This window comes from Sphingobium sp. AP49 (assembly GCF_000281715.2).
Taxonomy (GTDB): domain Bacteria; phylum Pseudomonadota; class Alphaproteobacteria; order Sphingomonadales; family Sphingomonadaceae; genus Sphingobium.
Window position 1 is genome coordinate 119,606 of the sequence record NZ_CP124576.1, and the last position, 113,728, is coordinate 233,333.

Sequence of the window (113,728 nt, forward strand, 5' to 3'; positions counted from 1 at the left end):
GGCGGACGGATGCTCTGCGAAACAGATGAAGAACATTGACGCTCAAGTACTTCCCGAGTCGAGGACTCATCTTGCGACGAATGTCAATACTTAACGCGTGACACGACTCGAGATGGTGTGTTACTCGAACATCGAAGCAGGAGTAATTTATCATGGCACAGGCGCAGAACGAGACAGATCGTAATTACGATGCGTTCCTGGCCCAGCTCCCGCAGATAATCGATAAACATGCAGGATTTTACGCACTGATGCATGAGTGCGAGATCGTCGGCTATTACGGCGGCTCGCTGGAGGCAACGATTGCTGGTGCGAAGAAGTTTGGGGTGGGGGCGTTCTCTGTCCAAGAAGTGACAGAAGAGCCGGAGCATTTGGGGTTCTATTCCTATGTTGGTGGCTCGGGGCAGTGTTGAAAATCGGCAAGTAATCGTAAAAATTGGATTTCAGCCATTTGTCCCTGAGGCAATGGATGTGCGTCCATCTCCAACGATGCTGGAAATACCGGTTCACGAGTATCGAGCCCTTGTCGATACGGGGGCCCAGCGCACATGCTTGTGTCGCAATGTGATTGCCCAACAGGGGCTAAGGCATCACGGGAAGCGACCGATACAGAACGTCCATGGGGTTGAACGCCACTATCTTTATTGGGTTCAGATGGGCTTTTTCTGCGAAAGCTTGTCTTCACTGAATGATGGGCCAGGGCAAGCTACATATTTTGGTACGGAGCAGCCAACAGAGGTCATCGATATCGCTGATAACTATTGGTTTGATGCGATCATCGGTATGGATTTCCTCAGCCAGACCGACTTCCGGATGGATCGAGAGGGGACATTCTCAATTCGGGTAGATTGAATCTGATGACCCCACCTTCCAAACAGGTGGGTCAGTCTTGTGCGTGTTGCACAGCCTCTTGGATTTGAGCGGTAAGGACGAAAAGGAAATCACCCAGAGATTGGGCAAATCGAACCGATCGGGCAGCTTCTTCTGCAGAAACATGTGGGTTCTCTTCATCCGCGTGTCGAGGCCGATTTGATCCGAGGCGGACGCTATGAGCCCAGTCCGCCATGCCTTTTGTGAGCAGGCTATCGGCTTGAGCCTTATCAATCCGTTGGTAAAGCGATCCTTCCTTATAGCCTAGATGCTTCAGCATGGCATCGACAGCGCTCCCTGCCATGACAGCGGCGGCGTCAGGAGCGTGTAGGGTTTCAAATGCTTGCTCTAAAAAGCGCTTAGCGATCGACGGAATCGAATCCGAGATGGTGGGCGGAGCTGGATAGATCGCGTGCAACTCTGGCTCTTGACTGGTCCCGATGGTGTCCCCAGGCGTTCCGCAGGCGGTGACGATGGAGCCGCAGCTGTTGCAGCGGTAAGCGGCCCATTTTTGCGGGCGGGCTCCGTCCCCCCGGGGTGACCCGCTAACATCAGTTTGCCAGACGCGCGCTAACGTCGGGTCTGCTTTAGCGCAGTAGGGGCAGCGGCTCACACCCTGCAGAATCATCGTGAGTCTTTGGCGCTGTCTAAATTGTTCCAGCGCTTCTTTTAAGGGATCTGCCACGCATGCCTCTCAAGCTTTAAGCAATGTCATTCCGAGCCGCATGAGCTTGCGCACCGCCTCCGGCCGAGTCGGTTCATCGTCCTGAGCGGCAATCCATGAATCGAGCGCGGTCAAATCCGCCTCATTAAGGCGGACGGTGATAGGTTTGCCCACTCCAGTTGCAGGGCGCCCGATCTTTTTGGTGTCAGAAATGTTTGACATGCACATTTATTGATGTCAGAAAGTGCAAGCTGACGCAAGGCTCCTACACCTCGCGCCAGCTCTGACCGCAACCCCTGTTCGAGAGGGATTGAAGCTATGAACGACCTAGCATTGTCTAGGCGCGCCGTCACGCGCGCGCTTTTCCTACTCCCTACCGCTGCTGTTCCTGCTGCTGCCGTCGCGGCGCCGGCATTTGTCTGCAGCCCAGCATCAACCAGTCCTGAGATGGCGGCCGCAATTACTGCCTTCCGCGCCGCCCAGGCGGCAAGCGACCGCCATGGCAAGGTGATTGAGGATCCGGCATGGGAAGCTTTGCGCCAATGCCGCGACGCAATCCCTCATCGCACCACCGCGAGCGGCTTCGAATATCGCGGGGCGGTCAGGCATATGTCGACGGATCGCGCCGCTGACGTGGGCGCCGCCAAGGCGGCATGGCGGGCTGCGACGGCCGATCTTATGTCCGAAGACTATGCGCGCACCTGCGCTGAGCTTCGTGGCCTGATCGAATGGCGCGAAGCGGAAGAGATCCGCGCGCGACACCGGCTCAACATCAATTCGATAGTCGCAGAGAGCAATCGCCTCAGTGATGCCAGCGCCGATGCCCTCTATGATGTCGAGAACTTCGCTGTGGCGACGATCGCTGATCTGATCGCCAAGGTTGAGCTGATCGAAGAGACGGATGGACAGGTCGACATCGAAGTTTTGCTGCGTGACCTGCGCCGCATTGCTGGGGAGGTCGTGGCATGATCGACTTCAATCCCACAGACTGGATTCGCAGCTTCATCGCTGTCGGAGGCACGATCTATCTTAGCGCGGACGGCGTTCGCATCGGGTACTCGCCGGAGAACGAGGTAGCTACCGAAGCCGTCCGGGCAATCGGGCGCGAGCCGGAAAGCTGGAGGGCAGTGAAGGCTCAGCTCTCGGTATTCACCAGGGAGGCTCGCGCATGATCGTCTATCGCCAGAACTATGCCGCGCTAACCTTCGTGCCGAAGCCGCGGAAGCGTAAGCCGATCCTGAGCATCCGCCCGCGCCGCGTTCGTGGTCGGCGGAAGCCCGATGCGCCAGCCGGTGCGACGCGGCCGGCCTTCGACCTGCTTAGCCGGATAGACGAAATCCGCGATCGGCATAGGCTCAGTGACAGCGCGATCGGCCGCCAAGCGGTCAATGATCCGAATCTGGTCTACGCCTTGCGCGACGGCCGGCGGATCAGGGAGCAGACGCGAGCGAGGATCGTGGCTTGCCTCGACCTGATCGAGGGAGGGCGCTGATATGGCGAGTAGAGCCCCAAAGCCCCTGCCCTATCGCCCGCGCCACCGACGGACCTGGCTGCGACGTCACGACCGCCGGCGCGCGCAACCGGTTCCGACCGTTGCAGCCATGCTGACGGCCTTTCCGGTCCTTCGCCGCACCGAACTGGAGCGGATCGCGCATCGGGCGATCGACCGGATGGATGAGATCGACGGCGATCCCGATCTGGAATGGAGCGGCGACGAGTTCGATACCGGCAATAGCGAGGACGAGCAGTTGACCGACAACGCGCTCCTGCCAGCCGGTCCCGGTTGCCCGATCAGCGACCCCGGCGGGGGCAATGTCGAGGATGAGGGGCAGATCAACGAGATCGAGCCCTACACCGGCCCGATAGCAGGGCCAGGATCGCGCGACATCGCAACGGAGAGGGCGTCGCCATGCTGATCCGGCGCCACAACGCCGAGGATCAGCGGCTGCTTCCGCTTGTCGAGCCTGATGCAATCCCCCTTTCTGGGGATAGCCCAAAGGGCGGCCGGCAGGCGCAGGACGCAAGCTACCTTTCTCCGATCCTTCTGGAGATCGAAAGGAGGCTCAGAGCGACGGGAATGTCCGCCAGCCGATTCGGGCGTCTATCGGTCAACGATCCGCGCTTGGTGCATGATCTGAGGCGTGGCCGTGACCCGTCTTCGCGTATCGTTGCCCGAGTGCGGGCATTCATGGCCAAGGAGGCCAGCGAAAACGCTAGTGGGCGGGATGGTGGGGAAGAAATCCCGGTGGCGGAAAAAATGCCACCTTTTCAACATTATAGAAGGAAAGGTGGCGGAGACGGAGGGATTCGAACCCTCGGTAGCCCCTTAAGGCTACGACGGTTTAGCAAACCGCTGGTTTCAGCCACTCACCCACGTCTCCGCACGAATTTGCCTACCGGAAACCGGGAGGCAGTGGCTAGGCGACGGGCTATAGCGACGGCTTTGATCCATGGCAACGGTCCTTCGATACGAAATTTCACGGTTTTTTGCGCCAACGGATTCGATCTGGCCCGGAATCGACTCGGGTCGCCGTTCGTTCATTGTCGTTTCAGCTTCGGGGCCGATAATCTGGAGGATGGTTCAAGAGCGGGTTTCGGGGAGTAGCGGGCAATGATCGGCAGTTTGGGACGCAAGGGCGTCCGCTTCGCATGGGTTGGTACCCTGATGGCGGTGCTGGGCGGGCTCATGCTATCGCCCGTTGCGGGCGCACAGATTCGCACAGTCGATCCGAATACGGCGATCGATTCTGATCTGGCGCCTCCGCCGGTTCAAAACGGCGCGCCCACCGATCCCGGTATCGATTCCAGTGCTTCCACGCCTCCCCCTGCGTCTGCCGCGTCCGGTGCCTATGGCGCCGTGCCCGATAACAGCAGCGTGGCGGGCGGGGCCACTGCGACCGGCGCGCCGGTTACCGTCAATTCGCCGCCGGCTGCCCTGACCCCGGGCGAATCCTATCAGGAAGACGATCTGATCGGCGCGGCAGAGGGTGTGTTCGGCAAGGGCGCGGAAGGTCTGGCGGGCATCATAGAGAAGATTTTGAAGGATCAGGGCCGGCCCAACGCCTATATTTCCGGTCGCGAGGCATCGGGCGCCTTCGTCGTTGGCCTGCGCTATGGGTCTGGAACGTTGAATCACAAGATCGAGGGCAAGCGCGAAGTCTATTGGACCGGTCCCTCGATCGGCTTCGATGTGGGCGGCAACGCGGCCAATACCTTTGTCCTCGTCTATAATCTTTATGATAGCCAGGATCTCTACCACCGTTTCCCGGCCGCCGAAGGCACGGCCTATCTGGTGGGTGGGTTCACTGCCAGCTACCTGCGCTGGGGCAGCGTGGTGCTCATCCCGATCCGTCTGGGCGTCGGTTATCGGCTAGGCATCAATGCGGGCTATATGAAGTTCACGGAGAAGCGGAACTGGCTGCCTTTTTGAGACGGTCACAGCAGGGGAAGCTGGGCGCCATGGCCGGCGCCTTCCCCGTCCTCCTCGCCTTCCAGATTATGGACGCCCAAGCCCAGCAGGCGGGCGCCTATGCGAAGCGGTAATTGTGCCCGCAACAGGCCGCGTCCGGTTTCCATCAATTGTTCGAGCGAGCGCACGGGCGCAGTGAAGCTGCGCGACCGCGTGATGATACGGAAATCCGCGAACTTCACTTTCAGCACCACGGTTCGTCCATAGGCCTGCGCCTTGTCGATCCGGTTCCAGAGATTATCCGCGATCCGATTGATCTCTTGCACCAGCGCCTCTTCGGTCACCAGGTCTTCGAGGAAGGTGTCCTCGACGCTCACCGACTTGCGTTCCTGTCGTTCGTGAACCGGCCGGTCATCCTCGCCCCGCGCAGCGCGATAATAGAAGAGGGCGCTGCTGCCGAACTGTGCTTGGAGGAAGGACAGGTCTCGATCGCGCAGGTCGGCGCCGGTCTGGATGCCGAGCTTGTGCATCCGTTCGGCGGTGACAGGGCCGATACCATGTATCCGCCGTACCGGCATGCCTGCCATGAACGCCGCCCCCTCGGCCGGCCGTACCACGCATAGTCCGTCGGGCTTGTTCTGGTCGGACGCCAGCTTGGCGATCAGCTTATTGTAGGACACGCCGGCTGAGGCGGTCAGCCCGGTCTCCTCGCGGATCAGCCGCCTTATCTCCTGTGCCACCAGGGTTGCCGATGCGATGCCGGGCTTGTTCTGGGTCACATCGAGATAGGCCTCATCGAGCGAAAGAGGCTGCACCATGTCGGTGAAGCGCCCGAAGATCGCGCGGATCTGGGCGGAAACGGCACGATAGACCTCAAAGCGGGGTTTCACGAACAACAGGTCGGGACATAGGCGCCGGGCGCGTGCGCCCGGCATGGCGGACCGGACCCCGAATTTACGCGCCTCATAACTGCAGGTGGCGACCACGCCGCGCGGGCCACCGCCACCAACCGCTATGGCCTTGCCGCGCAGGCTTGGATCGTCGCGCTGCTCGACCGACGCGTAAAAGGCATCCATGTCGACATGGATGATCTTGCGCGTCGCGAGCGGTGAGAAGTCCATGGCTGGCCTTATGCCACCATGGGAACGAAAGGGAAACAGGTCGTGGGCGTCAGTTCTTTTTGCCCTTGTCGGCCCGCGCCATTCCCAGCAACGCAGCAAAGGGGCTGGCCTGTTCCTCGGTCATCACTCCGGCCTCGCGTAGATAGGCGTCGGCCTCCGCTGCACGGGGATAAGGGTCCATTGCCAGCGCCACTGTTTCGGCCACCGCCTCGCCCATGTCGATGACATTGCCGTCATAACCGATCGTATCGCAATCCTCGGCATCCAGTTCCAGTTCTTCGCCTTCGGGCGGTTCTCCACTTTCCAGCACGAAGCGCAGCACGAAATCGGTATCGATTCTCTCGGGCACCGCCAGGCCGGTTGCGACGCAAGGCTGAGCCAGTTCCGCCCGGACATGGCCGCGCGCCATGATCGTGCCACTCTCCGCGTTCAACCGATAGTCCGCTTCCAGCAGATCGAGTGCCAACAGGGAGAAACGACGCATCAGTGCGGCACGTTCTTCGGCATTGGCGCTGATAGTCACCAGGCTGTCGCCCAGTTTGCCTAGCTGGTCGGTGCGCACAGGCCGCGAAAATTCTATAGGGTTGGTCATCCAAGGTCTCCAGCCAGCAAGGCGTCACGGGTCAGGCAGCCCAGCCGCACCCAACGTTCCCGCAATGCACCTTCAACATGGCAGAGGGCATCAGCGGAAGGGGTGTCACCGCGATACAGGTTGCGGCGCAGCGCATCCTCCAGATCGCCCTCATCCGTCAAGGCCGCGCGATAGGCGCTCAACCGCCCGCCCAGCGCGCTCATCATGCGGCCGATATGCTTGCCCACCACGACGTCGCCGATCCCCTCCTGGCGCAGTTGTCCGTCCATGTCGTCAACGAACAATTCGGTCAGCCACACGCTTTCCGGCGTTGCGCCCAGTGCTTCCAGACGGATCAATATTTGCGCGAGGACCGCGATGATCATGTCGAACCGGCCATCCAACGTGTCTGGCACGCCGCCCTGCAGATACCAGTGCGGTTGTCGCCCTTCGGCTATGATCGCATGATAGAGCGGCATCAGTCCGGCCTTCGGATCGTCGCGACCCAGCAGGCGCTTGAGGAAGGAAGGACGGGATTGGGACATGGGTTGCCGTCTTTTCGTGATGGAATGTTGGCCAGCAGACTATGCCGGCGCGTGCGCCCCTTGCCGGGGCCTGCGCATTTCCATATTGATCGGCGAGCCGCCCGATGCAATGGCGGCTTTATGTTTCTTGAGTTCGCGGGCCTGTCCCCGCAGGAGAAGACCATGCGCAAGTTTAGCCGCCAGTCCCGCTGCGGGCGAATCCTGCTCGCCGCCGGCCTCGGTGCGGTATTGATGGGCGCATCGGGCTGCACCCGCATCCGTACGCACCAGGGTTATCAGGTCGACAAGCTGCTGGTGGACTCGGTCCAACCCGGCATCGACAATCGCGCCTCTGTCGAAGGCACGCTGGGACGGCCGAGCTTCGCCGCGCAGTGGGGTGATGCCGACTGGTATTATGTCTCGCGCGATATGCGGTCGCTCGCCTTCTCCAATCCCAAGCCGGCGTCGCAAACGATCCTGCATGTTCGCTTCGATGCGGCGGGTAATGTCGTGGCCGTTGACCGCATGGGCCTGGAACAGGTCGCGCATATTTCGCCGAGTGGTGACAAGACGCCGACCCTGGGTCGCCATCGCAGCCTGTTCGACGAGATTTTCGGCAATATCGGCGCAGTCGGCGCTGGTGGGATGGGCGGCCAGGGTGGCGCTGGTCCAGGCGGCGGCCCCAACGGCAGCTGATCTGCATAGCGGGTACGGATGTGATGCCGGCATTGGGCCGGCTCACTGTCCGGCGACCCGCGTGCCGTTCTTGATCTGCTCGGCACGCAACTGGCGCGCAATTTCCTCCAGCCGTGCCTTGCTTATGCCCACGTCGAGCCGTTCGACCCCGATGCTATAATCTTCTCCCGCCTTGATCGCGGCATCAAGGGCGACGTCATTGGGCGCGGTCGCGGCGACCTTGGTCGTGGCCCGGCTGACCTTTACCTCCACCTCCTTGCCGTCGATCAGAATCTTCGTGGTCTTCTGGCCCGCATTGGGCATCATCCGCTCGAAATCGCGCGCGATCTGCCCCATGTCATCGGACCATAGTTCGCGCATTATCGCCTCGATCTGGTCCGGCGCAGCCTTGCGCAGCGCATCGGCAGACAGGTCTGAAGCGGCCGTCAGCCCCTCGATCTCCCCGCGCTTGATGCTGCCGCGTAGACTGTCCACGGCGGTGCGTTCGAGTTCGGTCCAATCGTCGAGCGCTTCCCCTTTCGATGCCGCTTTCAGGAAACGCTCGCGCAGATCGTTGAAGCTGGCATGATCCTTCGACAGGCCACGGGCAGCCCCCTCACCCGCCTTGCTTTCGCCGATCACCAGAACCTCGGCCTGGGTCTTTTCCGCATTGGTCCAGCGGACCACGACGCCGTCGGTCAATTGCCGATTGGCGGCATCCTTGACTCTGCTGCCGGCGATGAACTCGGCTTCGGCTCCGGCTTTTTCCGCATATCTGGCCAGCCCCGGCCCCGCCATCGCCTCCAACAGTTCGCCGCGCATATGATTGAGATCGGGGGATTTGGCCATGACCCGCATCAGCGCCTCGTCGGACAGGCCGGACACTTCGGGAACCGCCTTTTTTAGAGCGGTGAGCCATTCTCCATGGGTGGTGGCCTTCGCGCCGACCGTTGCCATCTTGACCAGGTCGGCTTCCGATTCCAGCGCGACTTTCAGGGCCGCCGGATCGGGCGCGCGAAAAATACCGAGGATCGGATCGAAAATGCGCTCCGGCAGCTTGGCGGAGTCGCGCACATATTGCAGTTCGCCCTCTGGGCTGAGCCGGAATCGATAGCCGGTCTCCGCCTTCGCGCCGAATTTGAACAGAGCTTCGTCGGCGCCATGCCAGTCGGCCGCGCGATTGGTGAGATCGAAGGACGCAGAACCGCGCCGTTTGACCATGGCCGCCATTTCCGCATCGCTCAACGTTGATGCCAATGGCGATCGCCACCCCCCCTTGGGAACCTGCATGAGCTGCTCTTCGAGGGCTGCGGCGCGGCTGGCGATCTCGGACAGCTTTGCGCTGTCCTTCTCGGCAGCTCTGGCTTCCGCTTCGAGTCCCGCAATGCGTTCCCCGAAGCTCTTCTCGCCGGCCTTGGGCTGATGGGCTACGATCTGCTCGGCATAGCGCTCGCGCAGCATCACGCAGGGCGAGGCGCATTTGAAGATGCCCGATCGGGTCACGGCAACCTCGCCGCCAGCGCTGCTGGCGACTTTGGCCGCGCCCTCGGTCTGTTCGGTGGCAGCCTTGGCGACGGTCTTTTCAACGCTCTTCGCGCCGGCGGCACCGACCGCTTCCTCTATCGACTTGGCCTGCATCCGTTCGGCGCTGGCGACGACGCGGTCCGCCAGCGATTTTCCGCCCGCCTTCTCGGCAGCTTCCCGCAATTCCTCGGCAAGTTGGGCTGCTCTCTGGCTGGCGCGTTCGGCCTGGGCGAGCGCACGGGCGGCCGGGGTCAGGCTTTTGAAGACACTCACGGCAACGGACAGGTCGATGGCCACCCCGATGATATCGAGGGCCAGCCAGAACATCGATGGTTCTTCGGCCGACACGGCGCGGGCCTTGTCGAAGTCGGTGCCGTTGGCTGCGGCCTTGAACTGATATTCGCGCAGGTGCGCCAGCGCCATCCATCCACCGGTTGCGACGGCGCCCACTGCCCCGATCGCGGCACCCGCGGCGACAAGGCTACCCCCGCCGGTCGGCAACGCGGCGAGCAGGCCCAGCGCCAGCGCAAGAGCGCCCAGGGCAAGGTCGACGATCATATTGTCGGTTTCGACCTTGTCGACCTGGGCGCGGACGAAGCCGTCCCCCAGCGAACCGGATTCCAGGTTCATTTCGGACTTGGTCGGTTCGAGGACGGGAGGCAGTTTCCAGACAATATCGGGATCCTCCGCGACCTTTTCGCGGACCTTGGCGATATTGGCCAGATGCTCGTCGCTGGCCTTGCCAAGAGCTGTTGCCGGACTGTTGCCCTGTCCTTCCGCGACCTGGCGCAGACCGCTTTCGTCATTGGCGAAGGCCGCCAGGATCGGATAGCGCGCCTCGAGCGCCATGCGCAGGATTTCCCGTTCATCCTGCGATTGCTTCAGCGCAGCGCATGCCTGGTTCCAGGCTGCGGCATTGCTTTGCCGTACGATCGGTTCGCCCAGATCATCGACGCCGCTTTCCTGGTCACGCTTGGCGTCCTCGCGTTGATGAATCTCGCCCCATTTATCGAGGAGCAGTTGGGCGGACTGCTTCAATCCGACAGTCGCTGGTCCGCTGCCCATGCTATAGGCGGTGCCCGAATAGGCGCCGCCGGGATCGACGCTGATCACTACTTCGCTGGAGAGGCCATAGCGGACCATTTCCGCCTTGATCCGGGCTTCGCTATCGGCAAGCAGAGCCCCGGTCATGGCCACGGCATGGGCGCGAAAGATGATGAGGAAGCTCTGGACCTGGGGCAGTCCGGTCAATTCGGCACCGCGTTCGACGCTGGCATTCCATTGTTCGACATGGAGGGCCGCGAAGGCCAGCAGATCGCCCGCGCTGCTCCACAATTGTTCCAGTGCCCATTCGTCGCGCGGTCCCACCCAGCCTTGGTCGAGCAATATCCCGATCAGCCGGGTGCGTTCGTCATCGCTGCATTCGCCGAAATTCTGGATATCCTTGACGTCGCCAACGCTCTTGCTCTGGATCGCCTTGTCGATCCGTTCCCTGTTGCTTGGGCCATCGGCAGGCGCGCGCCGTGCAACGGTACCGCCTTGATCCTGCAGTGTGTGCACCAGTTCATGGGCGATCAGTTCCCGCCCATCGGCCGTTTCCGGTTGATAGGCGGCTGGCGCGAACGCAATATGCTGTCCCAGGGTCATCGCACGCGCGCCCGCAGACCTTGTCTGCATCCCGGCGTTCCTATCCCGATGGATGCGCACGCGGCTCAGGTCGGTGCCCAGGCGCCGTTCAAAATAGGCTTTTTCGCGTGTCGGCAGGGGATGGGCGCCCGTATCGGATGTCCAGCCTGTTTCCGCCATGGTTGGCCCGTTTCCCACCGCACTGCGGCGTATCAGGCCGGACGATGCCTGGCATGTGGGGCAGGGGGTGGATGCCGTCGCGCATAGTGGACAATTGGGCAGGGCGGCGACCGGTGCCGCCTCGCGGCTGACCTCGCGCGCGATATGCGCTGCTTCCTGTTCGGCCGGATCCTGTTCAGGGCCGACAGGGACCCGGGCGGCCATGGTCATTTCAAAGGCTCCGCGCCTAACGCCCGTCGGAAGGAAAGGGGGAGAAGTGGCAATTTGAGCAGGTCAACCGTCGCGAATATTGCTGTTTCTCGGACGGGGTTTGCCGGTCCCTGCGGAAAGCCGGTGGATGGTGTCAGCATGCCATCGGACCCGGGCACCAGCGCAGGCAAAACCGTTGAGACACCGAATCCTGCCTGTACATCCAGGCCGGGCATCAGCCCGATATGGGCCAGCGCGAAGGGCATGGAGAAGCCGCCATCGGGGGCGATCGTCATCGTCATATCGAACGACAGCGTCATCGCGGGCATGGCCGGCAGCTTGTCATGCGCCAGTTTGATCAGATCGTCGCCGCTGAAGCCGAAGCGCAGGGTTAGAGGGCTGCCGGGGCCAGTCGGCGGCACGAAGCTGAAACTCTGTAGCGTCGCATAAGGGATCGCGGCTAACGGCAAAGCCAGATTTACGCCCGACAGGCGTTGGCGGCCGCCAGGATCAGACGCCAGCGTCCCGACGCCCAGCCCATATATGGCGACACCTGTTCCGATGACGGCGGCCTTGTCGGCGGATTCCATCTGGCCCCAGATTGGCAGCGCATAGCGTTCGGCGAGGCCACGGCCAAAGCTCTTGAGTCGCTCATTGTCGGCCGCCTGCTCGGCGATCGTCTTGATACCGCCTTCCAGCGCACCCGTCGCCTGCTCGGCCTTGGCCTCCTGCAGCGGACCACCATTGTCCAACTGCACGGCCGGTTGGCCTGCGCCCTGTTGCAGGCTGTGCCCCAGTTCATGGCCGAGCAGCTTGCGGAACGGGGCACTGCCCGGCTGCCAATGGCCGGGCGCAAAGGCGATGTCCCGGCCGGACGCCAGCGCATGGGCGCCAAGGTCGCTGACGACGCCTGCATCGCGGTGAACCCGCACAGCGGATAGGTCATGACCAAGGCGCCGCTCGAAAAAGCCTCGATCCCGAGCCGGGATGGGCTGCCCCGCACCAAGGTTGAGCCGGGGGTCGGCACGGGTCGAAGAAATATGCCCGTTCGCTGGCCTTTCGCCCGTCGCCACACGATCGGCCGCCACCTCCGCGCTGGCGTCCGCCAGGATGCGCACGCGTGTCCGGGACGCACGGCTGGGCATCAGAACGCCCCGGCCGCCTCCTCTGCGGCCTTCACCGCGCGTGTCGCCAATCGCGCCGTTTGTTCCGCCACCGCCCTTGCCCAGTCGAGTCGCTTCTCGATGACCGCCTCTTCGGCGGCGGCCACGGCGGCAGCGGCCGATAGCCAGGCGTCGCGCGCCGTTGCCCAGTCGTCGCCAAGGCCGTTGTTGGCCAGACCGGCCGCCAGACCATCGCGCAGGCGGCTATAATCGACATAGGACACTATGGCAGCATGATGGGCGGCATCGCCATCGGTCGTGGCCAAGGTGGTGGCGCGGGTCAGCGCATCTTTGGCTGCGCTCAGTTGTGTGGCCAATATGCCGGCACTGCCTTCGATCATCGCAAGAAGATCGAGTGCCGCCGCCTTTTTCGTGACCAGATCAGCTTTCTTTGTCGCTAGCGTGTCAAGCGCGGCCGTCAGGACGCTGGCTTCGTCGTCCGCCGTCGTCGCAATGTCCGTATCCAGGGTCTTCACCTTGTCGATGGCATCGTCGAGCTTGGCCTGGTCTCCCCCATTGGCATCCAGTACCGCAGCCTTAAGTGCGTTGGCGACGCTGTCCGACAGGGGTTGTCCCGCCCCCGTCTTGGCGGTCTGTACGGTTTGCAGGACGGTGGTGCGGGCATTGATTGCGGCGGTGATGCGTGAGGTGGCTGCATCCGCCGCAATCTGTTCGGCCTTGGCCCGGGCAATGGCCGAATCGATCTCTATCTGCGCTGCCCGGGTCTGGGCGGCGACCTGGCCGAATTGTGCGCCCTGCGCCATGGCCGTGGCGAGGGATGCGGTAAAGGTCGAACGGTCCTGTTCAAGGGACGCCACGGCGTCGGTGATGCTGGTCATCAGGCGGCTCCTTCCGTTGCAATGGGCAGGAGCGGTGCAGGCCGCCCCTTTTTGGCAAATTCGGTCATGATGGCTTCCTGCAGATCGCGCGTGGTGATCCGGCGATCCTCATCGGCTGCGGCATAGGCAGCGGCGAGCGCGGCATTGCGGATTTCGCCCCCGGTCATTTCGCAATGACGAGCCAGAAGGTCGAGCGGCAGGCGGGGGGTCAGCCGGGTTTCTGCCGGGAGATGCAATTGCCACAGGCGCAGGCGCTGTGCCGCCGCAGGCCGGGGCATGGGAACGACGCTGTCGAGACGGCGCATGAAGGCCTCGTCGATCCCTTGGGCAAGGTTGGAGGCCAGAATGGCAATGCCATCAAAGGCCTCAAGGCGCTGCAGCAGGAAATTGACTTCGATATTCGCATAGCGATCATGGGCGTCTTCGACCGAGGTGCGTTTGCCGAACAGGGAATCGGCCTCGTCGAAAAACAGCAGCGCGCAAAAACCTTCGGCGGCGGCAAACAGCTCGGACAGATTCTTTTCCGTCTCGCCAATATATTTGGAAACGACCAGCGACAGGTCGACCTGCATCACCGGCAATCCCAGCCGGGTGGCGATGGCATCCGTGGCCAGGGTTTTGCCTACGCCAGAATCGCCCGAGATAAGCGCGCAGAGACCACGTCGTTCGCGGTCCAGTTCCCAGTTGTTGCGAATGGGTATGCGCAGGCGATACCGCCGGATGAAATCCTCCAATCGGCTTTCTGTCGTCGCGTCGATGACCAACTGGTTCCAGGCGACTCTGGGCACGCGCAGGCTTGCCATCCGGACGGCCCGGGGCGGTACCGTCTCCATGCGCGCGGCGGCAAGGCGTTTGGGGTCGCCGCGCGCGCGCGATGCCAGCATCGCAATGTCGGTGGCGCGCATCCAGCTCTGGTTGGCGAGCATATTCACCTCCGCCTCATCGAGATTGGGCATGGCACGGCGCCAATGTGCGATCCGTATCGCTGCATCGGGTGGCGGCAGGATGATCCGCGCAGGCGGGCGCTGGTGGGCGGTGGTGCGCAGGAATATGTCGGCTGGCGCCAGCAAGATGATCGGCGCGATCAGGTCGTCGGGCGGCATCCCCAACTCGCCACTTCCTGTCCAGGCGAGCGCGATCGGGCGCTGTTCGGCGACCGACAACATGGCCAACATGCGCCACGGGGGAACGCCGCTGCTCTGCACGACCAAGGCGGTGGGCGCGGCCATTTGCAGCAGGGCCTCGCCGCGCCAGCCTTCGCCCGCCAGATGCAGCAAGCAGCTGTCCGGTGTCGCCAGCCATGCGGACAAAGCCAACGCTGTGTCATCATCGGAGCCAGCCTCATCGCCTATCGTCAATTCCGCGATCTCGATATCGGTTGGACGGGTGGCGTCGAGCACCGCCAACAGGGAAGTCTGCGGATCCAGGAGCCAATCGGTGGCGGGGGCGCCCGTTTCCGGCCAACGCAGCAAGCCGTGGCGCCACAGCGGACTGGCCCAAACCGCGCGGCGTGCCTCGATGGGAGCCAGCTTGTCGCCCAGCAGCAGCCGCAAGGCTACGCCTGCCGGCAGCCGGCGGGTACCGGAAAGGCCGGATATCAAGGCCGCGGCGCGATCATCCAGGGCAGGCAACAGGGCCAGACCGAGTAGATCGAGGTCGAAGGCGGACAGGGCGCAGGCGCGTGCAATGCGGCCGAGTGGTACGTCGGCAGTGGCCAGTTCCTCATACAGTATATCTGCGGCATCGGGGATGATGATCGCGATGGCGGCCGGGTCCAGCTCATCGGTGGGCAGGATGGCGCGGGCGAGGTCCAAGAGAGGCGCGCGCGCTTCCGGGAGCCGCAGCAGCAGTCGCGCGGCGCCAATGCCGATCAGGCGCGCCAGCAGCGCGTCCGCGTCGATCGCGTCGCTCATGCCGCGTCTCCGTAACGAAAGGCGATCGTTCGACCGATGAAAGGCAGCCAACCCGGATCGATATCCCAGCCGGCCCGCCGCAGATCGATATCGGTATTTTCCATCGGCCAGACGATGGTGGCGCTCCAGGGCGTGGCGTGAAGCAAGCCGGGACGCATCACCAGTCGGGCAAGGCGCGCATGGTCAGGTTTTTCAGCGAACGGCTCCATATCGCCATAGATTCGGCGGATGGTCGACGGTGCCCAGGCGGCTTCGGGCATATCCTCGATCAGCCGGTCAAGCCATATGTCGGCGCGGCTATCCAATGCGATGCCGTCAAGTGGTTGATCGGGCAAAGGCGTGCCGGCAAAGACCGCCAGCAACGGGCGATCCCGCTCCAGCGCCAGGCGGGCAGCCGTGGCCGGCAGGGGCAGCAGGCAGCGGCGCAATGCAGCCAGCCCGATTGCGCCAAGCATATCCGCGTTGATTTCAGCCGGCGGCAGCAACTGCAGCAAGGGGCGCAGCATCAATATCAGCCCCCCCCGAATATTTCGGTCAGAGGTGCAGGATCGGAGGATGTCACCGGCCCCGGGGCATTGACGCTGTTCGCCGCGGCGAGGGACTGGACTGCTCGTACCGGCTGGGCAGAGATGATGTCCGGCGCCTGAATGGGCATGTCGGATGGCGTGGAGGCGAGCGCCATCGCACGCCCTGGCTGAGTAGCCATGACGACCGCCAGCGTAAGCAGCGCGCGCAGGCCCTCGGGCAACAAGCGAAGCCGATCGGCAAGATCGCCGTCCAGAACGGAAGCGATTTTGTCTACGAATATGGGCAGTGAACCGATGGGATCGGACGGCGGGTTCAGGGTGGTGGTGGGAGGCATGGTGCCAAGCTCGGCCAGCCGGCTGTTCAGTTGCCGGCGAAGCAGCATGGCCAGTCGCAGCGCATGTGCCTCTGGCAGGAGGTGCAGCAATGCCGGCTCCGTCATCAACAGGCGTAACAACAGGATTGTCGCGCGTGCCGGCTCGCGCTGCAGCCATCGCTCGATTATCCCGGCCGGATCAATCTCTTCGGCCCACCATGGCATGGCGGCCTGCGTTGCGCGTGCGCGCAATATGGCGCATTCGGCGTCCCATATATCGTCATAAACCGCATCCTCACTGGAGGCGGCCGCCGCCTGCGGCCGTGCCCGCACGGCGGGCAGTTCGGCAAGAATGGCCGAGACGATCGCCTGTGCCCATGCTGCGGCGATCGCGTCGGCCTTGGCATCGGCTGCGATCTGCAGGTTGACCTGCAGCGTTCCGATCGCGATCGCAAGATCACCATGCGATAGTGTCAGCGCGCCGGGGAGCAGAGCCTCAACTTGGGCAGGTAGGCGTACCGCAGCTTGCGCCAGCTGTGCGTCGAGCGTGGCTGCGCTTGCCACATCGTCACAAACGGCATGGATATGGGCGTGTCGAATGATCGTATCGACGCTCATGTCGACCGCCGTACCAGATTGCCGGCAATGATCTGCCGGGCGATGCCGGTTCGGGTAGCCCCCAGGATATTGGTGACGGTTTCAGCACGATCGAGGAAGCGGGTGGCCTGCGCACTGGTACCACCGGCTGTGCGGGCTGCCTTGACGGCTGCAGCAGGGTCCTCATGCGCCGTTAAGGCGTCGGCCAGCGCCTTGGAAACCAGGCCGGTCGGCGCAGGCTTGCTGAAGGCCTCGGCCGCATCGGCCGATTCGGTGATCCGGGCCTTGACCATTGCCTTGATCTTGGCGAGGGCCTCTGTCCCGCCGACCAATGCCGCCGCGTCATCGGGTGATCGGGCGAGCAGTTCGCCCACTGTCAGATCGGCAGGGACCGTGTCTGGCATGTCCTTGCCCAGATTCTGGAGTGGCAGCGCATTGGTCGCATCGCGCATTTCAGCATAGATTGTGGCGCCGGCTGCGCTCGAAAATATTGGAGGCGGCGCAATTTTGTCCGAAAATGCGCCGGCGTTGGTGGCTGCAAGCGGAGACAGCACTGCCGGTTCGGTCGCGATGGATTTGACCAGCGCTTCGGTCGCCGCGGGCGGCTGGATAGCGCCGAACATCTGCAATATCTCGAAATCGGGATATGTGGCCGCGAAGCTGTCGGTCACTTGGTATAACGCCGCTTGGCGCCGCTCGGTCGCGTTGGGAATGGTCGATAGCAGCTTGCGATCCTGGGCCTCGACGGCTTCGCCGAAGGCCTTGGCGCGTTCGGGCGATGCGAGATCGGGGGCCACCACCGGCAGCGCCTGACGCAAGGTCGCGGTAAAGGCAGGATATTGTGCGACGGCGGCGGCGAGCTGCCGCTTCTCGGCGGGCTGGCCGGCGATGGCATCGGCTCGTTCCTTGACGGTCACCAACCGCCGTGTTTCGGTCGTCTTCGTTGGCGCAAAGACCTGGGAAACGAGCTGGATCATTTCCCAGAGGGTCAGCAACAGGTCCAACAGGACCATGCGCTGCTTGACATAGACGGTGAAATGGCGCGGCAGCATGTGAAGGTCGGCCCGTTGCGCGAGCGCCGCCATCGACCGTGCGTTAAGCTGCAGCGCTGCAGCGGCGGCATCGATCTGCCAGTCCGCCAGTTGCGACATGGCATCCTCTTCGACCACGCCCAGGATCGGATGCGTGCGTTCCAGGCCTTGGAGCGGCACGACCAGCTTCACCACCTCGATCGTGCGATTGGCCAGCTTATCCGCGCCGAACAACAAGATTAGCCGCAGCAGACGTCCGGTGCGGGTCAAGGGATTGCTGCCGATTGCGTCGATGCGCTCGGACACTGGCGCTGGCAGCCGATCGATATTGATGGGATCCTTGTCGAAGACGTTGGTCAGATCTTCCAGGATATCGTCGTCGTGCAACGCGACGGTGGCATAGGCCAGAACGTTGGTGCGCTTGAAATAGGAAAGGCCTTGTTCCACCGCCGATCCGACCAGGCCCGATACGAGCAGGTTTTGCAGGCCAGCCGCCGCCAGATATTTGTCGAGTGTCTCGATGCCAGTGATGGCCTCGCCCCGTGGCAGGGCAGGATCGATGGGGAGAAAGCCGATCGGCGGAATATGACGGAACCCGCGATCGAACAGGTTGACGTTCATCAGGCGCTCATCCCGGATCAGCGGTGCGACCTCGAGGCTTTCGGAAAGCATGCACTGAAATTGGTGAATACGCGCCCAGCCCGCCGATCGCGGTGGTGCGCCGAAACGGGTGCGATGCGTTTCTTCCCCTGGTGTCGCGACGATCGTTCGCCGCGGGATCCATGGATCGACGAAGCGGGCGCTATGCTCATCAGCAAGATAGACCATGGCAAGTGCGATCGCACCGGGATCGTGCCGCCATGGATTGGTCGGGCCGCAGAACCGGTGATCGGTTGCGAAGGGCGGGTCCCAGCGCTTGATCAGCGAATGTTCAAACACGTCGAAATAATAAGCGGACAGGACACCGCGCAGGTCCCAGGGTGTGCGAACCAGATCGCTGGCCGGTACATCAACCGGAAAGCGGACCAGCGATAATCCGAAACCGCTGGTCCAACTGTCGCTTTCACAGGTGACGGGCTGAGCGCCTCCACATATGTCGCCATAGATTTTGGCGCTTCCGCTCGCCTTTTCGGCCGCCTCTATGATCAGCAGATAGGGGCCGGGCCGGATCGCCGGTCCGCCACCCTGGGGGCCGTCCGGTTCCGGAGCGAGACAGATGCAGGGGGCGAATTCGGTCTTGCCGGGGACGACCCGGCGCGGCCTGCGCCGGTGCAGGGTCACCAGGTCGGCGAGCGTGAAACGGAATGACTGGGGTACAAGGATCGGGCGCCCGATCATGTCGAACGCCAGACCCGGTGTCAGGATGATCTCGCGCTCTGCGGAAAAGGCCCATTGCATCCTTTGGTCATAGGGCGATGCGTTGAGCCCATCGGCTTCCAAGCCTAATCCATAGGCAATGCCGGGCGCCAGCATCTGGGCGTCGAGACGAGCGCGCTGATCGAAATAGCTATCCTGTCGGCGCAATGCCTCGGCGGTGAGGAACCGGCCGTTGAACCAGTTGGTGCGGTTCAGGCTGTTCCAGCCCTCCACGTCGCCCCCTGGTGCGACGGGTAGGCCGGCAGGGCCGATGCCGATACCGGCCAGCTTTCCGATCTCCCCTTCCTCGGCGATGGTCAGGGCTGCATGGCCATAGAGCTTCTTGGCCAGCGCGCTGAGAAGCGTAGCATTCGCCGTTTCGGATATCTCAGTGCCACTCATCTCATGCCTCCTCAGGCTGGCGAGAATGTCGCGATCCGTACGGCATCATGGCCGCGTCCGGGGGGTGGGGTGGGGTCGTCGGCGAAGCCGGCGAGCGGATGACCGTCGAGATCCAGTATGGGTTGGGCGCCTCCGCCGGAGAGCGCGATTTGCCACAGGGTGTCGCCGGTCCAGTCTTCGCCCAATGTCAGCGTGAGAACCGCGCCTGTGATATTGCTGCTCGCCGGCGTCAGTTCGGTCCATCCGGCTGTCGGATCGAAGCGCAGAATACGGACGCTGTCGGGCGTGATCGACAGGGGTTGCAAGGGCGCAGAGAAAGTGACTGCGACACTGATCGCCGTGCCGTCCGAAGCGGCAATGGCCGATAGCGCGCGAAAATGTGCCGCTGCTGCGGGGGCTGCTGGCCCGACAAGGCGTGTCCCCAAGGCTATCTCTGCGATCGACTGCACGGGCGGCAGCAGCGCGCGGACGCTGCTGTCCAGTGCCACGACTGTCGTGCGGTCATCGATCGTTTCGAGGTCGACCGTTGCCAGCAACAGCTTTGTATCTTCTGCATGGGCATATAATCGAGCCAGAGCCGGGGGCACATTCGTCAGCAGTGCCTGCATACGGGTACGCAGCGCGGGCGGCTCATCTATCCGTGTCCAGTCGCGGACGGTTTCAAAGGGATCTTCGGGTGCCGCCGGCTCCAGGCAGAGGCGATAACTGTCCAAGACCCGGCTCCAGGCCAAAGCGTTGTCGGCATCGGAACAAGGGGCGGCGATGGCGGGTGTCTGGGCGGTCAGGCAGGCGCGATAGCTGAGCACGACATAACAGCGGCGGCGATCGACCGGGCTGGATGACGGCGCTGCATCCGCGTCCGCGTCCACCTCCGCCGGAGATGGCGCCTCTCCTTCCTCCGACGGCGGCGGGTTGACCGCGGCCGGACTGGGTGAAAGGCTAGCCCAGAAGGATGCGTTGGCGGCGAGGCCCGTTATGTCGAGGCAGACGGCCTCTGGAACATAGATTTCCCGGCCCAGCGCATCGATCGCCAGCCCCGCCGTGCAGCGCAGTTCGGTAGCAGGCGGATCGATTGTCTGCCGCGCCACGATATCCAGGCCCGCCACCACACCGGTGCCGTGGAGCAAGGCATTTCGCAGCCGTGCGCGCAGCAGGTGATATTTCTGCTCCGCCGTGAAATCCTCTGCACCCAGTAACTGGCCATAGGAGTAGCGCACCCGGGTGAAGGGATCGCCGGGCAAGGCGGGATCGGTCCCTTCGATCGGGGCAAATGTGGCGGCGTCGACAACTTCGGTCATGCAAGATCCCCAATCGTCTCGCGTTGAGCCTGGCCAATGCGTGTGCCTGGGCGAATTCCGAATTCAGTCTGGTGGCGGCCAAGCGTCTCTGTCCGCCCAAGCACGGCAGTGCCGAGCACACCCGGCTCGAAACAGGATACTGCGCCGAGCCGGGTAAGGCCGACCATGCTGGCTCGATCAAGTCTGTACCCGGCATCGATCCAGCAGAGGCGGTGGATCGTATGTGCGGGCTTGCTGGCGGCTATGGCATCCTCGATCACGGCCGCCAGGACATCGTTTCGGTGGCGCGAGAGGATGACGGTGAATCGGTGCGCAAAACGGCGAACGAAGCGAGCCAGCGGGTCGCTTTCGATCGGGAAGGGAATGTCGCCAGCCGGACAGGCCGCGTTGCCGGCGGCGGTACGACGAAGTTGAAGGGCCAGATGGCTGGCGAGCAGGGCCTGATCGGCGGCATCGTCCGGTGTGGCCATTGCGCCGTCTTCATCGCCGATCTGGAACGCCGCGCCGATGGCGTTTCCGTCGGCGCCGATAAAGGGCAGGGACCGCCGCCGCAGGCGAAATCCCTCGATAATCTGTACAGGTCCGCCGGTTAGTATTTCGAGTAGGCGTGTGAGCCCCGGCATCGTCCCTCGCCGTCGGTAGAGCCATGTGGTTTCCGCTAGCAATTGCCGCCGCACGGCTTCGTCGATCCGTTGGTCGAAGGCGAGCGCGACATGGCTGGCGAGCCAGTCTAGCGCTTCGGGCGGGACCAGCCGGGGGTCGGCGCAATGCCGCAGCGCCGTGATACGGGCATCAAGCTCGGTATAGTTGCCCTCGAACAGAGCGAGCGCGCGATCGGTCGCATCAGCGGCCAAAGGATCGGCACGCCAATAGGCGGGTAGCAGATCGAGCAGCGAGGGCCGTTGATGGGTAGCGCGGACAGCGAAGATCGCGGGACTGCGTCGTTCTGTACCGAATAGCCTTAGCCTCAGCCACAGATAGCGACCGGGCGGTGCCTTGATCAGCCCCTCCAGCGTCGCTTGGGGCCATCGTGTTGGGGCATCGGAACGCGCGGCGGCCAGTTCATCCCCGGACGGCCGCACGATATGCGCCGGCGGGTCGGGAATATCCGCCATCGCGCTACGCAGATCGAGCGTGCCGATCGGGTGCCATATGCCCGGATCATTGTCGGTGCTCCCCAGGGGAGGCCAGGGATCATCGCTCGGGATGGGCACAGCGGTGCCCCCCGCTATGTCTGCCGGCGGGTGGGGTGCGCGCCAGAGGATGCGGGGTGGCAGGTCGTCGGATGTGCGGGCTTCAACCTCTATCCGCGTAGCCGCAGGCAAGCAGACATCGAGAAAGACACGATGCCAGGCACAGGCGAAGATGTTGCTGTCGAGCGCGAAGGTTTCGACCATGCCTTCGGTGGCACCGGGCGCCTGGTCGGGATAGAGGCGTCGCGCGCCGGTCGCGGTGCTGGCGTACAGCGCATGACCATCGCGCCACAGCGCGCGTCCGTCGAATCCCCGGACGGCGAGTGCGCCCTCTTCGACCAGCCCATCGGCCGGGTCTATCCGGCAGAGGATGAAGCGTGTCTCGACAGGACTGCCCGGTACGCCGCGCGGTTCCCCGATCAGCACATGGCCGTCGCCGGTCACGAGCAGGAATGCTGGCCGGAGCAGTTCGGGAATGGCGAGGACGACAAGGGTGTCGCGCCGCAATATTGCGAGCCGCGCACCAGGCAACAGGGCGATGATGAGGTCCGTCTCCGGATCGGCTGCCAAGGCCTGGACATCGCCGGGCAACGCGATCTGCTGCCACAGGCCGCCAAAGGGCTGGACCAGAAGGCGCCGTCCCTCCGCGACTGCCACCCCCCAACTGCAGGCGACGATGGATGATCCCTGTACATTCCCGGCAGGCAGGAAATTGTCGAGCAGTTGCAGGCCGGGCGACAAGATGAGCAGCCGACCGGTCCGGTCGAGCAGCCAGATGCGTCCGACAGGATCGCGTGCCAAATCGCGTATGGCGAGCGGTGAGCTGTCGGTGATCGGCGCCGCAAAATCAAACGGCCCCTCGGACAGGGGCGCAGGCATTCGCGCCAGCGTCGGCAGCGATACCCAGCCCGTGCTGGCTAGGGTGAAGAGCCTGCCTGATGGATCGACAAGCATCACCGTGCCGTCGGCGCACAGGTCAGGTGGACAATCGATGCGTATGGCGGCGCCACGTACCAACGACCAGGGAGCCGGATCAGCGCCTTCGCCTTGCGGCTTGGAATTTGGTCCCAACAATATGCGCGCAGGCGATTCGGAAATGCGCGTGGCATGATGATCGCATCGACGCCACATGTCATAACCCGTCAGATGGGCAAAGCTGGGCTGGCGCATGCTCAGCACTCCTCCTGTTCGACCGGCACGGGCATGCCCTTTGGCGGTGTAGGGGGCGGTGGTGTCAGCGGAGGGGCCACGGCATTGGCGCCTATGGCGATCTCGACGGTCCTGATAACGGGCAATTGCCAGGCCCGCATGGGCACGGCGGCACTGGCCGGCGTCGCAAGGCCGGCCGCATCTATCGCCTCGCCCTGCACCACGGTTTCATTGACCAGGCGGACGCCTTGCACTCGCAATGCCGCCGCCTCCGCATCGCGGTCGCGTACGATCCGGCCAAATGGCCAGCCGCTGCCGTCGGGACCATAGGGGGGCAGTGGCGCGAAATGCTGTCGCAGGGCGAGTTCGACCCAGTGGCGCAGCGTTTCTTCGCCGGTACCCGGCTCAGGCTCGACCGCGACCGCGATGTCGACCGGCACATAGGTGGGGGGCGTCACATATAGCTCGGTTGTGATCAGCCGGCGCGGCTCGAGCCACGCACAGACCCGGCGCAGCATATCCTTGTCCGGGGTCGGCGTATCCGGCGTGATCGGGTCATAGGCTGGCAATATGATCAGCGTCACTACGCCGGCGATGCCATCGACACGCTCATGCGGCTTGTGGCGTGGCAGCACATGGGCGCGCCCTACTGCGGTACCAGGCGTTTCCAGTGCGAGGTCGACGAAATCTTCGGCGCAGACGGCACGATCGCCATGGCGCAATATCTTGGGAATGCGGGCCTGCGCCTCGGCTGGGGTCTCCGCATCCTGGCCCCCCTCGGCCGGCAATGGGTTGATGGCGCGCAATGAAGCACCGCGTACCCGCGTAATGGCGCCGGCGCCGACATTGCCGCGCACGCCGCCGCCATAGCGATAGCCTAATGTACGTATGGCCTCGCCGGGCAGCGGCATGCGTCCATGAACGCCATCGCCAAATGTGACGGTTCCGTCGGAATCCAGCGCGTAAACCGGATCGTCGGGGCCTGCCAGGGCCAGACTCTCTGCCCGTGTCCAGGTCGTCCATCCCGCACTGCTGCGGAGCTGCAGAATGGCGGTCTCGACGATTACAGGCGATCGGGACAGTCTGACATTCTGACCCGCCCGCCCGCTTCCTGCGCCCAATATTTCCGCAGCTGCGGTCACGGCCTGTTCGGCGATCACCATGTTGACGTCGATCAGCCGCACGCGCAGCGGCGGATCGGCAGGATCTACGCGGCTGATGCGTATCCAGGCGACGATTCGCTCGGCCAGCCTGGGATCATCGATCCGTGGCGGCAGATCGCCGACGCCCAGCAGATCCGGATCGGGCGTCTCGAAACTGTCGGCCGTCCAGTCGCCCAGGCGTGGGGCGCCGTTGCCGTCCATATCGGGCAAGCGCAGTCGCAGCGTGCCGGAATGGGCAAAGCCGTCCGTCTCGTCGGACGCGGCTGAAAGCCTTAGAAAGGATAGCGTATCCACGCGCTTTTGGGGCGATGTGAAACGGCCGGTGCCGATATCATATCGTACCGGAAAGCGGGTTTCGGCGGTGGTGCCGGAATCCGGACAGCGCTTGTGGTCGGTCGGGCCGCACAGTGCATCGTCGGTGCGGATGCCGATACTGATCTGCTTGCCCGAAATGCGTTGGCGTACCAGGTCCACGGCTACATCTTTGGGGGCCAGCAGGCACAACCATAGCATGCCGTCCACGCTGCCGCCGGTGGATGTGGCGGGGGGCAGTGCCCCGCCGATCGGCGCGGGAAGCGGGGTTGCCATATAGCGCGTGAGCGCGGGGACGCTGGCCATGTGCAGATGATCCTGCAGCAAGCTGGTCACGCTGTCTTCGCCAGGAAGGGGATCGCCGGTGAAGGGAGCCTTGATCCACGCCATGGCCTCTACCGGCAGCACGCTGATTTCGCCGGTCGGCTGGAAGAATATGTCGCCAGCGCCCAGTTGAATGCGTGGGGCCACCGGCGAAAAGTCGGGCGTGACGGGATCGGCGATGCCTTTGGGCAGATCGAGCCGGACCAGGGCGCGTGCCACCTGCGCGGCGCGCGGGGGTACGTCCAGCAATGCCAGGAAGGCCAGACGCTGGGCTTCGGGAACGCGATTGAGACGATAAAGAAGATTGTCGCCGAGGAAGGCAAATAGTTCGATCAGAGCGATGCCGGGGTCGCCGGCATTATGATCGGTCCATTCGGGGGCATGGACGGGGATGCGGCGGATCAGCTCCGCGCGAAGATCGTCATAGCTGCGATCATCCAGGCGAGGCGGGCGCAGGGTCATGCCACGCTCTGGAGATAGAAGGGAAAGACCATGTTGCGCGGGCCGGGATCGGCGCGCAGCGAATAGGTGATGGCGATCCGTAACAGCGTGGGGGTACGTGGATCGGGCGCGGTGACGGATATGCTGGCGAGTTGAACACGTGGTTCGTGACGCTGGATCGCCTCCTCTATGGCGCGCCTTATCTCCGCCCGCGTTTCGACCGAATTGGGCTGAAACAGGAAGCGGCGCAGTCCAGCGCCATAGGTCGGCCGGCCGATGCGTTCACCTGGCTCGGTCAACAGCAGCGCGCGCAGCGCCTGATCGACGGCGTCGGCACCCATGATCCAGTCCCAGCCGGTGGCCGTGACGAGCGGAAATCTGACCCCCCTGCCCAGTTGTGCAAATGATATGGCCATGGTCAGCCTCCCTTCTTGGGTGCCGGTACGGGCAGGCAGAATTTGAGGAACAGCATCCAGGCAAAGCCGGGGATGGCGATCAGGATCGAAAAGATGATCGAGAACAGAACGAAGGCGCAGATCGTGACGACCGGAATGCCGAAGCTGCAGATCCAGCCTATGCCCCAGGCACGCCGGGTGTCCTGTGGCGTCGCACCGACGCTGACGGCCGAATTGCGCGGTGTGATGAAGAAGGAATAGGGGCGCGCCCTTGCCTTGGCGATACGGGGAATGTCCCGGATCAGGCGGGGAATATCCGGCATCTGGATCGTCACCGGCCGGGCACCCAATATGTCCGTCGGTTCGGCGATGGTGAAGGGTTCGGTGCGATTGGTCCAGATGATCTGATCCGGCTCGCAATCGCTACGGCCACTGATCCGGGCGAAGGCCCAGGCGGCATAAATGCTGTCATGGTCGAACCGCAGGCGTTTGACCCGGCTGCGTGCGCGGGCCTCGCGCCGCATGGCCGGCAGGCCCGCCGCCGCAATATAGCTGTCTGCCACGGCATCCTTCATCGCGTCGAATTGAGCCGTCGCCGGCATCGGGCCGGGAAACAGCAACAGTCCGCTGGCAGGCTGCTCAAACAGATCCAGCCCCGCCGCGCGCAGTCGCGGCACTGCCGTTCCGGCGACGCCGAAATAGGCGGCCAGTTGCGGACCGGCGATTGCACCTGCGCGGCGTTCGATCATCGCGGGAAAGGCGCTGCCGGCCGCGCTGCCGGCTTCCTCGATCGGGCCGTACATGGTTTCGAGTGCCAGGCCTGCCTTATGGACATCATATGCCAATGTGCTGCCGTTGATGCTGGTATCGAGTGTCGGGAAGTCGGGCGCTATATCCGCCGGGTTGCGGACTTCGTTGAGTCCGAGCAGTATCTCGATCTCCGCACCCGCGCTGCTCGCGGTCGCCCGGGGCAGCATGTAGCTTTGGCCATCGATGATCTGAGGGGCGCTGCCCAGCAGTGCGACATGCTTGATCTGCGCCTGATCCAGCAATGTGGTCAGCAACGCGATCCGACACCGGCGCAGGCGCAGCAGGGCGAGCGCCAGCAGCGCGCGTGCCTCTGCATCCTCCCCCGATGCGCCATGGGGGGCGGTCGGTCGATCAGCCAGCGCATGCAGACGGGCGATGACAAGGACGTTCCAAGGCCCTGCCAGCAGGTTGGCGAGATTGGGCGGCAGGATGTCGAAGGCGGCGCGTGGCGCCGCCTGGTTACCGCCGCTGGCCCAGAAGATGTCGGCGGCCGCTGGGGGCGCGCCATCGACGTCGCTCGGGGCAAGCAGCGACCAGGTTCGCCGCAACGCAGCCTGGAGCATGGCCGACAGGCCGGAATCGGGATCGAAGCCTTCGCTGCCGATCGTGCTGCGCGCCATGGCGATTGCGGCTGTGCTGGGCCGTGGCGGCAGCAGGGTCAGGTTGAGCAGATTGCGTAATGCGGGGCGCAGGCGCTGGCGGATATCGTCCGGATCTGCCCAGGCGGTGGCCAGCGTGACGCGGGCATTGTCGGCCAATGCCTGCGCCATGTCCGCGCTGCTCATGCCCGGCTCTTCATCGACCGCCTGCTCGGCAGCGGAAAAAACCGGAATGAGGCCGGCCAGCGTCAGCGCCGGCCCAGTGTCGGGCAAGGCGGCCAGTGGAGCACGGTCAAGCATCGGCATCGGTGCCGTGGCGGGCAGGCCTAGGCGGGCGCGTATCTCTGCATCATGGCCATCCCATGCGGCTGTTGCGATCGCGTCCGGGTCGGCAGGCAGGCCGCCCTTCAGCGCGAACCACAGTCCGCGCTTGCCGTCCGTCGTGACCCAGTCTTCCCAGTGTTCGCCTTCGCTGTCCCTGACAAGCCGTCGCACGACGATGCCGGCGCTCTTCAGCCGGCTCCGCGTCACGCGAGGCAGGCCGGGGCGATGGCAGACGAGGTCGCAGGCCAGATAGGTGAAGCGCAGATGCAGCGGCAGATAAAGCTTGCGCAGCCAGGCCGGGCCGGACGGGGCGGTTGGCACGCCGTCCGGGTCGATGTCGGCCCCCGCATCCGGCTCGATCGCAAGCGGCAGACCCCGCCGGATTGCAACCGGATCATAGCGGGGGTTACCGTTCGCCGCGATCATGCCCGATGGCGGTTCAGCCCAGTCGCGCCAAGCCAGCAGCGACGGCAGGGGCGCCGCGCCGGCCACCAGCGCGGTCAGGTCCTCGACGAAATGATCGCCCTCGAAAGACAGGAGAGGCGGTACGTCGTCGGGATGGGGCGAAGTGCCCGGCATGCGCAGAAAGGATGGCATGCCGGCGAACAGCATTTCGCGCGTATAGCGCGGTGCCGCCGGCACGATCAGCCGCCGGCGCGGCGCCAGGACGCCACTCACCATATGTTCCCCGCTCCCGGCGTGTAGCTTGCCGAAATTACGCTGTTGGTGATGACCGTGTCGGCCTGCACTACGCCGGAAAAGCGAGACAGCGGGGCATCGACCTGCACCATCCCGGCGGTCACCTTCAACATGGCCGGTGCGCTTATCTCGACCTGTGCATTGGCGGTCATCTTGATGTTGCCGGCCGCATCGAATTCGATCCTGGCACCATTGGAATGGGACAGGGTGATCGTCCCGCCGGCGGCGTCGTCCAGCGTCAGATGGTGGCCGCCCTGCGTCTCAAGCTGGACCTTTTCGCTGCCGCTGGTGTCGTCGAATGTCAGCACATGTCCGCTGCGGGAGGTGATGCTGCGGATATTATTATCCGCATCCATGGTTTCGGGCGGCGTATCATGGCCGTTCCACAGGGCACCGATCACGACCGGGCGGCGCGGGTCGCCTCCGACGAACACGACCAGCACTTCATCGCCGGGCTCGGGAATGAACCATGTACCCCGGTCGCCGCCCGCCATCATCGTCGCCAGCCTGGCCCAGGGCTGGGCGTCAGGCCCGTCGTCGCCATTGACCATCGGCAATTCGATTCGGATGCGGCCCTGTCCATCCGGGTCCTGAACGTCGCGGACCTGGGCCGGATAGACCCCATAGAGTCGGGGGTGCGGGTCGGCCATGGGAACCATGGTGCCAGGATCGCCGGGCATCATGCCGGTATGCCCAGCATGGCACGCGATGCCTCGAAATGGGTGCGATAGCCCTGCACCATGTCGAAGACATGGCGGACGGCAGTGAGCTGATATGTGCCGGAAAAGAGCGGCCCCAGCTCGACCAGTTCGACCCTACGCCCGACGCGGAGTTCCGGGTTGCCATTGGCGACGCCGCGACCGCGCACAAATTGCCGCGCGCGCGCCTTCATCCGGGATTCGGCCAGACTGCGTGCCTCTTCGGGCGTAGCGGGCATCGCATCATGGACATCTTCTGCCGCATCGGGCCATAATTGGCCCAGCAGCTCCGGTCCGGTGCGGCCCTGGGTTCCGTCGCCGACCTGCTGGGCAATATCCGCGCCAGCGCTTTCGTGGATCGCCTCCTTCTGCGCGACGTCCCAGCCATGAACATGGACAGCCGTACGTTGGTGCGCCAGATCCGCCATGACGGTGAAGCGGATCAATTCATTGTAGCTGCTCATGGCAATAGGGGGAGCCACGAAACTGTCGCGGGCCGCCACGATCAGGTCGCGATCGTCGAGCCGGAGGATCGCATCAGCCGCTGCCGCCCGTTCGCGCATAAGCGCCAGATCGCTCTGATTGACCTGCCAGTGCTGGATATGGGCCGGGCCGGCGATGCCATTGTCTGGGATCCAGGATGTCTCGGTGGCAACCTCGCCGATGATATCGGCATCGTTGCTTCGCTCGAACAGGCGGGTGCGACGCCGGATTCGGGCGCGAGCCAGGCCGTCTTCGGCATGGATGATCAATTCGGGTTCGCGCGCCTCGGGAAAGGCGCCGCCGATGGCCATAACAAAACCCTTGAAGATACTGATCGGGTTCTCGCTCATGGTGAAGCTGATTTCGATGCTGCGTCCAAGGTCGATGCTGCGTCCATCGAAATGCAGGAAATCGACCGCTTCGCCGGGGTGCGGATGATCCAGGTTGAGGAATACCGCTTCCAGCGTCGCCAGGCCCTGATCGGTTTCCGCGACCTCCAGTCGGAAACAGGTCCGCTCCAAAAGGTCCGATGCCGTTCCATCGATGGTGAAGCGGGGGCGGCCCGTGACAAGAAAATCTGCCTCGGCCATCAATATTCTACCGCGGTCCGACGATAGCGCTCCATTTCCTCCGCGATCAGTTCGCGGACGATGGCGCGCAATTCCTCGATCTGGACCTCCTCGGCCGGAGCCGATGCGGGGCCGGCCTGGTCTCCCCCCCTGCTGCCGGGGGCCGGATCGACACTGATCTCGGTCGACATCTGATTGATGGTCACGGGCATTAACGGCCTCCCCCACAACAATGACGGCAACCGCAGTCCCCGGCGGAACGGTCGTGGCGCGGTTGAGCCATGGCGACCGCTGCACCCGAAGAAAGGGCGCCTTCCCAACGTGGGCGCCGCTCCTGGGCAGTCGCGTTGCTGATCGGAACCGATCGACGGCCGAACATCGCCGGCTGCTCGATCTGCGCGCGCGCAATGATGGGCGGGGGGGAACCCTGGATGGCGGCTGGGCGCATATCCGCATCGGGCGAGCCAAAGGCATTGCGGGCGGCGAGCACTCTGCCGGCCAGTTTCGCCGCCGTGCTGCCGGCGGCTGGGCCGTCTGGTGCCCAGGCCGATGGCGGCGGTGTGATGCCGGCGTTGCTTTGGGCAGGCCCGCTGCTGCCTGGCATTTTCAGGCCGGACAGGCCAGCGTCGCCCTGGCCGATGCCACTGCTCGCAATCACCGCGCCAGGGCCGAATACAGACAGGGCCGCCTCCGCATCAAGGCGAATGCCTGCCTGGAGCGACAGGCCAAGATCGCCGTCGAGGCCCAGCGATCCCGCGAATGATGCAGACAGGCTGACGGACGCGGCAGCCGACAGCGACAGGTCGAAGTCGCCGCCGATGCCCGATCCCGGCGCGCCCGGCCCGCCGAACAGGCTGTCCTGGCCAGCGGCAGCGGCGGCGGTTCGCGCTGATGCGGAAGGCGGTGCCGCTGCCTGCCGGGCCAATTCGCCGGCATCGACCGAATAGGCGAAATCCTGTTCGCTGATCGTGATCTGCACCTTGCTGCGCAGGGGCGTGCCGTTAGGCGAAAAGAAATCGAAACTTTCCTGATAGGATGTAATGATCCCATCGAAGACGATCATGCCCCATTGGAAGCGGACCCGTCGGGGCGATTTTTCCTTGGCCGCCTTGTCTCCACCCGGCACGGCATTGGCCAGCAGGTCGGCGATGGGCTTGGTCCGTTTGCGGACGTCGAGCGCATCATCGTCGTTGCGGTCCTCCGCACGGACATCGTCGGCGGTTCGTGGACGGGAAGTGTCGAATATAGCTTCAAAACTCAAGGTGGCCGCCGATGCGCCAACACTCTGTACCTGACCCCGACCTTTGCGTGCCTTGTCCTGCTGCTGCCCGCTGCTGACCTTGAGCGTCAAGGTTTCCGGGTTGAAGTCGAACCGGGTCATCTTGTCGGTCTGTGGCGTCGTGCCCTTCTCGTCGAAGGGGGTCAGCCGGGCGCGGGTGAGCTGTTCCGTCATGCGTCCTGCCTCCACCAGCCCTCATGGACGATGTGCAGTTCCTCGATCGGCACGTCCCGTGCGTCTCCGGCATTGAGGTCGGCGGTCTTCACCTTGGATGCAAAGCCATTGACGAAGCGGAACTCGGCGGCGTCCTCTTCCGCCGGGTTGGGACCACGCACGAAGACGGAACCGGAAATATAGGGAAGCGGATAGCCGCCTTGCGTGCAGCGGCGGATCCAGTGCCAGAAGCCGGGATCGAGTGACAAGCCGCGCTTCAGCACCAGCGGCACGGTCGTCGTCTTGCCGGGAAGCTGGCGCGGGCCGGCATGATAGCCGCCCTCGCGGAACGTCACCGGCTCGATGGCGATCTCCAATCCCGCCACTTCGCTGAACGCACCCTTGGGATTTTCCGTCGTGCCCTGCACCAGTGCTTCGTCGCCACCCAGGCCCGACAGCACCAGCTCGACGCGGAAATTATGGCGCGTCAGCAGCGTCATGCCGTCACCTCCATGCGCGGATCGTCGGCACCATGGCGCACCAGGTTGAACAGCAGGAATTCGGACGGCACCGCCGGCGCGACCCCGACCAGCATGATCGCGCGTCCAAAATCCAGGTCGCTCTGGGCCATCGTGCTGCGGTCGCACCGTATGAAGAAACTGTCGCTGGCCCGTCCGCCCGCCAATGCGCCAGCATCGAGCAGTGCCAGCAGGCGCCTTTCGGCGGTGCGGATCATCGCCCGCCACAAGGCGCCGTCATTGGGTTCAAACGGCGCCCAGGCCAGGTCGATGGCAAGCTGCAGAGCTAGCCAGTCTAGCAGCCGCCGCACGCTGATATGGGTCCATTCCGCGTCAAACGCGGTGGTGCGGCTGCCCATCAGTTGCAGCCCTTTTTCCGTGGCCCGGATCTGGTCGATCCGTTCCTCGTGCAGGAAGCCGGGGCCGGGGAGGCCCGCGTCGCCGGCCAGCGCAAAAATGCCATGCAGAGTGGTCGCGCCCGGTGATGCGAACACCCCGACATCCCGTTCTGCGCGGGCGATCAGGCCCGCGACCGCCGCAGCGGGGGGAACCGCTACGCCATCGGCGTTGTCGATGCGCAGCCAGGGGGTAAACAGCGCTGCGCGGGGCGATGCCAGCGCGCGGCGCCAGGCGATGATCTCGCCGCTGGACAGGCCGGTGGGCAGGTCGAGCAGCGCCATGCGGCGGCCATGCGCCTCGCAATGTCGGACGAAGCGCAACTGTGCCGCGCCCAGTTCCGCGCGCGAATCGGCGCCCAGCTTCGGGTAAAGCAGGGGGGATGCGGCCAGGGGAGCGGGCTGATGCAGGCAGGGTCCGAAACAGGTTTCTGCCGGGGGCGCAGCCAGCGCAATATCCGCCTCTCTCTGCGGGGGATGGACCAGGTCGGGCAGAGCGACGAGCGCGACCGGCGCGGTTTCGCTGCGCTCGTCCCATAGTGTCAGCGCATCCAGCGCATCGATGAAATGATCGCGCGTGGTTGTCCCGGCCGCGTCGAAGCCGCGATCGTCGTCCTCCAGCGTGCGGGCATCGAAGAAAAGCCCGTCGGGCGCCAGCATCAGGGCCAATGACGGCATCAGAACATGATCGATCAGGCTCGGGTCGGGCCGCAGAAATTGCGAGCCGTACGGGGCATCGACATCGCCCGGCGCCAGCTTTTCGACCAGGGCCGCGCGGTCCAGAAGATATGGCAAATGGTCCGGGTGGAAGGGATGCAGCGCTGCGTCGGACCAGCTTTCAACCAGACTGTCATTCAATGCGATGTCGAGTTGGAGGGTCAGCGCCTCCGTCGCCGACAGGCGGATTTCCTCCACTGTGGGCGCGACAGGCGGATCGATCAGGATGGCCGTCAGTCCGCCCGTCGGCCGACCCACGTCGACGATATGGCGCACCATGTCGGGCGGGTCACCGGCCAGCGTGATGGTTGTGCCGGCCACCGCGCGGTCCATCGGGGCCAACAGCGTGCCGTCGGTCCATGGCGGCATCCCGATCGCGCGGCGCAGTGGCAGGATACGCCGATTGACCCGCAACCGCAGCGACAGCCGGTTCGCCCAACTGCCGGCCGACCGGGCAGAGACCGCCGCCAGCGGGCCAAGGCCTGGCAGCAGCAAGCGGGCGGCCCGCGCCTGGTCTGGATCGACGACCCGTATGAACAGGCATTGGCGGCCGCCATTCTCGAAGAAAAGCCGGACGGCCAGCGGCCCCTGCAGTCCCTCGATGGGCGCGCCAAATGCCGCCTGGAAGGCCGGCCAGGATTGCAGCGGAACCGGAATGCCGACAGGGCCACGCTCGGCCAGACCGACAAAGGCAGCCATGTCCAACCGCACCTGCTTTCGCTGTTCCGCGCCTGCCTGCACTTCATAGACGCCGGGGGGCAGGCCGGCGCGCCAGCGCGCTCCGGTATAGGCGTTGCCAGTCAGGGGAAGGGGCGTGGCCATGCTTCCCTCCCTCACTCGTAAGCGATGTCTTCGCAGACCAGGACCAACTCCTCCATGGCCACGTCGGAGGCGCCCTTGGCGGCGAGTGTCGGGCCGGTCCATTTCTGTGGCCGGGCATTGGTGAGCTTCCATGTCGCGACGGTTGCCGTGCGATCCTCGCTCATCAGTTCGATCACCACGCTCGCCTTGGCGGCCAGAACGCCCTCTTTCGCGGCCTTGACCCATTGAAACAGGTCGAGTGCGGCGACCAGGCCCCGTTTCAAGGTGATGTCGCCGGTCTTGTTCATCAGCGGGATCTTGCGCACATGATTGGCGGGGTCCGTGCCGGTGCGATAATCGGCATGGGTGATTTCCGCGCTCATGCCCGACACATCGGAAAAGGCAGCCTTGATCTCCGCACCGGTGCCCGGTGTGATCGTGACGCGGAAGTTGAACGGCCCATATGGGTCTTCACGGGTGATGGCCATGTCCTTGTCCTCCCCCTCAGATGATGCTGGCTTCGGCCGTCCACTGGCCGATGCGGAAGATCACGAATTCGGCAGGCTTGGTCGGTGCCACGCCGATCAGGCAGACCAGTCGGCCATTATCCAGATCATTCTGACTCATGGTCGTTCGGTCGCACCGCACGAAATAGGCCTGTTCGGGCTTGGTCCCCATCAGTGCGCCGCTGCGCCAGCTATCGTATAGGAACGCTTCGATCGTCAGCCTGATCTTGAGCCAGAGCTGTTCGTTGTTCGGCTCGAACACCGCCCATTGGGTTCCGCGGTCGATCGAATGTTCCAGATAGATGAACAGGCGACGGACATTCACATAGATCCATTCCGGATCGCTGCTGATCGTCCGGGCACCCCAGACCAGGTTGCCCCGCCCCTCGAAGCTGCGCAGGCAATTGATGCCTTCGGGATTAAGCACATCCTGCACGCCCTTGGTGATGGCCGTGGAAAAGCGCAGCGCGCCGCGCACGACTTCGTTTGCGGGTGCCTTGTGGACCCCCCGGCTGATGTCGGACCGGGCATAGATGCCGCATATCGCGCCCTCCGGCGACAGGGTGACCACGTCACGAGGGGCGCTGGGCGAGGCATTGGGCACGACCAGCCAGGGATGGTAGAGCGCTGCATATTTGGAGTCATGATCGGCGCGGGCTTCGCGGATCACGGCTGGATCGGCGGTCCGTTCGGCAGCCAGCACGGCGAAGCGATATTTGAGCAACTCGCAATGGGTGATCAATGCGTCGCGGACCGACTGACGTTCATCCTCGGTCTCAAGTGCTGCCGAACCCGGCGCGGCGACGATGGCGATGTCGTCAATCTCCGCCAGGGCTTCCAGGCCAGTTGCGCTGTCGCCGGTGCCCCCGCCGCGATATTCGATGAGGCCCGGGGTGGCCCCATCGTTGCCGCCGGCCAGGGTGAAGGCCGCGCCATCGATCAGCGCGCGCAACAAGGTTCCGGCGAAATCGGCACGCGCGGCTGGTATGTCGGGCAGCGGTGCCGGCAAGCTCAAGAAGATACGGTTGGAATTGTCCGCCGGTGGCGTGATTCCGTTCAGCGGATCGGCGGTGCGCAACACCCGCCCCACGAACAGTTCGCTGTCGGGATGGGGCGACAGGCCAGCAATCTGGTCGACCCGGCTGCCGGTTGATCCATCGCCATTGGGTTCGACCGTCAGGGTCAGCGCGATCTTCTGCACGATCGTCGTTGCCGACAGCGTAACGCTGCCACCCGCAGAGGTCAGCGTCGGCCGCCCGGTCTGGTCGAAGGAGACCGCCGCCAGGTCGGTCGGCACCGATGACAGCGCCTCGCCTGGACCACTCGCCCCCGCCGGCGCGACCAGCCGCTGCTTCACACTGGCCGACACCTCCACCACATCCCCTGGGCGCACGCCGGTCAGGGTAAACTGGCCGCCTTGGCTGACACATAGATTGCCGCTGCGTACCGCCTGGATCCGGATCCGGACATTGCCCGCGAGCCCCGGGAAGCGGGCGGAGATCGACACCGGACCAGCGCTGGTCAGGATGGCCGGTGAAGTTGCGATGAAATCGGCAGGTGGATTGCCGCCCAGCCCAAAGATTCGGGCGATGTAGACGCGCGCGCCACCATTTTCGAAGAAGAGTTGCACCGCGCGCGCCATATGGTTGATGGTTGGTACGCCGCCGATCAGCAGGTCCGCGTCGTCGCCGAAATAGCGCTGATACTCCTCGAAGCTGGTGACCAGGACCGGCGTGCCTTCGACCGGTCCGAAGCGGCATGCCCCCACAAAACCGGTGGTCGAGGTGGAAACGCCCTCGATCGATTTTGCCCGATAGCTGGTTTCCTCGACATAAACACCCGGAGCAAGATATTCTGGCATGGGTCTGGCCTCCTATTCGGGATCAGGGCAGCAAGTGGATATCCCAGCGGCTTCGCGCCGCCGCCTGCACCGGCAGCGGCGCGGATCGGGGCGCCCCGCCGGCCGGGACGAGCGCGAAGGCGCGCGGGATGAAGGGGGAGCCGATTGCGTCGGGATCGAGCGTATCGAGATCGGCGGGCAGGGCGGAAACGAACCGCGGCATCGTCCGCAACGCGGACGTCAGTGCGGTGCCGGGCACATGGACGCGTATCGCCCGGTCGAAAACGGATGTCAGCGTGAACGGGTCGGTCCGCTCGGCCGGCAGCGCCAATATATAGGTGCCGCTGCGGTCTGCATGGGTGACGATGCGGGTCGATGCCACGCTGTCGATCATGATGCGGGTAAGTGGCACGGGCGTCCCGTCCATCTCGCGTACCACCCCCCAAAGGATGGTCAGACCCGGCGTTGCCGGTGCACTGATAGTGGGGCGCAGGGCAATATCGGCGATCCATGCGGGGCGACCGTCCGGTCCTGGCGGGTCGACCGGGGGCGTACCGCCGGCCGTTGCTGCGGCAAGGATCGCGGATCGATCGGGCACGATGATGTCCCGTGCCGCCGGGAACCAGCGGCCCGCCGGATCGGTTACCTCGATCCGCGCGGACCCCGGCCGTAGTTTCAGAAAGCCATAGATGCCGGTTTCGACATGGAACCGGGCATGCTCGGCGCTATTCTGGACGTGCACATGCAGCCCAGCGATCGTCGGCCCGGCCAGTGGCTGATACTCCGCCACATAGCGCAACGGTCGCACCGCCAACCGGCCGACCGCAACGATGCGATCGGGCGCCCGGCCATTGGCCCAGTCGATGGCGCGCTCGGCTATCATTCCGGCCGACCTTCGGCAAAGACGAGACTGCGCATATTGGTCATTGGCGCATCCTGTTCGATGCGCGGTGCCAGCCTCACGGCACGCACGACATAGCCGACCGACAGCTGATAGTCGGCGTTCATCGCATCCCAGACGCGCATCAGTTCGTCGGTTGCCAGGGGTTCCAGCGTGATCTTGAGCGCGTCGTCGCTTTCCCACCCATAGGCGTCCGACAGCAACGGCCCTGCCAGGACCGCGTTGCGGTCCAGAATATCCATGCACTGGCCCAGCATGACATGCTCGCCGAGTGCCGACTGCTTGCCCCAGACAACCAGTAAATAGCGCAGTTCTAGCACCATGGCTGTTCGCCGCGGTGCCATCGGATTGGCCTGGGGCAATGGGGCGTGTCGCCTGTTCGGATCGCTCTCAACCCGATATAAGATCAGCGCTATTTGATTTTCGAGGGTGGAGCTGACATCTCGAGGCGACAGAACAAAGATGGAATAATCACCAAGATTATTCCCCTCCCTGAGGCGAGACTCAAGTAGATCCTTGATAGATTGGCTGCACCCAGCAATTGACACAAAGCGGCCTTTCCGGAAGTTGTGCTTCCCGATTGCGTGCTTTTAATTGTCATTATTTGGTCAACCCGACTGCAATGATAGCCATTGCTGCAAATGATTCATAGCGCAACCCGACGCAATTTGCGAACGCTTCGTCCTGACAGGAAGAGTAGGGGTAAGCAGCAAATGCCCGGAGGCACCCTGATATCGCCGCTCTCGGCAGAGCGCCGGATCGGAGCAAGCCTATTCGCCAACAGGGCCGCAAATACCTTGTCCGGTCAGGAAAACCGGGCAAGAAAAAACCGCCGTTTCCGGCGGTTTTTGGCTTCCATTCCAGAAGGAAGGAAATGGTGCCCAGAAGAGGACTCGAACCTCCACGACCTTGCGATCGCCAGCACCTGAAGCTGGTGCGTCTACCAATTCCGCCATCTGGGCACGGGGTAGGAGGGCGCCTCTAACGGGTGCCTCCAAACCTGTCAACGCATGGTCGCGATTATTTTTCTGGCTTCGTATGAAGCGGCTATCTAGGGCGCGGGAACAGCCCCGTCGATGCGAAGGAAGCCATCTTTGGAAATGATCGCTATGCCGCCTGTCCTGTTTGCGCGTACCGACGGGCCGCGCCTGGCCTATCGCTACCGGTCCGGCCGGGGACCGACGATCGTCTTCCTGCCCGGCTATATGTCCGACATGGAAGGCAGCAAGGCGATCGCGCTCGACCAGTGGGCTGCGGCACAGGGGCAGGCGATGCTGCGGTTCGACTATGCCGGTTGCGGCGCCAGCGAGGGGCGGTTCGCGGATGGCACGCTGGCCAGCTGGCGTGATGATGCGCTGGCGCTGATCGACATGCTGGTCCAGGGGCCGCTGCTGTTGGTCGGGTCGTCCATGGGCGGCTGGCTGGCATTGCTGATCGCGCTGGCGCGGCCGGACCGGGTCGCCGGGCTGGTCGGTATCGCCGCCGCGCCCGATTTCACCGATTGGGGCTTTACCGATGCGGACAAGGCGCTGCTGGCGACGGAGGGGCGGATCGAGGAACCAACCCCCTATGGCGACGCCCCCTATGTGACCACCCTGGCCTTCTGGGAATCGGGCCAGGCGCATCGGTTGCTCGATGGCGAGATTGCGATCGATTGCCCGGTCCGGTTGCTGCAGGGGCAGTGCGATGCCGATGTTCCCTGGGGCATCGCGGTGCGCGTGGCCGAACGGCTGCGTTCATCCGATGTGCAGACGCTGCTGGTTAAGGACGGCGATCATCGCCTTTCGCGCGACGGCGACATCGCCTTGCTGATTGCTACCGTCACCGCCCTTCTGGATAGCCTCTGATGCCCGTCATCCTGCCCCTCCTGATGTTCATGCAGGCCTATGATCCCGAGGTCGAGGCCGTGATGCGCAACAGTCGCAGGAAGAAGGAGGATGCGGCCGCTGCATCGGCGTCTGCCGCATCCGCGGCGCGTGCGGCGGCGGTACAGGCCAAACCGGCCGCTGCGGACGGCCGCATCCCGGTGCCCGCCAAATATGCCGGCCCTTTTCAGGCCTGCCTCGACCTGGCGGTGGAATCGCCGGACAAGGCGATCGCCTTTGCCGAGAAATGGCGAATCGATGGCGGCAGCTTCTATGCCAGGCACTGCATGGGCTTTGCTCTCACCCGGGCGGAACGCTGGGGCGCGGCGATCGTCGCTTTTGAACAGGCGGCGGATGAGGCCGAGCGTTCCGGCGAAATCGTTCAGAGTGCGCGACTCTGGGCGCAGGCGGGCAATGCCGCATTGGTGAGCGGCGATGCCGCGAAGGCGCGGAGCGACTTCGATGCTGCGCTTGCCCGGGGCCTGCCCGACGGTCTGGAAAAGGGCGAACTGCATCTGGATCGCGCCCGCGCACTGGTGGCGCAGGGGGATAGCGAAGCTGCGCGCGATTCGCTGGACATCGCCTTGGCCCAGGCGCCACAGGATCCGCTTGCCTGGTTGCTTTCAGCCACTTTGGCACGACGCACCGGCGAGATGGCCCTGGCCCAGGCGCACATCGCCCGCGCCGTGCAATTGTCGCCCGACGATGCCTCGGTGGCGCTGGAGGAAGGCAATATTGCCATCCTGACCGATCATGCCGACATCGCCCGTGCCGCGTGGCAGCGGGCTGCAAAGGTCGCCCCCGATTCGTCCGCCGGAAAGGCGGCGACCGACAATCTGGACCGGCTCGACCCTGCACCGCCGGCGTCCAGGCCGGCGGGCTGACCCTATTTCAGGTAGAAGTCGACGGTCGTGACGACGCGCACCTTCTTGTAGGGCGTGTCGCTCGATCCGTCGCCACCTTCGCCATCGCGCGGGTCGATCGAGAAATAGCCCTGGGTCGCGCTCTTGATGCCGCCCACGCCGGCACCCGAATCCTTGGCGAACTGCTCGGCTGCTGCGCGCGCGTCCTTGGTCGCCGCCGCCACCATCGGCGGCTTGAGGCTATTCAGCCTGGTGAAGCTGTAGCGCATCCCCGATCCTTCCTGCAGCGTCACGCCGCGCCGGACCAGGTCGAACTGCTGGGCGACGGCGCGCTGGGCGCGGGCAATGTCGGTGGTGCGCAACAGCATGCGCTGGGTGATGGTGATATTGTTGATGCCGTTGTTGAGATATTGGTTCACCCCCGCACCCACGGGCGTCAGCGCATCGGGCCTGAACCCCAGGCTGGCGAAATAGGCTTTCAATTGCTGGGTATTGGCGTCGATTTCCGCCCGTACCGTCGGCAGGTCGGTGCCGGTCGCCGAATAGCTGATCGACCAGGTGGCAAGGTCGGCGGTCACATCCTTCTCGGCCAGGCCCCGCACCGTGACCGATCGATCCGCCGCCTTGGCGCGCTTGAGGCCATCGCCCAGCAAATACCCACCCGCGACCACGCCGATCGCCAGCAATGCCGCCGAACCCAGAAGCACCTTGTCCCGCATTTCCAGAGCCATGATCGCTTTCCTCTTCCGCCGGGCCGGTCCCGGCCCTATTTAAGGAGCTATCTGCCCATCTACCGATGAACCGTTGCTTTATGGCGACGAACGGAGACAGCCTTGCTCAAATATCTGCACACGATGATCCGCGTCACGGATGTCGACAAGACCATCGCCTTTTTTGACCTGCTCGGGCTCAAGGAAGTCAAGCGCTTCGACAGCGAGGCGGGCCGCTTCACCCTGGTCTATCTCGCTGCACCGGGTGATGAGGACGCGCAGGTGGAACTGACCTATAACTGGCCGCCAGCAGATGGCAGTCCGGCCGAAACCTATGATGGCGGCCGCAATTTCGGCCATCTCGCCTATCAGGTGGACAATATCTACGAGACCTGCCAGCGGCTGATGGACGCGGGTATCACGATCAACCGTCCGCCGCGCGACGGCCATATGGCCTTCATCCGTACCCCCGACAATATCTCGGTCGAACTGTTGCAGGACGGCCGGCTGGACCCGGCCGAACCCTGGGTATCGATGCCCAATATCGGGGCCTGGTAAGCCGATGCCGCAGGTCGTGCGCGTTCCCGTCCTGTCGGACAATTATGTCTGGCTGCTGCATGACGATGCCAGTGGCCAGACCGTCGCGGTCGACCCGTCGGTGGCTGATCCGGTGCTGGCGGCCGCGGCCGAGCGCGGCTGGACCATCGACCAGATCTGGAATACCCACTGGCACCCCGATCATGTCGGCGGCAATGCTGGCATCAAGGTCGCGACCGGCTGCATCATCACCGGCCCCATCGCCGAAGCCGCGAAGATCGATACGCTCGACCGGCAGGTGGGGGAGGGGGACAGCGTCCGCATTGGCGATCATGTCGCCATGGTGATGGCCGTTCCGGCCCACACCGCTGGCCATATCGCCTATCATCTGGCCGATGACGCCATGATTTTCGTTGGCGACACGCTGTTCGCCATGGGCTGTGGTCGCCTGTTCGAGGGTACGGCGGCGCAGATGTTCGCCAATATGCAGCGGTTCAAGGCGCTGCCGGGCGACACGATCGTTTATTGCGCGCACGAATATACCCAGTCGAACGGGCGCTTCGCGCTCACGGTGGAGCCCGACAACAATGCGCTGCGCGATCGCATGGCGGCAGTGGACATGGCCCGTACCCGTGGAGAGGCAACGATTCCCACCACGATCGCGCTGGAACGGGATACCAATATCTTCATGCGTGCCCGCGATGTTGCCGAACTTGCGGAACGGCGCGCCGGCAAGGACGCATTTTAACCCGCCCCTTCCACGGATTTGGCGCTATCATGGCGTCTTGTTTGTAATTGTTTGCAAAGGCATGGCTAGGAGAATCACGATGCGTGCATGGATGTGCCTTGCTCCACTGGCGCTGGCCGCCTGCGCCGGCAACTACCAGCCCCAGCCGCTGACCGAAAAGCAGACGGCGGAAATGGACAAGGCGCTTGCCGGCCTGGTTCCCGGTGAGAAGGTCAACTGCATCAACCGCGAACCGCAGACCAATTTTACCGTCATCAGCGGCAATACCTTGCTGTACCGGGTCAACCGCAAGCTCGTCTACAAGAACGACCTGATCGGCAGCTGCGCCGGGCTGGCGCGGGGCGATACGATGATCGTGCGCACCTGGGGCTCGCAATATTGCCGCGGTGACATCACGACCAGCGCCGATCTGATGACCGGCATCAACACCGGCAGCTGTGCCCTGGGCGATTTCACCCCATATCGCGCCCCGGCGAAATGAACGTCGGCGCGCCCTACGCCTTGTAGAGCGCGTCCAGCCGATCCTGATACCGCTTGCGGATGACATGGCGCCGGATTTTCATCGACGGCGTCAGTTCCTCATTCTCGATCGTGAAGGGCTCGTCGGCCAGAATGAAACGGCGCACCCGCTCGATCACGGACAGGTCGTCATTCACCCGGTCGACGGCCGCGCGCAGCGCCGCGTGATAGGCGGTATCCTGCATGATGCCCTGGATCGACCGGCCATTCATCGCCGCCCATTCCAGGGTCCATTCCGCGTCGGGCACGACCAGCCCGACCAGATAGGGACGTCGGTCGCCATAGACCATGGCCTGGCCGATCTCGGGCTGCAGCGTCAGCATGCCCTCGACCTTCTGCGGGGCGACATTGTCGCCCTTGTCGTTGACGATCAGATCCTTCTTGCGATCGGTGATGCGGATGCGGCCACGATCGTCGATTTCGCCGATATCGCCGGTATGCAGCCAGCCATCCTTCAGCGCCTTCTCGGTCTCTGCCGGATTGCGCCAATAACCGTGCATCACCAGCTCGCCACGCACCAATATCTCGCCATCCTCGGCGATCTTGACCTCGACCCCGTCCAGCGGCGGGCCGACCGTATCCATGGCGATGCCGGCGGCAGGCCGGTTGCAGCTGATCACCGGACCGGCTTCGGTCTGGCCATAGCCCTGGAGCAGGGTTAGCCCCATCGCATCGAAGAACAGGCCGACATCCGGGTTCAGCGGTGCACCGCCCGATACCAGCGCCTTCATCCGCCCACCGAAGCGCGCGCGAATCTTGGGGATCAGGGTGCGCGCCAGCAGCGCCTTGATCGGCAGATCGACGAAGGACGACTTGCCCTGCTGCTCCTTGGCGGCGATGCGTAGCGCCTGGTGCAGCAGATAGGTCGGGAACTTGCCCTGTTTCTCGATCGACTTGATGATCCGGGTGCGCAGCACCTCGAACAGGCGGGGCACGACGACCATGATCGTGGGGCGCGTTTCTTCGATATTGCTGGCCAGCTTTTCCAGTCCCTCGGCATAATAGATCTGCCCGCCCAGCAGCATCGGCAGGAACTGGCCGCCGCTATGTTCATAGGCATGGCTGAGCGGCAGGAAAGACAGGAACACTTCCTCGTCCCAGCCGAAATCCTCCAGCACCACCTGCCCTGCGCCTTCGACATTGGCCAGGATCGCGCCATGATGCTGCATCACGCCGCGCGGTGCGCCGCCGGTGCCGCTGGTATAGATGATGCACGCCTGGTCGTTGCGAACGGCGGTCTGGGCCAGGGCGCAGGCATCGACGTCGGCGGGGTGGGCGGCGATCAGGTCGGCCCATAAATGGCATTCATAATTGCCCTGAGGCCCGCGGATCGGCTCCATCGCGATGACCTGGCTCGCCTGCGACCGCAGCACCGCCGGCATCAGCGTGGCGGCCAGCTTGGCGGTCGATACGATCACCGCGCGGGCGCCGCTGTCGGTCAGGATATGCTGATGGTCGCGCGTCGTGTTGGTGGTGTAGGTTGGCACCGTGATGCAGCCCGCCGCCATGATGGCCAGGTCGGCGATGCAGAATTCGGGGCGATTTTCGCTCACCAGCATGACCGGATCACCGGGCTTCAGCCCTTCCGCCTTCAACCCGGCCGCTAGCGCCGCCACCTGGCGCGCGACTTCGGTCCAGCTCAGTGACTGCCACGTCCCCTGTGTCTTGCGCCACAGGAAGGGCGCGTCGCCCTTTTCCTTGGCGCGGGCAAAGAACATGGTGACCAGATTGGGGAAACGTTCGATCGCCCTCACAGGCTCAACTCCTCTTACATCGGCGCGTCTGCCGCGCGCCTGTAGCGCCAGCTGGCTATAGCCCGGCCTTGCCGTAACGGCCATGCACAATAACCGGTTTCAGCGCATATCGCTGCGCCGAATCGGGAAAGCGCGTGCGATTAGGGACGGCTGGACCGGCGTGCAAGCGCAAAAGGGGTCAGTCGAACAGCCCGTCCTGGGCGCCTGCAGGGGGATTGAGGCCCAGATGCTTCCAGCCCGGCCCGTTGAGGCAGCGGCCGCGGGCGGTCCGCGCGATCAGCCCCAGCTGGATCAGATAGGGTTCGACCACTTCCTCGATCGTGTCGCGCGCTTCGGACAGGCCCGCTGCCAGCGTCTCGACCCCCACCGGCCCGCCGCGATAGATGTCGGCGATCATGTGGAGATAGCGCCGGTCCATCAGGTCGAGACCCAGATGATCGACCTCCAGCCGTTTCAGCGCTGCGTCGGCGACCTTGGCATCGACGGTCGGCGCGCCCGCGACATTGGCAAAGTCGCGCACCCGGCGCAGCAGTCGCCCGGCGATGCGCGGGGTGCCACGCGACCGGCGCGCGATCTCGACCGCGCCGTCAGGCGTGATGGGCAGGTCCAGCAGCCGCGCCGCGCGCCGCACCACCAGCTCCAGCTCCTCGACGGTGTAGAATTGCAGCCGCACCGGAATGCCGAACCGGTCGCGCAGCGGCGTCGTCAGCAGGCCCTGGCGCGTGGTCGCGCCGACCAGGGTGAAGCGCGGCAGGTCGATCCGCACCGACCGGGCCGACGGCCCCTCGCCAATCATCAGGTCGAGCGCCCGGTCCTCCATCGCCGGATAGAGCACTTCCTCGACTGCCGGATTGAGCCTGTGAATCTCGTCGACGAACAGGACGTCGCCCTCGTCCAGATTGGTGAGCAGCGCGGCCAGGTCGCCCGACTTGGCGATCACCGGGCCGGATGTCGCGCGGAAACCCACGCCCATTTCCTTGGCGACGATCTGCGCCAACGTCGTCTTGCCGAGGCCCGGCGGGCCAAAGAACAGCACATGGTCCAGCGCCTCGCCACGGGTGCGCGCGGCCTGGATGAAGATGCGCAGATTCTCGCGCGCCGCCTGCTGCCCGACAAATTCGTCGAGCGACTTGGGCCGCAATGCCGCGTCGACATCCTCGGCACGGCGGGCCGGCGTGATCAGGCGATCGTCTTCGCTCACTTCGCCGCCTTCCGCAGCGCCAGGCGGACCAGCGCGTCAAGGCTGGCGCCATCGCCCAGTTCCTCTTCGGCGGCGGCCACCGCACTGCTCGCCTCGGCCGGCTTGAAGCCCAGATTCTGCAGCGCCGACAGCGCATCGGCGGCAAAGCCACCGGCCGGTATCGCGATGATGCCCGGGATGCCCGGCGTACCGGTCGGGGCGGCGCCGATCTTGTCCTTCAGCTCGTTGACGATGCGCTGCGCCAGCTTGGGGCCGACGCCATTGGCCCGCGCGATCATCGCCTTGTCGCCCATCGCCACCGCGCGATGCAGTTCCAGGGGTTCGAGCGCCGACAATATCGCCAGCGCCACCCGTGACCCAACGCCCTGCACATGGGTCAGCAGCCTGTACCAGTCGCGCTCCTCGGCACGGGCAAAGCCGACCAGCCGGATCGAATCCTCGGCCACCAGCATTTCGGTATGGATCGTCACCGCCTCGCCCACCGGACCAAGCGCCGCCAGCGTCCGCGACGATGCGCCGACCAGATAGCCGACCCCGCCGACATCGATGATGGCATGGTCGATGCCCGTGCTGTCCAGCCGTCCTTTGAGTTTCGCGATCATCGCCATTGCCCCATGGTCATGATCTGTTCTTTACAGCCTCTTGCGCCCTGCGCCAGCCAAAAGCGCATGCCCGGTCGGGCACCAAATGGCGGCCCATGCGTAATGCCCGTCGACTGCCCTCTGCCAAAGGATTGAATAGGGATGTTGATGACCGCGCCGATGCTGGGTCCCAAGGATTTTGAATTTCCCGCGATCATGCTGTCGGGCGTGGTCGACCATGGCATGTATCTGCATTTCAAGAATTGCCTGTCCACCGCGCCGCAGCAGGGGCTGGTGGTGGTGGAAATTTCCACCCTCGGCGGCGATCCGGAAATCGCGCGGATGATGGGCGAGGATATCCGCTTCCATTCCGATCTTTACCCCGAACGGCGGCTGGTCTTTCTCGGCAAGACCGCCGTCTATTCCGCCGGCGCCACCTTCATGGGCTTCTTCGCCACCGAAAATCGCTATCTGACGCGCGGCACGCGGCTGATGATCCATGAGCGGCTGATCACCAAGAATATCCATCTCGAAGGGCCGCTTTCCACCTGTATCGCGACATTGAAGGCCTCGCTGCACGAGATCGAGGCGTCGATCGCGATCCAGAATGAGGGCTTTGCCAATCTCATCCTGGGGTCGCAGGTAACGATGGAGGAACTGCTACAGCGCGCGCCGGAAAACTGGTATCTGGAGGCCAATGAGGCGGCCGCGCTTGGCCTGGTCGCGGCCGTGCTCTAATCCGCTTGCGCGGCGGCCCGTTCGGGCCTTTGATGCGCCATGGCCAAGACGCAGAAGCGATCCACCCTCTTCCCCTGGCGCTATGGCATGTTCCTCATGCTGTTGCTGTCGATCGCGCCGCTGGCTCTGTGGCTGCCCTGGCATGAGGCGGTGATGGGCGGGTTTGACCTTGCCGCCATCGCCTTCTGCCTGGCCGCCGTGCCGCTGATCGATTCCGATCCGGCGCAGATGCGGCGCAAGGCCGTGCTCAACGACGTCAATCGCCAGTTGATGCTGCTCCTGACCGGGGTGGTCTGCATCGTCATTCTGGTCGCGGTCGGCGTCGCTGCCAGCGCGCCGGGGCATCCCGACGCCGAGAATATCGCGCTGCTGCTGGCGACCCTCATCATCGCCTGGCTCTTTTCCAACCTTGTCTATGCGATGCACTATGCCCACGCCTTCTACCTCGCCGATGACGCGGGGAAGGATGCCGGCGGGCTCGATTTTCCGGACACGGACGAGCCGGTCTATTGGGATTTCCTCTATTTCGGCTTCACCCTGGGCATGACCTTCCAGACCTCCGACGTGTCGATCACCTCGACCGCGATGCGCCGTACCGTGACGCTCCATTGCTTCGCCGCCTTCGTCTTCAACCTCGGCATCCTGGCCTTCACCATCAATGTCTTGGGCGGCTGAGGCGATGGCTTCATGGCTTGCTTACCAATATCGGCTATAAGCCCGGTCCCATGAGCAAGAGCGCCGATCCCTGTCCTCCATCCGCCGTCAGCCATGGCGTCGGCATCGCCGGCCTGGTCGGCCTCGGCATCTGGACGCTGGTCGCCCGCCATTATGGCATGAACGGGCCGAACGCTGGCCTTGCCGCAGTATTCGCCTGTGGCATGCCGATGGTGCTCTGGTCGCTGCTGGTGGACAAGGTGCATCGCAATCCGTCGACCGGCATGGCCTGGGACACGCCCGCGCGCACCGTCCGCAGCATCATCGACGTCAGCATCGTCAAGATCGCCGGCCTCTGGGCGACCTGGCTTGCCATCGCCGTCTTCTATTGCATCGGCCGCTGGTACTGGACGGGCAATTATCGTCTCTCGATGGATCTGTTCATGGTGGCCGCGCCCTGGCTGCTGCTCTTTTCCATCCCCTATGTCATCTGGGTCGATCGCCGGCTGGTTGAACCGCGCGATGCCAGCTATGCGTTCGGCCAATGGGTGATCGGCGGGGCGGCGGGCCGGGCCGATCGGACCCAGGTCGCCAATCATGCGCGCGCCTGGACGGTGAAGGGCTTCTTCCTCGCCTTCATGATATCGATCGTGCCGGGCAATTTTTCCAGCGTCGTCGAATGGCGGGTGGACGGCATCCTGTCCAATCCGGTGGCGATGGTCGGCTTTCTGGTCGCGATCATGTTCATGATCGACGTCTGCATGGCGACGGTCGGTTATCTGCTGACCTGCAAGCCGCTCGATTCGCATATCCGCACGGCCAATCCCCATCTCGCCGGATGGGTCGCCGCGCTGATCTGCTATCCGCCCTTCGTGATGATGGGGGGCGGGGCGCCGCTCGACTATCATTCGGGCGGCGCGCAATGGGATATGTGGACCCAGGGCCATGGCTGGCTGCAATGGCTGCTGGGGGCCTGGCTGGTCCTGCTCACGGCCATCTACGCCTGGGCCACGGTCGCCTTCGGCATCCGTTTTTCCAACCTCACGCATCGCGGCATATTGACCCACGGTCCCTATCGCTGGACCCGGCATCCGGCCTATCTGTCGAAGAATCTCTTCTGGTGGTTCTCGGCGCTGCCGTTCCTCACCGTGACCGGCAGCTTCACGGACATGGTACGCAATTGCGTACTGCTGGGCGTCACCAATGCGATCTATTATTGGCGGGCGAAGACGGAGGAGCAGCATCTCTCCGCCGATCCCGATTATCGCGCCTATAGCGACTGGATGGCCCGCAATGCCCCGGTGCCGCGCTTCTTTGCCTGGCTGACCGGGCGTAAGCCACTTGCCGAGGCGGAAAAGCTGCAGCCCGCCGAATGACCGGCGGGCTGCGCTAAAATCAGAAGCTTTCCTCGGCATAGACGCGGCTGACATCGCCGCCCCATTCGCCATGATAGCGGTCGAGCAGGCGCTCGGCCGGGGTCTTGCCGGTGGCGATCACCTCATCGAGCGCCGACAGATAGCCGGTCTCATTGTCGCCCGCCGCGTTGAACCGCTGGCGTGCGGCCAGGCCTGAGCGCGCGATGTCCAGCACCTGCGGCGCGATGTCGCGCAACGTGCGCCCACCGGATACCGGTGCGTCCAGGCCCAGCTTCGGCACGGAATCGCGCAGCACCTGCCGCTCCTCCATGCTCCAGTCCTTGACCAGATCCCAGGCGGCGTCGAGCGCGCCCTGGTCATAGAGCAGGCCGACCCACAGGGCCGGCAGCGCACAGATGCGATTCCACGGCCCACCGTCGGATCCGCGCATTTCCAGGAAGCTCTTGAGCCGCACTTCGGGGAAGGCGGTGGAGAGATGATCCTCCCAATCCTTCTCGGTCGGCTTTTCGCCGGGCAGCACCGACAGCTTGCCGTCCAGGAAGTCGCGGAACGAAAGGCCCGCCGCATCGATATATTTGCCGTCGCGATAGACGAAATACATCGGCACATCGAGCGCATAGTCGGCATAGCGCTCGTATCCGAAGCCATCCTCGAACACGAAGGGCAGCATGCCGGTGCGCTGCGGGTCGGTGTCCGACCAGATATGGCTGCGATAGGACAGGAAGCCGTTGGGCTTGCCCTCGGTGAAGGGCGAATTGGCGAACAGCGCGGTGCCGAGCGGCTGCAGCGCCAGCGAGACACGGAACTTCTGCACCATGTCCGCCTCGCTGCCATAGTCGAGGTTGGTCTGGATGGTGCAGGTGCGCAGCATCATGTCCAGGCCCATCGATCCCACTCGCGGCATGTGCCGCAGCATGATGTCATACCGGCCCTTGGGCATGATCGGCAGCTCGGCGCGGGTCTTGTCGGGCCACATGCCCAGGCCCAGGAAGCCCAGCCCCAGCATGTCGCCGACATATTTCACCTGTTCCAGATGGCGGCCGGTCTCGGCGCAGGTCTGGTGGAGGTTGTCGAGCGGCGCGCCGCTGAGTTCCAGCTGACCCGCCGGTTCCAGGCTGATCGTGCCGTCGGCGCCGGACAGGGCGATGATATTCTCGCCCTCGAACACCGGGCTCCAGCCATAGCGGGTCAGGCCGATCAGCAGCGTGTGGATGCCGCCCTTTTCCTCATAGGCCGGGGCATGATGGTCCTTCGTCGAATAGACGAATTTCTCGTGCTCCGTGCCGATCCGCCAGCGATCCTTGGGCTTGGCGCCCTTGGCAAAGGTCGCAATCAGCTGGTCGCGGCTTTCGATGACGGGATCATGTCCGCCTGAGTCGGTTCTGGTGCTCATGCCCCGCCCTTAATCTTTCCCCTTCGCGCGTCAAATCGAGGCGCGAATGCGACAGATAAGGCAGGCCTATCTTCGCTTCAATTGGTTGCGGAAGAAAACCATTAGTCCCAGTCGCCATTCACCGTCATCCAGGCCGCCGTGGCGGCGATCGCGGCGGTCTCTGCACGCAGGATTCGTGGGCCTAGCGATACCGGAACGGCACCGGGCGTCGCCCGGATCGCGTCGCGCTCGACCGGATCGAATCCGCCCTCGGGTCCGACCAGAAACGCCGCCGGGCCGGGATAGGTGCGCAAGGTTTCGTCCAGCGATGCCCCGCCGGTCTCGTCGGCGAAGAACAGATGCCGCTCCGCCGACCAGCCCTTCAGTAGCGCGTCGAGCTTCACCATTTCGGTCAGCTCCGGCAGCGCGGTGCGGCCGCACTGCTCGGCGGCCTCCACCAGATGGGCGTGCAATCGGTCGAGATTGAGCTTGTCGACCACCGCCCGCCGGGTCAGCACCGGCTGCAATCGCGCGACGCCCAGTTCGCACGCCTTTTCCGCGATCAGGTCGATCCGTCCCTTCTTGATCGGCGCGCAGCACAGCCAGAAATCGGGCACCACCTCCGGCGGCTTGGTCTGCTGCACGCATTCCAGCACCAGGTCGCGCTTGCGGATATCGCGCGCGCGCGCAGCCCATTCGCCCGACTTGCCGTCGAACAGCAGCACGATATCGTCCGGCTTCACCCGCATCACGCTGATGAGGTAATGGGCGCCATTGCCGTCGACCGGCACGGCGACCCCTTCGCCCAGCAGCGTTTCGACATGCAGGCGCGGGGCGCTCTGCGGCGGCCAGGCGGGGGTAGCGGTCATTTTGTCTCGTCCATTCCGGCCGCGCTTGTCGTCGGCCCGTTCTTCCCTAAAGAGGAAAGCGCGTTCCCGACAAGCGCGGGACGAACGGAGTTGCAGTGAATCAGTCGATCGTCCCCGACAGCGAAGCGCGCGGCCTGCTCGCGCGCCTGCCGGAAACCCCGCGAATCCTGGCCTCGCTGGCCCGACTCGACCGGCCGATCGGTTGGTGGCTGCTGTTCTGGCCGGGCGCCTGGGCCGTGGCGCTGGCGGGTGGCGCCTTTGTCCGCTGGCCGCTGATCCTCTGGCTGCTGCTCGGCAGCATCGCGATGCGCGGCGCGGGCTGCGTCTTCAACGATATCGTCGACCGTGACCTCGACGCGCGGGTCGCCCGCACCGCCGCCCGGCCGCTCGCCAGCGGGGCGATGTCGGTGAAGGTCGCCTGGGTCTGGCTGCTCGCGCTCTGCCTGATCGGCCTCGTCGTCCTGTTCCAGCTCAGCGGCTATGCGCAGGTCGTGGCCTTGGGCTCGCTGGCGCTGGTCGCGGCCTATCCCTTCATGAAGCGGATCACCGGCTGGCCGCAAGTCTGGCTCGGCATCGTCTTCTCCTGGGCGGCGCTGGTCGGCTGGAGCGAGATTGCCGGCGCGCTGACCCTGCCGGGCCTGTGCCTCTATGCCGGCTGCATCTTCTGGGTGCTGGGCTATGACACCATCTATGCGCTGCAGGACCGGGAGGATGACGCGCTGATCGGCATCGGCTCCAGCGCCTTGTCGATGGGCCGCCATGTCCGGGGCGGGGTGACGCTCTGCTATCTCGTCGCGCTTGCGCTGTGGGCCAGCGCCATCTGGCAGGTCCGGCCGCAGCTGCTGGCGCTGGTCGCGCTGGCGCCGATGGCCGCCCATCTGCTCTGGCAGGTCGGCACGCTGAAGGAAGACGGCACCGATCCGCTCGTCAAATTCCGGTCCAATCGTTTTGCGGGATTGCTGATGTTCCTTGCCTGTCTGGTCGTCGGGAGTGCCGGCGCATGAGCATCACCGGCCTGCCCACCCCCGGTGAGGATTGCTGGCGCATCGAACAGGCGGTGCGCGCCAGCGTGATCGTCGATGCCGACGCCTATTTTCGTCATGCCCGTGCCGCGATGCTGAAGGCGAAGAAGCGGATCATGCTGATCGGCTGGGATTTCGACGCCGCGATCAGCCTGATCCGCGAAGACCAGGCCGATGATGGCGCGCCGGTGGTGATCGGCGACTTCATCAGCTGGCTGGTGGAACGCACGCCGGACCTGGAAATCTATCTGCTGCGCTGGGACATGGGCGCGATGAAGTCGATGGTCCGGCCGACCAACCTCTTCACCACGCTCAAATGGATGGCGCATCCGCGTGTCACGGTGAAGCTGGACGGCCATCATCCGCCCGCCGCCTCGCACCATCAGAAGATCGTCGTGATCGACGATTGCTTCGCCTTTTGCGGCGGCATCGACATGACCGGTGACCGCTGGGACACGCGCCATCATCGTGATGAGGATCCCGGTCGCCGCCATCCCGACGGCTCGCCCTATGGCCCCTGGCACGATGCGACGACCGCCTTGCAGGGGCCGGTGGCGATGGCGCTGGGCGACCATGCCCGCGCCCGCTGGGTCGGTGCGGGCGGCGATGAACTGGCCCCGGTCGAGGGCGAATATGATTGCTGGCCCGATGCGCTGCCGGTCCATTTCGAGCATGTCGACGTCGCCATCGCCCGCTCCGCGCCAAAGATGGACGATCAGGAGGAACTGATCGAGATCGAGCAGCTCTATCTCCACCAGATCGGGGCCGCCCGGCACTGCATCTATGCCGAAAGCCAATATTTCGCCTCGCGCCGCATTGCCGAGGCGATCGCCAGGCGGCTGGGTGATCCGGACGGGCCGGACATCGTCATCATCAACCCGCTCCAGGCCGATGGCTGGCTGGAACAGCAGGCGATGGACACTGCCCGAGCCCGCCTGTTCGAAGCGCTCAAGGCGCGCGACCCGCATGGCAAGCTGCGCATCTATCACCCCTTCACCACGCGCGGCGCGCCCATCTATGTCCATGCCAAGGTCTTGATCGTCGACGATCGACTGATCCGCGTCGGATCGTCCAACATGAACAACCGTTCGATGCGGCTCGACACCGAATGCGACGTGGTGATCGACACCGCGCTGCCCGGCAATGATGGCCGGCAGGAAACCATTCTCGCCATTCGCGACGACCTGATCGCCGAGCATCTCGATTTGCCGCGCGAGCGCGTGTCGGCGGTGATCGCCCAGCGCGGCCTGATCGCCGCGATCGAGGAATTGCGCACCAAGCCCGGCCGCACCCTGCGCCCCTATGAGGTGCCGGACCTTGCCGATGTCCAGGCCTGGCTCGCCGACAATGAGGTGCTCGATCCCGAAGGGCCGGATGAGATGTTCGAGCCGGTCAGCGAACGCGGCCTGTTCCGCCGGATGAAGGGCTGGTTCGGCCGGAGCTAGAGCATTCTGAAGTCGGCTGGAACAGCCGACGACTCGCAGAATGCGGCAATCAAAAGAAAATTAGAGCATCCTCCAATTCAACCTAATCAGAGGATGCTCTAAAGGGCGGCGAGGGCGGTGGCGATCCGCTCCGCCGCAATCGCAAACCCTTCGGCCTGCTGCGCGAAGCCCAGCCGCATATGCGCCGGCTGCCCGAAACAGTCGCCCGGCGCCAGCAGCACGCCCTGCGCCGCCAGCGCTTCGCACAGCGGCCGGCTGTCGCGCCCGTCGCCCAGCCAGGGGAAGGCGGTGGTGCCACCCTGCGGCCGCACCCATTGCAGCTTGCCATTGGCTTCCGCGATCAGCCGGTCGAGGACAGCGATGTTGACAGTCGCAACGGCCTTCAACCGATCGGTAATGGCTGCGCTGTGCTGTAGCGAATGGGTCGCCAGCCACTCCAGCAGGGGCGAACTGCTGATCGTGAAATAGCTGCGCGCGTCGATGATCCGGGCACGCTGGGCATCGTCGGGTGCGATGATCCAGCCCATCCGCAGCCCCGGCAGCGACAGCGCCTTGGACATGTCGCTGGTGACATAGGCGTTGGGGATGCCGGCGGCCGATTGCTGCGGCGCGCCGAAATAGAGCGGATGATAGACCTCATCGACCAGCAGCGGCACGCCACGCTCGGCCAGCGCCGCCGCCAGCCGTGCGATCTCCGCGCGCGGCATCACCGATCCGCTGGGATTATGCGGCGTGTTGACCACGACGCCGGCGGTGTCGCCATCGACCAGCGCCAGGATCGCATCCACATCCTGCGCAAAGCCGGTCTCGCGGGTCAGCGCATAGTGCCGCGTTCCCAGCCCCCAGGCCTGCGCCATCGCCGCATAGGCCGGATAGCCCGGATCGGGCATCAGCATATGCGCGCCCGGTCGCGCGGCGAGGCAGAAGAAGATCGACAGGGCCTCCGACGATCCGGTGGTCACCACCACCCTGTCAGCTTCGCTGTCATGAAAGGCGGCGATCGCCGCGCGCAACGCCGCGCTCCCCTCCGGCGGGGCATAGCTTAGCACGGTGTCGTCGATCGCCAGCGGCGCGTCGCCCAGCGCGCAAATCTCCGCCACGCTCCAGCGCGGCCCGGTACTCGACGCCAGATTATAGGCGATCGGCGGCGTCGCGAAATCATAGGCCGACAGCCAATGGTCGAGGGCAAAGGGCGGCAGGTCCATGGCACAACTCCGTGATCAGGCCACCAGCTTCGCCAGCCGCCGCGCGGGAGCAAGGACCGGTTGCGCGGCGCTGGCCTTAGCCGCGCTTCTTGCGCTTGCTTCTCGCTGGTACGGCATGTGCTTCGAGCTGTGCCAACAGGTCGGCCGCCGCGACTGGCTGCAGATAGCGTTTGGGGATCACCCAATAGAGCTGCCGGGACAGATAGAGCTGCAAGACATCATCCGCGTCGTGATAGGCATGGAATTGCGTCCAAAGCATTGTCGCCTGGCTTATCTGCGATTCGAGGCGGATATGCTGTTCGTCCCAGCTATAGTGCATGGCTCCTTGCAGCCCTGCTTGTTCCTCGAATTGCCGTCGCGCAGCACGGGGGATGAAGATCGCGTAATTGCCCCATAGGATGGCGATCCCCGCAGTAAGGCCGCCGATCGGCACGATGTTGTCCGACCAGCTTCCCAAGACCTGCGGCCCGGCCAAAATTGCGATGGCGATGATGGCGACAATCAAGACGCTCAAGACCGGTATGAACCATTGCAAGAAGCGTAGGCTACCAAGATAATGATGACGCGCAGCGGCAGCGACATCATCGGCGGTCAACTGGACTGTTGTTTCATGTTGCATCATTGCGCCGCCAGCAGCGCCTCGGCGCCGTGCAGGTTGACCGACACCAGCCGGCTGACGCCGCGCTCCACCATGGTGACGCCGAACAGCCGGTGCATGCGCGCCATCGACACCGCATTATGGGTGACGATCAGGTATCGGGTCCGGGTCTGCGCGACCATCGCGTCGAGCAGGTCGCAGAAACGCTCGACATTGGCATCGTCCAGCGGCGCGTCGACTTCGTCCAGCACGCAGATCGGCGCCGGATTGGTGAGGAACAGGCCGAAGATCAGCGCCACCGCAGTCAGCGCCTGCTCGCCGCCCGACAACAGGGTCAGCGCCGCCAGCTTCTTGCCCGGCGGCTGGGCCATGATCTCCAGCCCCGCCTCCAGCGGATCGTCGCTGTCGATCAGTTCCAGATGCGCCTGGCCGCCATTGAACAAAGTGGTGAAGAGCCGACGGAAATGGCCGTCCACGGCCTCGAACGCGGCGAGCAGCCGCTGCCGCCCCTCGCGGTTGAGGCTGCCGATCGACCCGCGCAACTGGTTGATCGCCTGGGTCAGTTCCGCGCTTTCGGCCCGGCTGGTCGCCTGGATCGTCTCCAGCTCCTCCAGCTCCTGCGCCGCGACCAGATTGACCGGGCCGATCCGCTCCCGCTCGGCCGAGAGGCGATCATGCTCGGCCTGCTCGCTCTGGGCGATGCGGATGTCGGCGCTGGGAAAGCCCAATTTCTCCGGCAACACCGGCGGCGGGCATTCGAACCGCTCGCCCGACAGGCGATTGGTCTCGATCCGCCGCTCGTCCGCCGCCTCTGCCCGCGCCACCGCCGTCGCCCGCGCCTCGCGCGCGCCGGCCAGTGCCTCGCCGGCGTCGGCCGCGTGCTTCTCGGTCGCCTTCAGCGTCGCTTCGGCCTCGATCTCCGCGCGGCGGGTCTGTTCGGCGCGCTCGACCTGCGCCTCGCGTTCCTCGGTCAGCGTGGCGATGCTGGTGCCCAGTGCCTCGGGCTGGCCCTCGATCGCGGCGCGCTCCTGCGCCACCGTCTCGCCGCGCGACGCCATGGCGGCGATGCGCTTTGCCGCCTCGCCGGCGCGGGTGTTCCAGCCCTTGGCCTCGGCATCGGCCGCCGCCATGCGCTCGCGGTCGCTCGACAGCGCCCGGTCGGCCAGCGCCTGGTCGGCCTGCAACTGGCTGACGGCCATGCGGGCCTTCTCGCTCGCCTGCGACAGCGCCGCCACCTGCGCGCGCGTCTCGGCGCCATCGGGCAGGGCGGCCCGCGCGGCCGACGCCTTGTCATGCTCGACCTGGGCCATTTCCTGATCGCGCCGGGCCTCGGCCAGCCGTTCCTCGATCGCCTCGCGCCTGCCGCTCAACCGCTCCAGCGCGCCCGCCGCCTCGTCCGCCGCGCGCAGGGCGGCGCGCAACCGCTGGTCCGCATCGCTCAGTTTGGTGCGGCCGGCCGCCAGCGCATCCGCCGCCGCCTTCTCGCGCCCGCCAGCCTCGGCCTGTTCCGCCTGTGCCGTCTCGACCGCCTGCGCCGCTGCCGGACGCGCAGCATCGATCGCCTCCAGCCGGTTGATCCGAATCAGCCGTTCCGCTGCCGCCGCGCCGCCCTCAACCGCGGCATAGCCGTCCCAGCGTCGCAATTGCCCATCCAGCGTCACCAGCCGCTGGCCGACCTGCAGCGCCTGACCACTGTCGTTCTCCACCACCGCCACCTGCGCCAGCCGCCGCGCCAGTGCCTCGGGCGCGGTCACATGGGCCGCCAGTGGGCTGGCGCCGTCGGGCAAGCTGGGATCATCCTTCAGTGCCGCAGCCCCCGCCCAGCGACGCGGCCCCTCGGCCCCGATAGGCGCCTCCAGATCATCGCCCAGCGCCGCCGCCAGCGCCCGCTCATAGCCCGGCGCCGCCTTCAACTGGTCGAGTGCCCGCGCCCGGCCGCTGCCACCGACATCGATCGCCTTGCGCAGCGCCGTCGCCTCGCTGTCCAGCGCCGCCAGCGCGGCCCGCGCCGATGCCAGCGCGGCTTCCGCTGATGCTCGCGCCTCGCTCGCCGCCTGCCGCTCCGTCTCGGCTGTCGCGATCGCCGCCTCTGCCGCCTCGCGATCGGCATTGGCGCGGACCTGCGCCACCGCCGCCTCGTCGCGCTTTGCTTCCAGCGGCGCGGCATCGGGCAAGGCCGCCGCCTCCCCCTCCAGCCGCCGCATCGCCTGCTCCGCCCGGCTCAGCCGATCGCGCGCCGCCGCCAGCGCCGCTTCGGCCACGCGCAATTCGGCCTGCTCGCCCGCCTGCTTGGCCATCGCCTTGGCCAGCTCCAACTCGGCATCGCGGGCCGAATCCTCAGCCCGGGCGATCCGCGCGGCGAAATCGGGGCGCATCGCCTCGGTCTGCGCAATCCGGGCTTTCAGGTGCGCGACCTCGGCGGTCAGCCGCGCGATCGCTTCGGCCGCGTCATTGGCCAGCGTGCCCTCGCGCTCGCGATCCTCGTCCAGTCGCGCTGCCTGCTGCGCCAGGTCATGCAGCCGCCGCACAACCCCGTCGCGCTCGGCCTTCAGCGTGTTGAGCTGGTGGCCGGATTCGCTGGCGGCATCGCGCGTCGCCAGGGCTTCGGCCCGCCGCTCGGCCAAGGCTGTCACCGCGGCACTGCTATGAACATTGGCCGCCGTCAGGGCTTCCTGCGCCGCGCCCACGGTTGCCTCGGCCAGCTTTGCCTCGGCCCGCGCCGCTTCCGCACTGGCATTGGCTTCGCGCCAGCGGGCGAAGATCACCCGGCCCTCGGCTATGCGGATCTGTTCGGACAGGCGGATATAGCGTTCCGCCGCGCGCGCCTGTCGCCGCAAATTGCCGGCACGACTGTCCATGTCGGCCAATATCTCGTCCAGCCGGGCCAGATTGCCCTCGGCCGCGCGCAATTTCTGCTCAGCATCCTTGCGCCGGACATGCAGGCCGGCAATGCCCGCCGCCTCTTCCAGCATGGCGCGCCGTTCCTGCGGCCGCGCGGCGATGACGGCGGCGATCCGTCCCTGGCTGACCAGCGCCGGGCTGTGCGCGCCGGTGGCGGCATCGGCGAAGATCAGCGCCACATCCTTGGCGCGCACATCCCGGCCATTGGCGCGATAGGCGCTGCCCGCGCCGCGCTCGATCCGGCGCGTGACCTCCAGTTCGCCATCGGCGCCGACATCGACCGCGTTGAACAGCTCGCCCTGTTCCTGGATGGTCAGCAGCGACACTTCGGCAAAGTCGCGCTGCGGCCGGCTGGTGGTGCCGGCGAAGATCACATCCTCCATGCCGCCGCCGCGCATCGACTTGGCGCTGGATTCGCCCATCACCCAGCGGATCGCTTCCAAGAGGTTGGACTTGCCGCAGCCATTGGGGCCGACAATGCCGGTCAGGCCCGGCTCGATGCGCAATTCGGTCGCATCGACGAAGCTCTTGAAGCCCGAAAGCTTGAGCCGCTTTATCTGCATGGGGAAACGCCGGGGCAGGGTGCCGCCCCGGTCTGCTTGGGCCTCAGGCCTTCAGATGTCGCCCCCCCTTGCGCCAATCAGATACCCGCTTCCTTGAGCTTGTTCTTCAGCACCGGCCAGGACGAGGCATTCTCGACCACCACCCCGTTCATCAGGAAGGTCGGCGTGCCGGAGATATTATATTGGGCATTGGCCGCCTCGACGCCCTTGGCCAGCTTCTCGGCAGTCGCCGTGTCGGCCAGGCACTGCTTGGCCTGGTCCTCGGCAATGCCGCGCTGCTTGGCATAGTCGACCAGGCCCAGCGCATTGGCCAGCTGGCCGAAACGCTGCGCCGGCGGGGCCGATACCATCGCCTGATAGGGGGCGTCGCCCAGGCTCTGCGCCTTTTCGAACATCGCGCTCTGGTTGGCGAAGAACTGTTCCGACAGCGGATAGTAGATGTCCTTGCCGCCGCAACGGGCCAGCAGTGCCGTCGTGATGTCGATCGGGTCGCGGACATAGACGCGGAATTCGTAGCTGATCTTGCCGCTATCGACCATCGCTTTGAGTTCCTGCGACGATTCATGGGCGAAGTCGCGGCAATGGCTGCAGGTGAAGGAGCCATATTCGACCAGCTTCAGCTTGGCGGCGGGATTGCCCATCACGAAATTGCCTTCGGGCGTTTCGGCGACGGTTTCCGACCAGCTGGTGCCGGTGGGGGGGGCCACGGCGGCGATCGGCGCGGCGGCGGACGCATTGCCCTCATCCTTCTTGCCGCAACCGGCAAGCGTCAGGGACAGGGCGATAAGGGCAAGGCCGGGCAGAGCGGTGGAGGACAGGGCTTTCACGACGGGCGACGCTCCGAATTATGGATAGTTGGGGGTGGTTTAGATCAGCGGGCGGCTGCGGGCAATGCGGCCTTGAGGATCTCCCAGGTCGATCCCTGGACCAGCGTGCCGTTGACGACGAAGCCGGGGGTGCCGGTGATCTTGACCTTGTTCCACGCCTCGTCGGTCATCGCCAGGACCGCCTTTTCCGACGCCGGGTCGGCGATGCAGGCGTCGAGCTGCGCATTGGTGAAGCCGCGCTTGTTCATCAGCGTATAAAGGCCGGTCTTCTGGCCGATGTCGCGCAGCGCCGCCTTCTGCTCGGTCGGCTTGGCCGCACCTTTGTCATAGGCCATGATCTGCTCCATCCAGGCATCCTGGTTGGCGAACAGCGCCTCATGATTGCCCATGAAGCGCTTGGCGCCGCCGCAACGGGCCAGCAGCGCGGCGGTCAGGTCATATTTGTCGCGCACTGCGTTGCGCACCTCGGCGCTGACCTTGCCGCCCTTCACATAATCGGCCTTCAGCGACGGTGTCGCCTCATTCACGAAATGGGCGCAATGGCTGCAGGTATAGCTCACATATTCGACCAGCTTGGTCGGCGCGGCGGGATTGCCCATGACATGGCCGCCGATCGGCGAACGCACCACCTGCGCGACCCAGTTGGGCGCGGCGGCGACGGCGATGGCGGGAACGGCGATCAGGGCAAGCAGGGAAAGGCGGAACTTGGTCATGGGATAGTCCTAAGGCATCGCCCCGGACGGGGCGGGTTGCGTCAACCGATCTTGGGCAGGCCATTGGAATTCGCAAGCCCCTGTGCCAGCGATTCGAGGACCTTGCGCAATTCCGGATCACCGATGTCGCGCAGGGAATCCCCCAGCTCGACCGGAATGGGTTTGAGGTTTCGGGGCGGCGGGCGCCGCTCGACCGGCGCGGGGCCGACCATGCCCTGCTTCATCGCCACCTTGACGACGGCGGCATAGCCGAAGAAGCGGTTCACCCGCTCGATGATGTCGGGCAGCGCATGCTGGATCATCGGTGCATGGCCGCTCATCACCGTCAGTTGCAGCGTGCCGCCCGATTTCTGGCCGACCGGGAAGCGGATCGATTCGGGCGCGGTGATCGCGGCATAGTCGACGCCGACGATATCGTTCCAGCGGGTGACGATGCTCGACTGGACGAAACCGAACTTGCGAAAGGCGGTGCGGCCGATTTCCGGCATCAGGTCGGCGATCGCGCGCGGCGCGCCGACGCGGGGGCGCTCGGCCGGCGGCGCGGCGCGGCTCGTCTTTTTCGCGGTCGGGGGGCGTTCCGTCATGGCCCGCTACATGGCATAGGGTCGCCATGCGCGTCGAGATGTCGGGTTCAAAAATCGCACGGGATCTGCTGGCCCATTATGACGTCAACGCCCGGCGCCTGCCCTGGCGCGCGCCGCCGGGCGCCAATGCGGCCGATCCCTATCATGTCTGGCTGTCCGAAGTGATGCTGCAACAGACGACGGTCGCGGCGGTCGGCCCCTATTTCGAGAAGTTCACGCTGCGCTGGCCCACGGTTCAGGATCTGGCCGCCAGCGCCGACGCCGACCTGATGGCCGCCTGGGCGGGGCTGGGCTATTATGCCCGCGCCCGCAACCTGCTCGCCTGCGCCCGCGCCGTGGTGGCCGACCATGGCGGCCGCTTCCCCGACACCGAAGACGCGCTGCGTGCCCTGCCGGGGCTGGGCGCCTACACCGCCGCCGCCGTCGCCGCGATCGCCTTTGGCCGCCGCGCCGTGGTGGTCGACGCCAATGTCGAGCGGGTGGTCGCCCGGTTGTTCGCCATAGCGACGCCCTTGCCCGCCGCCCGGCCGGAAATCCGGGCTGCCGCCGACAGCATCACGCCGGACCTGCGTGCTGGCGACTTTGCCCAGGCGATGATGGATCTGGGCGCCACCATCTGCACCGCGCGCAACCCCGCCTGCGGCATCTGTCCGCTGCGCGAGGATTGCGCGGCGGTGCGCACTGCCGATCCGGCCGCCTTCCCGGTCAAGGCGCCGAAAAAGGCCAAGCCCCATCGCCTCGGCCATGCCTGGTGGATCGAACGCAGTGATGGTCATGTCTGGCTGGTGCGTCGTCCGGACAAGGGGCTGCTCGGCGGCATGCGCGCGCTGCCCAGTTCCGACTGGGGCGCCGCGCCCGACGCGACGCCGCCCTTCGCCGCGCAGTGGCGGACGATTGATCCGCCGGTCGCCCATGTCTTCACCCATTTCTCGCTGGCGCTCAGCGTCCACACGACCCATGTGGGGCCGGATCATGTGCCGTCGGGCGCAGGCGAATGGTGGCCGCGCGACCGGATCGGGGAGGCGGGGCTGCCAACCTTGTTTGCGCGGGCGGCCGATGCGGCGATGAAGGAGATGACGGACGATGCACGGAACTGACCCAATGGCGCACGGCCTGCCCGGTTTCGTCGGCGGCACGCTTGACCGGGTCGACCATATCCGCAGCAATCCCGCGCTCCATGCACAGGCCTTTGCCGCGCCCAACGCCCGGCTGCTGATCCTCGAAGGGCTGGAGCCGGTGACGGACGATCATGGCCTGGCCCTGGCGCCGCTCGCCCCCGATGCCCGGATCGAGGAGCATGTGCTGCTCGGCGTCGATCTGCAGGACCGGCCGATCTTTGCCCATCTGGTCGAAACGCTGGCCCAAGGCCCCAATGCGACGCCGCGCTCGCGCGGCCTCGCCGATCTCGTCTCCGCGTCCGACGTCGCGCTCTACGGCACCGCGCGCAGCCTGGTCCATTGGCATGCCCGCCACCGTTTCTGCTCGGTCTGCGGCGCGCCGACCCATGCGCACAAGGCGGGCTGGGCACGCCGCTGCCAATCCTGCGCCTCCGAACATTTCCCGCGCGTCGATCCGGTCTCGATCATGCTGGCCGAACATCAGGGCCGCGTCCTGCTCGGTCGCCAGCATAGCTGGCCGCCCGGCCGCTATTCCGCGCTCGCCGGCTTCATCGAGCCGGGCGAGACGGTCGAGGAAGCGGTCGCGCGCGAGTTGAAGGAGGAAGCCGGCATCACGGTCCATTCCGTCCGCTATGTGATGAGCCAGCCCTGGCCCTTCCCGTCGTCGCTGATGATCGCCTGCATCGCCCAGTGCGACGATCCCGCGCTCACCCTGGACGAGACCGAGATCGAACATGCCTTCTGGTGCGATGCCGATGGCGTCGCCGCGGCATTGGCCGGCGATCCCGACGCGCCTTTCCTCGCGCCGCCGCGCATGGCGGTCGCCTGGCACCTGCTTGACCATTGGCTGCGCGGCGCGGTTGCCCCGTCCGACGCAAGGGCGTAAGGCCCGGGCTTCGTCTTCATTACAGGATCGATTTCCCTCTATGCTCAGCCTCGAAGAAGCCCAGTCGCGCGCGCAGGATCTGGTGACGGCGGCGCGCAAGGCAGGGGCGGACGCGGCCGACGCCATCTATGCCTGCAACGCCTCGACCACGGTGGCGGTGCGGCTCGGTGCGCTGGAGGATGTCGAACGGTCCGAGGGCGAGGAGATCGGCCTGCGCGTCTTCATCGGCCAGCGCTCGGCCAGCATTTCCGCGTCGGACATGAACCCGGCGACGCTCGCAACCCTGATCGACCGCAGCATCGCCATGGCGCGCGAGGCGCCGGAAGATCCCTATGCCGGCCTGGCGCCGGAAGACCGGCTGCTCCGGAAGCGTCCGCCAGCGCTCGACCTCGTCGATGAGGAAGAGCCCGAACCCGCCGCCCTGCGCGAACGCGCGCTGGTCGCGGAGGAAGCCGCACGCAGCATCCCCGGCATCACCAACAGCGAAGGCGGTGGCGCGGCCAGCGGCCGCAGCCAGGTCGCACTCGCCACCAGCCATGGCTTTGCCGGCGCCTATGCCGCGACCAATCATTCGACCTGGGCCAGCGTGCTCGCGGGCAGCGGCGCCGACATGCAGCGCGACCATGCCAGCCATGCCAGCCGCCATCTTCAGGATCTCGACAATGCCGAAGCGGTCGGCATGCGCGCGGGCCAGCGCGCGGTCGCGCGGCTCAATCCGGGCAAGGTGGACAGCGGCGTCATGCCGGTCATCTTCGATCCGCGCATCGGCTCCAGCCTGGTCGGCCATCTGATCGGCGGCATGGTCGGGCCGGCGATCGCCCGTCGTTCCAGCTTCCTGCTGGATTCGCTGGGCGAGACGCTGTTCGACAGCAAGATCACGATCATCGACGATCCGTTGCTGCTGCGGGGCCTGCGCTCGCGCCCCTTCGATGGCGAAGGCCTGCCGGTGGCGCGTCGCGCGCTGATTGAAGAGGGTGTGCTGACCGGCTGGCTGATGGAAAGCGCCTCGGCTCGCCAGCTCGGCCTGGAACCGACCGGCCATGCCAGCCGGGGCGGCGCCGGTGCGCCGGGCGCGGGCATCACCAATGTCCATATGGAAGCGGGCAGCCTGTCGGTCGGCGACCTGATGGCCGATGTGAAGCGCGGCATCTATGTCACCGAACTGATCGGCATGGGCGTGAATGGCGTTACCGGCGACTATAGCCGCGGCGCCGCCGGCTTCCTGATCGAGAATGGCGCGGTCGGCCCGGCCGTGTCGGAAATCACCATCGCCGGCAATCTGAAGGACATGTTTCGCACCCTGGTGCCGGCCAATGACCTGATGTTCCGCTATGCCATGAACGTGCCGACCCTGCGCATCGACGGGATGACCGTTGCCGGCGGCTGAGCCCCTTCTGCCGGCCGTCGTCGCGGCGGTGAGCGATGCGGCCGACCGCGCGCTGGCGCTGTGGGCCGATGGCGAGACCCGCGTGCGTCAGTGGGAAAAGGTACCCGGCCATCCGGTCTGCGAGGCGGACCTGGAGATCGACGTCATGCTGCGCGAACGGCTGGCGGCGATCGATCCGCAGGCCGGCTGGCTGTCGGAGGAGACGGCCGATACCGTGCATCGCTTGGGTGTATCGCGCGTGTGGGTGGTCGATCCGATCGACGGCACCCGCGACTATCTGCGCGGTCGGCCCGGCTGGGCCGTCTCGGTCGCCCTGGTAGAGGATGGCGCGGTCCGGCTCGGCATCTTGGCGGCGCCCGCACGCAAGGAGCTGTGGATTGCGCAGGCCGGGCAGGGGGCGACCCGCAACGGCGTGCCGCTCCATGCCGGCAATCGCACCATGCTGCCCGGCGCCCGCGTTCCCGCCGATCAGCTACCCCGTGCCGATCGCGATCTTGTCACCGTGCACAAGCCCAACAGTATCGCGCTGCGCATGGCGATGGTCGCCGCCGACGAGGCCGATCTGGTCGCCACCGTGCGCTGGGGCAATGAATGGGACGTCGCCGCATCCGCGCTGATCGCGCAGGAGGCGGGTGCCATCGTTACCGATGCGCTGGGCGATCGCCTGGCCTTCAATCGACCCCAGCCGGTCGCCTTCGGCCTGCTCTGCGCGGCGCCCGGAATCCATGCCGCCGCTGCCGCCCGCCTGGCGCCGCGCGCGAAGGAGATATTGGGCAAGGCCTGATACCAGCCTTAGCCGGTGCAGCGTTTGACCGTTTTTGCCGGCAGGGACCGGGTCAGTTCATCGCGCACGACATCGGCCCAGATGCGATAGCCCGCCTCGTTCATATGGACCCGGTCGGCCTGGTAATTGTCGCCTAGCTTGCCGTCCTTCAGCAACGGCGTGGTGATGTCGATATAATGGGTGTCGGGCATGTGCGGCAGCAGACGTATTGCGGCGGCATTCAGCAGCTTCTGGTCGGGAAACAGGTGCCAGCGTCCAGGGCTTGGCTTGGCCGACAGGACCAGGACCGGCACGTCGCCCAGTAATTCGCTGCGCATTTCCAGAAATTGCGCCAGTTGATGCACGATCTGGCGCACCGGATGGCCGCGCGCAAGGTCGTTTTCACCGGCATAGAGGATGATGGCGTCAGGCCGGGGTGTCGTCGGATCGACATTGGCGAAGCGCGGCAATATCTCGTCGAAGGTCGCGTCGTTGATGCCGCGATTATGCGCGATCCAGGGCGCCATGTCGCGCTCCAGACTATCCCACCGGCGAATGGAGGAACTGCCGACGAACCACAGGGCGCAGGCCCCTTCCCGGCCCTGTCCGGCCGGCAACAAGGCACGGGACTCGCGATACTGGGTAAAGGCGAACCAGCCGCCCAGGATCAGGCAAAAGATCGACAGGGCCATCAACCGCTTGCCCCAGGCGGATTCCAGACGCTGCAAGATTATGGCGACCCTTCCTGCTAACGGACCAAGCCTAAACGATATTTCGTTCTAGGAAAGAGGGGTAAAGATAAAAGGGTGAAGAATGGGAAAGGCTGTGTCCGTTTACGGCTTGGCAATATTGTAACGCTATCGTTCCGACAGCTATTGAGCGAGCACCCCTTGGCCAAGAATCCGTCGATCGACCTTCTGAAAGGACTGTTGATCCTGCTTGTTATGGGCGGGCATGCGATGGAATTGACGCATCAGCAACATCTGTTGCTATGGATTGGCGCTGGTTTTCGTATGCCGCTGATGATCGGTATTTCGGGTTATCTGCTCAATGTGACCCGCACCCGAACGGCGCCCTTCGATGATCTCATGACCCGTTATGGCCGGCGTATGCTGCTGCCATGGGGGGTGGCGATGCTGATCTATGTGCTGGCCAGCGGCGTGCAGTTCAGCTGGGAATTGCCGCTCGACATGCTGCTGCGGCCGCCCTTCCATCTCTGGTATGTGCCGGCACTGTTCTTGCTGATCCTGCTCACCCGGCTGGTCCCGCTGTCTCCGCTGTTGCTGCTGGCAATCGGCACGCCCGTCAGCCTCGTCACCATGTACGCCTTCGGTCTCGATCATGGGCCGGTTGGGGGCGGGCTGCTCGCGCCTGACAGCCGCTTCCTGCGCTATCCGGTCTATTTCTTCTTCGGCATGCTGGTGGCGGAACGCAGCATGCCGAAGCGTTATCTGGGGATCATCCTGCTGGTGGGGGCACTGGGGCTGTTCTGGTGGTCCGATCTATATGGCACCGGTGACGCGCTGGGCTTCGTGCCGGCGCGCCTGCTCATGTGTCTGGCGCTCATCGCGCTGCTCCCCAGCCTGGCGGCGACGCGCTTTCATTTTGCACCGATCAACCGCATCGGCCGCGACAGCCTGTTCTTCTATCTCTGGCATCCGCTGGTCATGGGCCTGCTGGCGATCGTCGACCCCCATGGCGGCGTGATCCTGTGCGGCGCGCTTGTGTTGCTCTATCTGGCGAGCATGGCTGCAAGCCGCAGCGCGCTCAGCCAGATATTGCTGGGCATCGCACCGCGGCGACCGCCGGTCGCGGTGCCACCGCCCGACATCCTGTCCGCTACGGCCTAATTGTCAGAGCTTGCCATATTTCGCTTCAAAACCGGCGATATCGCCAGCGGCGAGATATCGGGCCTGGTCGATCCACTGGTCGCGGACGGGACGGCCCTTGAAATTGCCCAGCTTCGCGTCGATCGCGGCGATGTCGTCCTCTGACCAGCCGGCGATCTGGGCATAGCGGGTCACGCCCAGTTCGGTCAGCAGCGCACCCAGCTTCGGGCCTACGCCCTTGAGCTTCAGCAGATCATCGCCGCCATCGACGGATGCGGCAACGGCGGGCGGCGTCGGGGCCGGCACCGTAACCGGCTCAACTGCGGGAGTGTCGGCAGTGGCGGGTGCCGGGGGCGAGACGGGTGCCGGCTCCACCTCGGCCGGTTCGGCCGGCCTGGCAACCGGTATCGGATCGGGCGTCGCCACAACCGGCGCGACGGCAGGTTCGATCATGGGCTCGGCGGGAACCGGCGTCGTTACCGGAGGCGGTGTCTCGACCGCGCCGGCTTCCGACGCGGTCGATTTGCGCTTGCCCGACAGCAGGAACACGATGCCGATCACGACCAGCAGCGCGATCAGCAGCCACAGGCCATAGTCCATGAAGAATTCCTGCATCGCCCTTTGCCTCCCGGAAATGATGTATCGGCCTATTTAAGGATACCGCGTAGCGCGGGACAAGGGGGACATGTCCCGATCCTGCGCCGTTTCGACCCTTAAAGCGCCTCGCGGGCGACCTCGCGCCAGCCAATGTCGCGGCGGCAGAAGCCGGTGGGAAAGTCGATCGCGTCGACCGCGGCATAGGCGGCGGCCTGCGCCGCGCCCACGGTATCGCCGGTCGCGGTGACGTTCAGCACGCGGCCGCCATTGGCGACGATCGCGCCGTCCTTATCCGCCGTACCGGCATGGAAGACGCGGGCGCCCTGTGCTTCGGCTGCATCGATGCCGCTGATCGCACCGCCCTTTTCCGGCGTGCCGGGATAGCCATTGGCCGCCATCACGATGGTGAGGGCCGTGCGATCCGCCAGCGCGACCGGCCCCTGCTCGGCCAGCTTGCCTTCGGCCACCGCCAGCAGCAGCTCGACCAGGTCGCCGTCGAAGCGCATCATCAGCACCTGGCATTCGGGGTCGCCGAACCTGGCATTATATTCGATCAGCTTGGGGCCTTCCTCCGTCAGCATCAGCCCGGCATAGAGCACGCCGGAATAGGGCATGCCCTCGGCCGCCAGCGTCTCGACCGTCGGCTTGATGATCCGCTCGATCACCTGCGCTTCCAGTTCGGGCGTCAGCACGCGGGCCGGGCTGTATGCGCCCATGCCGCCGGTATTGGGGCCGGTGTCGCCGTCGCCGACGCGCTTGTGATCCTGCGCCGATCCGAAGGGCAGGATCGCGCTGCCATCGGTCAGGGCAAAGAAACTGGCTTCCTCGCCCGTCATGAATTCTTCCAGCACCACTTCCTCGCCGGCCTTGCCGAACGCGCCGGAGAACATGGTGTCGAGCGCGTCCAGCGCCTCCTCCCGCGTTTCGGCGATGATCACGCCCTTGCCCGCCGCCAGGCCATCGGCCTTGATCACCACCGGCAAAGTGAAATCGTCGAGCGCGGCGATCGCGCCATCCTTGCTGGTGACGCGCTGATAGCCGGCGGTCGGGATATTGGCGCGCTGGCACAGATCCTTGGTGAAGCCCTTGGAGCCTTCCAGTTGCGCCGGCTTCTTGTTGGGGCCGAACACGGCGACGCCCATGGTACGCAGATTGTCCGCCAGGCCATCGACCAGCGGCGCTTCCGGCCCGATCACCACCAGCGCGATCGAGTTGCGGGTGCAGAAATCCAGCACCGCGCGATGATCGGTCGCGTCTAGGTCGACCAAAGTGGCATGCTGGGCTATGCCGGGGTTGCCAGGCGCCGCATAGAGCGTCGAGAGGCGTGGCGATTGTGCCAGCTTCCACGCCAGCGCATGTTCGCGGCCGCCGCCGCCAAGCAGAAGGATGTTCATCTCGGCCATGTCCCCGGAATTTGATGCCTATGACAGTTCGGGCCGCCTGTTAGCCGAGGAAAGGGCGGGGGACAACGCGCCGCCGCTCAGCGTCAGCGAATTGTCGGGCCTGCTCAAGCGCACGGTGGAGGACCAGTTCGGCCATGTCCGCCTGCGCGGCGAGATTTCCGGCTTCAAGCGCGCGGCCTCGGGCCATCTCTATCTGGCGCTGAAGGACGACAATGCCGTGCTCGACGGGGTGATGTGGAAGGGCGGGGCGCAGCGGCTCGCTTTCCAGCCGCAGGACGGGGTCGAGGTGATCGCCACCGGCAAGCTCACCACCTATCCGGGTCGCTCCAAATATCAGATCGTGATCGATCGGATGGAGCTGGCGGGTGAGGGCGCGCTGATGGCGCTACTCGAAAAGCTCAAGGCCAGGCTGGCGGGCGAAGGGCTGTTCGACCGCGATCGCAAGCGCCGCCTGCCCTTCCTGCCGCGCACGATCGGCGTCGTCACCTCGCCCACCGGCGCGGTGATCCGCGATATTCTCCATCGCCTGGCGGATCGCTGCCCGACCCAGGTGCTGCTCTGGCCGGTGCTGGTCCAGGGCCAGGGTGCGGCCGAACAGATTGCCCGCGCCGTGCGTGGCTTTTCCGCCATGGACGGCAGTGGCCCGCTGCCCCGGCCCGATCTCGTCATCGTCGCGCGCGGCGGCGGTTCGATCGAGGATCTGTGGAGCTTCAACGAGGAAATCGTCGTCCGCGCGGTCGCCGAATGCTCGATCCCGACCATATCGGCAGTCGGGCATGAAACCGACACGACCTTGTGCGACTATGCCGCCGACATGCGCGCGCCCACGCCCACGGCCGCCGCCGAAATGGCGGTGCCGGTCCGCGCCGAACTGCTGGCGATGCTGGGGGAAATGGGCCTGCGCTCGGGCCGGGCGGTGCGGCGCGGCGCGATGCAGGCGCGCGAGCGGCTCGACATGCAGGCGCGGCTGATGCCGACGCCCGATACCCTGCTCGCGCCGCAGCGGCAGCGGCTCGATCTCCTGTCCGACGGGCTCAATAGCGGCCTGCGCCACCGGCTGGCCGACGCCCGCGCCCATCTGGGCCAGGTCAGTGGCGCGCTGCGCCCGGCCTTGTTGCGCCAATATCTCAGCCGCGCGGCGGAGCGGGTCGACCGGTTGCGGCTGCGCCCCGACTATCTGACCCGCGTCTATCGCGATCGGGCGACCGCCTTTGACCGCCTTTCGCGGCTCTTCACCTCGGTCAATCCCGACCTGCCGCTGCAGCGCGGCTTTGCCCGGGTGATGGCGGGCGACCGGCTGGTCCGTTCGGTCGTCGATGCGCAGGCCGCAGGCCAGGTCAGCCTGCACTTCGCCGATGGCGCCGTGGCCGCCGCGATCGATGGTGCCGCACCTCTTGAGCCGGCCCCCGCGCCCGCTATATCCGCCCCATCCCGTCCCGCGCGCAAGCCGCGCGATACCGTTGAAGGCGGGCAGCAGGATCTCTTCTCCTGATGCGCCGCAGAAAGGCCTGATTCATGCTGTTATGCCCATGCTGATGTCCAATCGCGACCGCCCGGCCCGGCTGCATTACATGCCCTACAGCTTCCGCGTGCTGCAGGCCGGCGACCATGTGCTGTGCGCCGTGTCCGGCCAGCGCATCCCGCTGGAGGATCTGCGCTACTGGTCGATCGCCCGGCAGGAACCCTATGCCAGCGCTGCCCTGTCGGTCGAGGCAGAGCTGAAGGCGCGCGCCGCCGGATGATCTGCCGCGTCGCTGTGCTGCTGGCCGTCACCGCATTGCCGCTTGCTCCGGCGATGCTGCGCGCGGCGCCGGCTGCTGTGAGCGCTGCCGATTTCATCCTGTCCGGCCCGGCGATCCAGGGCGGTACCCTGCTCGGCACCGCGCCGGCCGGTACGGTCGCGCTCCATTTCGGCGACCAACTGGTCCCGGTCGATGCCGACGGCCGCTTCCTTATCGCCTTCGATCGTGACGCGCCACCGCCCGCCAGGCTCAGCGCGCGCCTGTCGGATGGCCGGGTCATCGACCGCGCCCTGACCGTCGCGCCGCGCGAATGGCGGCTGGAGCGGATCAACGCGCCGCTGCGGCCAACGAAAAGCAGCGAGGCCTTCCTCGCCCTGCGCAAGCCCGAACTGGAGCAGATCGCCGCCGCCCGCGACAAGCTGACGGACGCGCAGGGCTGGCGCCAGACTTTCATCTGGCCGCGCCTCGGCCGGATTTCCGGCCTGTTCGGGTCGCAGCGAATCTATCAGGGCCAGCCCGGCGCCTATCATGGCGGCGTCGATGTTGCCGGCGCGACCGGCGAGCCGGTGGTGGCGCCGGCCGATGGCGTGGTGATCCTGGCCGCCGATCATCCCTTCACGCTGGAGGGCAATCTGCTGATGATCGACCATGGCCATGGCCTCAACAGCGCCTTCCTGCATCTGTCGCGGATCGATGTGAAGCCCGGCGACCATGTGGCACAGGGGCAACGCATCGGCGCGATCGGTGCCACAGGCCGTGCCACCGGTCCGCACCTCCACTGGGGCATGAAGTGGAATGATGCCCGCATCGACCCGCTGCTGCTGGCCGGGCCGATGCCGCAGGCGCGATAGCTTTTAGCCGACCCGCTTCATGCGGACCGCCCGTCCCCCGTCGATCTTGCCCAGGAAGCTTCCCATGGCGGCACGTTTGAGTTCGATCGTGGAGCCGGGCTTGGGATCGCGCGCCGAAGCCTCGGTGGTCAGCCACTGCGCGCCATCTTCCAGCGTGATCAGCCATTTGCCATAGCCCAGGCTCTTGACCGTGGTGATCTTCGCCTCGATCCGGGATACGCCTTCGGTTTCGGGCGCATCGGGCTTGTTCTCGTCGTCACCCAGGAAGGGGAGCTTGGGGAAGGAAAAGCCGAACAGCGTACGCCGCGTCTTGTTGAGCTCGGTTTTGTCGAGCACGACGACCTCGTCGCGCTGCGATGCGCTTGCCATCGTGGCGACCTGTTGGTCGAAGCAGGACAGGCGCGCCGCGTCTTCTGCAATATCTCTGCATTTCAGTAGATTGACGAATATTTCTGGCTTGGGCTGTTGCCGTTCTGCCGCCATGCTTCCGGTCGCGGCGAGGCACAGCGGCATGGCCAGCAACAAGCTTCGATAGGCCGTCATTTGCATGATTCTCCATGGGTCTGGGCGTCGCGGCGTCACCATGCCTTGGCCAGAGCGAAGGTCAATAGGGACGACGAAACGACCCTGGCATGGGGTAATGCGTCACAATCTGACATCGTTCATGCTCGCTGATGCAGCATTGATGTCAACGAATGCCATGTTGTGAAATTATCTTGCTTTTCGGCCGTAAAACAGTCCGTTTCGCGCCTTGTTGCATTTTTGATACAGCCCCCTTCAAAAGAGGTCAGGCGCCATTTCCCGTGCTTTACAGCAGCTTTCCCTCCGCGCAGGTTCCCTAAATCCATACGGGGGATCGCTGTCGGGCACCATATCCCCTTGTAGGTGCACATGAAGGCAGGTGATCTGCCACACTCCAGAGCAAGGGACTGGAACCGTGAAGACTTTTTCTAAGAGGGCACTTTTGCGTGCCAGCGCCGCTCCGGCGATCCTCGGTGCGTCGCTGATCGCGACCGCCGCGTTCGCGCAGGATGCGCCGCAGGCTGCCGAAGCCGACACCAGCGATACCATCGTTGTGACCGGCTCGCTTATCAGGAACCCCAACCTGGCTCAGTCGACGCCGGTTCTGGCGACCACGTCGGACGAAATCGACCTGCGCCAGAGCAACAACGCAGAACAGCTGCTGCGTGAAATTCCGGGCGTCGTTCCCAGCATCGGTTCGGCCGTGAACAACGGCAACGGCGGTGCATCGACCCTCAACCTGCGTGGCCTGGGCTCGAACCGCAACCTCGTCCTGATCGACGGTCGTCGCATGGTTCCCTACGGCCTGGGCGGCGTTTTCGATCTTAACAACGTCCCGCTGGCCCTGGTGGAGCGCGTCGACGTTCTGACCGGTGGTGCATCGACCACCTATGGTGCCGACGCGATCGCGGGCGTGGCCAACTTCATCCTGAAGAAGGACTTCTCGGGCTTCGAAGGTACCGTCTCGAACCAGCTGACCGACGATGGCGACGGCAATGCCTTCCGCGCCGACGTCACCATGGGTGCGAACTTCGACGACGGCCGCGGCAACGCGGTGCTCAGCATCGGCTACCAGGAAGTCGACCCCGTCTACCAGGGCGCGCGTTCCTTCTCGAAGACCTATCTCGAATCCTATCTCGCCGAGTGCATCTCGTGCCAGGGTTCGGGCACGACCTCGCCGACCCGCATGTCGCTGCCGGGTGCCGGTACGCGCCAGATCAGCGCCGACGGCAATTCGCTGGTTCCGACCTACCAGACCTACAACTTCAACCCGTACAACATCTTCCAGACGCCGTTTAAGCGTTTCAACATGTTCGGTTCGGCCAATTACGAGATCAGCGACTCGGTCAAGGCCTACACCCGTGGCATGTTCTCGAAGAACACGGTCAACACGATCATCGCTCCGTCGGGCGCCTTCGCCCTGGCGGTCGTGATCCCCTACAGCAACCCCTATCTGTCTGACGGCATCCGCAATCAGTTCTGTACTGCGAATGGTCTGACCACCGCGCAGTGCTCGGCTGCTGCCGGCGCGACCAGCACGACTGATCCGAACTATCGCACCTTCAACACCACGATCTCGCGTCGTGCGGTCGAAGCCGGTCCGCGTATCTCGGAATTCAAGACCACCTTCTTCGACTATGCGCTGGGCTTCCAGGGCGATATCGGCTCGCACCTGAGCTGGGATGTCGGCGGTTCCTATGGTGAATCGGAGCAGGTCCAGACGCAGCAGGGCTACACGCTCAATTCGCGCGTTAAAAACGCACTGCTGGCGACCAACACCACCACCTGCCTTGACGGTTCCGACACTTGCGTCCCGCTGAACATCTTCGGCCCGACCGGTTCGATCACCCAGGACATGGTCGACTATCTGACTGCCAACAGCCAGATCACGACCAAGACCACCCTCGCGCAGGCTCATGCTACGCTGAGCGGCGACTTCGGCGTGACTTCGCCGCTGGCATCGAACCCGATCGGCTTCGCCGTCGGTGGCGAATATCGCAAGTACACGGCGATGATCCAGTCGGACGAATTGTCGAAGGCGAACGATCTGGGTGGTGCCGGTGGTGCCCAGCCTGATGTAAACGGCGGCTTCGATGTCTATGAAGCCTATGGCGAATTGATCGCGCCGCTGATCGAAGATCGTCCGTTCGCCAAGCTGCTGTCGGTTGGCGCCGGCGTCCGCTATTCGAGCTACACGGTCGATGCGCCGGGCAAGCCGAGCTATGATACCTGGACCTACAAGTTCGAAGGTAGCTGGGCTCCCGTCGATGATATCAAGTTCCGCGGTAACTATTCGCGCGCCGTCCGTGCACCGAACGTTGCGGAACTGTTCACGCCGCTGACCACCGGCCTGACCAACCTGGCAACCGATCCCTGCGCCGGCAGCGCTCCGCTTGGCAACGCCAATCTGGCCGCGATCTGTCTCGCTCAGGGTGCGCCGGCTGACACCATCGGCTTCATCGAACAGCCTTCGGCTGCTCAGGCCAATGCCAGCACCGGCGGCAATCTGGACATCAAGCCGGAAACGTCGGACAGCTGGGGCGTCGGTGCGACCATCACGCCGACCTTCCTGCGCGGTTTCTACGCCACGATCGATTACTACAACATCAAGGTGAAGGACGCGATCACGACCCCGACTCCGGGCGATGCGATGAACGACTGCTTCGGCAACATCACGGCCGCCAGCGCGTCCAGCACCGCCTGTACCGTCATCGGTCGCGCCGAAGACGGCAGCCTGAACGGTACCGCCACCGGTCTGTACCTGCCGCTGTCGAACCTGGGTACGCTGAAGACCGACGGCATCGACCTGTCGTTGAACTACAAGCATGAGTTCAACTTCGCGACGCTGACGCTGGGCTTCAACGGTAACTGGACCAACAGCTCCAAGTTCCAGGCAACCCCGACTTCGCTGAACCGCGATTGCGTTGGCTACTACTCGGTCAACTGCGCCTCGATCCAGCCGAAGTTCCAGTGGTCGCAGCGCACCACCTTCACCTTCGGTGACGTGGATCTGTCGCTCCTGTGGCGCCATATCGACAGCGTGAAGTTCGAGCCGCAGCAGCTGGCCGACGATATCGCTTCCGGTATCGACGCGGGTTGTGAAGATCCGGCCGGTGCCGATCCGGACGGCTGCACCATCGATCCGCAGTTCCGCAAGATCAAGGCTTACGACTATTTCGACCTGACGGCTCGTGCCGCCGTGTCGGACAACGTGACCCTGACCTTCACTGTCATGAACATGTTCGACAAGAAGCCCCCGGTCGTCGGTGGTTCGGCCGGTTCGACCTCGTACAACAGCGGCAACACCTACCCGTCGACCTACGACGCTCTGGGCCGCAAGTTCGCTGTCAGCGCGAAGATGAAGTTCTGATCCCAACCGGATCGATCTGAAAAAAGAGAGAGGCGGACCTTGCGGTCCGCCTCTTTTTTTGTCTGCCGGATGTGGGGGCAGGGCATGACGCGACCCTGCGCAATGCCTTCCGGCCCGGGCATGTCGGGGTAAGGTGAGGCTCAGGCGGCCAGCGGGTGGGGGAGCTGCATCGGGACCTGGAAGCGGACGGCGATTTCTTCGGCCCAGCGTAGGACCATCCCGATTTCCTCGCCATGAACCGCCATCGCGGTCTGGCGATCCTGGCTGCGGCGTTCGGCCCCGAACGCATCGCCGGTCTTGCTGTCGGTCGCGAATGCAGGGCCGGTCAGCATGGCGTCCATATCCGCGTTGGAAAGGGGCAAATCGAAATGTGCGACCAGGGCCACCATCGTCCGTCGCGGATCCTGCATCAAGGCTTCGCTGTCGAGCGACCGTGCGCGGGCCGGACCATATTCCCGCAACAGCCTTGCAAACAGCGCCTGTTGGGCCAGCCAGCCGACCGCTGCGGCTTGCAGATCGGTCAATTCGAGATAGTCATGCTGTTCAAAGCCGAAGGGAATGCTGCCGTCGCGCATCTGCTTGACCAGCAACTCGCGTGCCCAGCGGCGGCTCCACAGGCCCTTGCGGGCAATTGAGGACAGATATTGCTCCAGTGGGGCGTGCAGGAACAGCGCGCGGGCATCGGGGCGCATCGCCATCATCGCCGGGATAAGGCCGTTGACGACATTGGACGGCTTCATGATCACGCTCTCGCCTGCGGCAAAGGGGCGGGCCAGTAGGCGCAGACCCTGGTCCATCACCATGGCGATGCGCTTGCCGTCTCCCCCCCGATGGCGCCAGCCGACCATGTCGTTCAGCAGGACCGGCTCTTTGAGCGTCGTGGCCTTGCCTGGCAGGTCCAGCGCACGGGCGAGCAGCGTCGAGCAGCAATAGGCGGAATGAAAGATGAAATGGACCGGCGAGGGCGCGGGGGCTAGGGCTAGGGCTTCCGTCCGCTGTATGACCATCGGCGGACCGGGCGCCAGATGTTCGTCGGTCAGGAACGTGGCCTTGGCGCGTGTCTGCCGATCGGCCTCGACCAGGTGGAAACTATCCTGTCGCTCATCATAACGGTGCGCCAGCCAGGCGGGATTTGCCAGGGCCTGGCGGCTGGACGGTGCGGAACTGCTCATGCCGTTCGTCCTCGCATGATGGATGCAAGGCGGCAAGCCGTGGCGCGGGCAATGCCTTTGCGGTTGCACGATGGCCATGCTTTGGGCAGCTTGCGGATCGGGGGTATGAATGAACGATATTGCAACAGTGTTGCGTCGCGTCGATGAGGCGCGCGCAAAGGGGGATCGGGTGCGCGAAGCCGCGCTCCTGGATGAGGCGCTTCGGCTGGCGCCGAACAGTCCGCAATTGCTCAACGGTCGGGGGATGGTGGCGCTTGCGATGAACAGGGCGGCCGACGCCGTCATCTTCTTCCGTCGCGCCACCGACTGCGATCCGCAGCAACCTGCGCTCTGGATGAATCTGGCTACGGCGCTGCGGGGGTGTGGCGACGATGATGCAGAGCAGGCCGCGCTCGACCGCGTGCTTGGCATCGACCGCATCCATTTCATGGCGCAACTGCGCATGGCGGAATTGCAGCAGCGGCGTGGCCAGGTGGCGGCGGCGACCCAGAGCTGGAGCCAGGTCTTGGCTCTGTCCGATGGGCTGGAGGAAATTCCGCCGCCGCTGCAGGCCCGGCTGGATGAGGCGCGGGCGTTCGTGCGCGGCCGGATGGCGGCGCTCGCGGCGGAAATCGACGCCGGCTTTGCGGATGATCTGGCGGGGCAGCCCGATCCCGACGTTCGCCGTTTCAAGGCGGGCATCGATCATCTGCTGGGGCGGCGGCGCATCTATCGGAACGAATGCGCGGGTCTGCATTATCCGTTCCTGCCGGCGGATGAGTTTTTCGATCGATCGCATTTCCCCTGGCTGGATGCGCTGGAAGCGCAGACCGACGCCATCCGTGCGGAACTGCACAACCTGCTGCGCCAGGGTGCCGATCTGCTTCGTCCCTATGTCCGCCAGGAAAGCGGGACGCCGGACAATAAATGGACGTCGCTTGACGGCTCGCTCGATTGGGGGGCCTGTTTCCTGTGGGAATATGGGGTGCGCAATGATGCGGTGTGCGATCTCTGCCCGCAGACGGCGGCGGCACTGGATGCACTGCCGCGCAGCTATATCGGCGGTCGGGCGCCTTCGGCCTTCTTCTCCTTGCTCAAGCCCAAGGCCCATATTCCTGCGCATACCGGGGTTACGAACACGCGGGCGATCGTCCACCTGCCGCTCATCGTGCCGCCCGGCTGCAGCTTCCGGGTCGGTGGCGAAACGCGGCAATGGGAAGAAGGCAAGGCTTTCGCATTTGACGACACGATCGAGCATGAGGCGTGGAACGATAGCGATACATTACGCGCGGTTTTGATCTTTGACGTTTGGAATCCGTATCTTACCAATCGAGAACAGGAACTTCTGCGTCGCTATTTTGCCCTGGCGGATCAGAGCGCGCATCGACCCGATGCGTGAGAATTTGCTGCGATTCTACGTTGCCCCGCGCTGATATTTATATAACAACCATGTTATTAAGCGGCGATAGGCAGGGTGCACCGCCGCATGAACGAAGCGTCCAGCCCTGGTCCTTGTAGGAGCTTTTGAATGTCTATTCGTCTCGGTGCCGTCCTTGTCGGGCTTTCTTTGGTGACGATTCCGGTGACTGTTTCGGCCCAGTCGCCAGAGCCTGCTGCAAAACTGGACAAGAATGATCCCAACGCCGTGCGTTGCCGCCGTCTCGATGAAACCGGTTCGCTCGTGCGCAAGACCCGTGTCTGCAAGACCAATGCGGAATGGCGGGCGATCAGCGAGCAGCAGAATCGCGATGCGGACGATCTTATCAGTCGCAACCGCGCAGGCATGAACCCCAACGGCTAAGCCGTCCGGATCGCGCGTCCCGCCGGATTTTCGGCAGGAAAATCGATCCTTCGGGTGAAAGAGGGGGAGGGGGCATCACGCGTGGTGCCCCCTCTTTTTATCTGGGACCATTGGAAACTTCATCTTCCTCTATACGGGGAAAGCCGATGATGCGGGTGATAATCCTACGAAATGCTACTGCTTTCCCCGCCGCCTTATCCTCCCGAATGACCTGAATTATTGTTATGTTTCAACACCGTAACGGTGTTGCTGTAATGTTGCACATTTGTAAAAATCGTAACGTTTCGTAACGCAACGGGGTTTACAGCCAATCCCATGGGGCGCACCCATGCCCCGCCTTGTGGTTCCGCAGGGTCGCACTGGTCACAGCAGACAGAAAATCTGTCGCTCCAGATTAAGGGACTGGAAATTTGAAGAACGCATCGATTGCCGCATTTTTGCGGGCCGGAGTCGCGCCCGTCATTCTCGCCACCGCGCTGTTCCAGGCGCCCCTCCATGCTCAGGATAATGCTCCGCAGGCCGATGACGGCGCGAACGACACGATCGTCGTCACCGGTTCGCTGCTGCGCCAAGCCAACAAGGACAGCATTTCGCCGATCACCACCGTGTCGTCGGAAGATCTGGCGATCCGCGGCATCACCACGGTCCAGCAGGGCATCCAGAATCTGTCGGCCAATAACGGCCCGGCGCTGACCAACGGCTTCTCGGCCAATGGCGCCTTCGCCGGTGGCGCCTCGGCGGTCTCGCTGCGCGGCCTGTCGACCTCCTCGACGCTGGTGCTGTTCGACGGCCTGCGCGCCGCTTACTATCCGCTGGCCGACGACGGCACGCGCAACTTCGTTGACCTGAACACCATCCCCGACGCCATCGTCGACCGGGTCGAGGTGGTGAAGGACGGCGCGTCGGCCACCTATGGCGCCGACGCGGTCGCCGGCGTGGTCAACATCATCACCAAGCGCGAAGTGAAGGGCCTGCACCTTCAGGCCGAAGCCGGCGTCGCCGAAAAGGGCTATGGCGCCAACCAGCGCCTGTCGGCCACCTATGGTTATGGCGACCTGTCCGAACAGGGCTTCAACGCCTATGTCAGCGCCCATTATCTCAAGAGCCAGGCGGTCTATAACAAGGACCTGGGCTATCCCTACAATACGGACAACCAGTCGGGCATCTGCCATGACGGCGTCTGTGGTCCCAACAACATTGCCAATGGTGTCGATCCCAGCATCGGCTTCACCGGCCTGTCGACCGCGACCAACGTGTTCATGGCGCGTCCCTATGATGCGGCAACGGGCGCTGGCACCGGCCGCTACGAACTGCTCAACGCCGCTGCCGGCTGCGGCAGCCTGACGCCCTACACGCTGACGGCCGAGGAATATGCGGCCAACAAGACCGCGCCGCAGACGGTTTGCCAGCAGGACATCACCCACGATTACAGCCAGGTCCTGCCGGAACAGCAGCGCTGGGGCATTTCGGGCCGCTTCACCAAGATCGTCGGCGACAGCGGCGAAGCCTATCTCGAACTCAACTATGAGAACAGCAAGTCCTCCTACACCGGCCTTGCCTCGATCATCCGCGCCAATGCCCCGGCCGGGATCGACTATTCGGCCTATTCGACCTCGACCGGTGCGGGCCTGCTGCGTCTGCCGGTCTATGTCTGCGCCCGTGGCACCGCCAGCTGCGACGCCAGCAACGGTACGCTGAACCCCAATAACCCCTATGCCGCCCAGGGCCAGGAAGCCGCCATCATCGGCCGCCTGCCGACCAGCACCGAATATAATGAATCGGTCAGCCAGGTCTTCCGCGCGGCCGCCGGCATCAAGGGCGATTTCGGCGACGACTGGCATTATCAGGTCGATGGCACCGCCATGGTCTCGAAGCTCAAGACCACGGCCAAGGGCTATGTCTACATCCAGCATCTGCTCGATGTGATCGCGGACGGTTCGTACAACTTCATGAACCCCTCGGCGACCTCGCAGGAGACGCTCGATTATCTGACCCCGACCCAGATCAACCACAGCAAGACCCAGCTCTATCAGGGCCAGGCCAGCATTTCGAAGGAAGTGTTCGACCTGCCGGGTGGTCCGCTGCAGGTCGCAGTCGGCGTTGCCGCGCGTTATGAATCGCTCAACAATCCCAGCGGCAACCCCGATTATGACGGTCAGACGGAGCGCTATTTCCGCCTGAACGCCTTCGGCGCCAAGGGCCATCGCGACGTCGAATCCGCCTATTTCGAGGTCAGCGCGCCGATCGTCGACCAGCTCGAACTGACGGCGGCGGGTCGCTACGACCATTATTCGACCGGCCAGGACAATTTCTCGCCCAAGTTCGGCGCGAAGTTCAAGCCGATCCGCGAACTGATGTTCCGTGGCACCTTCTCGAAGGGCTTCCGCATCCCCAGCTTTGCGGAAATGGGCGCCCTGCCGACTACCGGCTATGTCACCCAGTCGATCGGTTCGATGCCGCAGGAATTCATCGACCAGCATCTGAACTCGGCCGGCACCGGTCCCAACACTTATCTGACCACCTATTCGATCGGTCAGACGACGGTCGGCAACCCGAACCTGAAGGCGGAAAAGTCGCGCAACATCACGCTCGGCGCGACCTTCCAGCCGCTCAACAATCTGTCGTTCAGCGTCGACTATTATAACATCAAGAAGACCGGCGCGATCACCTCGGTGAACTTCTCGAACGCGATCGCCAACTATTATGCCACCGGGGAAACCTCCTATGATGGCGTGACGGTGATTCCGGACGAGGTCGACCAGGAACATACCGGTTCGCAGCGCCGCATCGCCTTCGTGGAAGGCAGCTTCATCAATGCCAACACGATCAAGACGTCGGGCATCGATTTCAACGCGATGGGCAAGTTCCGCCTGAACGACAATATCACCTTCTCGACCTCGATCGATGCGACCTATGTCATCAAGCTGAACACCGAATATCCCGACGGCACGGTCGAACATTATGTCGACACGCTCGGCAACTTCAACCTGACTTCGGGTTCGGGTACGCAGCAATGGCGTGGCAGCTGGCAGAATACGCTGGACTTCGGCCGTGGTTCGATCAGCGCCACCGCTTACTACACCGATGGCTATGACTATTCGGCCGAGGATCAGGGCGGCGTTGCCGGCGACTGCAGCCTGGTGCCGACCAACTATGATGGTGACGCCTATCAGGGCTGCCGCGTGAAGTCGTTCATCAGCGTCGACATGACGGGCACGATCAAGGTCAACGACCAGTTCGAGCTCTATGCCAACGTCATGAACGTCTTCAACAACAAGCCGCCGATCGATGCGACCACATATGGCGCCTATCTCTACAACCCGGTGGTTGGCGAGTCGGCGATCCTGGGCCGCTCCTTCCGCATCGGCGCGAAGGCCAGCTTCTAATTAGATAATATAAAAGGGCGGCCCTCCCTTGCGGGGCCGCCCTCCTTTCAGGACCAACTGGCGTGCGGCGCGCCCGACTTAGCCGACACTGAGCTTCAGCGCGCCGTCGCCATCTTCCACCGTCACGGTCGATCCGTCCGGCACCTCGCCGCGCAGGATCAGGTCGGCCAGCGGGTCCTGCAGATAACGCTGCACCGCCCGCTTCAATGGCCGCGCCCCATAGACCGGATCATAGCCGACCCGGCCCAGCCAGGCCCGCGCCTCGCCGGTCAGGTTCAGCGTCACCTTGCGGTCCTTCAGCAGCTTCTGCACCCGTGCCACCTGGATATCGACGATCGGTGCCATATGGCCCGCACCCAGCCGGTGGAACAGGATGATCTCGTCCAGGCGGTTGAGGAATTCGGGGCGGAAATGGCTGCGCACCATCTCCATCACCTGATCCTCGACCTTCTCGACCGGCTCGTCGTCGGGCTGGGCGGCGATATATTGGCTGCCCAGGTTCGACGTCAGCACGATGATCGTGTTGGTGAAGTCGACGGTGCGGCCCTGGCCATCGGTCAGGCGGCCATCGTCCAGCACCTGCAGCAGCACGTTGAACACATCACTGTGCGCCTTCTCGACCTCGTCGAACAGCACGACCTGATAGGGCCGGCGCCGCACCGCCTCGGTCAGCACGCCGCCTTCCTCATAGCCGACATAGCCCGGAGGCGCGCCGATCAGCCGGGCGACCGAGTGTTTCTCCATGAACTCGCTCATGTCGATACGCACCATCGCGCTCTCGTCGTCGAACAGGAATCCGGCCAGCGCCTTGGTCAGCTCGGTCTTGCCGACGCCCGTGGGGCCAAGGAACAGGAAGCTGCCCAGCGGCCGGTTCGGATCCTGCAGGCCCGCCCGGCTGCGACGCACGGCGGTCGCCACCGCGCGCACGGCATCGGCCTGGCCGATCACCCGCTTGCCCAGTTCCGCTTCCATCGCCAGCAGCTTCTCGCGCTCGCCTTCCATCATCCGGTCGACCGGAATGCCGGTCCAGCGCGACACGACGCTGGCAATATCCTCGGCCGTCACCTCTTCGCGCAGCATCGCGCCCTTGGACGCGCCCTGGGCCTCGGCCAGCTGCTTTTCAAGCTGCGGGATGGTGCCATATTGCAACTCGCCCGCCTTGCCATAGTCGCCGCCGCGCTGCGCCTGCTCCAGCTGGAGGCGCGCGGCGTCCAGCTGTTCCTTCAGCTTGGCTTCGCTGGCGATCTTGTCCTTCTCCGCCTGCCAGCGCGTGGTCAGCTCGGCCGACTGCTGCTCCAGATTGGCAAGATCGGTCTCCAGATTGGCCAGCCGGTCCTTCGACGCCTGGTCGCTTTCCTTCTTCAGCGCCTCGCGCTCGATCTGCAGCTGCATGATCCGGCGATCGAGATTCTCGATCTCCTCGGGCTTGCTCTCCACCTCCATGCGGATGCGGCTCGCGGCCTCGTCCATCAGGTCGATCGCCTTGTCGGGCAGGAAACGGTCGGTGATATAGCGGTTGGACAGGGTCGCCGCCGCCACGATCGCGCCGTCGGCGATGCGCACGCCATGATGCGCCTCATATTTGTCCTTGATGCCGCGCAGGATCGAGATCGTGTCCTCGACCGTCGGCTCGCCGACGAACACCGGCTGGAAGCGCCGCTGGAGGGCCGGGTCCTTCTCGACATATTTGCGATATTCGTCGAGCGTGGTCGCGCCGATGCAATGCAGTTCGCCACGGGCAAGCGCGGGCTTCAGCAGGTTGCCGGCATCCATCGCGCCTTCCGATTTGCCCGCGCCGATCAGCGTGTGCATCTCGTCGATGAACAGGATGATCTGCCCGTCCGCGCCCTTCACCTCGTCGAGCACGCCCTTCAGCCGCTCCTCGAATTCGCCACGATATTTGGCGCCGGCGATCAGGCTGCCCATGTCGAGCGCCATCAGCGTGCGGTCCTTCAGCGTATCGGGCACGTCGCCATGGGCGATGCGCAGCGCCAGCCCTTCCGCGATCGCGGTCTTGCCGACGCCCGGCTCGCCAATCAGCACCGGGTTGTTCTTGGTCCGGCGCGCCAGGATCTGGATGGTGCGGCGAATTTCCTCGTCGCGGCCGATCACCGGATCGAGCTTGCCGGCCCTAGCCGCATCGGTCAGGTCGCGAGCGAATTTCTTCAGCGCATCATAACGGTCTTCCGCGCCCGCGGTGTCGGCGGTGCGGCCGCCGCGCAGGCTGTTGATCGCGCCATTGAGGGCTTCGGCTTTCACGCCGGCGGTCGCCAGCGCCTTGCCCGCCGCCGTGGTCGTCGCCAGCGTCAGCGCCAGCAGCAGCCGCTCGACGGTGACGAAGCTGTCGCCCGCCTTCTGTGCCACCTGCTCGGCGCTATCGAGCACGCGCACGGCATCATTGTCCAGGCCCGGCGTCTGCTGCGCGCCGCTGCCCGATACGGCCGGCACCTTGGCCAGCGCGGCATCGGTCTCGCGCAGTGCGGTCGCGGCATCGCCGCCCGCCGCCTTGATGAGGCCGGACGCCATGCCCTGCTCATCTTCGAGCAGCGCCTTCAACAGATGTTCGGGGCTGATCCGCTGATGGTTCATGCGGATCGCAACGGTCTGCGCCGATTGCAGGAAACCCTTGGCGCGGTCGGTAAATTTTTCGAGGTTCATTATCATCCCCTTCAAGGCATTGCTGGCGATGTAATGTTGCAAAAATGACACACAAGGGGCGCGGGCAAAAAATCCGCGCCCCCGTGCATTTGGCTTACGGCATTTATCTCACTGCTTCGGCGCCTTGGCCGCGTCCGGTGCGAACAGGTCGCCGAAGAAGTCTGCCTTGTACCATTGGGGCGGGGTGTCGCTATCGGTCATAACCCTGGCAATGCGGTAGTTGGCTTCGGCAAAGCGCGCGCCCGCGTCCCAGTCGATCTTCTGCGTCATGTCGTCGCCGGGATGGTGATAGGCGCCGCTCAGAAATTCGCCCCAGGCCTTTTCGCCGCCATTGGCATAGCCGGTCGCCAGGAAGACGGCGGGTACGCCCTGCTTCACGAACATATAATGGTCCGACCGCACGAAGATGGTTTCCTGCGGCATCGGGTCGGCGGCCAGCGTGATCCCCATCGGCGCGACTGCCTTGGCGACGATCGGCCCCAGGGTCGAATGGTCGGCGCCGAACGCGATCACGTCGGTAAAGGGATAGAGCAGCAGCGGCATGTCGAGGTCGACATTGCCGACGATCTGCTTGCCCGGAACGGTGGGATGGCGGGCATAATAGTCCGCGCCCAGCAGGCCCTTCTCCTCGCCGGTGGAGGCCAGGAAGACGATCGATCGGCGCGGCTTGTTGGGCGACTGGGCCATGGCACGCGCCACTTCCAGCATGGTCGCGATGCCGGCGCCATTGTCCAGCGCGCCATTGTTGATGCGGTCGGTGTCGGGCTTGTCGCCGGGCTTGGCGGGGCTGATGCCGATATGGTCGAGATGCGCCGACAGGACGACATATTCGTCTTTCAGCTTGGGGTCGCTGCCCGGCAGGATGGCGACGACATTGGGGCTGGTCACCCGCTCGCTGACGCTTTCGACCTGGATCTGGACATTCGACTTGAGCGCAAAGCCCTTGGGCTTGCCGCCGGCCTTGTCGGCTTGCTTGCGGATCGCCGCGATGCTGGTCGGCGCGCCGGCGAACACCGCCTGCGCCGCCGCATCGTCCAGGCTGGCGCCGACCCGGATGCCCGGAGCGGCGTCGAACGGCACGCCTTCTGGCGAGACCCAGGTGAAGTCGGGCTCGTCGGCGAACTGGACCATGCGGTTCCAGGGGCGGGCCTTCATCGACTGGAGGGTACCGATGGACAGCATGCCGATCGCGCCATGCGCCTCGGCGATCTTGCCCTTGGTGGCGGACAGATGCGCGCCTTCCTCGCTCGGCAGTCCCTTGGGATAGCCGCGCAGGGTGACGACGATCTTCCCTTTCACGTCCAGCCCGGCATAGTCGTTGAGGCCAAGCCGCGCATTTTCCAGGCCATAGCCGACGAACACCAGCGGCGCCGACACGTCCAGCTTGGGCTCGGCCGCGTTCATGCCGATCAGCACGTCGCCGGCATGGGTGAAGCGCTTGCTGCCGGCCGGACCGGTGACGGTCAGCGTGCCCGGCGTCTTGGCGCGCTCGGTCTTCTGGAAGCTGATGCGCTGCAGCCAACTGCCATCGTCACCGGCGGGCTTCAGGCCCAGCCCGTCGAACTGGCTGGCGACATAGCGGGCGGCGATTTCATGCCCCTCGCTGCCGGTGTCGCGACCTTTCAGCAGGTCGTCGGCCAGGAATTCGACATGGGCGCGGACGGCGACGGGCGAGAAGGTGGGCGTATCGGATGCGGCCGGGGCGGCGGTCTGAGCGGGTAGGGCGGTGGGCAGGACGAGGGCGGCGGCGGTGGTGGCCAGCAGGGCCAGGCGTTTCATGGGATCGGGGACTTTCCGTCTCTAGGGATGATGGCGCGCAGACTTGCCCCTGCGTCCCGTCGCTGTCCAGCCTCCGCTTGTCGATATCATGCGTATTGCGCCGCTATCACGCCCCGCTATGCTGCGCCCATTGCGGCAGGCCTGGCCCGGCCGTATCGACCGTCCTCTTCCTTATCTTGAGGCCTTTCATGATTTTGACCCGTTCCTCCCGCCGGCTTCCCCTGATGCTTGGCCTGTCCGCGCTTGCGCTTGCGCCGCTCGGGGCCGCCGCGCAGGCCGCTCCGGCCGCCGCTGCCGCGCCCGCACCGGTGTCCAGCCTGGTCTCGGCGGTCGACATCCCCTATCAGGAATTTCGCCTGGCGAACGGGCTGCGGGTCATCGTCCATACCGATCGCAAGGCGCCGATCGTCGCCGTCTCGGTCTGGTATCATGTCGGCTCGCGCTTCGAGCCGGCCGGCAAGACGGGTTTTGCCCATCTGTTTGAACATCTGATGTTCTACGGCTCGGAAAATGCCGATGGTCCCTTCTTCGGGCGCCTTGAGGATATCGGCGCCACCGACTGGAACGGCACCACCTGGTTCGATCGCACCAATTATTTCGAGACGGTGCCGACCGGCGCGCTCGATCGCGCGCTGTTCCTCGAATCCGATCGCATGGGCCATCTGCTTGGCGCCGTCACCCAGACCAAGCTCGATGCCCAGCGCGGCGTCGTCCAGAATGAAAAGCGCATGGGCGAGAATGAGCCCTATGGCCTGGTCGAATATGCACAGCTCGCCGGCATGCTGCCCGAAGACCACCCTTATCGCCACTCGACCATCGGCTCGATGGCGGATCTGAACGCGGCCAGCCTGGCCGACGTCCAGAACTGGTTCAAGACCCATTATGGCCCGAACAATGCCACGCTGGTGCTGGCCGGCGACATCGATGTGCCCACGGCGAAGGCGAAGGTCGAAAAATGGTTCGGCAACATCGCCGCTGGCCCGGCGCCGCAGGATGTCGATGCGACCGTGCCGACGCTGGCCCAGGATGTGGACAAGGAAATGCACGACAATGTCGCTGCCACCCGCCTCTACCGCAACTGGATCGTGCCGGGCGTCAATTCGGCCGACCTGCAGCAGCTTGACCTGGCCCTTTCGGTGTTCGGCGGCCTTGGCTCCTCGCGGCTCGACAATATCCTGGTCCGCGACGAGAAGGTCGCGGTCAGCGTCAAGGCCAGCATCCAGCCGTTCGAGAAGCTGTCGATCGCGGAGATCACCGTCGACGTGAAGCCGGGGCAGGATCCGGTCGCGGTCGGCAAGCGGCTCGACCAGTTGATCGCCGACTATCTCGCCAAGGGGCCGAGCGCGGACGAAGTGCTGCGCGCCGCGACTCAGCAGGTGGCCGGCACGATCGGCGGCCTGGAAAAGGTCGGCGGCTTCTCGGGCAAGGCGGTGACCCTGGCCGAAGGCGCGGTCTATTCCGACGATCCGGGCAAATATAAGAAGGATCTCGCCATCTATGCCGCCGCGACGCCGGCCAGCGTCTCGGCCGCCGCGCGCAAATGGCTGGGCCGTCCGGTCTTCCGCCTGACCGTGTCGCCGGGCGAGCGTTCGGCACAGGATAATGCGCTGGCGGGCAACGCCACCCATCATCCCGCCTATTTCCGCGATCCCAAGGGGGCGGCGCCCAAGGCGGCGACGCCGCCGCCCGCGACCAAGATTGCCGAACCGCCGATCGAGCCGGTCAAGGATCTGGTCTTCCCGCCGGTCGAGCGCGCGAAGCTGTCCAACGGCATGGCGGTCGTCTTCTCGCGCCGTGCCACCGTGCCGGTGGTCAAGGTGTCGGTCTCCTTCGACGCCGGAAACGCGGCTGACAACCGGCAGAAGCTGGGCACGGCGGGCCTGATGACCGCGCTGCTCGACGAAGGCACGACGACGCGCAACTCGGTGCAGATCGCCGAGGAACAGGAACGGCTGGGCGCGGCGATCAGCGCCGGCAACAGCATGGATGCGACCAATGTCGGCCTGTTCGCGCTCAAGCCCAATCTCGACGCCTCGCTCGGCCTGCTTGCCGACATCATCCGCAACCCGGCCTTCGATCCCAAGGAGGTCGAACGGCTGCGCGGCCAGATGCTGACCCGCATCGCGGCGGAAAAGACCGAACCGATGCCGATCGCCCAGCGGCTGCTGCCGCCGCTGCTCTATGGCCAGGCGCATCCCTATGGCATCCCCTTCACCGGGTCGGGCACCGCGACCGGGGTCAAGGCCGTGACCCGCGCCGACCTGGTCGCCTTCCATGACACATGGATGCGTCCCGACAATGCGACCATCTTCGTCACCGGTGACGCCAGCCTGGCCGAATTGCTGCCGCTGCTCGAAAAGCGCTTCGGCGACTGGAAGGCGCCGACCGGCGCCAAGGGCACAAAGCTGTTCCGGATGGACCGGATGATGCGCCCGGCGCGGATCGTGCTGGTCGACAAGCCGCAAAGCCCGCAGTCGATGATCCTGGCCGGCCTGCTGACCAACAAGGCGGGCACCGACAGTCCGGTTACCCTGCTCACCGCGAACGAGGTGCTGGGCGGCAGCAGCACGTCGCGCCTGACCATGGACCTGCGCGAGGCGAAGGGCTGGGCCTATGGCGCGGGCACCGGCATGCCCGGCGTCAAGGAAACCATCCCGTTGTTCGTCTATGCCCCGGTCCAGACCGACAAGACGGGGGAATCGATCATCGCGGCCCGGCAGGACATCAAGGACTATCTGACCAGCAAGGGCACGACCGAAGCGGAACGCAACCAGACGATCAATGGCCAGATCCTCTCGCTGCCCGGCAGCTTCGAGACCTCCTCGGATCTGCTGTCGGCGATGATGCGCAACAATCTGCTCGGCCGGCCCGACGATTATTACGCCACCCTGCCGGCGACCTATCGCGCGATCACGGCGGCCGACATGGACAAGGCCGCGCGCGAGGCGATCAACCCCGACCGGCTGATCTGGGTCGTGGTGGGCGATGCGAAATTGGTGAAGCCACAGCTTGACGCGGTCGGCCTGCCGGTGGAAATGGGCACATTGGCTGATTGACGCTAACGTAAAGGAGAAGTGAGATGGCTGCAGTGGATGGTGCCTATGATTGCGTGGCAAAGACCCCGCTGGGCGAGCAGACCGGCGTGTTCACCGTGATCAGCACGGGCGACCGCTTCAACGGCACCTTTGCCGGCATGATGGGCTCGCTCGACGTCAAGGACGGCCAGGTCGACGGCAACAAGCTCACCTGGAAGATGGAAATGACCATCCCCATGCCGATGACGCTGGAATGCGATGCTGAAATCAGCGGTGAAAGCCTGACCGGCACGATGCAGCTCGGTGCCTTCGGTGCCGCGCCCTTCACCGGCACGCGCCGCGCCTGACCGGATTCCCGCGGCCCGGTTTCGGCCGGGCCGCGGGGACATTACCAAAAATTCACGGATGCAATATTGAACTATTAAATTAGTTAGCTATCTAACAATCGGTGAATCGGACCGACCTCAAACGCGCACTGGCGCACAACATGCCGCAGGTGGCGCGCCTCTGGCGCCAGCTCGCCGATTCGGCCCTGGCCGAATTCGGCGTGTCCAATTCCGCCGGCTGGTGCTTGCTCTATCTGGATCGCCTTGGTCCCGACGTCCGCCAGATTGAGCTGGCCGAGGAACTGGGCATCACCCAGCCGTCGCTGGTCCGCACTCTCGACCAGCTCCAGCTGTCGGCACTGGTCGAACGCTGTCCCCATCCCGACGATCGTCGCTCCAATATCATCACCCTGACCACATCCGGTCGCGACCTGGTCGGCCGGATCGAAACCCGGCTGCAGGACATGCGCAACGACCTGCTCGATGGTGTGCCGGATGCGGATATCGAGACCGCCGTCAATCTGTTAGACCTGCTGCGACGCCGTATCGGGGAGCGCCGGGGCCAGTCATGAACAGGGCCGCTTTGTCAGCCTATAGTGAGCGCTTTGGCGTTCCCGCCGCGCTGTTCTCCGTCAAATGTTTCGCCGCAGCGATGCTGGCGCTCTACCTGGCCCTCAGCATCGGGCTGGAGCGGCCCTATTGGGCCTTCCTCACCGCCTATATCGTGGCCCAGCCGCTGGCCGGTGCGGTGATTTCCAAGGCGGTGTTTCGCGCCATCGGTACCATCGTCGGCGCAGCCTTCTCGGTCGCGATCGTCCCGCCTTTGGTCAATTCGCCCGAATTGCTGACCCTTGCCATGGCCGCCTGGCTGGCGCTCTGCGTCTTCGTCTCTCTGCTCGATCGCACGCCGCGTTCCTACATGTTCGTGCTGGCCGGCTACAGCGCCTGCCTGATCGTCTTTCCGGACGTCGATACGCCACAGACCATCTTCACCGTCGCCACCCTGCGCGTGCAGGAAATCTGGATCGGCATCGCCTGCGGCAGCATCGTCCATGGCGTCGTCCTGCCCGGCTCGATCACCGGCAACCTCTTCGCCCGCGTCGAAGCCATGCTGCGTGATGCCGAACGCTGGTCGCGTGATGCGATCGCGACCGATCCGGTGCCCGGCCTTGATGCCGAACGCCGTCGCCTGGCGCAGGACGTCACTGAACTGCATCAGATGTCAATCCATCTGCCCTTCGACATCAGCCGTCTCGCGCCGCGCGTCCGCACCGTGCGCGCGATGCAGGACCAGCTCTCGCTGCTGCTGCCGCTCGGCGCCGCGGTGGAGGATCGGCTGGCGATGCTGAAACAGGCCAATGGCGGCATCGTCCCTGCGCAGGTCGAACAACTGATCGCCGATGCGCGCGACTGGCTCGATCATCCCGGCATCGACAGCGCCACCCGCGCCGCCGGCGCGCAGGCGCTGATCGAACGCTGCGCCGCGCTGGAGCCGGCGGCCGATAGCCATATGGACTGGGCCGGCATGATGCGGCTCAGCCTCTATTCGCGGCTCGGCACGCTGATCGCCGTCCATCGCGACTGCCGCGACCTGTTCGACCAGATGTTGACCCACAGCCGCAGCCCGGTCACGCCGCGCGTCGGCGAACTGCTGGAAGGGCGCCGCAATCGCGAACTGCATCGCGACTATGCCGGGGCCGCGCGTGGCGCCTTCGCCGCCTTCATGACGATCTTCATCGGCTGTGCCCTCTGGATCGGCAGCGGCTGGCATGATGGCGGCAGCGCGGTGATGCTCGCCGGTGTCTTCCTCGCCCTCTTCTCGGCCGTCGACAATCCGCTGGCCCCGCTCAAGGGCTTCATGATCGGCACGATCATCGCCACGCTGCTGGGCGCGGTCTATGGCTATGCCATCATGCCCCGGCTCGACGGTTTCGCCATGCTCGCCATGGCCTATGCGCCGCCGCTGCTGATCCTGGGCGCGATGATGGCATCGCCGCGCTGGATGGGCATTGCGCTGCCGACTTTGCTTGGCCTCGGCAGCCCGGTTCTGCTCTCCAGCTCTTATGTCAGTGCCTTTGCCTCCTACGCCAATGGCTCGGTGGCGCAGTTGGTCGGTATCTGGTTCGCGATCATCATGGCTGGCTTGCTGCAATCGGCCGGGGTGGAGCGTGCCGTGCGCCGCACCGTGCGCGCCGGCTGGGCCGATATCGCGACCCGCGCCACGCTCATGACCCAGCCCGACGTGCGCGGCTGGATCAACCGGATGCTCGACCGCATCGCCCTGCTTGCGCCGCGCCTCGCCGCGATCCGCTCGGACAGCGGCAAGCCACTCTATGATGCGCTGCGCGACCTGCGCACCGGCGTCGCCATCGGCGAATTGCGCCAGCTGCGCGTCGATCTTCCCTATGACGAAGGCGCCCCGCTCGGCCGGGTGCTGGGCGGCGTGGCCGATCATTATCGCAAGCTTGATCCCGATGCGCCCGCTTCGGCCGACCCCGCCCTGCTCGACGATATCGACAACGCCATCGGCGACCTTGCCGCCAATCCCGCACCTTCGGTCCGCCGCGATGCGATCTTGGCGCTGGTCAGCCTGCGGCGTAATCTCTTTGCCGACAGTGCCGGCTATCGCATGCCCCCCCTGACCGGAGTTCCCGCATGACCGGCGAATTGTCCATCGACGGGGTCTTCTTCCCCACGCTGCTGGCGCTGGCGCTGGCCGCGCTGATCCTCACCTATGGCCTCACCCGCCTGATCGCGGCGTTCGGCCTCTACCGCTTTCTTGCCTATCGGGCACTCGTCGACCTCAGCCTGTTCGTGCTGATGCTCGGGGGCCTGTCCATTCTCGTTCCGATGCTGGGAATCCGCCTATGAACCGCCTGACCGGGACGCTGATTCGCAGCGCCGCCACCATCATCATCGTCATCCTTGCCGTCATCGTCGCGGTCTGGATGTGGAACCATTATGAGCGCAGCCCCTGGACCCGCGATGGCCGCGTGCGCGCCGATGTGGTGCGCGTGACGCCCGATATCGGCGGCCTCGTCACCTCGGTCGCGGTGCGCGACAACCAGCAGGTGAAGGCGGGCGACCTGCTCTTCGTCATCGACACGCCGCGCTATGCGCTGGCGCTGGAACAGGCGGAGGCGCAGATCGCCAGCGCCCAGGCGACGCTCGGCCAGGCCCGGCGGGAGGCGACCCGCGATCTGGCGCTGGGCGATCTCGTCGCCAAGGAAAGCCATGAGCAGAATCTCGCCCGCGTCGCCACGGCGCAGGCCGCGCTGGCCGAGGCGCGGAGTTCGCGCGACGCGGCTGCCTTGAACCTCAAGCGCACCCAGGTCCGTGCCTCCGTCAACGGCGTGGTCACCAATCTCGATCTTCACCCCGGCGATTATCTGGGCGCCGGCACCCAGGCGATGGCGCTGATCGACAGCGACAGCCTGCGGGTGGAGGGCTATTTCGAGGAAACCAAGCTGCCTTTGGTCTGCATCGGCGCGCCCGTCACCGTCCGCCTGATGGGCGAGCGGCAGGATCTGCACGGCAAGGTCGAAAGCATCGCCTATGGCATCAATGATTCGACCCGCAGCGATTCCGGCAATCTCCTGCCCACGGTCGAGCCGACCTTCTCGTGGGTTCGCCTCGCCCAGCGCATCCCGGTCCGGGTGAAGCTCACCAATGTCCCGGCCAATATCACGCTGATCTCCGGCCGCACCGCCACGGTCACGGTCGAACCGGCGAAGAAGGATGCCAAGCCGGGAAGCTGCCGCCATGCGTAAGGGCCTTGCTGCATCCTTGATGGCCCTGGCGCTCAGCGCCTGTGCCACCGCCGGGCCGGATTATCATCCGCCCGAACATTCGGCCGCGACCGCGCCGGCCGCGCAGGGCGCCTTCCAGTCGGCGCAGGGTGCGGGCTTCAGCAATGCGGCGCTGCCCGACCATTGGTGGAAACTCTATAATGATCCCCGGCTCGACGCGCTGATTGCCGAGGCGCTGACCGCCAATACCGACCTGCGCGTCGCCAATGCCAATCTCACCGCGGCGGAGGCCGTGCTACGCGAGACGGAGGCAGGGCGCCAGATCAGCACCACGATCAGCGGCGGCGAAACGCTGGCACGGCCCTCGGGCGTGACCCAGCATCTGCCCGGCTCGGTCAGCTATGATTTCGGCCTCAGCGCCGCCTATCCGCTCGACCTCAATGGCCGAATCCGCCGCGCGATCGAATCGAGCAGCGCCGATGTCGAGGCGGTGACCGCCGCGCGCGACTATGTCCGCGTCAGCGTCGCTGCCGCCACGGCCAAGGCCTATGCCCAGGTCTGCGCCGCCAATTATGCGCTCGGCGTCAATCGCCGGGTGGTCTCGCTCCAGCGCGATACGCTCAACGCCACCCAGCGCCTGTTCAAGGGCGGTCGCGGCACCGCCTTCGACGTCAGCCGCGCCCAGGCGGCGGTGGACCAGAGCGAGGCGACGCTGCCGGTCTATGAGGCGCAGCGCCAGAGCGGCCTCTATCTGCTCGCCACCCTGCTCGGCCGTCCACCGGCCGATTATCCCAAGGATGTGGAAGGCTGCGCCACCCTGCCGTCGCTCGGTGCGCCGCTGCCGGTGGGCGACGGCATGGCATTGATCCGCCGCCGCCCGGACATTCGTCAGGCCGAACGGACGATCGCTTCCGACACGGCAACCCTGGGCGTCGCCATGGCCGATCTCTATCCGCAGGTCAGCATCGGCGGCTCGGTCGGTCTGTCCGGCCCGCTCAAGGATTTCGGCTCCGGCTCCGCCTTCGGCTTCAGCCTCGGCCCGCTCATCAGTTGGACCTTCCCCAACCGCCCGGTGGTCCGCGCCCGCATCGCCCAGGCCGATGCCCAGGTGCAGGCCGATCTCGCCAGCTTCGACGGCAGCGTGCTGGAAGCGCTGCGCCAGACCGAAACTGCGCTCGAAACCTATCGCCGCGACGCGGAAAAGGCCGCCGCGCTCGATCGCGCGCGCGACAGTGCCAATGTTTCGGCGGGGCAGGCGAACAAGCTGTTCCGCTTCGGCCGCAGCGATTTCCTCGACCTGCTCGATACCCAGCGCAGCCTCGCCAGCGCCGAATCCTCGGCCGCGGCCGCCCGCGTCCAGCTGGTGCAGGACCAGATCGCCATCTTCCTGGCGCTGGGCGGCGGCTGGACCTCAGGCGATGCCGGCGACCAGGGCGCGGGGAACGCGCAGCAATGATCCGTGGCGCGCGCCGGCCGGCATGGTCAGGCGCGCGCTGACGTCGGTCCAGCTGACCATATCGCGCGTCATTGCCGCCCCCCAGCGCCCCTCCTTGTAGACGTCATAATAGCAGAGCAGCGCATCGCCGACCTGCGCGCTCATCGGCCCTTCGACCCAGCCGGGGGAGAAGGGCGGCGACAGCGGTCCGAACGGCCCGGTCGGGCTGTCTGCCTTGGCCACCTGCAGCCATTTGTGCGGCGGCTGCACCGTCTCGTCCTTGACGATCAGGTATAGGCCGCCGCCTGGCGCCTGCGCGAACGTCCCGTCGATCACGCTGAAGCCGGGATCATAGAGCGGCGCGGGCGCGCTGAACGTCTCGAAATCGCTCGTGCTGACCGACCAGAGCCGATGATTATAGCCCGACTCCGACGTGCCCGCCGTCTCGGTGAAGCGCCCCTCCACCGTGCTCGACCAGAACAGGATGTGCCGCCCCGTGGCCGGATCGCGCACCGCCTCGGGCGCCCAGCAATTGCGGGTGCCCGGCACGTCCTTCATCACCGGGATGGCGCGCTGCGGCGACCAGTGGACCAGATCGCGGCTGGTCGCATGGCCGATCGTCACCCCCTCCCAGGCGGTGGTCCACAGCAGATGATAGACGCCCTTGTCCGCGAACAGATACGGGTCGCGCATCAGCTTCTTCTCGCCCACCTGCGGCACCAGCAGGCTGCGCCCGCCCGCCAGCGTGCGAAAGGCAAAGCCATCCTCGCTTACCGCCAGTTTGAGGCCATCGGCCTCGCCCTTGCCGGTGGTGAAATAGGCGAAGACCAGCAGATCATCGGCGCGCGCCGCCGATCGGGTCGCGCACCCCGCCAACGCCAGCGCGCCCAGCCCCAATGTGAAATCGCGCCGTCTCATCAGCGATAATCCTTGGCCATTTGCGGGTAGAGGTCGAGCAGCTTGTTGGCGACATAGTCGCCGCCATGGCCCATCGGCCCGGTCGGTTCGGGCTTGGGGGCAGCTGCCTGCTGCGACGCCAGCCCGCCCGGCGCCTCCGCGCCATTCAGCCCCTGGCTGATCAGGTCGGGCTTCGCGCCTTCGCCGGCATTATGCCCATCCTGGTCGAAAATCGCTTCCTGGTGCCGGATCGGCTCCCAGATGAACGTGCCCCAGCCATGCTTGCCGGGCAGGGCGTGGACCAGATCGTTGATATAGCGTTTGCGGCTCGAATATTCGGCGACCAGCAGCCCCTTGTCGGGATAGCGCTTCACATATTCGCTGAAGGTCGTGGCCCAGTCGCCCTGCGCCCGCTGCTGGTAGCAGGAAAAGCCGACCACATCGAAATCCACCTGTCGCGCGATCAGCGCATCGGTCCATTCGCGCACGATCGGCCAGTGCCGGCCCAGATGATTATGCACCTGGATCGCGACGTCCGGCTCGGCCCGGCGCGCACCGGCAATCCCCGCGCGCAGCAGCGCGGCAAAGCCGTCGAACCCGCCAACCTCGCCGACCCTGGCATGATTGGCGTCGGTCACCGGATTGCCGGTCGACGTCGACAGTTTCACCCGGCCATAGGGCCACAACATGCCGAAGGTCGTCTCATTGCCGATCACCGCCATGTCGACCGGCGCGCCGCCCGCCCGCATCGCCACCAGCGTGTCATGGGTATGCGCCTCGACCGCCTTGGCCAGCGCCGGCAGGTCATAACCGGCCCAGGCCGCCGGCACGCCCTGATGCTCGGGATCGGCCCAGGTGTCGCTATAATGGAAACTCAGCACCAGCCCCATGCCAGTGTCGCGCACCCGCTTGCCCAGCTTCACCGTCTGGGCCAGGCCGGCCCAGCCCTTGTCCGGTTCCCGCCTGGAATAGCCCTTGGCCGGGTCGACGAAGATGCGCAGCCGGATCGCGTTGAACCCGGCATCGCGCAGGATCAGGATCGGGTCCTTCTGCACGTCGCCCACGAAATAGCGCGCACCGGCCGCCTCATCCTCGGGCACCCAGCTCACATCGGCGCCGATCAGATAGGGGCCGGGCCGTGCGCCATTCTTCCCCACCGCTGCCAATGCCGGCCGCGCCAGCAGGGGCAGGGTGGCAAGGCCGAATGTGCCCCGACGCGTGAAACGGGTCATGCCTTCACCTCCAGGCGATATTCCGGAACGATGCGCAGCACCTCCAGCGTTGCCACCTGTTCCCCCGGCGGCAGCTTCGCCCGCGCCGCATCGTCCAGATAGATCGGCGCATCGGCGCGCAGCGGCATCACCGTCAGCGTCCAGGGCCGCCCCAGCCGCGCGGCAAAGCGCTTGAGGCCGATCCGCCAGACCCGCCCGTCCCAATAGGCATCGTCCAGCATGTCGGGGCCATCGAACAGCCGGCCGATATCGCCGCGCCAGTCAATCTCCAGAAAGGCGTCGCCACCCTCGGCCAGAACATCCTTGGGGATGGTGAAGCTAAAGGCCGCCGCCGCCTTGTGCGCCTCGGGCAGGGGCTGCATCGCCGCCTTGGCCGGCCCGCCAATCTCGATCGGCGGCGCCGTGCCGGCCTCGCGCGTTTGGCTGAAGGGCAGGGGCGCGAGGCCTGTCGCTTTCGCCGTCATCATCGCCGCCTTGCCGGGCAATATCTGCCAGGCAAACCGCGCCTCGCCGCGCTGGCGCAGTTCCAGCCCGTTCGGCCCGAACAGCACATCCGCCGCGCTCAGCACCACGCGCCGCTCGCCACCGATCTCGCCGACCCAGATACGCTTTGCCGCGTCCCGCTCGATCAGCAGCAGTCGCACCGATCGCCCGTCTGCGCCGGTCACCCGCACCGGCCGCGTCGCGGATGGCGGCACCTGGACGATCACCCGTCCACCTTCGCTGCGCGCCGGTGCATCAACCTTCGTTCCCGCCGGGAAGGCCAGCTCCACGGGGCCGGGCAGGCAGGCCGCCATCACATGGATCGGCCCGTCGCTGTCGGCGATGCGCGTCACCGGCTGCGCCGTCGCCCAGTCGAGCCGCACCCCGTCCAGATCCATGCCGATCGGCCAGAAGAAATTGTCGCCCGGCGCGATCGTCACCGGCCGGCTCGGCAGGCGGACCGCGCCGCCGGCCAATGTCACATTGAACTGCGTGCCGGGATGCGCCGCCGTGCCATATTGGCGGACATGATTGTTGACGAACAGGAAGCCGGTGTCGCCCTTCGCCCGTACCGCCCAGCGCAGCGTCTTGAGGTCATCCTTGTCGGCCGGCAGCACGGCCGGCGCATGCACCGTCATCGGTGCCAGCGTCTCGCCATATGCGGCCAGGAAATAATGGAGCGGGCGCAACGCCGCGCTCACCGGATTGACCTCGCCATATTGGCCGATCGGCGCCTGGAAGTCATAGGCGATCGCCGGGCAGTCATTATAGCCGCCGGACCGCTGCGTTTCCTCCAGCATGCGCCCGTTCGCCATCGGGTTGGCGCCGCCATGGAACATATAATAGCCCAGCAGATTGACGCCCGACCCGACCTGCGTCGTCACCGCCGCCGCCACGTCGGCCGGTTGCAGCAATGGCCGCCGCCGATACATGACCGGCACGCCGCCGCCATATTCCGCGCCCAGGAAGGGCGTATCTTCCATGTCGCTGTCGGCGTCGCCGCGCCGCCCGCCGCGCGTCTGCGCGCCCAGGTCGCCGCTCACCCGGCTGTCGAAGCGGAACAGGTAATTTTCCTTGGGCGGCAGTTTCACCGTCTTCGCCGACCAGGGTTCGTCGGGATAGCCGCCATGCACCGGCACGACCTCGCCCTTGGGATAGACGGTCTGGTCCCATCCGGTCACGGTATAGAGCGGCACGTCGAAGCCGATCCGCAGCGCCAGCGCCTTCAGCGCCGCGATATGCTCCCGGCCTTGTCCGGGGCCGCCCAGATTATATTCATTCTCGACCTGCATGCCGATGATCGGCCCGCCATCCTTCCACATCAGCCCGCCCAGCTGATCGTGCAGCCCGCGCCAGAAACGCTCGACCTGCGCCATATAGGCGGGGTCGTTGCTGCGCGTGCGGGTGCTGCCGGCGATCCAGTCGGGAATGCCGCCAAATCGCGCCTCGGCATGGCCCCAGGGGCCGGGCCGCAGGAAGAAAAGCAGGCCATGTTTCTGGCAGAGCCGCACGAAGCGCCCGATATCGCGGTCGCCGGTCCAGTCGAGCGTGCCGGGCGCCAGCTCGACATGGTTCCACAGCACGTATGAGGCGACGATGCCGACGCCGGCCGCCTTCATCTTCAGCAATTCCTCTTCCCAATATTCGCTCGGGAAGCGGGTGAAGTGAAATTCGCCCATCACCGGCAGCCAGGGCCGGTCGTCGCGGGTCAGATAGAGATTGGTGATGCCGATCCGCCCCTGCGGCCCGGCGCCGGTGCCCATGTGGAGATGCCCGGATTTGAGCGGCAGGCCCGGCTTGCGCGCGTCCAGGCTGTTGGCCGTCTGGGCCAGCGCATCAGCGGGAAGGGCGAGGCCCAGGCCGGCAAGGCCCGTGGCAGTGAGCGCCGTGCGCCGGTCGATATCGGGCATCCGTCCTCCTGTAGTGAAACGGGAGGCTGAGCCCTCCTCTTTGGTCAGGGTTGTCCTGCGCCCGCCCATCAGGAACGGGCGCAGGACGGGATATCAGCGGGCCAGCCAGCCGCCATCGACGGCCAGGACATGGCCATGGATATAGTTGGCCGCCGGCGAGGCGAGGAACACGGCGGCGCCGCCAATGTCGCTCGGGTCGCCCCAGCGGCCGGCCGGGATGCGCTCCTGGATCTGGCGGTTGCGGGTCTCGTCGGCCTGCAGCGCGGCGGTGTTGTTGGTCGCGATATAGCCCGGCGCGATCGCGTTGACGTTGACGCCCCTGGCCGCCCATTCGTTCGCCAGCAGCTTGGTAAGGCCGGCGACGCCGCTCTTCGACGCGGTATAGCTCGGCACCCGGATGCCGCCCTGGAACGACAGGAGCGAGGCGATGTTGACGATCTTGCCTGAACCCTGTGCCAGCATGTGCCGCCCGGCCGCCTGCGCCAGGAAGAAGGTGGACTTCAAATTGGTGTCGATCACCGCGTCCCAGTCTTCCTCGGTGAAGTCGACGCTGTCGGCGCGGCGGATGATGCCGGCATTGTTGATGAGGATGTCGAGCCCGCCCAGCTTCGCGATCGTCTCGTCGACGACGCGCTGCACCGGCTCGATGCTCGACAGGTCAGCCGAGACGATCTCCGCCTTGCGGCCGAGCGCCCGGACCTTTGCGACGGTGTCCTCCGCCGGGGTGCGGCCGACCGCCGCAATGTCGGCGCCGGCCGCCGCCAACGACAGCGCGATCGCCTGGCCGATGCCGGTATTGGCGCCGGTGACGATGGCGACCTTGCCACCAAGATCGAAGATAGTGCTCATGTCAGGACTCCCTGGCCCCTCCCGCCAGAGCGGAAGGGGCGAAAAACCGTCAGGCCAGCTGGCAGATGTCCAGCACGTTCATGTCGGTATAGTCCTGGTTCTCGCCGGCCATCGCCCAGATGAAGGCATAGGCCTTGGTGCCCGAGCCCATATGGATCGACCAGGGCGGCGAGATCACCGCTTCCTCGTTGGCCATGACGATGTGACGCATCGCATCGCCTTCGCCCATATAGTGGAAGACGCGGTCGGCATCGCCATCCAGCTCGAAATAGAAATAAATCTCGCTGCGGCGCTCATGGATGTGCGGGGGCATGGTGTTCCACACCGAACCGGGCTTCAGGACCGTGAGGCCCATCACCAGCTGCGCGCTGTCGCAGATGCCGGGGATGACGAGCTGGAAGATGGTGCGCTCGTTCGATTCCTCCAGGCTGCCGCGCTCCAGCGCATTGGCGTCGGCGATGCCGAGCTTGCGGGTCGTGAACGCCTTGTGCGCCGGGCAGGAGGCGAGATAATAGCGCGCGCCGGCACCGGCAAACTCAACATCCTTGGCGCCCATCGTCACATAGAGGCAATCCTTGTTGCCGAGCGTGAAGACCTCGCCGTCGACGGTCACGGTGCCTTCGACGCCCGAAACATTGACGATCGCCAGTTCGCGCCGCTCCAGGAAGGGATGGCCCGCTGCCGAGGCCGGCTCGGTCTGCGCCGGCAGCTTCACCGGGGCATCGGCCACCGCCACGCCGCCGATCACGAAACGCTCGGCATGGGTATAGTTCAGCACGCATTCGCCGTCACGGAACAGCCCGCCGATCAGATAGCGATCCCGCAGCTCCTCGTTCGACACGCACTCCATCATGTCGGGGTGGGTCGCATAATAGGTCTTGTCGAACATCGGAAATCTCCATCCAAATTTTGGCAAGCTTATAACGGCGCAGGCGGCGAATGTAAGCCTGTTTTCCCGGAATGTGGACTATTGTTCCGACATATGAGGAAAATCGCCGCGCAGCAGGATGACATGCAGGAAGCGGGGGCCATGGGCGCCGCGCACATAAGTGCCCTCGATATCGGTCGTACCCGACACGCCGGTGATCCAATAATGGGCGCGCGGCTGCGGCCCGGCCAGCGGCGCCTCCTCCAGCCAGGGGGCGATGTCCGCCACGCGCAGCAGCACCAGATGGTGCAGCGTCAGGAAATTGGGCAGCATCGGCGCCTGCGGGCTGGTCTCGAATATCAGCGACCCGGTCTCGGCAATCCCCTTGCGCGCGATCGCCAGCGCTGCCGCTTCGTCGGGCGCGGCATCCTGATGCAGGGCAAAGCCGCTCCAGTCGCAGCCCGACAGGCGCGGGTCGGGCGGCAGGCACAGCGCGCGCGCCTCGCCCTGCGCGTCCAGATAGCGCGCGACGGCAGCGGGTAAATCCATGATCGTTTCGATAACGTCATGGCTGGCGCTGACGCTGGGCAGGGCCAGCCGCGCCAGAAACTCCGCCTCGACATGGGCGACATCGACCGCCGGCCGCTCCGGCGTGCCGAGCAGCGCCGCAGCCTCCGCCGCTATGTCAACTTCGCTGTCATCTTTCAGACGACTTAGGATGGCCTCGCGCGCATTCATCGGCCGTTTTCCTTGCGATATTGGTCCATGAAGGTCTGCGCCGCGGGCTTGGGCATGTCGCGATAGCGGGTCCAGCCGCCGGCCAGCGGCAGTGAACGGATCCAGCCCTTGCTGCCCAGCAGCCGCATCGCCCGCACCGCCATGCCGGTGCCCAACCGATAGAGGCGCGGCCGGGTCGCGACCCAGGCCCATATGCCCAATCCCGCGCGCAAGGATTGCGGCTCCAGCCCCTCGCGCCAGCTCTTCTCGCGCCAGCCACGCAGCAGTGTCGGCAGCGGGATGCGCACCGGGCACACTTCCTGGCACTTGCCGTTCATGGTGCAGGCATTGGGCAGATCGCGGCTCTGCTTCAGCCCGTCCAGCACCGGGGTCAGCACCGCGCCCATCGGTCCCGGATAGGTGCCGCCATAGGCATGGCCGCCAATCTGCCGGAACACGACGCAATGGTTCATGCAGGCGCCACAGCGGATGCAGCGCAGCATTTCGGCCAGCCCTTCCTCGCGCATCCGGGTGCGGCCATTGTCGACCAGCACGATATGCATTTCTTCCGGCCCGTCCCGGTCGCCGGGGCGCTTGGGGCCGGTATAGAAGGTCGTGTACTGGGTCAGCGCCGCGCCGGTCGCCGACCGCGCCAGCATCCGCAGCATGTGCACGGCATGGGGCATGCTCGGCACGATCTTCTCGATCCCGGCCGTCACGATATGGACGCGCGGGGGAACAAGCGACAGCTCGGCATTGCCCTCATTGGTGACGGTACAGATCGCGCCGGTGTCGGCGATCAGGAAATTGGCGCCGGAAATGCCGACATCCGCGCCCAGCATCTGCGTGCGCAGCTCGCGCCGCGCGCTTTCCGCCATGGCGGCGATCGTCTCTTCCTCATGCGGCGTGCGATGCTTGGCCTTGAACAGGGCGGACACCTGCTCGCGGGTCTTGTGCATCGCCGGCCAGATGATGTGCGAGGGCCGCTCGTCGGCCAGCTGGATGATATGTTCGGCAAGGTCGGTCTCGACCCGGCCGATCCCGGCCTCGGCCAGCGCATGGGGCAGGCCGATTTCCTCACCCAGCATCGACTTGGAGCGGGCGACGCTCTTGGCCTTCGCCGCCTTGCACAGGGCGATGACGATGTCGCAGGCCTCGTCGGCGGTGCGTGCCCAATGGACTTTCGCTCCGGCGGCGATGGCGTTCGCCTCGAACTGCTCCAGATAAGGACCCAGATGAGCGACGACATGGTCCTTGATCGCCGCAGCACGGGTGCGCGCTGCCTGGAAATCGGGAAAGGCGTCGACCGCGACCGCGCGCTTGGCCTCGGCCGTGCCCGCCGTCCGCTCGACCGCAACCTTCAGGATGCGGTCGGCCAGCGCAGCGTCGGCGCGCGCCTTGAAGCTGGCCGCCTCGGCCGGTGCGCCGCTCATGCCTCTTCCCCGATCGCCGGGCCATCGCCCATGCCGGCGATCAGCTCGATCGCGTGGAAAGCGCGGACCTTGCTGCCCTGCCTATTGAGCTTGCCCGCCATGTTCATCAGGCAGCCCAGGTCGCCGGCCAGCAGCAGGTCGGCGCCGGTCGCCTCGATCGCGTCCGCCTTCTCGCCGACGATCGCGTTGGAAATGGCGGGATATTTGACGCAGAAGGTGCCGCCAAAGCCGCAACAGGTTTCCTCGCCCGCCAGCGGCGTCAGCTCCAGCCCGGCGATGGGTTTCAGCAACCGGCGCGGCTGCGCCTTGACGCCCAGCTCGCGCAGGCCCGAGCAACTGTCATGATAGGTCGCCTTGGCCGTGACCTGCACGCCCTCGGGTTTCCACCCGCATTGCTCGTCCAGATAGGCCATGATCTCCCATGTCTTGGCCGCCACCGCCTGCGCGCGTGGCAGCCATGCGGGGTCATGCTCGAACAATTCGGGATAATGGCAACGGATCGTGCCGCCGCACGATCCCGACGGCACCACCACCGCTTCATAGGGTTCCAGCGCGACGATGGTCTGTTTCGCCAACGCGATCGCATGCTCGGTATCGCCGCTGTTGAGCGCGGGCTGGCCGCAACAGGTCTGGCCCTCGGGCACGACCACGTCGCAACCCGCCGCCTCCAGCGCGCGGATCGCGGCAAAGCCGATGCGCGGGCGCATCATGTCGACCAGGCAGGTGACGAACAGGGCAACCTTGCGCTGGGTCACACGCCATGCCTCTTGGCAAAGGCCAGGAACAGGTCGGGCCAGGGCGCCGCCGACTGGGCCTGAGCGGTGATGCCGAAGCCATGGCCACCGTTTTCGAACAAATGGCATTCGGCCGGGATCTTCTGTGCCCGCAGCGCCGCCAGCATGGCGATGCTGTTGTCGACCGGCACCGCCGGATCGTCGATCGCATGGGCCAGGAATATCGGCGGCGTCTGCGCGCTCACATCCTGGTCCAGCGAATAGGCGCGCATCCGCTCGGGCGACGGATTCTCGCCCAGCAACTGCGTGCGCGACCCCTTGTGGACGAACGGCCCCTCCATCTGGATCACCGGATACATGTAAGCGGCGACGGCGGCCTTGATCGGCTCGCGATCGGCGGCATCGACCGGCTTGTAGCTTTCCACCGGCGCCCGGCTAGTCAGCCAGGCGGCCAGATGCCCCCCGGCGGAAAAGCCGATCACGCCGACCCGGTTGGCGTCGAACTTCTCCTTCGCAGCCATGCTGCGCACCAGCCGCAGCGCGCGCTGCGCATCCTGCAGCGGCGCCTCGGCCCCCGCCGCCCAGCCATCGGCGGGCAGGCGATAGAGCAGCACGAAGCAGACATAGCCCGCCTCGGCAAAGCGGCGCGCGATCGAATAGCCCTCATGGCCGATCGCCACCCGGCTATAGCCGCCGCCGGGGATCAGCATGATTGCCGCACCATTGGGCTTGGCAGGGCGCAACAGGGTCAGGGTCGGGGTGACGATATGGGCGAACACGCCATCGTCCGGCCCGCTGTCGGGCCGGCGCAGCGTTTCCACTTCCTTGACCGTCACATGCTCGCTGCCCGGCGCCTTGCCCGGCCAGATCGGAAAGCGGACGAAGCCCTGGGGCAGCGGAAAGCTCTGCGCCAGCGCCTCGCCCATCGGCGCCAGGGCGGCGGCAACGGCGGCGCCGGTCAACAGGCCGCGACGGTCAAGCATGGTCATTGGCATTCGGTCCTTCCCAGCGGCGTGGTCCGGCTGAGTGCCGGCCGGCTCGCTAGCACCTTGGCCGAAATCGGCAGGTTCAGCGCCTTGAGGCCACCGGCGACCAGATCGGCGACATTGCGCGCGCCCAGTTCGCTGAAATGGGTATCGTCGTCGATCCCCTTGGGGAAGCCGGGCATCTTGTCCTCCGCCTTGTAATGGAGGAAATAGGTCTTCGCCTTGTCCGGCCCGGCCCGGTCGACCCAGGCACGCGACAGCGCCTCCAGATCGATGATCGGCACATGCGCGCTCGCCGCCAGCTCGCGCATCACCGCGGAATATTCGGCGAAGTCGGCCTTCGCCTTGCCATCGGCGCCAAAGCTGCGCCGCGTCACCGGCGTCACCAGCACCGGCGTGCCGCCCGCGCCGCGCACGTCCCAGATGAAGCGCAGCAGATTGTTGCGATAGTCGGTCTGCGCCGGCGCCCAGCGCTGCGGCTTGGCGCGATAGGCGTCATTATGGCCGAACTGGATCAGCACCGTGTCGCCGGGCATCAGCTCGCTCATCAGTTTCGTCCAGCGCCCTTCCTCGATGAAGGTGCGGGTCGACCGCCCGCCCATCGCATGGTTGGACACCCGCACCTCGGGCGACAGGCCGCAGCCCAGCATCATGCCCCAGCCGGTCTGGGGATAATTGCCCTTCTTGTAATTGGCCGCGGTCGAATCGCTGGCGATCAGGATCGTGTCGCCCGGCTGCGTCGCCAGCGCCGGCAAGGGCGTGGCCAGCAGGGCGAGGGCGGCGGCAAGGGGGGCAATCTTCATGATGCGGCGTCCCGGATTGTCAGCCCGCTTCCCCGGTCGGTCGGCGAAGCGGGCAGGGTATCTTATTGCAGGTTCACATACATGCCGCCGTCGACCAGCAGCGCCGCGCCGGTGACATAGGCGGCCATGTCCGACGCCAGGAAGACGATCGGCCCGGCCAGGTCTTCGGGCGCGCCCAGGCGGCCGAGCGGCGTGCGCTTTTCCATATATTCGCGCTTCTCGACATCGGCCAGGTCATCCTTGTTGATCTCGGTCAGGATGGTGCCGGGCAGCACGCTGTTGCAGCGAATGCCATATTTGCCCAGCGCAATGGCTGTGGACTGCATCAGCGAATGCACGCCGGCCTTGGTCGGGGTGTAGTGCGTCTGGAACTCGCCGCCGACCAGCGCGGAGATGGAGGAAACGGCGACGATCGACCCGCCATGGCCCTGTTTCACCATCTGCTGCGCGGCCGCCTGCACCATGAAATAGGCACCGTGCAGATTGACCTTGAAGGTGCGCTCCACCACGTCGACCGGCATGTCGAGGAAGCCGTGGAACGGGCAGATGCCGGCATTGCTGACCATCACGTCGACCTTGCCGAACGCCTCGACCGCCTTGGCGACGAAGTCCTGCGCGGTCTGCGGATCGGCGACATCGCCCTTCACCGCGATCGCGCGCTGGCCCAGCGCCTCGATCTCGGCGACGCAACTGGCGGCCGGGCCATCGCTATGGGCGTAGTTGATGACGACGTCGGCGCCATGCTGGGCGGCGCCGATGGCGGCCGCCCGGCCGATGCCGGTCGATGCGCCGGTGACGAGGACGGTCTTGCCTTCAAGCAGCTTCATGCGAGCATTTCCTTGGATTAGCGCCGCAGCGGGCGGCGGGGGGATTTGACGCCGGGGGTCCAGCCCAGATCGGCGCTGACCTTCTGCGCGGCGGCGCGGACCTCGTCGCTCAGCGATGCCATGCGCTCATCGTCCATATATTGGGCGGCGCTGGACAGGCTGATGGCGGCGACGATCGCGCCCGACGCATCGCGGATCGGCGCGGCGACGCAGCGAATCTGGTCCTCATTCTCTTCCAGGTCGAACGCGCGCCCGGCCGCGACATAGCCGCGCATCCGCTCCAGCCACTGGGCCGGGTCGGCATCATGGGTGCCGTTCTCGCGCTCGCTTTCCAGCAGCCGGGTCCAGCCCGCCTCCGGATCGTCCAGCATCAGCGCCTTGCCCAGGCCCGTCGAGGTCAGCGGATGGCGATCGCCGATCCGGCTCGAAATCTCGACCCGGCGGCGGCCGGGTATCTTGTCCAGATACAGCGCCTGGTCGCCGTCCAGCCGGCCCAGATGCACCACATCCTCGCTCGCGGCGGCCAGCGCTTCCAGATGGGGGCGGGCGATCTGCACCACGTCGGCCTGGCTCTGCGCCAGAAAGCCGAGCTGCAGCAGCTTGGGGCCAAGCTGATAGCCCTCGCGCGGCAGGAAGGTCAGGAAACCGCGCTCGACCAGCGCATTGGCGAGGCGATGGGTGGTGGAGCGCGTCAGGCCCATGCGCTCGGACAGATCGGCGAGCTTCACCGGCCCGTCGATCACCTGGTCGAGCAGGTCCAGCCCGCGCTGAAGGGTCTGCGACCCCTGCGTCTTCGACTTTTCCTCTCGCGGACCCGATTCCGGGTTTGACGTATTTTGTCTCATCTACTAACACTCTATCCCACAAAATGAGAAAAACAAGGGTGTAGGAGAGGCCGGACGCGATTCTTCCCCTCAACTGCCCCACGTTGTGCGCATTTTGTCCATATGGTGGAAGTGTTATTGCCCATCCCCTTGCGATGGGTCTGGCCCAAGGGAGTTTCAGCGTGCCCATCGTGACGTTGCCGAAGATCAAGCATGTCCGCGCCTTCACCGTGCGCGGCGGCGGTGCCGATTATCATGACCAGGGCGAAGGCCACTGGATCGACGATCACATCGCGACGCCGATGTCGAAATATCCCGAATATCGCCAGTCGCGCCAGAGCTTCGGCATCAATGTGCTCGGTACGCTCGTCGTGGAGATCGAGGCGGAGGACGGCACGATCGGTTTCGCCGTGACGACCGGTGGCGAGCCTGCCGCCTATATCGTCGAAAAGCATCTCGCCCGCTTCCTCGAAGGCCGGTCGCCGACCGACTATGAGAAGATCTGGGACCAGATGTATTTCTCGACCCAATATTATGGCCGCAAGGGCCTGGTCATCAACGCCATCTCCGGCGTCGACCTCGCGCTCTGGGATCTGCTCGGCAAGCTGCGCCAGGAACCGGTCTATCATCTGCTCGGCGGCGCGGTGCGCGACGAACTGCAATTCTACGCCACCGGCGCCCGGCCCGACAAGGCGAAGGAATTCGGCTTCATCGGCGGGAAGATGGCGCTGCACCACGGCCCGGCCGAAGGCATTGAGGGCCTGAAGAAGAATATCGCCGAGCTGGCCGACATGCGGTCCAAGGTCGGCGATGATTTCTGGCTGATGTGGGACTGCTGGATGGCGCTCGACGTCGACTATGCCACCCGCCTCGCCATCGCCGCGCATGAGCTGGGTCTCAAGTGGATCGAGGAAGCGATCAGCCCGGACGATTATTGGGGCTACAGCCAACTCAAGCGCAACGTGCCCAAGGGCATGCTGGTCACCACCGGCGAGCATGAAGCGACCCGCTGGGGCTTCCGCATGCTGATGGAAATGGATTGCTGCGACATCATCCAGCCCGATGTCGGCTGGTGCGGCGGCGTGACCGAACTGCTCAAGATCAGCGCGCTCGCCGACGCCCATGGCAAGATGGTCGTGCCGCATGGCTCGTCGGTCTACAGCTATCATTTCGTCATCACCCGTCACAACTCGCCCTTCGCCGAGTTCCTGATGATGCATCCGGGGCCGACGGAAGTGGTGCCGATGTTCCACCCGCAATTGCTGGGCGAGCCGGTGCCGGAAAATGGCCGCATGAAGGTGAGCGCGCTCGACAAGCCCGGCTTCGGCGTCGACCTGAACCCCGACATCGCGATGCACCGTCCCTATACTCACTGATCGCCTGAACAGAGAAAGACTGATCCCATGAAATTTGTTCGTTTCGGCCAGCGTGGCCAGGAAAAGCCCGGCGTGATCGATGCCGAAGGCAAGATTCGCGACCTGTCCGGCGTCGTCGCCGACCTGACGATCGAGAGCCTCGCCGCTGCCAAGGGCGTCGACATCGCATCGCTCCCCGTCGTCGATGGCGACCCGCGCTATGGCGTGCCGGTCAAGGGCATTGGCAAGATCGTCGCCATCGGCCTCAACTATGAGGACCATGCGATCGAATCCAACCTGCCGATCCCGACCGAGCCGATGATGTTCATGAAGGCGCTGTCGTCGCTCAACGGCCCCAATGACGAAGTGATGCTGCCCAAGGGCGCGACCCATGGCGACTGGGAAGTCGAACTGGGCGTGGTCATCGGCGAAACCTGCCGCTTCGTGTCGGAAGAAGACGCGCTGTCGAAGGTCGCCGGCTATGTCCTCGTCAACGACGTGTCGGAACGCTTCAACCAGAAGCAGCGCGGCACCCAGTGGAGCAAGGGCAAGGGCCATGACACCTTCTGCCCGGTCGGCCCCTGGCTGGTGACCGCCGACGAAATCGGCAACCCGCAGGATCTCGACATGTATCTCGACGTCAATGGCGATCGGATGCAGACCGGCAATACCAGGACGATGATCTTCAACGTCGCCCAGCTCATCTCCTATGTCAGCGAATATATCACCCTCTATCCCGGTGACCTGATGATCACCGGCACCCCTCCGGGCGTGGGCGAGGGCAAGAAGCCGCAAGCCGTCTATTTGAAGGCCGGCGACGTCATGGAACTGGGCATCGCCAAGCTGGGCAGCCAGAAGCAGAATGTCGTCGAATGGCGCCACCTGGGTGACGAGGTGCTCGGATGAGCGTCTTTTCCGGACGCTATGAAGGTCGCTGCGCCATCGTCACCGGTGGCGCCTCGGGCCTGGGCAAGCTGGTTGCCAAGCGCATCGTCGAAGAAGGCGGCAAGGTGGTCCTGTGGGATCTGAACGCCGACGCCCTCGCCGCCGCGAAGGATGAAGTCGGCGCGACCCATGTGGTTGCGCTCGACGTCTCCGATCAGGCCGCCGTCGCCGCCGCCGCCAAGGCAAGCGCGGATGCGCTCGGCAAGATTGACGTCCTCGTCTGCTCGGCCGGCATCACCGGCGCGACCGCCACGGTGTGGGACTATCCGGTCGACAGCTGGCAGCGGGTGATCGACATCAACCTGAACGGCCTCTTCTACTGCAACCGTGAAGTCGTGCCCTTCATGCTCGAAAACGGCTATGGCCGGATCGTCAACCTCGCCTCGGTCGCAGGCAAGGAAGGCAATCCCAATGCCAGCGCCTATTCGGCCAGCAAGGCGGGCGTCATCGGCCTCACCAAGAGCATCGGCAAGGAACTGGCGGGCAAGGGCGTGATCGCCAATGCGCTGACCCCGGCCACCTTCGAAAGCCCGATCCTGGAGCAGCTGCCGCAGAGCCAGGTCGACTATATGCGCTCGAAGATCCCGATGGGCCGGCTTGGCCTGGTCGAGGAATCGGCCGCCATGGTCTGCTTCATGGCCAGCGAGGAATGCAGCTTCACCACGGCGTCGACCTTCGACACCTCGGGCGGCCGCACCACCTTCTGATCCAAGCCTCTACGCGGCGCGACCGGCCATCCAAGAGCCCGGCGCGCCGCGATTTACGCCAGTCTCTCCCCCGTTCGCCCTGAGCCTGTCGAAGGGCAGGCTGAGCGAAGTCGAAGCCTTCGCTACGCTCAGCCCGAACGGAAAGGAGGCTGCTGAACTGTTCATGGGAGAGGACGCATGATCCCCTTTGTCGATGCCCATATCCATCTGTGGGATCTCCACCATATCCGCTACGACTGGCTGAGCCCGCCCTTTTCGGACGATGGCCCCAATGGCAGCGTCGAGCCGATCGCCCATGACTATGGCGTCGCACACTATCGCGAAGACCTCGCCCGCTGGAACGTCGTCGGCGCCGTCCATGTCGATGCCGGCGCCGCCGCGGACAGCGCGCTGCGCGAGACCCAGTGGCTCGACACGCTCGCGGCCGTCGACGGCCTCCCCACCGGTTTCGTCGCCTTCGCCGCCCTCAACGATCCGGATGTCGATGCGCTGCTGGCCGCCCAGGCCGCCCATCCCCGCGTCAAGGGCATCCGCCACATCGTCAACTGGCATAGCGACCCCCAGCGCACCTATGGCCCGGTCGACCTCACCGTCGATCCGCAATGGCAGGCGGGCTATGGCCTGCTCGCCAAGCATGGCCTCTCCTTCGACCTGCAATGCTATCCCGGGCAGATGCCGGGCCTCGTCCCGCTGATCGAGCGCCACCCGGACATCCCGGTCATCATCAACCATATGGGCATGCCGGTGCTGACCGACCCGGATGGCCTCAACGACTGGCGCCGGGGCATGAAGGCGCTCGCCGCGCTGCCCCATGTCGCGGTCAAGCTGTCGGGCATGGGCTTCATCCGCCGCGACTGGACGATGGCCGGCATCGCGCCGCTGGTGCATGAGGCGATTGACATGTTCGGGACGACACGCTGCGCCTTTGCCAGCGACACGCCGACCGACAAGCTGTTCGGCCCGATCGACCGTTACATGGAAGCCTATCACACCATCGTCTCGGATTTCCCCGAAGCCGATCGCCGCGCCCTGTTCGGCGGCAACGCCAATCGCCTCTATCGCCTGGGACTAGACCTATGACCCCCAATCCTCTGCTCGGCGTCCTCTTCCACTGGCTCGGCGGCTTTGCCTCGGCCAGCTTCTATGTCCCCTTCCGTGGCGTGAAGCGCTGGAACTGGGAGATTTTCTGGCTCACCGGCGGCATCTTCTCCTGGGTGATCGCGCCCTGGTTCTTCGCTTCGGTCCAGACCAACGACCTGATGGGCGTGATGCACCAGGTGCCCTCGTCCGTCGTCGGCTGGTGCATCTTCTTCGGCTTTCTCTGGGGCTTTGGCGGCCTCACCTATGGCCTCACCATGCGCTATCTCGGCCTCTCGCTCGGCATGGCGGTGGTGCTGGGCCTCTGCACCGTCTTCGGCACGCTGATCCCGCCGATCTTCGACGGCACCTTCATGACACAGATTGCCGGCACCCTGCACGGCCAGATCGTCCTGCTGGGCCTTGCCGTCACCGTGCTCGGCATCGTCGTCGTCGCCCGCGCCGGCGCCCGCAAGGACGAGGCGCTTTCGGCCGAGCAGAAGGCCGCCGCCGTCGCCGAGTTCGATTTCAAGAAGGGCATCGCCGTCGCCATCTTTTCCGGCATCATGTCGAGCTGCTTCGCCTTTGGCCTGGCGGCGGGCGAACCGATCAAGGCGCTGTCCGCGGCGGCCGGGACCGGGCCGCTATGGACCGGCCTGCCGACGCTGTGCATCGTGATGTTCGGTGGCCTCATCACCAACGCGCTCTGGTGCGGCTGGTTGATCGCCAAGAACAAGTCGGCGGGCCAGTGGGCCGGCGCGCCCGACGCCAGTGGCCAGCGCCCGAAGCTCTTGCCCAATTTCCTGCTCTGCGCGGTGGCGGGCACGGCCTGGTATTTCCAGTTCTTCTTCTACACCATGGGCGAAAGTCAGATGGGCCGCTTCGGCTTCTCCAGCTGGACGCTGCACATGGCCTCGATCATCATCTTCGGCACCTGCTGGGGCTTTGCCTTCCGCGAGTGGAAGGATGCCGCGCCGGCGGTCCGCCGCATGGTGTGGAGCGGCGTCGGCCTGCTGATCTTCGCCACCCTCATCATCGGCTATGGCAACAGGCTGGCGAGCTGATGCGTCGCTGGCTCGCCGTCCTGCTGCTGACGCTCGCCGCCCCGGTGGCGGCGGCCGATGCGCCACTGCTGACCTCGCATCTGCGTATCCATGACCCCTTCGTCGTGGTGGAACAGGCGAGCGCGACCTATTGGCTCTTCTCGAAGAATGACCCGGCCGTCACCGGCGATCCGCGCATCGGCATCATGGCCTATGCCAGCAGCGACCTCGCCAATTGGCGCAGGCCCAGGCTGGTCTTCGCCCTGCCGAAGGACAGCTGGGCGAATGACGGCGGCTGGGCGCCGGAGGTGCATCGCTGGAAAGGTCGCTATTATCTCTTTGCCACCTTCCACAATGACAAGGCGGCGATCCCGGCCAGCGGCAAGCGCCCCAATTATCGCCGCGCCACCTTGCTGGCGGTGGCCGACCGGGTCGATGGCCCCTATCAGCTGATCAACAAGGGCCAGCCCGTCACCACGCCCAAGCTGATGACGCTCGACGGCACCCTCTATGTCGATCCGGCCGGCCAGCCCTGGATGGTCTATGCCCATGAATGGATCCAGACCGGCGACGGTCGGATGGAGGCCGTGCCGCTCAAGCCCGATCTGTCCGCTGCCGGCCCGCCGCAGCTGCTGTTCAAGGCCAGCGATGCCGATTGGGCGGTGGGCCAGAAGCAACCGGCCGGCGATGTCAGCTATGTCACCGACGGACCGGAACTGTTCCGCACCAAAACCGGCACCCTGCTGATGCTCTGGTCCAGCTGGGGCAAGACCGGCTATGTCCAGGCGCAGGCTCGCTCCAAATCCGGCACGATCGCCGGTCCGTGGGAACAGCTTGGTCCCCTGGTCGAGCAGGACAGCGGCCATGGCATGCTGTTCCACAGCTTCGATGGCAAGCTGATGCTGGTCCTCCACCGCCCGTTCAAGCGGGCGCTCGCCAAATTCTATGAGATGCGCGACGCCGGCGATCGGCTGGAGGTCGTGCGCGAGGCGGTCGAACTGGATGGCGAAGCCTATCCGACCCATGGCTGCCCGATGGGAGTGTCCGATGCTCGCTGCTGATCTGGTCTGGCCGCTGCGCGATGCGCCAAGCGGCGCCTTCGCCCTGGAAGACGCCAATGCCGCGCCCGAACAGGCGGTCGTCACCGCCGTCGATCGCCCGGTGCTGCTCGGTTATGTGCCCGACAGGCCCAATGGCCGCGCCATGCTTATCCTGGGCGGCGGCGGCTATGTCGCGCTGATGGCCGGACGCGAAGGGGTGCAGGTCGCGCAATGGCTGACCTCGCTCGGCTATCATGCCTTCGTCCTCATCCACCGCTTCCCCCATGCCGGCACCGGCCCGTCCGCGCCGCTCGACGATGCGCTCGCCGCGATGCGGATGATCCGCGCCTCCGGTCTGGCGCCCGATGGCATCGGCGTCGTCGGCCTCTCCTCGGGCGGCCATCTCGCCGCCTGCCTCGCCGCGCACTATCCGTCGATCTGGGGCGATGTCGCGCCACAGCGGCCCGATGTCATGGTCATCGGCTATGCGCCGATCTCCACCAATG

At 65.2% G+C, this 113,728-nt stretch carries 101 protein-coding genes and 2 tRNA genes (1 of these 103 only partly in view); 44 read left to right on the forward strand and 59 right to left on the reverse strand.

From position 1 onward, the window contains the following. Positions 1-152 precede the first annotated feature (152 nt). The gene (locus PMI04_RS00590) at positions 153-410 is read left to right on the forward strand and encodes a hypothetical protein (RefSeq protein WP_007704245.1); all 258 of its coding nucleotides are present in this window, start codon (positions 153-155) and stop codon (positions 408-410) included. Further along, positions 385-849 carry a hypothetical protein gene (locus tag PMI04_RS00595; protein ID WP_157178051.1) on the forward strand — a complete coding sequence of 155 codons (465 nt, stop codon included), beginning with the start codon at positions 385-387 and terminating at the stop codon, positions 847-849. The genes PMI04_RS00590 and PMI04_RS00595 overlap by 26 nt, the downstream gene beginning before the upstream one ends. A 31-nt stretch (positions 850-880) precedes the next feature. Here the strand turns inward: PMI04_RS00595 and PMI04_RS00600 are convergent, their stop codons facing one another. Further along, entirely contained in the window at positions 881-1,285 is a 405-nt protein-coding gene (locus tag PMI04_RS00600; RefSeq protein WP_157178052.1) for a DUF4145 domain-containing protein, read from the reverse strand. 564 nt (positions 1,286-1,849) lie between these two features. Between PMI04_RS00600 and PMI04_RS00605 the strand changes: the two genes are divergently transcribed. The 4 genes from PMI04_RS00605 to PMI04_RS00620 are packed head-to-tail and all read left to right on the forward strand — an operon-like array spanning position 1,850 to position 3,447. Further along, a complete protein-coding gene (locus PMI04_RS00605) occupies positions 1,850-2,500 on the forward strand; it encodes a hypothetical protein (RefSeq protein WP_007704249.1) in 651 nt (216 codons plus the stop codon). Continuing rightward, positions 2,497-2,703: a hypothetical protein gene (locus PMI04_RS00610; RefSeq protein ID WP_007704252.1), complete on the forward strand. Its 207-nt coding sequence runs from the start codon at positions 2,497-2,499 to the stop codon at positions 2,701-2,703. Before PMI04_RS00605 ends, PMI04_RS00610 begins: the two co-directional genes overlap by 4 nt. Further along, the gene (locus PMI04_RS00615) at positions 2,700-3,023 is read left to right on the forward strand and encodes a hypothetical protein (RefSeq protein WP_007704254.1); all 324 of its coding nucleotides are present in this window, start codon (positions 2,700-2,702) and stop codon (positions 3,021-3,023) included. Before PMI04_RS00610 ends, PMI04_RS00615 begins: the two co-directional genes overlap by 4 nt. A 1-nt stretch (position 3,024) precedes the next feature. Then, positions 3,025-3,447 (forward strand): hypothetical protein, encoded by a 423-nt coding sequence (locus PMI04_RS00620; RefSeq protein WP_007704257.1) that lies wholly within the window; start codon positions 3,025-3,027, stop codon positions 3,445-3,447. A gap of 373 nt (positions 3,448-3,820) precedes the next feature. On the opposite strand, the gene PMI04_RS00625 is transcribed toward PMI04_RS00620, so the two are convergent. Continuing rightward, positions 3,821-3,912 (reverse strand) — tRNA-Ser (locus tag PMI04_RS00625). 230 nt (positions 3,913-4,142) lie between these two features. Between PMI04_RS00625 and PMI04_RS00630 the strand changes: the two genes are divergently transcribed. Beyond that, positions 4,143-4,961 carry a DUF1134 domain-containing protein gene (locus PMI04_RS00630; protein WP_007704263.1) on the forward strand — a complete coding sequence of 273 codons (819 nt, stop codon included), beginning with the start codon at positions 4,143-4,145 and terminating at the stop codon, positions 4,959-4,961. Positions 4,962-4,966: 5 nt separating this feature from the next. On the opposite strand, the gene dinB is transcribed toward PMI04_RS00630, so the two are convergent. Genes dinB through PMI04_RS00645 form a run of 3 tightly spaced genes read right to left on the reverse strand, consistent with a single transcriptional unit; the run spans position 4,967 to position 7,177 of the window. Next, entirely contained in the window at positions 4,967-6,061 is a 1,095-nt protein-coding gene (gene dinB / locus PMI04_RS00635; protein WP_007704268.1) for a DNA polymerase IV, read from the reverse strand. A 49-nt stretch (positions 6,062-6,110) separates the two neighbouring features. Further along, a complete protein-coding gene (locus tag PMI04_RS00640; RefSeq protein WP_007704271.1) occupies positions 6,111-6,653 on the reverse strand; it encodes a DUF177 domain-containing protein in 543 nt (180 codons plus the stop codon). Further along, positions 6,650-7,177 (reverse strand): ubiquinol-cytochrome C chaperone family protein, encoded by a 528-nt coding sequence (locus tag PMI04_RS00645; protein WP_007704274.1) that lies wholly within the window; start codon positions 7,175-7,177, stop codon positions 6,650-6,652. The genes PMI04_RS00640 and PMI04_RS00645 overlap by 4 nt, the downstream gene beginning before the upstream one ends. Positions 7,178-7,339: 162 nt before the next feature. On the opposite strand from PMI04_RS00645, the gene bamE reads away from it, so the two are divergent. Beyond that, positions 7,340-7,852 carry an outer membrane protein assembly factor BamE gene (gene bamE, locus PMI04_RS00650; RefSeq protein WP_007704276.1) on the forward strand — a complete coding sequence of 171 codons (513 nt, stop codon included), beginning with the start codon at positions 7,340-7,342 and terminating at the stop codon, positions 7,850-7,852. A 42-nt stretch (positions 7,853-7,894) separates the two neighbouring features. Here bamE and PMI04_RS00655 read toward each other — a convergent pair whose 3' ends face one another. From PMI04_RS00655 to PMI04_RS00765, 23 genes are all read right to left on the reverse strand, one after another. Beyond that, a complete protein-coding gene (locus PMI04_RS00655; RefSeq protein WP_007704278.1) occupies positions 7,895-11,371 on the reverse strand; it encodes a DUF4157 domain-containing protein in 3,477 nt (1,158 codons plus the stop codon). Then, entirely contained in the window at positions 11,368-12,495 is a 1,128-nt protein-coding gene (locus tag PMI04_RS00660) for a DUF4157 domain-containing protein (protein ID WP_007704280.1), read from the reverse strand. Before PMI04_RS00660 ends, PMI04_RS00655 begins: the two co-directional genes overlap by 4 nt. Then, positions 12,495-13,352: a hypothetical protein gene (locus PMI04_RS00665; RefSeq protein ID WP_283184830.1), complete on the reverse strand. Its 858-nt coding sequence runs from the start codon at positions 13,350-13,352 to the stop codon at positions 12,495-12,497. The genes PMI04_RS00660 and PMI04_RS00665 overlap by 1 nt, the downstream gene beginning before the upstream one ends. Then, positions 13,352-15,265 carry an ATP-binding protein gene (locus PMI04_RS00670; protein WP_007705088.1) on the reverse strand — a complete coding sequence of 638 codons (1,914 nt, stop codon included), beginning with the start codon at positions 15,263-15,265 and terminating at the stop codon, positions 13,352-13,354. The genes PMI04_RS00665 and PMI04_RS00670 overlap by 1 nt, the downstream gene beginning before the upstream one ends. After that, entirely contained in the window at positions 15,262-15,774 is a 513-nt protein-coding gene (locus tag PMI04_RS00675) for a hypothetical protein (RefSeq protein ID WP_283184831.1), read from the reverse strand. Before PMI04_RS00675 ends, PMI04_RS00670 begins: the two co-directional genes overlap by 4 nt. A gap of 2 nt (positions 15,775-15,776) precedes the next feature. Continuing rightward, positions 15,777-16,724 (reverse strand): hypothetical protein, encoded by a 948-nt coding sequence (locus PMI04_RS00680; RefSeq protein ID WP_283184832.1) that lies wholly within the window; start codon positions 16,722-16,724, stop codon positions 15,777-15,779. Then, positions 16,721-19,492 (reverse strand): hypothetical protein, encoded by a 2,772-nt coding sequence (locus PMI04_RS00685; RefSeq protein WP_007705092.1) that lies wholly within the window; start codon positions 19,490-19,492, stop codon positions 16,721-16,723. The genes PMI04_RS00680 and PMI04_RS00685 overlap by 4 nt, the downstream gene beginning before the upstream one ends. Before the next feature lie 11 nt (positions 19,493-19,503). Next, on the reverse strand, positions 19,504-20,790 hold the full coding sequence (locus PMI04_RS00690) for a hypothetical protein (protein WP_007705094.1): 1,287 nt from the start codon (positions 20,788-20,790) through the stop codon (positions 19,504-19,506). Then, positions 20,787-23,153 (reverse strand): phage tail protein, encoded by a 2,367-nt coding sequence (locus PMI04_RS00695; protein ID WP_007705096.1) that lies wholly within the window; start codon positions 23,151-23,153, stop codon positions 20,787-20,789. The genes PMI04_RS00690 and PMI04_RS00695 overlap by 4 nt, the downstream gene beginning before the upstream one ends. Before the next feature lie 2 nt (positions 23,154-23,155). Then, positions 23,156-25,393, reverse strand: coding sequence for a putative baseplate assembly protein (locus PMI04_RS00700; RefSeq protein ID WP_007705098.1), 2,238 nt, complete (start codon positions 25,391-25,393; stop codon positions 23,156-23,158). Further along, a complete protein-coding gene (locus PMI04_RS00705) occupies positions 25,390-25,788 on the reverse strand; it encodes a GPW/gp25 family protein (RefSeq protein ID WP_007705100.1) in 399 nt (132 codons plus the stop codon). Before PMI04_RS00705 ends, PMI04_RS00700 begins: the two co-directional genes overlap by 4 nt. Before the next feature lie 2 nt (positions 25,789-25,790). Next, complete coding sequence (locus PMI04_RS00710; protein WP_007705103.1) at positions 25,791-28,181, reverse strand: hypothetical protein; 2,391 nt, start codon at positions 28,179-28,181, stop codon at positions 25,791-25,793. After that, a complete protein-coding gene (locus PMI04_RS00715; protein ID WP_238535871.1) occupies positions 28,175-28,849 on the reverse strand; it encodes a phage baseplate assembly protein V in 675 nt (224 codons plus the stop codon). Before PMI04_RS00715 ends, PMI04_RS00710 begins: the two co-directional genes overlap by 7 nt. A 29-nt stretch (positions 28,850-28,878) precedes the next feature. Further along, the gene (locus tag PMI04_RS00720; RefSeq protein ID WP_007705105.1) at positions 28,879-29,970 is read right to left on the reverse strand and encodes a contractile injection system protein, VgrG/Pvc8 family; all 1,092 of its coding nucleotides are present in this window, start codon (positions 29,968-29,970) and stop codon (positions 28,879-28,881) included. Further along, positions 29,970-30,161 carry a DUF5908 family protein gene (locus tag PMI04_RS00725; protein ID WP_007705106.1) on the reverse strand — a complete coding sequence of 64 codons (192 nt, stop codon included), beginning with the start codon at positions 30,159-30,161 and terminating at the stop codon, positions 29,970-29,972. Before PMI04_RS00725 ends, PMI04_RS00720 begins: the two co-directional genes overlap by 1 nt. Then, positions 30,161-31,402: a hypothetical protein gene (locus PMI04_RS00730; protein ID WP_007705107.1), complete on the reverse strand. Its 1,242-nt coding sequence runs from the start codon at positions 31,400-31,402 to the stop codon at positions 30,161-30,163. The genes PMI04_RS00725 and PMI04_RS00730 overlap by 1 nt, the downstream gene beginning before the upstream one ends. Continuing rightward, positions 31,399-31,881 (reverse strand): phage tail protein, encoded by a 483-nt coding sequence (locus PMI04_RS00735; RefSeq protein WP_007705110.1) that lies wholly within the window; start codon positions 31,879-31,881, stop codon positions 31,399-31,401. The genes PMI04_RS00730 and PMI04_RS00735 overlap by 4 nt, the downstream gene beginning before the upstream one ends. Beyond that, a complete protein-coding gene (locus tag PMI04_RS00740) occupies positions 31,878-33,833 on the reverse strand; it encodes a hypothetical protein (protein ID WP_283184833.1) in 1,956 nt (651 codons plus the stop codon). Before PMI04_RS00740 ends, PMI04_RS00735 begins: the two co-directional genes overlap by 4 nt. Before the next feature lie 11 nt (positions 33,834-33,844). Then, a complete protein-coding gene (locus tag PMI04_RS00745) occupies positions 33,845-34,300 on the reverse strand; it encodes a phage tail protein (protein ID WP_007705880.1) in 456 nt (151 codons plus the stop codon). 16 nt (positions 34,301-34,316) lie between these two features. Beyond that, on the reverse strand, positions 34,317-36,179 hold the full coding sequence (locus PMI04_RS00750; RefSeq protein WP_007705879.1) for a phage tail sheath subtilisin-like domain-containing protein: 1,863 nt from the start codon (positions 36,177-36,179) through the stop codon (positions 34,317-34,319). A gap of 22 nt (positions 36,180-36,201) precedes the next feature. Continuing rightward, the gene (locus PMI04_RS00755; protein WP_007705876.1) at positions 36,202-37,041 is read right to left on the reverse strand and encodes a hypothetical protein; all 840 of its coding nucleotides are present in this window, start codon (positions 37,039-37,041) and stop codon (positions 36,202-36,204) included. Beyond that, the gene (locus tag PMI04_RS00760) at positions 37,038-37,607 is read right to left on the reverse strand and encodes a DUF4255 domain-containing protein (protein ID WP_157178074.1); all 570 of its coding nucleotides are present in this window, start codon (positions 37,605-37,607) and stop codon (positions 37,038-37,040) included. The genes PMI04_RS00755 and PMI04_RS00760 overlap by 4 nt, the downstream gene beginning before the upstream one ends. 327 nt (positions 37,608-37,934) lie before the next feature. Further along, positions 37,935-38,021 (reverse strand) — tRNA-Leu (locus tag PMI04_RS00765). Positions 38,022-38,159: 138 nt separating this feature from the next. On the opposite strand from PMI04_RS00765, the gene PMI04_RS00770 reads away from it, so the two are divergent. Both PMI04_RS00770 and PMI04_RS00775 read left to right on the forward strand, forming a co-directional pair. After that, a complete protein-coding gene (locus PMI04_RS00770; protein ID WP_037485452.1) occupies positions 38,160-38,906 on the forward strand; it encodes an alpha/beta hydrolase in 747 nt (248 codons plus the stop codon). Further along, the gene (locus tag PMI04_RS00775; protein ID WP_007705865.1) at positions 38,906-39,808 is read left to right on the forward strand and encodes a tetratricopeptide repeat protein; all 903 of its coding nucleotides are present in this window, start codon (positions 38,906-38,908) and stop codon (positions 39,806-39,808) included. Before PMI04_RS00770 ends, PMI04_RS00775 begins: the two co-directional genes overlap by 1 nt. 2 nt (positions 39,809-39,810) lie before the next feature. Here the strand turns inward: PMI04_RS00775 and PMI04_RS00780 are convergent, their stop codons facing one another. Continuing rightward, positions 39,811-40,518 (reverse strand): SIMPL domain-containing protein, encoded by a 708-nt coding sequence (locus tag PMI04_RS00780; RefSeq protein WP_007705862.1) that lies wholly within the window; start codon positions 40,516-40,518, stop codon positions 39,811-39,813. Between the two features lie 102 nt (positions 40,519-40,620). On the opposite strand from PMI04_RS00780, the gene PMI04_RS00785 reads away from it, so the two are divergent. From PMI04_RS00785 to PMI04_RS00795, 3 genes are all read left to right on the forward strand, one after another. Further along, complete coding sequence (locus PMI04_RS00785) at positions 40,621-41,055, forward strand: VOC family protein (protein WP_007705860.1); 435 nt, start codon at positions 40,621-40,623, stop codon at positions 41,053-41,055. 4 nt (positions 41,056-41,059) lie between these two features. Continuing rightward, a complete protein-coding gene (gene gloB, locus PMI04_RS00790; RefSeq protein WP_007705857.1) occupies positions 41,060-41,782 on the forward strand; it encodes a hydroxyacylglutathione hydrolase in 723 nt (240 codons plus the stop codon). A 79-nt stretch (positions 41,783-41,861) separates the two neighbouring features. Then, positions 41,862-42,263, forward strand: coding sequence for a hypothetical protein (locus PMI04_RS00795; protein ID WP_007705854.1), 402 nt, complete (start codon positions 41,862-41,864; stop codon positions 42,261-42,263). 13 nt (positions 42,264-42,276) lie between these two features. Here PMI04_RS00795 and PMI04_RS00800 read toward each other — a convergent pair whose 3' ends face one another. The 3 genes from PMI04_RS00800 to ruvA all read right to left on the reverse strand — a co-directional run bounded on the left by PMI04_RS00800 (position 42,277) and on the right by ruvA (position 45,858). Continuing rightward, positions 42,277-44,019: an AMP-dependent synthetase/ligase gene (locus tag PMI04_RS00800; protein WP_052028032.1), complete on the reverse strand. Its 1,743-nt coding sequence runs from the start codon at positions 44,017-44,019 to the stop codon at positions 42,277-42,279. Positions 44,020-44,233: 214 nt separating this feature from the next. Continuing rightward, on the reverse strand, positions 44,234-45,256 hold the full coding sequence (gene ruvB, locus PMI04_RS00805; RefSeq protein WP_007705850.1) for a Holliday junction branch migration DNA helicase RuvB: 1,023 nt from the start codon (positions 45,254-45,256) through the stop codon (positions 44,234-44,236). Next, the gene (gene ruvA / locus PMI04_RS00810) at positions 45,253-45,858 is read right to left on the reverse strand and encodes a Holliday junction branch migration protein RuvA (RefSeq protein WP_037485461.1); all 606 of its coding nucleotides are present in this window, start codon (positions 45,856-45,858) and stop codon (positions 45,253-45,255) included. The genes ruvB and ruvA overlap by 4 nt, the downstream gene beginning before the upstream one ends. Positions 45,859-45,999: 141 nt before the next feature. Between ruvA and PMI04_RS00815 the strand changes: the two genes are divergently transcribed. Genes PMI04_RS00815 through PMI04_RS00825 form a run of 3 tightly spaced genes read left to right on the forward strand, consistent with a single transcriptional unit; the run spans position 46,000 to position 48,605 of the window. Next, complete coding sequence (locus tag PMI04_RS00815) at positions 46,000-46,575, forward strand: hypothetical protein (RefSeq protein WP_007705844.1); 576 nt, start codon at positions 46,000-46,002, stop codon at positions 46,573-46,575. A gap of 39 nt (positions 46,576-46,614) precedes the next feature. Continuing rightward, complete coding sequence (locus PMI04_RS00820) at positions 46,615-47,250, forward strand: DUF1345 domain-containing protein (RefSeq protein WP_007705838.1); 636 nt, start codon at positions 46,615-46,617, stop codon at positions 47,248-47,250. A gap of 50 nt (positions 47,251-47,300) precedes the next feature. Beyond that, a complete protein-coding gene (locus PMI04_RS00825) occupies positions 47,301-48,605 on the forward strand; it encodes an isoprenylcysteine carboxylmethyltransferase family protein (RefSeq protein WP_037485449.1) in 1,305 nt (434 codons plus the stop codon). Positions 48,606-48,624: 19 nt separating this feature from the next. Here the strand turns inward: PMI04_RS00825 and PMI04_RS00830 are convergent, their stop codons facing one another. Together PMI04_RS00830 and PMI04_RS00835 are read right to left on the reverse strand one after the other, a co-directional pair. Then, positions 48,625-49,998 carry a glutamate--cysteine ligase gene (locus PMI04_RS00830; protein WP_007705830.1) on the reverse strand — a complete coding sequence of 458 codons (1,374 nt, stop codon included), beginning with the start codon at positions 49,996-49,998 and terminating at the stop codon, positions 48,625-48,627. Between the two features lie 101 nt (positions 49,999-50,099). Next, positions 50,100-50,846, reverse strand: coding sequence for a 16S rRNA (uracil(1498)-N(3))-methyltransferase (locus PMI04_RS00835; protein ID WP_007705826.1), 747 nt, complete (start codon positions 50,844-50,846; stop codon positions 50,100-50,102). Positions 50,847-50,941: 95 nt separating this feature from the next. Here PMI04_RS00835 and ubiA point away from each other — a divergent pair, with 95 nt between their 5' ends. Then, positions 50,942-51,850 (forward strand): 4-hydroxybenzoate octaprenyltransferase, encoded by a 909-nt coding sequence (gene ubiA / locus PMI04_RS00840; protein ID WP_007705823.1) that lies wholly within the window; start codon positions 50,942-50,944, stop codon positions 51,848-51,850. Continuing rightward, positions 51,847-53,313: a phospholipase D-like domain-containing protein gene (locus PMI04_RS00845; RefSeq protein ID WP_007705821.1), complete on the forward strand. Its 1,467-nt coding sequence runs from the start codon at positions 51,847-51,849 to the stop codon at positions 53,311-53,313. The genes ubiA and PMI04_RS00845 overlap by 4 nt, the downstream gene beginning before the upstream one ends. A gap of 98 nt (positions 53,314-53,411) precedes the next feature. On the opposite strand, the gene PMI04_RS00850 is transcribed toward PMI04_RS00845, so the two are convergent. From PMI04_RS00850 to PMI04_RS00875, 6 genes are all read right to left on the reverse strand, one after another. Next, entirely contained in the window at positions 53,412-54,518 is a 1,107-nt protein-coding gene (locus PMI04_RS00850) for a pyridoxal phosphate-dependent aminotransferase (protein ID WP_007705818.1), read from the reverse strand. A gap of 76 nt (positions 54,519-54,594) precedes the next feature. Next, positions 54,595-55,140 carry a YcxB family protein gene (locus tag PMI04_RS00855; RefSeq protein WP_007705816.1) on the reverse strand — a complete coding sequence of 182 codons (546 nt, stop codon included), beginning with the start codon at positions 55,138-55,140 and terminating at the stop codon, positions 54,595-54,597. After that, positions 55,137-58,580, reverse strand: coding sequence for a chromosome segregation protein SMC (smc, locus tag PMI04_RS00860; protein ID WP_007705813.1), 3,444 nt, complete (start codon positions 58,578-58,580; stop codon positions 55,137-55,139). The genes PMI04_RS00855 and smc overlap by 4 nt, the downstream gene beginning before the upstream one ends. Before the next feature lie 77 nt (positions 58,581-58,657). Further along, complete coding sequence (locus tag PMI04_RS00865) at positions 58,658-59,407, reverse strand: thioredoxin domain-containing protein (protein WP_007705811.1); 750 nt, start codon at positions 59,405-59,407, stop codon at positions 58,658-58,660. Positions 59,408-59,451: 44 nt separating this feature from the next. Next, positions 59,452-60,120 carry a thioredoxin domain-containing protein gene (locus PMI04_RS00870; protein ID WP_007705809.1) on the reverse strand — a complete coding sequence of 223 codons (669 nt, stop codon included), beginning with the start codon at positions 60,118-60,120 and terminating at the stop codon, positions 59,452-59,454. Positions 60,121-60,161: 41 nt separating this feature from the next. After that, positions 60,162-60,704, reverse strand: coding sequence for a DciA family protein (locus tag PMI04_RS00875; RefSeq protein WP_007705805.1), 543 nt, complete (start codon positions 60,702-60,704; stop codon positions 60,162-60,164). Between the two features lie 26 nt (positions 60,705-60,730). On the opposite strand from PMI04_RS00875, the gene PMI04_RS00880 reads away from it, so the two are divergent. The 4 genes from PMI04_RS00880 to PMI04_RS00895 are packed head-to-tail and all read left to right on the forward strand — an operon-like array spanning position 60,731 to position 64,879. Continuing rightward, positions 60,731-61,801: an A/G-specific adenine glycosylase gene (locus PMI04_RS00880; RefSeq protein ID WP_007705802.1), complete on the forward strand. Its 1,071-nt coding sequence runs from the start codon at positions 60,731-60,733 to the stop codon at positions 61,799-61,801. Next, complete coding sequence (nudC, locus tag PMI04_RS00885; protein WP_007705799.1) at positions 61,788-62,708, forward strand: NAD(+) diphosphatase; 921 nt, start codon at positions 61,788-61,790, stop codon at positions 62,706-62,708. The genes PMI04_RS00880 and nudC overlap by 14 nt, the downstream gene beginning before the upstream one ends. 40 nt (positions 62,709-62,748) lie before the next feature. Further along, complete coding sequence (locus PMI04_RS00890) at positions 62,749-64,095, forward strand: metallopeptidase TldD-related protein (protein WP_007705796.1); 1,347 nt, start codon at positions 62,749-62,751, stop codon at positions 64,093-64,095. Continuing rightward, positions 64,082-64,879, forward strand: coding sequence for a 3'(2'),5'-bisphosphate nucleotidase CysQ (locus PMI04_RS00895; protein WP_007705793.1), 798 nt, complete (start codon positions 64,082-64,084; stop codon positions 64,877-64,879). Before PMI04_RS00890 ends, PMI04_RS00895 begins: the two co-directional genes overlap by 14 nt. A gap of 8 nt (positions 64,880-64,887) precedes the next feature. Here PMI04_RS00895 and PMI04_RS00900 read toward each other — a convergent pair whose 3' ends face one another. Next, entirely contained in the window at positions 64,888-65,586 is a 699-nt protein-coding gene (locus PMI04_RS00900; RefSeq protein ID WP_007705775.1) for a GDSL-type esterase/lipase family protein, read from the reverse strand. Between the two features lie 162 nt (positions 65,587-65,748). Here PMI04_RS00900 and PMI04_RS00905 point away from each other — a divergent pair, with 162 nt between their 5' ends. Continuing rightward, entirely contained in the window at positions 65,749-66,708 is a 960-nt protein-coding gene (locus PMI04_RS00905) for an acyltransferase family protein (protein WP_007705771.1), read from the forward strand. Between the two features lie 3 nt (positions 66,709-66,711). Here PMI04_RS00905 and PMI04_RS00910 read toward each other — a convergent pair whose 3' ends face one another. Together PMI04_RS00910 and purD are read right to left on the reverse strand one after the other, a co-directional pair. Beyond that, positions 66,712-67,302, reverse strand: a complete 591-nt coding sequence (locus PMI04_RS00910) for a hypothetical protein (RefSeq protein ID WP_007705768.1) — start codon at positions 67,300-67,302, stop codon at positions 66,712-66,714. A gap of 98 nt (positions 67,303-67,400) precedes the next feature. Then, the gene (gene purD / locus PMI04_RS00915; protein WP_007705765.1) at positions 67,401-68,678 is read right to left on the reverse strand and encodes a phosphoribosylamine--glycine ligase; all 1,278 of its coding nucleotides are present in this window, start codon (positions 68,676-68,678) and stop codon (positions 67,401-67,403) included. 7 nt (positions 68,679-68,685) lie between these two features. Between purD and xseA the strand changes: the two genes are divergently transcribed. The 3 genes from xseA to PMI04_RS00930 are packed head-to-tail and all read left to right on the forward strand — an operon-like array spanning position 68,686 to position 71,280. Beyond that, positions 68,686-70,179, forward strand: a complete 1,494-nt coding sequence (gene xseA / locus PMI04_RS00920; protein WP_007705762.1) for an exodeoxyribonuclease VII large subunit — start codon at positions 68,686-68,688, stop codon at positions 70,177-70,179. Between the two features lie 37 nt (positions 70,180-70,216). After that, positions 70,217-70,429: a DUF2093 domain-containing protein gene (locus PMI04_RS00925; protein WP_007705759.1), complete on the forward strand. Its 213-nt coding sequence runs from the start codon at positions 70,217-70,219 to the stop codon at positions 70,427-70,429. 53 nt (positions 70,430-70,482) lie between these two features. Beyond that, the gene (locus PMI04_RS00930) at positions 70,483-71,280 is read left to right on the forward strand and encodes a M23 family metallopeptidase (RefSeq protein ID WP_052028031.1); all 798 of its coding nucleotides are present in this window, start codon (positions 70,483-70,485) and stop codon (positions 71,278-71,280) included. Between the two features lie 3 nt (positions 71,281-71,283). On the opposite strand, the gene PMI04_RS00935 is transcribed toward PMI04_RS00930, so the two are convergent. Next, positions 71,284-71,823, reverse strand: a complete 540-nt coding sequence (locus PMI04_RS00935) for a hypothetical protein (protein WP_007705751.1) — start codon at positions 71,821-71,823, stop codon at positions 71,284-71,286. Positions 71,824-72,217: 394 nt separating this feature from the next. Between PMI04_RS00935 and PMI04_RS00940 the strand changes: the two genes are divergently transcribed. Continuing rightward, complete coding sequence (locus tag PMI04_RS00940) at positions 72,218-75,172, forward strand: TonB-dependent receptor (protein WP_037485438.1); 2,955 nt, start codon at positions 72,218-72,220, stop codon at positions 75,170-75,172. A gap of 140 nt (positions 75,173-75,312) precedes the next feature. Here PMI04_RS00940 and PMI04_RS00945 read toward each other — a convergent pair whose 3' ends face one another. Continuing rightward, positions 75,313-76,344, reverse strand: coding sequence for a hypothetical protein (locus PMI04_RS00945; protein WP_007705747.1), 1,032 nt, complete (start codon positions 76,342-76,344; stop codon positions 75,313-75,315). A gap of 109 nt (positions 76,345-76,453) precedes the next feature. On the opposite strand from PMI04_RS00945, the gene PMI04_RS00950 reads away from it, so the two are divergent. From PMI04_RS00950 to PMI04_RS00960, 3 genes are all read left to right on the forward strand, one after another. Beyond that, entirely contained in the window at positions 76,454-77,722 is a 1,269-nt protein-coding gene (locus PMI04_RS00950; RefSeq protein ID WP_007705745.1) for an aspartyl/asparaginyl beta-hydroxylase domain-containing protein, read from the forward strand. Between the two features lie 129 nt (positions 77,723-77,851). Further along, on the forward strand, positions 77,852-78,124 hold the full coding sequence (locus PMI04_RS00955) for a hypothetical protein (protein ID WP_007705743.1): 273 nt from the start codon (positions 77,852-77,854) through the stop codon (positions 78,122-78,124). 410 nt (positions 78,125-78,534) lie between these two features. Continuing rightward, positions 78,535-81,510, forward strand: coding sequence for a TonB-dependent receptor (locus tag PMI04_RS00960; protein ID WP_007705741.1), 2,976 nt, complete (start codon positions 78,535-78,537; stop codon positions 81,508-81,510). A gap of 78 nt (positions 81,511-81,588) precedes the next feature. Here the strand turns inward: PMI04_RS00960 and clpB are convergent, their stop codons facing one another. Both clpB and PMI04_RS00970 read right to left on the reverse strand, forming a co-directional pair. Beyond that, entirely contained in the window at positions 81,589-84,168 is a 2,580-nt protein-coding gene (gene clpB / locus PMI04_RS00965; RefSeq protein WP_007705738.1) for an ATP-dependent chaperone ClpB, read from the reverse strand. Positions 84,169-84,276: 108 nt separating this feature from the next. Continuing rightward, positions 84,277-85,947, reverse strand: coding sequence for a M28 family metallopeptidase (locus PMI04_RS00970; RefSeq protein ID WP_007705735.1), 1,671 nt, complete (start codon positions 85,945-85,947; stop codon positions 84,277-84,279). A gap of 188 nt (positions 85,948-86,135) precedes the next feature. Here PMI04_RS00970 and PMI04_RS00975 point away from each other — a divergent pair, with 188 nt between their 5' ends. The 7 genes from PMI04_RS00975 to PMI04_RS01005 all read left to right on the forward strand — a co-directional run bounded on the left by PMI04_RS00975 (position 86,136) and on the right by PMI04_RS01005 (position 94,513). Continuing rightward, a complete protein-coding gene (locus tag PMI04_RS00975) occupies positions 86,136-89,003 on the forward strand; it encodes a pitrilysin family protein (RefSeq protein WP_283184834.1) in 2,868 nt (955 codons plus the stop codon). 23 nt (positions 89,004-89,026) lie between these two features. Further along, the gene (locus tag PMI04_RS00980) at positions 89,027-89,329 is read left to right on the forward strand and encodes a hypothetical protein (protein ID WP_007715534.1); all 303 of its coding nucleotides are present in this window, start codon (positions 89,027-89,029) and stop codon (positions 89,327-89,329) included. Positions 89,330-89,430: 101 nt separating this feature from the next. Next, positions 89,431-89,880, forward strand: coding sequence for a MarR family transcriptional regulator (locus PMI04_RS00985; protein ID WP_007715537.1), 450 nt, complete (start codon positions 89,431-89,433; stop codon positions 89,878-89,880). Further along, positions 89,877-91,967, forward strand: coding sequence for an FUSC family protein (locus PMI04_RS00990; RefSeq protein ID WP_007715538.1), 2,091 nt, complete (start codon positions 89,877-89,879; stop codon positions 91,965-91,967). The genes PMI04_RS00985 and PMI04_RS00990 overlap by 4 nt, the downstream gene beginning before the upstream one ends. Continuing rightward, a complete protein-coding gene (locus tag PMI04_RS00995) occupies positions 91,964-92,179 on the forward strand; it encodes a DUF1656 domain-containing protein (protein ID WP_007715541.1) in 216 nt (71 codons plus the stop codon). The genes PMI04_RS00990 and PMI04_RS00995 overlap by 4 nt, the downstream gene beginning before the upstream one ends. Next, positions 92,176-93,078, forward strand: coding sequence for an efflux RND transporter periplasmic adaptor subunit (locus PMI04_RS01000; protein WP_007715542.1), 903 nt, complete (start codon positions 92,176-92,178; stop codon positions 93,076-93,078). The genes PMI04_RS00995 and PMI04_RS01000 overlap by 4 nt, the downstream gene beginning before the upstream one ends. Continuing rightward, positions 93,071-94,513, forward strand: coding sequence for an efflux transporter outer membrane subunit (locus PMI04_RS01005; protein ID WP_007715543.1), 1,443 nt, complete (start codon positions 93,071-93,073; stop codon positions 94,511-94,513). Before PMI04_RS01000 ends, PMI04_RS01005 begins: the two co-directional genes overlap by 8 nt. On the opposite strand, the gene PMI04_RS01010 is transcribed toward PMI04_RS01005, so the two are convergent. The 12 genes from PMI04_RS01010 to PMI04_RS01065 all read right to left on the reverse strand — a co-directional run bounded on the left by PMI04_RS01010 (position 94,469) and on the right by PMI04_RS01065 (position 107,076). Then, the gene (locus tag PMI04_RS01010) at positions 94,469-95,410 is read right to left on the reverse strand and encodes a glycoside hydrolase family 43 protein (protein ID WP_007715544.1); all 942 of its coding nucleotides are present in this window, start codon (positions 95,408-95,410) and stop codon (positions 94,469-94,471) included. The two genes, PMI04_RS01005 and PMI04_RS01010, sit on opposite strands and share 45 nt — an antisense overlap. Beyond that, positions 95,410-96,621 carry a glycosyl hydrolase 53 family protein gene (locus PMI04_RS01015; protein WP_007715545.1) on the reverse strand — a complete coding sequence of 404 codons (1,212 nt, stop codon included), beginning with the start codon at positions 96,619-96,621 and terminating at the stop codon, positions 95,410-95,412. Before PMI04_RS01015 ends, PMI04_RS01010 begins: the two co-directional genes overlap by 1 nt. Then, positions 96,618-99,014, reverse strand: a complete 2,397-nt coding sequence (locus PMI04_RS01020; RefSeq protein WP_007715546.1) for a beta-galactosidase — start codon at positions 99,012-99,014, stop codon at positions 96,618-96,620. The genes PMI04_RS01015 and PMI04_RS01020 overlap by 4 nt, the downstream gene beginning before the upstream one ends. Before the next feature lie 93 nt (positions 99,015-99,107). Then, the gene (gene kduD, locus PMI04_RS01025) at positions 99,108-99,863 is read right to left on the reverse strand and encodes a 2-dehydro-3-deoxy-D-gluconate 5-dehydrogenase KduD (RefSeq protein WP_283184835.1); all 756 of its coding nucleotides are present in this window, start codon (positions 99,861-99,863) and stop codon (positions 99,108-99,110) included. A 49-nt stretch (positions 99,864-99,912) separates the two neighbouring features. Beyond that, positions 99,913-100,752: a 5-dehydro-4-deoxy-D-glucuronate isomerase gene (gene kduI / locus PMI04_RS01030; RefSeq protein ID WP_007709280.1), complete on the reverse strand. Its 840-nt coding sequence runs from the start codon at positions 100,750-100,752 to the stop codon at positions 99,913-99,915. Positions 100,753-100,830: 78 nt separating this feature from the next. After that, positions 100,831-101,469 (reverse strand): LUD domain-containing protein, encoded by a 639-nt coding sequence (locus tag PMI04_RS01035; RefSeq protein ID WP_007708888.1) that lies wholly within the window; start codon positions 101,467-101,469, stop codon positions 100,831-100,833. Then, positions 101,466-102,881: a lactate utilization protein B gene (locus PMI04_RS01040; protein WP_007708886.1), complete on the reverse strand. Its 1,416-nt coding sequence runs from the start codon at positions 102,879-102,881 to the stop codon at positions 101,466-101,468. The genes PMI04_RS01035 and PMI04_RS01040 overlap by 4 nt, the downstream gene beginning before the upstream one ends. Continuing rightward, on the reverse strand, positions 102,878-103,636 hold the full coding sequence (locus PMI04_RS01045) for a (Fe-S)-binding protein (protein WP_007708884.1): 759 nt from the start codon (positions 103,634-103,636) through the stop codon (positions 102,878-102,880). Before PMI04_RS01045 ends, PMI04_RS01040 begins: the two co-directional genes overlap by 4 nt. Then, positions 103,633-104,604 (reverse strand): alpha/beta hydrolase, encoded by a 972-nt coding sequence (locus PMI04_RS01050; protein ID WP_007708876.1) that lies wholly within the window; start codon positions 104,602-104,604, stop codon positions 103,633-103,635. The genes PMI04_RS01045 and PMI04_RS01050 overlap by 4 nt, the downstream gene beginning before the upstream one ends. Further along, positions 104,601-105,404, reverse strand: a complete 804-nt coding sequence (locus PMI04_RS01055) for a rhamnogalacturonan acetylesterase (RefSeq protein ID WP_007708874.1) — start codon at positions 105,402-105,404, stop codon at positions 104,601-104,603. The genes PMI04_RS01050 and PMI04_RS01055 overlap by 4 nt, the downstream gene beginning before the upstream one ends. A 62-nt stretch (positions 105,405-105,466) precedes the next feature. Next, positions 105,467-106,231: an SDR family NAD(P)-dependent oxidoreductase gene (locus PMI04_RS01060; protein WP_004209342.1), complete on the reverse strand. Its 765-nt coding sequence runs from the start codon at positions 106,229-106,231 to the stop codon at positions 105,467-105,469. A gap of 17 nt (positions 106,232-106,248) precedes the next feature. Then, the gene (locus PMI04_RS01065; RefSeq protein ID WP_007708767.1) at positions 106,249-107,076 is read right to left on the reverse strand and encodes an IclR family transcriptional regulator; all 828 of its coding nucleotides are present in this window, start codon (positions 107,074-107,076) and stop codon (positions 106,249-106,251) included. A 134-nt stretch (positions 107,077-107,210) separates the two neighbouring features. Here PMI04_RS01065 and rhmD point away from each other — a divergent pair, with 134 nt between their 5' ends. The 7 genes from rhmD to PMI04_RS01100 all read left to right on the forward strand — a co-directional run. Further along, positions 107,211-108,431, forward strand: coding sequence for an L-rhamnonate dehydratase (rhmD, locus tag PMI04_RS01070; protein ID WP_007708765.1), 1,221 nt, complete (start codon positions 107,211-107,213; stop codon positions 108,429-108,431). Between the two features lie 27 nt (positions 108,432-108,458). Continuing rightward, complete coding sequence (locus tag PMI04_RS01075) at positions 108,459-109,316, forward strand: fumarylacetoacetate hydrolase family protein (RefSeq protein ID WP_007708755.1); 858 nt, start codon at positions 108,459-108,461, stop codon at positions 109,314-109,316. Next, complete coding sequence (locus PMI04_RS01080) at positions 109,313-110,062, forward strand: SDR family NAD(P)-dependent oxidoreductase (protein ID WP_004209347.1); 750 nt, start codon at positions 109,313-109,315, stop codon at positions 110,060-110,062. Before PMI04_RS01075 ends, PMI04_RS01080 begins: the two co-directional genes overlap by 4 nt. Before the next feature lie 177 nt (positions 110,063-110,239). After that, positions 110,240-111,142: an amidohydrolase family protein gene (locus PMI04_RS01085; protein WP_007708752.1), complete on the forward strand. Its 903-nt coding sequence runs from the start codon at positions 110,240-110,242 to the stop codon at positions 111,140-111,142. Continuing rightward, on the forward strand, positions 111,139-112,203 hold the full coding sequence (gene rhaT, locus PMI04_RS01090; protein WP_007708750.1) for an L-rhamnose/proton symporter RhaT: 1,065 nt from the start codon (positions 111,139-111,141) through the stop codon (positions 112,201-112,203). Before PMI04_RS01085 ends, rhaT begins: the two co-directional genes overlap by 4 nt. Further along, a complete protein-coding gene (locus PMI04_RS01095) occupies positions 112,203-113,243 on the forward strand; it encodes a glycoside hydrolase family 43 protein (protein WP_007708748.1) in 1,041 nt (346 codons plus the stop codon). The genes rhaT and PMI04_RS01095 overlap by 1 nt, the downstream gene beginning before the upstream one ends. Next, positions 113,230-113,728, forward strand: partial view of an alpha/beta hydrolase gene (locus PMI04_RS01100; RefSeq protein ID WP_007708745.1) — the 5' portion only. 320 nt of this gene lie beyond the right edge of the window; only the first 499 of its 819 coding nucleotides appear in the window; it begins with the start codon at positions 113,230-113,232; its stop codon lies off the right edge, out of view. Before PMI04_RS01095 ends, PMI04_RS01100 begins: the two co-directional genes overlap by 14 nt.

What these genes read in the sequence shown, in the direction of transcription:
- PMI04_RS00710 (WP_007705103.1), bottom strand. Translation starts at nt 28,181, where the DNA reads ATGGTGAGTGGCGTCCTGGCGCCGCGCCGGCGGCTGATCGTGCCGGCG.
- dinB (WP_007704268.1), bottom strand. Translation starts at nt 6,061, where the DNA reads ATGGACTTCTCACCGCTCGCGACGCGCAAGATCATCCATGTCGACATG.
- PMI04_RS00695 (WP_007705096.1), bottom strand. Translation starts at nt 23,153, where the DNA reads ATGCGCCAGCCCAGCTTTGCCCATCTGACGGGTTATGACATGTGGCGT.
- PMI04_RS00835 (WP_007705826.1), bottom strand. Translation starts at nt 50,846, where the DNA reads ATGACCGCTACCCCCGCCTGGCCGCCGCAGAGCGCCCCGCGCCTGCAT.
- PMI04_RS00595 (WP_157178051.1), top strand. Translation starts at nt 385, where the DNA reads ATGTTGGTGGCTCGGGGCAGTGTTGAAAATCGGCAAGTAATCGTAAAA.
- PMI04_RS00705 (WP_007705100.1), bottom strand. Translation starts at nt 25,788, where the DNA reads ATGGCCATATCATTTGCACAACTGGGCAGGGGGGTCAGATTTCCGCTC.
- PMI04_RS00945 (WP_007705747.1), bottom strand. Translation starts at nt 76,344, where the DNA reads ATGAGCAGTTCCGCACCGTCCAGCCGCCAGGCCCTGGCAAATCCCGCC.
- bamE (WP_007704276.1), top strand. Translation starts at nt 7,340, where the DNA reads ATGCGCAAGTTTAGCCGCCAGTCCCGCTGCGGGCGAATCCTGCTCGCC.
- PMI04_RS01015 (WP_007715545.1), bottom strand. Translation starts at nt 96,621, where the DNA reads ATGACCCGTTTCACGCGTCGGGGCACATTCGGCCTTGCCACCCTGCCC.
- PMI04_RS00950 (WP_007705745.1), top strand. Translation starts at nt 76,454, where the DNA reads ATGAACGATATTGCAACAGTGTTGCGTCGCGTCGATGAGGCGCGCGCA.
- PMI04_RS00715 (WP_238535871.1), bottom strand. Translation starts at nt 28,849, where the DNA reads ATGGCCGACCCGCACCCCCGACTCTATGGGGTCTATCCGGCCCAGGTC.
- PMI04_RS00615 (WP_007704254.1), top strand. Translation starts at nt 2,700, where the DNA reads ATGATCGTCTATCGCCAGAACTATGCCGCGCTAACCTTCGTGCCGAAG.
- rhaT (WP_007708750.1), top strand. Translation starts at nt 111,139, where the DNA reads ATGACCCCCAATCCTCTGCTCGGCGTCCTCTTCCACTGGCTCGGCGGC.
- PMI04_RS00870 (WP_007705809.1), bottom strand. Translation starts at nt 60,120, where the DNA reads ATGACCAAGTTCCGCCTTTCCCTGCTTGCCCTGATCGCCGTTCCCGCC.
- PMI04_RS00735 (WP_007705110.1), bottom strand. Translation starts at nt 31,881, where the DNA reads ATGACGCTGCTGACGCGCCATAATTTCCGCGTCGAGCTGGTGCTGTCG.
- PMI04_RS00935 (WP_007705751.1), bottom strand. Translation starts at nt 71,823, where the DNA reads ATGACGGCCTATCGAAGCTTGTTGCTGGCCATGCCGCTGTGCCTCGCC.
- PMI04_RS00640 (WP_007704271.1), bottom strand. Translation starts at nt 6,653, where the DNA reads ATGACCAACCCTATAGAATTTTCGCGGCCTGTGCGCACCGACCAGCTA.
- PMI04_RS00720 (WP_007705105.1), bottom strand. Translation starts at nt 29,970, where the DNA reads ATGGCCGAGGCAGATTTTCTTGTCACGGGCCGCCCCCGCTTCACCATC.
- PMI04_RS01055 (WP_007708874.1), bottom strand. Translation starts at nt 105,404, where the DNA reads ATGAAGATTGCCCCCCTTGCCGCCGCCCTCGCCCTGCTGGCCACGCCC.
- PMI04_RS00930 (WP_052028031.1), top strand. Translation starts at nt 70,483, where the DNA reads ATGCTGCGCGCGGCGCCGGCTGCTGTGAGCGCTGCCGATTTCATCCTG.
- PMI04_RS00890 (WP_007705796.1), top strand. Translation starts at nt 62,749, where the DNA reads ATGCTCAGCCTCGAAGAAGCCCAGTCGCGCGCGCAGGATCTGGTGACG.
- nudC (WP_007705799.1), top strand. Translation starts at nt 61,788, where the DNA reads ATGCACGGAACTGACCCAATGGCGCACGGCCTGCCCGGTTTCGTCGGC.
- clpB (WP_007705738.1), bottom strand. Translation starts at nt 84,168, where the DNA reads ATGAACCTCGAAAAATTTACCGACCGCGCCAAGGGTTTCCTGCAATCG.
- PMI04_RS00740 (WP_283184833.1), bottom strand. Translation starts at nt 33,833, where the DNA reads ATGGCCACGCCCCTTCCCCTGACTGGCAACGCCTATACCGGAGCGCGC.
- PMI04_RS01035 (WP_007708888.1), bottom strand. Translation starts at nt 101,469, where the DNA reads ATGAATGCGCGCGAGGCCATCCTAAGTCGTCTGAAAGATGACAGCGAA.
- PMI04_RS01080 (WP_004209347.1), top strand. Translation starts at nt 109,313, where the DNA reads ATGAGCGTCTTTTCCGGACGCTATGAAGGTCGCTGCGCCATCGTCACC.
- PMI04_RS01010 (WP_007715544.1), bottom strand. Translation starts at nt 95,410, where the DNA reads ATGAGACGGCGCGATTTCACATTGGGGCTGGGCGCGCTGGCGTTGGCG.
- PMI04_RS00980 (WP_007715534.1), top strand. Translation starts at nt 89,027, where the DNA reads ATGGCTGCAGTGGATGGTGCCTATGATTGCGTGGCAAAGACCCCGCTG.
- PMI04_RS00605 (WP_007704249.1), top strand. Translation starts at nt 1,850, where the DNA reads ATGAACGACCTAGCATTGTCTAGGCGCGCCGTCACGCGCGCGCTTTTC.
- PMI04_RS00750 (WP_007705879.1), bottom strand. Translation starts at nt 36,179, where the DNA reads ATGCCAGAATATCTTGCTCCGGGTGTTTATGTCGAGGAAACCAGCTAT.
- PMI04_RS00990 (WP_007715538.1), top strand. Translation starts at nt 89,877, where the DNA reads ATGAACAGGGCCGCTTTGTCAGCCTATAGTGAGCGCTTTGGCGTTCCC.
- ruvA (WP_037485461.1), bottom strand. Translation starts at nt 45,858, where the DNA reads ATGATCGCGAAACTCAAAGGACGGCTGGACAGCACGGGCATCGACCAT.
- kduD (WP_283184835.1), bottom strand. Translation starts at nt 99,863, where the DNA reads ATGAGCACTATCTTCGATCTTGGTGGCAAGGTCGCCATCGTCACCGGC.
- PMI04_RS00825 (WP_037485449.1), top strand. Translation starts at nt 47,301, where the DNA reads ATGAGCAAGAGCGCCGATCCCTGTCCTCCATCCGCCGTCAGCCATGGC.
- xseA (WP_007705762.1), top strand. Translation starts at nt 68,686, where the DNA reads ATGTCCCCGGAATTTGATGCCTATGACAGTTCGGGCCGCCTGTTAGCC.
- PMI04_RS00775 (WP_007705865.1), top strand. Translation starts at nt 38,906, where the DNA reads ATGCCCGTCATCCTGCCCCTCCTGATGTTCATGCAGGCCTATGATCCC.
- PMI04_RS01060 (WP_004209342.1), bottom strand. Translation starts at nt 106,231, where the DNA reads ATGAAGCTGCTTGAAGGCAAGACCGTCCTCGTCACCGGCGCATCGACC.
- PMI04_RS01040 (WP_007708886.1), bottom strand. Translation starts at nt 102,881, where the DNA reads ATGAGCGGCGCACCGGCCGAGGCGGCCAGCTTCAAGGCGCGCGCCGAC.
- rhmD (WP_007708765.1), top strand. Translation starts at nt 107,211, where the DNA reads ATGGGTCTGGCCCAAGGGAGTTTCAGCGTGCCCATCGTGACGTTGCCG.
- PMI04_RS00975 (WP_283184834.1), top strand. Translation starts at nt 86,136, where the DNA reads ATGATTTTGACCCGTTCCTCCCGCCGGCTTCCCCTGATGCTTGGCCTG.
- PMI04_RS00815 (WP_007705844.1), top strand. Translation starts at nt 46,000, where the DNA reads ATGTTGATGACCGCGCCGATGCTGGGTCCCAAGGATTTTGAATTTCCC.
- smc (WP_007705813.1), bottom strand. Translation starts at nt 58,580, where the DNA reads ATGCAGATAAAGCGGCTCAAGCTTTCGGGCTTCAAGAGCTTCGTCGAT.
- PMI04_RS00795 (WP_007705854.1), top strand. Translation starts at nt 41,862, where the DNA reads ATGCGTGCATGGATGTGCCTTGCTCCACTGGCGCTGGCCGCCTGCGCC.
- PMI04_RS01020 (WP_007715546.1), bottom strand. Translation starts at nt 99,014, where the DNA reads ATGCCCGATATCGACCGGCGCACGGCGCTCACTGCCACGGGCCTTGCC.
- PMI04_RS00700 (WP_007705098.1), bottom strand. Translation starts at nt 25,393, where the DNA reads ATGACCCTGCGCCCGCCTCGCCTGGATGATCGCAGCTATGACGATCTT.
- PMI04_RS01075 (WP_007708755.1), top strand. Translation starts at nt 108,459, where the DNA reads ATGAAATTTGTTCGTTTCGGCCAGCGTGGCCAGGAAAAGCCCGGCGTG.
- PMI04_RS01050 (WP_007708876.1), bottom strand. Translation starts at nt 104,604, where the DNA reads ATGACCATGCTTGACCGTCGCGGCCTGTTGACCGGCGCCGCCGTTGCC.
- PMI04_RS00820 (WP_007705838.1), top strand. Translation starts at nt 46,615, where the DNA reads ATGGCCAAGACGCAGAAGCGATCCACCCTCTTCCCCTGGCGCTATGGC.
- PMI04_RS00745 (WP_007705880.1), bottom strand. Translation starts at nt 34,300, where the DNA reads ATGGCCATCACCCGTGAAGACCCATATGGGCCGTTCAACTTCCGCGTC.
- PMI04_RS00620 (WP_007704257.1), top strand. Translation starts at nt 3,025, where the DNA reads ATGGCGAGTAGAGCCCCAAAGCCCCTGCCCTATCGCCCGCGCCACCGA.
- PMI04_RS01005 (WP_007715543.1), top strand. Translation starts at nt 93,071, where the DNA reads ATGCGTAAGGGCCTTGCTGCATCCTTGATGGCCCTGGCGCTCAGCGCC.
- PMI04_RS00855 (WP_007705816.1), bottom strand. Translation starts at nt 55,140, where the DNA reads ATGATGCAACATGAAACAACAGTCCAGTTGACCGCCGATGATGTCGCT.
- PMI04_RS00645 (WP_007704274.1), bottom strand. Translation starts at nt 7,177, where the DNA reads ATGTCCCAATCCCGTCCTTCCTTCCTCAAGCGCCTGCTGGGTCGCGAC.
- PMI04_RS00590 (WP_007704245.1), top strand. Translation starts at nt 153, where the DNA reads ATGGCACAGGCGCAGAACGAGACAGATCGTAATTACGATGCGTTCCTG.
- PMI04_RS00850 (WP_007705818.1), bottom strand. Translation starts at nt 54,518, where the DNA reads ATGGACCTGCCGCCCTTTGCCCTCGACCATTGGCTGTCGGCCTATGAT.
- PMI04_RS00680 (WP_283184832.1), bottom strand. Translation starts at nt 16,724, where the DNA reads ATGAGCGTCGATACGATCATTCGACACGCCCATATCCATGCCGTTTGT.
- PMI04_RS00660 (WP_007704280.1), bottom strand. Translation starts at nt 12,495, where the DNA reads ATGCCCAGCCGTGCGTCCCGGACACGCGTGCGCATCCTGGCGGACGCC.
- PMI04_RS00910 (WP_007705768.1), bottom strand. Translation starts at nt 67,302, where the DNA reads ATGCAGGAATTCTTCATGGACTATGGCCTGTGGCTGCTGATCGCGCTG.
- PMI04_RS00630 (WP_007704263.1), top strand. Translation starts at nt 4,143, where the DNA reads ATGATCGGCAGTTTGGGACGCAAGGGCGTCCGCTTCGCATGGGTTGGT.
- PMI04_RS01000 (WP_007715542.1), top strand. Translation starts at nt 92,176, where the DNA reads ATGAACCGCCTGACCGGGACGCTGATTCGCAGCGCCGCCACCATCATC.
- gloB (WP_007705857.1), top strand. Translation starts at nt 41,060, where the DNA reads ATGCCGCAGGTCGTGCGCGTTCCCGTCCTGTCGGACAATTATGTCTGG.
- PMI04_RS00670 (WP_007705088.1), bottom strand. Translation starts at nt 15,265, where the DNA reads ATGAGCGACGCGATCGACGCGGACGCGCTGCTGGCGCGCCTGATCGGC.
- PMI04_RS00880 (WP_007705802.1), top strand. Translation starts at nt 60,731, where the DNA reads ATGCGCGTCGAGATGTCGGGTTCAAAAATCGCACGGGATCTGCTGGCC.
- PMI04_RS00955 (WP_007705743.1), top strand. Translation starts at nt 77,852, where the DNA reads ATGTCTATTCGTCTCGGTGCCGTCCTTGTCGGGCTTTCTTTGGTGACG.
- purD (WP_007705765.1), bottom strand. Translation starts at nt 68,678, where the DNA reads ATGAACATCCTTCTGCTTGGCGGCGGCGGCCGCGAACATGCGCTGGCG.
- kduI (WP_007709280.1), bottom strand. Translation starts at nt 100,752, where the DNA reads ATGTTCGACAAGACCTATTATGCGACCCACCCCGACATGATGGAGTGC.
- PMI04_RS01095 (WP_007708748.1), top strand. Translation starts at nt 112,203, where the DNA reads ATGCGTCGCTGGCTCGCCGTCCTGCTGCTGACGCTCGCCGCCCCGGTG.
- PMI04_RS00970 (WP_007705735.1), bottom strand. Translation starts at nt 85,947, where the DNA reads ATGAAACGCCTGGCCCTGCTGGCCACCACCGCCGCCGCCCTCGTCCTG.
- PMI04_RS00665 (WP_283184830.1), bottom strand. Translation starts at nt 13,352, where the DNA reads ATGACCAGCATCACCGACGCCGTGGCGTCCCTTGAACAGGACCGTTCG.
- PMI04_RS00690 (WP_007705094.1), bottom strand. Translation starts at nt 20,790, where the DNA reads ATGACCGAAGTTGTCGACGCCGCCACATTTGCCCCGATCGAAGGGACC.
- PMI04_RS00610 (WP_007704252.1), top strand. Translation starts at nt 2,497, where the DNA reads ATGATCGACTTCAATCCCACAGACTGGATTCGCAGCTTCATCGCTGTC.
- PMI04_RS00830 (WP_007705830.1), bottom strand. Translation starts at nt 49,998, where the DNA reads ATGAGCACCAGAACCGACTCAGGCGGACATGATCCCGTCATCGAAAGC.
- PMI04_RS00655 (WP_007704278.1), bottom strand. Translation starts at nt 11,371, where the DNA reads ATGACCATGGCCGCCCGGGTCCCTGTCGGCCCTGAACAGGATCCGGCC.
- PMI04_RS00925 (WP_007705759.1), top strand. Translation starts at nt 70,217, where the DNA reads ATGCTGATGTCCAATCGCGACCGCCCGGCCCGGCTGCATTACATGCCC.
- PMI04_RS00800 (WP_052028032.1), bottom strand. Translation starts at nt 44,019, where the DNA reads ATGTTCTTTGCCCGCGCCAAGGAAAAGGGCGACGCGCCCTTCCTGTGG.
- PMI04_RS01065 (WP_007708767.1), bottom strand. Translation starts at nt 107,076, where the DNA reads ATGAGACAAAATACGTCAAACCCGGAATCGGGTCCGCGAGAGGAAAAG.
- PMI04_RS00995 (WP_007715541.1), top strand. Translation starts at nt 91,964, where the DNA reads ATGACCGGCGAATTGTCCATCGACGGGGTCTTCTTCCCCACGCTGCTG.
- PMI04_RS00730 (WP_007705107.1), bottom strand. Translation starts at nt 31,402, where the DNA reads ATGACGGAACAGCTCACCCGCGCCCGGCTGACCCCCTTCGACGAGAAG.
- PMI04_RS00685 (WP_007705092.1), bottom strand. Translation starts at nt 19,492, where the DNA reads ATGAGTGGCACTGAGATATCCGAAACGGCGAATGCTACGCTTCTCAGC.
- PMI04_RS00725 (WP_007705106.1), bottom strand. Translation starts at nt 30,161, where the DNA reads ATGCCCGTGACCATCAATCAGATGTCGACCGAGATCAGTGTCGATCCG.
- PMI04_RS00875 (WP_007705805.1), bottom strand. Translation starts at nt 60,704, where the DNA reads ATGACGGAACGCCCCCCGACCGCGAAAAAGACGAGCCGCGCCGCGCCG.
- PMI04_RS00755 (WP_007705876.1), bottom strand. Translation starts at nt 37,041, where the DNA reads ATGATAGCCGAGCGCGCCATCGACTGGGCCAATGGCCGGGCGCCCGAT.
- PMI04_RS00780 (WP_007705862.1), bottom strand. Translation starts at nt 40,518, where the DNA reads ATGGCTCTGGAAATGCGGGACAAGGTGCTTCTGGGTTCGGCGGCATTG.
- PMI04_RS00845 (WP_007705821.1), top strand. Translation starts at nt 51,847, where the DNA reads ATGAGCATCACCGGCCTGCCCACCCCCGGTGAGGATTGCTGGCGCATC.
- PMI04_RS01085 (WP_007708752.1), top strand. Translation starts at nt 110,240, where the DNA reads ATGATCCCCTTTGTCGATGCCCATATCCATCTGTGGGATCTCCACCAT.
- PMI04_RS00770 (WP_037485452.1), top strand. Translation starts at nt 38,160, where the DNA reads ATGATCGCTATGCCGCCTGTCCTGTTTGCGCGTACCGACGGGCCGCGC.